The sequence below is a fragment of the Vibrio sp. LQ2 genome (assembly GCF_023920125.1).
GTDB lineage: Bacteria > Pseudomonadota > Gammaproteobacteria > Enterobacterales > Vibrionaceae > Vibrio > Vibrio fluvialis.
Genome location: NZ_CP085308.1, coordinates 56,393 through 171,735, shown reverse-complemented (window position 1 = coordinate 171,735; position 115,343 = coordinate 56,393). Strand labels below are relative to the sequence as shown.

The window sequence follows — 115,343 nt, the reverse complement described above, 5'->3', positions numbered from 1 at the left end:
CTTGAGAGTAAGTAGCAAATTCAGCTTGTGCTGCTTTTACGCGAGCCACAAGAGCATCAAGTTCAGCCAGGTTAGTTACAGGCATAATGAATCTCCTAAAATAGAAAAACGTTAAAAACTCTTTATTAAGTATGCGTCCTTGAGTTTTTTCTCATTTGGTCAACGATTTATCTAACGACAGACTTAGTAAATTGCTTTCATGGCTGAGTATAATATTTCAGTGTGTGAAAAAAATTGACTCAGATCAGTAATGAAAAAGTAATTACCCCTCAAGGGGTATAAGCCTATAGAAAAAACACCTAAGCAACTGATAATAATAGTGAATAAAAACCATCACCCGGTGATAAAAAACTTCGACCTTGGGCCAACAAAACTAAAAAAACTACAATACTTTGTAAAAAAGTTTCATTTTTAAACAACAACGCTACGTGTAACCGACGTTTAATGTGCTACTAAGAGTATATCTTGCTCCGTATCCCTCTCCACCACCACCCACTTTTTTTACAAAAAATGTGCTGATGTTAACAAACTGTGCGGAACACATACGCAATAAACACAATAGTGAAACAAAGCCTTTGCAACATTTGACCATAATTAGTTTTTTTTAATCATCAGACCAAAAACGCGATACTTTTTTTCATTCGTCCTTTTGCTATCTTTGACTTACATTACGCTTGCTTCATTTCAATCCCGTGATCGCCAAGAGACCCCTTAATGCATTTTGAATTTGCTATCTTTCTACAGTTCTTTTTAGGTCTGGTTGCTGCTGTTAACCCGGTCGGTATCATGCCGATTTTCGTTTCTCTCACCGGTCACATGACGCCGGATGAAAAGAAAAAGACCGCGCGCACCGCTAACGTAGCCGTCGCTGTGATTCTGATTACCGCACTTCTGGGTGGTCAGATGCTGCTGGATATGTTCAGTATTTCTCTGGACTCATTTCGCGTAGCAGGTGGTCTGCTGTTACTGAGTATCGCCTTTTCGATGATGAGCGGTAAGCTGGGTGAAGATAAGCAAAACAAACAGGAAAAATCGGAATACATCAGCCGCGAGCAAATTGGCGTCGTGCCCCTTGCCATGCCTTTAATGGCTGGCCCTGGTGCCATCAGTTCGACTATTGTTTACGGATCACGTTATCCGGCTATGATGGATACCGCAGGCATCATTCTGACTATTTTGGTGTTCAGTGTCGCGTCCTGGCTGCTGTTTCGCTCTGCGCCATACATCGTCCGCCTGCTGGGTCAAACCGGCATCAACGTCATTACTCGTATTATGGGCCTGATCCTTGGTGCACTGGGTATCGAATTCATTACCAATGGTTTGCGCAGTCTGTTCCCAGGGTTAGCGTAAACGCTGGCGAGACGTTATGATATTGCAACGGATGAAACAGGTTGCAATATCATGCCCAACAACACACTCAGACATCAGCTTTACGTCATCATTTTCGGCACTCATACACGTGCCGGTCGACTGTTCGATATTGCTCTGATTGTCGCTATTCTGACTTCCATTTTTACCCTGATTCTGGAGTCGATTCCTGAAGTTTCAGCAGTATGGAAAACTGAAATTCGTTATATCGAATATTTCTTTACCGCTCTGTTTACTATCGAGTATTTGCTGCGCCTTTACTGCTCGCCAAAGCCAACGGCTTACGCGAAAAGCTTTTATGGTGTGATTGATTTGTTGTCGATCCTCCCCACCTATTTCGCCCTGCTGTTCCCATCAGCCACATTCATGGGCGCGATTCGCCTGCTAAGGGTGATGCGGATCTTCCGAATTCTCAAGCTGGTGCGCTACCTGCAAGACTCCAACATTTTGATGCGTTCGTTACTTGGTGCCCGGCGCAAAGTCCTAATTTTCTTTAGCACAGTAGCGGTGTTGGTCACGATCTTTGGCTCGTTGGTGTATGTCATTGAAGGGCCGGAAAACGGTTTTACCAGCATTCCACAAAGTATTTACTGGGCGATTGTGACCATTACGACGGTCGGTTATGGCGACGTGGCGCCGCAAACGCCACTGGGAAAAGCCGTCGCTTCGCTCACCATGTTGCTGGGCTATTCGATTCTGGCGGTGCCTACCGGGATCATCACCGCCGAACTGAATCAGGAAATGAGCTCCCATCGCTCCTTGGTCAAATGTCCGAACTGTTCGTTGTCAGGACACGAATCTGACGCGTTGTATTGCAAACATTGTGGCAGCGAGCTGGCCGACCCGGATAAGCGGGTGGTGCCGGTATTGAGTGGGCACGATGAATATGAGGAGTTTGATAAAAATAAAGCGCCATAAAGGCGCTTTATTTTTTAGGAGAGAGTGCTTACTGTTTTTCAGCCAGAATGATGCGCAGTGTACGACGCAGAGGTTCTGCTGCGCCCCATAATAACTGGTCACCCACAGTGAAGGCGTTCAGGAAGTCATCGCCCATAGACATCTTACGCAGACGGCCTACTGGCACGGACAGAGTACCTGTGACTTTCGCTGGGCTCAATTCACGAGCGGTGATGTCGCGCTCGTTCGGGATAACTTTTACCCAATCGTTGTGCGTTGCGATCATCTCTTCAATTTCGTCCAGCGGTACATTCTGCTTCAGCTTGATGGTCAGCGCCTGAGAGTGGCAGCGCATCGCACCGATGCGGACACAGGTACCGTCGATTGGTACTGGAGAGTTTTGCAGGCCCAGAATCTTGTTCGCTTCTACGCCAGCTTTCCACTCTTCTTTGCTCTGACCGTTGTCGCGTTTAACGTCGATCCAAGGGATCAGAGACCCTGCTAGCGGTACGCCAAACTGGTCTGTCGGGAAGCTTGAAGAGCGCATGGTTTCTGCCACTTTCTGGTCGATATCCAGAATAGAGCTTGATGGGTTTGCCAGCTCAGAGCTTACGGCATCATTGATCACGCCCATTTGCGAAATCAGTTCGCGCATGTTTTGTGCACCCGCGCCAGAAGCAGCTTGGTAGGTCATCGCGCTCATCCATTCCACCAGACCACGCTCAAACAGACCACCCAGGCCCATCAGCATCAGGCTAACGGTACAGTTACCGCCAACGAAAGTGTTGGTGCCACCGTGAATGCCTTGTTGGATTTGAGTCAGGTTGACTGGATCCAGAGTAATAATGGAGTCTTTGTCCATGCGAAGTGTAGACGCTGCATCAATCCAGTAGCCTTTCCAGCCTGCCTGGCGAAGTGCCGGGTACACTTTCTCAGTGTAGCTGCCGCCCTGACATGTAATAACCGCATCCAACTGCTTCAGGCTATCAATATCAAACGCATCTTGAAGTAAACCTGCTTCTTTGCCGAAGTTTGGCGCAGGGATACCGATTTGTGACGTACTGTAGAAAACGGGCTCAATCAGGTCAAAATCACGCTCTTCAACCATACGTTGCATGAGTACAGAACCAACCATGCCACGCCAACCCACTAAACCTACTCTCATCGCACTAACTCTCCGTGTATTCCAGTTAAAAATTCAATCCACCATCTATAAGTGGTTCAGGATAAAATCTCAAGCCTTTCTTCAGAAAAGTCGTAACTTTTTCTTTCGTAGCCCCTGTATTTACGGTCGTTTAGCTTTCAAGCCGTTAAAACCATTATATTTCTCAATTGTTCAGCGTTTGGTAATCAAATTTTCACTTAATTACCGAGCTTTTGTTACACGTATTTTTCACATTACAAATTATTTTGTTTCAAATAGTTTTCTCAATAACAACATTTAATCTCATCGGTTAACGGCCATAACGACACAAATCACACCAATTGAGTTTAATGTCGATATATTATTCCAACTCATGTACAGTTCCGCCGAATTCGTAAGGATGTTTACCTCTCCTTAGTATAACTACCCGATAAGAGGTTCCAATAATGACTCAAGCCCCCAAACGCTTACCTAGTCTGTTACAAGTGATTGTATCGCTGGGTCTGTTTTTACTCCTGGCTTTTTCGTTTACTGCTAAGCTCGATCTGCCTATTCAACTGGCTTTGTACATTGGCTGGTTCATCATTATTACGCTGGGCATCCGCCTTGGTCACAAGTACCAAGATTTGGAAAAAGCAGCACTCAACGGCATTTCTAACGGTTTAGGTGCTGTTTTAATACTTTTAGCGGTTGGCGCGCTGGTCGGCACCTGGATTTCCGGCGGTATTGTACCAACAATCATTTACTACGGTCTGAAAGCTATCCATCCTTCCATCTTTTTGCTGGCGACCATGGTGATCTGTTCTCTGACGGCGCTGGCAACCGGCACCTCTTGGGGCGCAGCAGGCACAGCAGGTATTGCGATGATGGGTATCGGCCAGGGTCTCGGCGTTCCGGCACCAATCACCGCAGGCGCGGTGCTGTCCGGCTGTTACTTTGGTGACAAAATGTCCCCACTGTCTGACTCCGTGATTCTGGCATCTTCGATGTCTAACGTTGAGGTTGTGGAACACATCAAAGGCATGTTGCCGATCGCACTGATCAGCTACGTAATTACCGGCATCATGTTTACCCTGTTCGGCTTCCACTACGCGGGCAACGTGGATATGTCACAGGTTCAATCTGTGATTAATGCGATGGAAACGCAATTCTACATTACGCCTTACTCGTTCATCCCGGTATTGATCGTACTGGGGCTGCTGGCGATGCGTATGCCTTCATTCCCGGTGATCAGTTTTGGTTCTCTGCTTGGCATTATCTGGGCGGTGATGATTCAGGATGTCGACTTCCTGCAAGCATTCAATACTGCATGGGCACCGTTCAGCATCCAGTCAGGTGTCGATTTCATTGACGCAATTCTCAACCGCGGTGGTATGTCTTCCATGCTGGGTTCTGTCGCGGTTATCGTGTTTGGCCTGGGCTTTGGTGGTCTGCTAGACAAAGTGGGCGTGCTGGAAACCATCGCCAAACTGTTTGAGCGTCGCGTCACCAGCCCTGGCTCGCTGGCGACCAGCACCATCGGTACAGCATTCATGGGCAACGTGTTTGGTTCTGCGATGTACGTCTCTCTGATCCTGACACCGAAAATCTGCGCCAAAAACTACGACCGTCTGGGTTACAAGCGTAAAAACCTGTCTCGCAATGCCGAATTTGGCGGCACGCTGACATCAGGTATGGTGCCTTGGAGTGACAACGGTATCTACATGGCGAGTATTCTTGGTGTGGCAACGCTATCGTATGCACCGTTCATGTGGCTGAGCTTCGTGTGTATCCTTGTGACAATTTTCACCTCTTACATGGGTTGGTTTGTTGACAAGTGCGAGCCCACCGCCGAAGTGGCAGATGAAGCCGAACCGGAAGCGGTGCTGCAAAAGCAGTCTGCTTAAAGCAAAAAAAGAGCGCGATATTGGCGCTCTTTTTTTATCCGTTGTTGTCTGATTTCAACTGGCCCGCTTATTGAGAAAATAGCGGGCACTTTCAATGGCCAGTTTGAGCTGAGATGTCAGTTGCTGCAGTTCAGGCTCAGAAGGCATGGTGTCCTGCTTTAGTTTCATTTCTATCGCCATGGCAATTTCACGCAGTCCATCAGCCCCTAAATTTCCAGCCACACCTTTCAGACTGTGTGCTTTGCGCAGCGCAGCTTGCGGATCGGTGGTTAACAATTGCCGTAAACTCTGGTCATCGTTGCGATGATCTTCAACAAACACTTCAAGCAACATATTCACCGAATCATGATCATCATTGAGCGATGACAGCATGCGCGCAATGTCGATGGCCGTCCCTTCTTCCGGCTGGGGAATCGGCTGAGGCTTAGTCATTATCGGCGTGACAATGTTGTGTTCCTTTTCCACCATTGTGACTACAGCGCTCGTTTCTCTGGCCGCCTCTTTTTGGCCCGCAGAATCGGCGGTGCGACCGCTGCGCATCATCAAGCCAACCAACAGTAACATTGCGATGGCGCTGCCGCCCATGCTCACAATCGTCAGGGTTTTAAACCGATCCTCATACTGAGCATTGACCGACATGATTTCATTGTGCACCCGATGACGCAGCAGCTTATCTACCAGATTGTCACCTTCGGCATAATGACTGAGCAGTGTCGAGACCTTCGCAAGCGTATGTTGCAGATCATTTTTCGCGTCTTGTGGCAATGTCTCGGACAATTTCAATAAGGTATCAAAGGTACGATAAAGCTCCGGACTGCGCGCGCCCTCTGTGTAGAGCGCCTGCAACACATAAGCGCCAATCTTGAGATAATCCGCCTGAATATCCGGCTGTGATGCGTAACGCTCGCGCAAAGTCTGCAACCGCTCAACCAAATCGTTCACCGACAGTTCCACCGCCAGAAAACTTTGTGTTTGTTCGATAAAGCGGTCTGTTACGTAGAGAGTTTGCGTTAAATCGGGTTGAAACCAGTCGGAGGTCGAGTCTGCTTCCAATTGCAGCCGTAAGGAGTAGATCAACTGAATGTTGAGCGCCAAATCGTTGGCTCGCGTGGTTCGATAGGGCGCACTGAAATAGATGGTATTGCGCAGACCTTCAACGCTGTTTTCCAGTTCGTTGAGATTACGGCTGGTGGTTTCCAGAGCGCGGTATTGCAGCAAAACGAACAGCATCACCGCTCCCCATACGGCAATAACGGCGAGATACGACTTGTCCTTGAATAGCCCACTAACGCTGTTTGCTCTCATCCCTGCTCTCTGCATTACGATTTATTATTAAATACAAGCATATACTGAAATACAAAACCTGTCGTGACGCCACCAAAAAAGCCGAAAAAAAGAGCGCTATTGCGCTCTCTTTGACTTACTGCTTACGAGTCAGTTGATCACGTAAGTTTGGCGGTGTGCCTTTAATGGTCAGCGTGTCCGTTTCTGGATCGTAGAACACACGCTCACCCATCAACAGGCTGTCAAAGCTGATATTGAGGCCGCCACCAGCCCCCACGTATTTGGTCAGCTTGCGCACGGTGCTGCGATCACCCGGGAAACTTTCTTCCAGCTCGTAACCATGTTCGCGTGTGAAATCGAAGAAGCTGGTGCCATCAGTGCTGGCTGGCAACTCGCCCGACAGTTCCTGAATCTGTACCTCTTCGCCCGCTTTAATCTGGTCGTTACAGTAATCGTAAACCTGCTTTTTGTAGCTGATCGTTTCGTCTTTTTCGAGCTTAGAATCGGTACAGAAATCTTCCACCGCCTGCATCAGCAGCTGGTTTTGCTGTTTTGGATCCAAACCGATATCCGCTTGTAGGAAGTCGAGGAAGAAATCCGCCACTTTACGCCCCACGCGGCCTTTAATGTAAGACAGGTAACGGTTGGAATCGCGATCCGTCTCGTAGCTCGACAAATCGATACGCGCGGCGATATCCATCTTGTTAATGTCGAGGTAATCGGTCGCGCTGATGTCGAGACCTTCAGTCACTTTCAGGCTTTGGTTCATCGGCAAAATACCGATGAACAGATAATCAGTAGCCAGCGACTGATATTCCGCCATCACCAGAATGCCTTCATCAGCAAACGGGTATTTCGCCAATTCATCTTTCAGACGCTGTGCGCTCAGTTGCGAAAAATCGTAAAAGTTTCGCTCACCTTTACGTAGTTCCTGCAACCAGCTTTGGAAATCACTGTCAGACTTAAACGAACCGAACCCCTTACCCGCTTTCGCGTTGAACACGCGATGCAGTTCGGCCACTAGGTTTTCGGTTGAAGTATCATTATCGAGAGACTGAGCGCGGTAGTTAACCATCAGCTCGTCATTATCGTTTTTGCGCAGTTGATGCAAAATGACATTGGAAAGGTGCAAACTCATAGTGAAATAATCATCGTACTGGTTTCAGTTGTAAGGCATAGTAGGTTATCATAAGCCGCTTTTACTATCATCATTAGAGTCTTTATGCCAATTACATCGAAATACAGTGACGAAAAAGTTGAAACTATCCTGACTGAAATCGCTGCCGTTCTTGATAAACATGATGCTTCTCCAGAGCTTACCCTGATGATTGCAGGAAACGTGGCGACCAACGTGTTGAACCAAAACGTTGCCTCAGCACAGCGCAAAGCGATTGCGGAGAAGTTTGCTCAAGCGTTAATGTCTTCGTTACAAGACTAATTTTATAGACAACACCGGATAAATAGAAAAATACATGGTAGATAGCGGAAACACATACGGCGAACGTGTGTCTCGTCTGGTTGGGTGGGGGCATTGGTTTGCCTTCTTCAACATTATCGCAGCAATGCTTATTGGCACACGCTACATTGCTCAGTCGCCGTGGCCGGATACGTTTCTGGGCCAATTTTACCTGACAATGTCTTGGGTCGGTCATTTCGGCTTCCTGGTTTTTGCCATCTATCTGTTAATTCTGTTTCCTCTCACGTTCCTGATACCGTCACGAACGTTGTTTCGGTTTATTGCCGTCTGTTTCGCCACATTCGGCTTAACCGTTCTGCTGATTGATACGCAGACCTATCAAACGATTAATCTTCACCTCACCCCGGTGGTGTGGGAATTGTTATTCAGCGACGACAGCAATGTCAGCGCCGATTTGCAACATCTGTTCGTGGTGCTGCCACTGATTTTCTTGTTGCAGCTCGGACTGTCGGAATGGGTCTGGCGCAAACAGCGTAAATTGTCACATAAGCGCATCGGCCGCCCGATGGCCGCCGTGTTCTTCATCAGTTTCATTGGTAGTCACCTGATTTATGTCTGGTCAGATGCATATCTTTACACGCCGGTAACCAGCCAGAAGTCGAACTTCCCGCTCTCCTACCCGATGACTGCGAAGTCCTTCATGGAAAAACATGGCTTGTTGGATCGTGAGGAATACCTCAAGCGTCTGGAAGAGAAGAACCGCAGCAACGTGGATCTGGTCAGCTACCCGCTGGAAAAAATTCAGTTCGGCCGCCGCGCGAATAATCTCAACATTCTGATCGTGAGTGTGGATAATCTGCGTGCAGACGTGCTCACTAAAGACATGATGCCGAACATGACTCAGTTTGCGGAAAACAACCTGAACTTCACTAACCATTACAGCTCAAGCAACGATGCGTTTGGTATGTTCGGCCTGTTTTATGGTTTACCGAGCAGCTATGCTAGCAGCATCACAGTGCAAGGTACCGCACCTGTGTTGATGGATGTGCTCAAATCGCAGTCCTACCAGTTTGGTCTGTTCAGCGGTGATAACTTCAGTGACAGCCTTTACCAGGAAACCATTTTCCGCGGTATGCCGCTGTCTAAAGCGCCGTTCGACCCTGACACCACATCTGACGAACAGACCATTCAACGCTGGGCCAACTGGGTCAGCGATAAAAGTGGCTCGCCATGGTTTGGCTTCCTGGAACTTACGACCGTCGATAATTTCAGTAACTACGCAGACAGCAATTCCAAAGCCTCAGCGACCGAAAAGCTGCGTAATAACTATCACCATTCGGTGAATGTGGCAGACCAGGAACTCGGGTTGCTGTTTGCCAAACTGCAAGAGATGGAACTGCTGGATAAAACCGTGGTGGTAATTACGTCTAATCACGGGACTGAATTCAACGAGACCAAAACCAACAGCTGGGGCGCGAACAGCAACTACAGCCGTTACCAGTTACAGGTGCCGATGGTGATTCACTGGCCGGGTAAAATTGCAGCGGCCTTTACGCATCGCTCCAGCCATCTCGATCTGAGTGTGACGCTGTTGCAGGATCTATTGGGCGTTTCATCGAATCCGAATGATTTCAGCAGCGGCCGTAACCTGTTTAATGAAAACAAAAGAAAATGGATTCTGGCTGGCGATTCTCGTGAGCTGGCATTAATTACCGATAAAGACACCACGGTGATCGATAAGTTTGGTAACTTCAAACTGTTCGACGACAATTACCAACGTTTGAAAGACGCCAACCCAACTCTGCCAATTCTGATGCAAGGCCTGACCGAGTTGCAGCGTTTTTATTCAAAGGATAATTAAATCAGCGCGTTATCCAGCTTTCCAGTTGACGCACGGAATGAAAATGATTAGATTAATCCCATCGGACTGTAGCGCAGCTTGGTAGCGCACCGTCATGGGGTGTCGGGGGTCGGAGGTTCAAATCCTCTCAGTCCGACCATACACCTAGAGGGGAGTTTCCACATGGAAACTCCCCTTTTTCGTGTCACAAACTCCCAGAAATCCTACTCAGAACAACTTTTTGCGTTTAAACGCGCACAAATGCAGCAAACAGTTCAATTGGGGCTTTACAAGATTTCCAGAGGCCGATAATATGCGCCTCAACAACGGAGAGATGGCTGAGTGGTTGAAAGCACCGGTCTTGAAAACCGGCGTACGTTAATAGCGTACCTAGGGTTCAAATCCCTATCTCTCCGCCACATTCGAAAAAGCCGCTGAGTCATCAGCGGCTTTTTTCATTTCTGCTTTGCCATTCTTTTCGTATCAATGCACTGAGCATTACCGTTTCCAAATATCAGCGACGCAAAGTTCATATCGCTGGCGAACTTCTCTTCACAATAAAAAACACTCACCGCGCAGTTGAGAGTTGACGTCACAATCCTGTTGGTGTCATTGTCGGTCATCGGGCTGCATGACCTCGGCCTGTTTATTTTTGTCGAACTGACGCTGAACCTGATTAACACCTTCAAACGCAGCTCAGACAGTTATCAGGTCAAATACAATAAGGAGAAAATACTGTGCTCAACCACGTTACTGCCTACGCCGGAGACCCTATCCTCTCGTTGATGGAAAAATTCATGGCGGACAGCCGCGAAGATAAAGTCAATCTGAGCATCGGCCTGTATTACGATGAAAACGGCAAGATTCCCACTCTGGACTCGGTGGCTGCCTCGCAGGAACAACTGGCTCAGGCTGAGAAACAACCGTGCGTGTATCTGCCCATGGAAGGTTTGGCACCTTATCGTGCTGCCGTGCAATCGCTGGTATTTGGCACTCACCATCCGGCACTGGAAACCGAGCGCGTTGCCACCATTCAGACTTTAGGCGGCTCAGGCGCACTGATGATTGGCGCAGATTTTCTCCATCACTACTTTCCACAATCGAAAGTATGGGTCAGCAACCCGACGTGGGAAAACCACAACGCAATTTTCGCCGGGGCTGGTTTCAACGTCGGCACTTACCCTTACTTCAACCCACAAAACAAAATGCTCGATTTCGACGGCATGATTGCCGCGCTGCGCCAACTGCCTGCGCAAGACATCGTGCTGCTTCACCCGTGCTGCCATAACCCAACGGGCGTAGATCTGACCACAGCACAATGGGACGAAGTGATTGACGTCATCAAGCAGCAGCAGTTGATCCCGTTCTTTGATATGGCTTATCAGGGTTACGGCGAAAGCATAGCCGACGATGCGTATGTGATTCGTAAGATTGCCCATGAAGAAGGCGTGGTGAGTTTTGTCTCCAACTCGTTCTCGAAGATTTTCTCACTCTACGGCGAACGTGTCGGTGGTTTGTCTGTGGTGTGTGGCAATGCTGAAGAAGCCTCGCGCGTATTGGGTCAACTAAAAGCGACTGTGCGCCGCAACTACTCCAGCCCGGCTAAATACGGCGCGACAGTGGTCTCTGGCGTGCTGTGCAGTGAAGCACTCAAAGCGCAATGGCTGAATGAAGTGGAAGGCATGCGCAGCCGCATTCTGACCATGCGTGAAGCATTGCACGACAAACTGAAGCAACTGCGTCCGGATCAAGATTTCAGCTTCCTGATTAAACAAAAAGGCATGTTCAGCTACACAGGCTTTAGTTCGGCGCAAGTCGATACGTTGCGCGAAACCCACGGCATCTACCTGATTGCGAGCGGCCGTATGTGTCTGGCTGGCTTAAATGCCGCGAACGTAGACAAAGTCGCCGCCGCGTTTGCTGCGCTGTAAGCACAACATCATCTCTGATCGGGCACGTCTGATCAGAGATGATTCACCTCTTCAGCATTACCCTGAATGTAACTGCCAAGGTGCGTGCTGAACCGCCCCTGTTGCACCAGTTCAATCAGTGGGCCTTGCAGCTCTTTAGGGTACATACGCATGGTCGGCAGCTTATCCAGCGGCACCCACTCCACCGACTGAATCGCTTCTTCATCATTCAATCCTTTGAGATTTTCGATGTGCGGCGTGCCCCGGTAACTATCGATGACATAGAAAAACTCGGCATGATAACGCTGCGGGTTGTGTTCAAGAAACTCGCGCACGCAAATCAGCTCACCCACTTCAACATCAATACCCGCTTCCTCACGAAACTCACGCTGAACACACGCTTTGGTGCTGCGGTCACCCACTTCAAACCCACCGCCGGGCGGAATCCAATATTCACCGGTAAAATCATGAATTTTCACCAACAAAATGGCGTCGTTTTCAATTAACAGGCCCGCGCCGCGAATACGATGTTCCATGGGTTACTCCTTGTGAACGTGAAATGCGGCTTTAAAAAGCTGCATGTGAATCGGCACCAGTGTCTGATGGTCGCTGCGATAGCCGCCGCCAACCACGCACGCCATCGGCAATTGATGCTGTCTGGCAAGGCGCATCATAAAGCAGTCGCGCTGAAAAATAGCATTGGTGGACACATTAAAGTAACCCAGTTCGTCATCCTGATGAATGTCGATGCCGGCGTCATAAATAATGAGGTCGGGGCGATGCAGATTGACGGCCATCTCCACTACCGCTTGAAAATGGCTTAGGAACTCGTCATCGTCCGCTTCACGGCTTAGCGCAATATCGATGTCGGATTCGGGCTTGCGCGCCGGAAAGTTTTTGTCGCAATGAAACGACAGCGTAATGATGTCGTCGCGCGCCGCACATAACGTCGCGGTGCCGTCGCCATGGTGCACATCACTGTCAACGATCAAGACTTTATCTATCCCATCCAACAGCAAGGCCTGATGCGCAGCCAACACCAAATCGTTGTACAGGCAAAAGCCGCTACCAAAATCGCGGTGCGCATGGTGATAACCGCCGCTAAGGTGAATCGCCACACCATGTTCCACGGCCAGTTTAGCCGTCAGACAAGTGCCGCCCGCTGAAGTCAGCGTACGTTCAATCAGTGTTTTACTCCACGGAAAGCCGATACGGCGCATTTTCGCCGCTGGCAGCGAGCCGGAAGTCAGCGCATCGACGTATTCGCTGTCGTGAACCTGTTTGATCTCCTCGCACGTCAGCGCAGTAGGCGAGAAAAATTCAAAAGCGTGCGACCAGTCCGAGTCAGCCTGCATGCCGAGCAGAGCTTCATACAACAGGCGGTACTTGTTTATCGGATAGCGATGCCCTTGCGGCAGAGGCAACTGAGAATAAATAGAGTGGTAGACCAGAGGGATCATAGCCGTGCCAGTACAATTTCGAATAGGCGAATGTTAACAGCTTGCAGTTAAAAAATCACAGCAACCCTTTCCAGGTAGCGTTACGTCGCAGCCAGCCACCAGTGCGCCATACTCAGCATCAGCGGAATCGTCACCAGTGACGCAGCCGTCGTGGTCAGTTGCGCTGTCGCGCAGAAGGCGCGCCGACCATACAACTCACCCACAATCGCGTAGATACTCATCATCGGTACGGCAGTGATCACCACTAGCGTCATGGTCAATTCCGGTTCACCGGGCAGCAACCAACTCATCAACATCAACGCCACCAAAGGGTGGATAATCAGTTTGCCAAGCATGGTCAGCGACAACGGTACCCAGCGGGTTTGTTTCATCATCACTCCGGCTAACGAGCCGCCGATAACAAACAGCGCAACCGATACGGCCGACGGTGCCAGCAGCGTCAGCGTCTGACGAATTACATCCGGGATCGGCACGGACAACACATTCCCACACACACCAACCACAATGGCGATCAGCAACGGGTTTTTCACCGTACGTCTGGCGACGCCAAGCAAGCGCTGACGCAATCCGGTTTGGGTGGTAATCGAGTGATAATCCATCAGCACAAAACAAACAGGCATAATGCACAGGTTCTCAATAATCAGCGCCATCGCAAAGCCGCTTACTGGTGGCGTATCCATCAATTGCAGCATGATGGGATAACCAACGAACGCACTGTTGGGGACCACCATGCCCGTCATCATCACCGCACTGTCGAGTTTGCTCTGCGCGCCAGCTTTATTCAGCAGCCAATAGCCAAGTACCATTACGCTGACAGAGGTCAGCAGATACGCGAGCAGATAACGCAGATTGAACAGGTCATCCAAAGGCAGATCAATCAGGGTTTTGACGATGACTGCCGGCAGCGCAAGATACATAACATAGCGCCCCATCTCGGCAACAGATGTCGCAGAAATCAAGCGGCGACGAACACATAAATAGCCAAGGAAGATGACCAGAAAGATGGGAAACACGACCGACAAAACGTTCAAAACTGCTTTCCTTATCGTTATAGAAACCTAGCGCAATGACGCGACACCGACCGAACTGACAGCGCAAAGACGCAGAGGGTGACACCGTGCGGCATCACCCTCAATTCATGATCACATTGCGTGGGCGAACACTTAGTTACTGCGTTGCTGCTCACGAGCCTGAGCAGCTAAGCGAATATGCGCATTGGGCTCACCATAGCCCTGATAATTTACCCGTTGCACCACTTCAAAGAACACACCGAAATGCTCTTTGGTGTAGAAGTGGAAAAAATGGCCATCGTCATTTTCATCGTACAGCACATTGTACTCCTGCATCGTGGTTAATAATTCAGGGTCAAGCTGAAAACGCGCATCCAAATCACGATAGTAGTTCGCCGGGATCGGCAAAATGCACTCTCTGGCGACCTTTTTCACCGTAGCAAAAATGTCTTCGCAGTTGAATGCGATTTGCTGTACGCCCGCTCCCTGCGAACGGTTCACAAATCGTTGCGCTGCGGAGTTACGTGCCGATGACGAGTTGAACGGAATGCGTATTTTTCCGTCCGGACTTTTCGCGACACGACTAGTGACCAGACCATTAATGTCGGTCAGATCCTGACTTGGTTCGATATCAAAGCCAAACAATGCCTTAAAGAAGAAGGTCGCTGAAAGCATATCGGTATCGAGAACCGTCTGGCCAACATGGTCGAATGCCTGCAAGCCGACCTGTTCGGTTTGCTCCTGATCGTGAGCCACCGGCACAAAATCGATATCAAAGAACTCCGGTTGCGATTGGCTGTCGACAAAGTAAATCAGTTGATCGCCGACACCTTTGATAGCCGGAATATTGAGCTCACCCGGCCCGGCCTGATTGTTAAAACGCGCGCAGCCGTAGTGCTTGGTGCGTTTGATCATCTGCGCGACGCTGCTGGTCCCTAATCCGAGAGCACACACCGAAACACCGTGAGACAAAAAATATTGGTGCGCCTGACTCTTCGGCTCATGATTGAGTACCAAATTAATGTTGCCTTGGCGCATCAAATCGACATTTTTAGAGCGGTGACGATGAGTGACCGAAAAACCAAGCTGTTTAAACAAATCCACCAGTTGCTGGCCATCTTCCCCTTCAATTGCAAACTCGATAAACGCCAGTTCATCAATGGTCGGTTTAGGCACTTCCGGCTCTTTGAGCTGCTCACCAAGCCAAATCAGCGAACGCATGCCATCAATCGCTTTTTCGGTCGCCTGCGATGCGCGAAAGCCATCGTTAAAAATCTCATGCGAGATATAGTCGTGATAGCCTTTTTCCTTCAGACACTGCATGAACTCCAGAATCGGCATATCGCCCTGCCCCGGAAAACAACGGAAATGGCGGCTAAAATTGAGCACATCCATTTGCAGACTTGGCGCATCCGCCAGTTGCACCAACGCGATTTTGTCGGCGGTGATTTCGTTGCGCAGCGTATCGAGCGTGTTGTTGCGCGCGTACATATGGAAAGTATCGAGTAGAATACCCAAGTGGCTGTGGTCTGCTCGCTTGACGATGTCCCATGCCTGGTCGTAATCGTGCACGAAGCGTCCCCACGCCAGCGCTTCATAGCCAATCATGAAGTGCTCTTTTTGCGCCAGTTCGGCCAGTTCATGTAAATCCGCCGCGGCACGGGCAGGATCGTCAATCACGTGTGGCGAGACGTTAGAACAGATCATCAGTTTCGACGTACCCAGCTCATGCATCAGCTCGAACTTTTTCCGTGCCTGATAGAAGTTCTGCTTACGCAGCGGTTCCGGCATGGCCTCAAAATTACGCAGCGGTTGCAGGGCAATGATTTCAAGCCCGAGACTTTCCGCCAACTGTCTGACCTGACGCGGCGTGAGCTCTGATTGCGTCAAATCGTTTTCGAAAATTTCCACGCCATCAAAGCCAGCATTCGCCGCCGCGTGCAGCTTCTCCACCAGCGAACCGGAAATACTGACCGTTGCAATTCCTGTTTTCATTTCTTTATCCTTAATTGGCGAGCCTGAAGGTATTACTCGGCGCTGATTTCACCACGTAGCGTATCGCTATCGACCGGACAGTCAGCAAAACACTCATACGCATCCACGCCTTGGTGGATAAAGAGTTCAAAGCCGCTGATCACACTCATGCCTTGTTGCTGAGCCAGCGCGATAAACTCGGTTCTGACCGGGGTATACACCGCATCAAACACCCAGCGTTGCGACTGAACCTGCTCCTCAGTAAACGCTGCGCCCGGCGTGGTGTAGTGTCCCACCGGCGTCGCATTGACTAAGCCATCACACTCCAGCGCGCAGGCAGTCAGTGCATCGCGGCTCACGGCGCTGCACGAAATACCCGCCTGCTGCAAATCATCGATCAGTGCCTGCAAACTGGCGGGTTGTTCGTCGTAAATGTAAAGATGTTCCACCGCAAGCTGACCTAAACCAAAAGCAATCGCGCGGCCGACACCGCCGGCACCTTTCATCAGCACTTTGCCAGGGCTCTGCTCCGGGCACTCTTTGCGGTAAGAGCGGACAAAACCGCTGCAGTCGGTGTTGGTGCCACGCAGCGTGTCGCCATCGATCAACAGCGTATTCAACGCCCCCAGACGCTCGCTGGTTTTAAATTTGCTCTGCACAATATTCCACGCCCACACTTTATAGGGATGAGTGATATTCACTCCCCGGTAGCCGCGCTGCTTGAGATCATTCAGCAACGCAAACAGCGCTTGCTCGTTTTCCAGTTCGCAGTCAAACAGTTCATACGTGGTGTTAATGTTGAGTTTTTTACCCAGTAATTCATGAAGTTGAGGGGACTTACTTTTTTGAATGTGTTGACCAATGAGTCCGAGTTTCATACGACGTTCCTCTTCTGTTTTCTCTGACACGCGGCAGCAGCTACCCGCAGCACGGCCACATAAGGGCTGTGCTGGGGTCATTACCGTTGTCTTAATAATGTATTCGGCGACGAGTTAGGTTATTTGGCGACGGATTTGCTATACAGGCATCGCCCTTTGTATTTCTTCCAAATCGGAGTTTGCGACAGATAGATGAGGGCAATCATCACCGCCAGCACGCTTGAAATCGGGCTGGTGAAAATTCCCTGAATCAAACCAATCACGCTGTCCTGCTCCGCCAGCATGGCACGGCGCCAGTTCTGATCCATCAAGCTACTGAGGATCACGCCGAGAATGACGGGAGCAATCGGGTAATTGTACTGACGCATGAAGTAGCCCAGAATCCCAAAGGCCATCATCCACCACACATCCGTGATCGAGTTGTTGATGGCGTACGCCCCGACCACCGACAACACCACAATCAGCGGCATCAGGATGCCTTTCGGGCAACTGACCAGTTTGCTGAACACCTTGATGCCCGTCAGGCCAAAAATCAGCACGAAGATATTGGCCAGCGTCAGGTTACCGACGGTAAACCAGAAGATGCTTGGGTTCTCAGCCAGCAACAGCGGGCCAGGGTTCAGACCATGGATAAACAGCGCGCCGATAAAGACCGCCGTCACCGCATCGCCCGGAATACCCAGCGTCAGCATCGGAATGTAAGCGCCGCCGACGGCCGCGTTGTTGGCAGACTCCGGTGCCACCAGACCTTCCTTCGCGCCCTGACCAAACGGCACTTCCGGATTTTTGGTGGTACGTTTTGCGTAGTCGTAGGCCATCAGCGAAGCAATGTCCCCGCCGGTGCCCGGCAGTGCGCCGACAATCACCCCCATCAGGGACGATTTGATACTCAGTGGCAGATAACGACGTACGTCCATCCAACCGGGAATGATTTTAGTCAGCTTCTGTTTAATCACGGTTTTATCGATGTTGTGCAGTTGGCTCAGCACTTCCGACAAACCGAACATGCCGATCATCACCGCAATCGGGTTAATGCCATCCCACAACTCGACAACACCGAACGTGAAGCGCTCTTCCGCCGTCATCGGGTCAAGACCAACCGTCCCGACCAGAATCCCCAGCGCGCCAGTAAACATGCCTTTGGCGAAACTGCCGTTGGAGAGCGAACTGATGAGCATAATGCCCAGCATGCCAATCATCAGGTAATCACGTGGCTGAAACTGAATGGCAAACGTGCTGACCAGCGGCGCCGCAAACGAGAGCACCAGAATGCCGACAAAGCCGCCAATCACCGACATAATGGTGGTCAGGCCGATTGCGCGTCCGGCTTCGCCTTTTTCCGCCAACGGATAGCCGTCCAGTGCAGTCGCAATCGCAGATGGCGCACCCGGAATATTAAGCAGGATTGCCGTTCGCGACCCGCCGTACACACCGCCCATGTATACGCCCACCATCAGGCACAGCGCGTTATTAAGATCCCACGGGAAGGTAAACGAAATCAGGATCGAGACGGCCATGGTCACTGACAGTCCCGGAATCGCGCCGATATAAATGCCGAGAAACGTACCGAGCGCGGTGAGCGCCAGTAAGTTGAACGATGTCCAGGACATCAAGAAATAGTTTAGAGATTCCAACATGTTATGCGCCTCCCTTCATCAGTTGTGACAGATAAGAAAGCAGTTCTGCTTCAGGGAAAACCCCTTCTGGCAGAATAACCAGAAACACTAAACGGAAGACGATGTAGATCACCACCAACGCGACTAATGCCATACCGATGGCACTGGTTAAGCGGCGCTTGTGCAGGAAATAGAGCGCGACAGTGAGAAAAATCAGCGCTGAAACAATAAAGCCGACGCTCTCAAGGCAGAGTGAAAATACCCCGATCAGCGCCATCATAAAGACGACATTACCCGGTAAGACATGTTTGAAAAACTGCGTCACCGCGGCTGGAACCGCCGCCTTCTTCCAGCTTTCCCACAGCGTGAGCGCTGAAAACACTAACATGATTGCAGCCGCACTCAGCGGAAATGAACCCGGTGAACTGAGTGTGTACAAATCAGAAATAAAAAAGGCTTGATACAGCAACACAAGGCTCAATACGACCATTAACGCGTTAAATACCAATTCACCCGGCTTTCTGGATTTAACATCCATGGCAAATCTCCTCGATAGTCCTTTTTATAAAGTGTACGAAGCCACTGGCATGCTCCGGCATGCCAGGGTCGCAGTAACACTGTTACTTGCTGATCTTTTTAATATTGAATTCTTCAGGCGAGTGTTTGGCGATGCCAGAATCGTAGACAATCCACGAAGCGACAGAGCGGAACCGTTCCAGATAGTCGTTCGCCGCGTCTCCGGACAGCCCTAGGAAGGTAAAGCCACGTTTCGTGACCAGATCTTTAAAATCTGCGCTGGCCGCAGATTGGTTGAAGGCTTGCGACAGCTTTTGCACAGCCTCATCCGGCGTGCCTTTTTTCACAAAGATGCCAAAGAATGAACTGTATGGTAGCTGCGAGGCGAGTTCCGGATAGAAGTCCGTCACCGGCTTAACCCCCGGCAGTTCCGGATTAGCGGTTTTGTCCATCAGACCGATGATCTTCATCTGCCCCGCACGCAGGTACTCTTTCGCCGGGCCATAAGAGGTCGGCATCACATCAATGGCGTTGCCCAGCAGCGCCGTCATCCCCGGACCATCGCCGTTGTATGGAATATTGGTGACTTCAAAGTGTTCCTGGTTTTGCAGAATCGCCAACAGAATCGATGGCAGACCGCCCGGCCCGGTTGAACCGACTTTGATCTCTTTCGGATGCGCTTTCGCGTAGTCGATGAACTCTTTCACGTTGTCGTAAGGCGCATCATTGCGCGCCACGATAATCGAAATACCCTGAGCCAGAATCGAAATCGGCACCATATCGCTGTAGTCGATATCAGCCAGTCCCATCACTTTATACAGCTGAGGGTTTTCAGCGCCCATCAGCAGTGTGTAGCCATCGGCGCCACGCGCGTTAACGTATTTGGTCGCAATCGCCCCGACCCCGCCGCTACGGTTGGTCAGGATCACATCGGTACCCAGCAGCTTTTCTGCTTCCGGCGTCACCGAGCGCATGATGCTGTCCGTTGCACCGCCTGCGCCCCATTGAATGATGCCCTGAATGTTCTTGTTCGGGTAATCCGCGGCCATCGCCAGCGTCGACCCCATCATCATCGCGCCAACGGCAAGGCGCTTGAAGTAAGAGTGTTTCATAATCTCGTCCTGTATTTATATTTTAATGAAATTAATGATTTAACTACTCAAGTAACAACAATCCGGCTCCCGTGTTGGAAATCGGTATATGGTAGTTGCTGTGTTTCACGGTCAGCTGCGGGTTGAGCACGCCGCGCATTCCGAGCCACATGATCAGCTCAGGTCCCTGAGAACCGGCCTGTTCAACCAAATCACGAATGGTCAGTTTGGTTAACGCTTCGGGTTCGTTAACAATCTTATCCATGCAATAAAGGTCAAATTCCTTGTTGATGAAGCCGGCACGCTCGCCATCCAGCTGATGCGATAAACCGCCGGTACCCAGCACCACCACTTTCAGATCTTTGTCGAAGCTGCGAATCGCATCGCCCATCGCTTTGCCAAGGTCGTAGCAACGTTTTGGCGAAGGCATCGGATGTTGTTCAACGTTGATGCACACCGGAATCACTTTGATGTGGTCGTATTGGTAACCGGGCCACATCAGTTGCATCGGTATCGTCAGACCATGATCGACTTTCATCTCCTGACAGATAGTGATGTCAAATTCCTTATCGACCAGTTCATTACAGATGTGCCACGCCAGTTCCGATTCACCACGAATGGTCGGAATCGGCTTTATCCCCCAGCCTTCATCCGCATTGTGGTACTCTTCCGCCACGCCGATAGCAAACGTCGGTTTACGGTCAATGAAAAATTCCAGACCGTGGTCGTTATAAAAAATCACTGCGACATCCGGTTGCTTTTCTGCCAGCCATTCACGCACGGGTGGATAAGCAGCAAAAAATGATTTCCAGTACGGCGTGTCTTGCAGGCCTTCATCGATCGCTTTGCCGATTGCCGGAATATGTGATGTGGTGATCCCACCTAAAACTTGAGCCATCTGCTTATCTCCCTGCATCCACCAGCTTCTGTTTAAACGCTTCGACACTCATGCCTGTCTGCAATGCGCCGATATCCTGCATGTTCATGCCCAACGCTCCGGCGAACTTCGCCAGATAGTAAATGTTGCCACCCAGCTCAATCATGCGCAGCAGGTCGCGCTCGCGAACCGCCTGCTTCTGCTCGTCAGTCAGACCAAAGCGGTCGCAATAAGCCATTTCATCGCTGAAAAACGCTTCACGCGCAGACGCTTCGTTGAGCGAGTAACACATTTTGTTGAGGCCATAGCCCTTGCGCGCCATGTGACCATCGAAAAACGTGGTACCAAAAATGGGCACTTCATTTTTTACATACGCCATGCTCAGTTCCTCATTTCCAGTACAGTTTCATGGGGTTGGTCACCAGCAACGTTTGTTGCAGCGCTTCGGTTGGGGCAATGCGCGGAATCACATCCACCAGATGGCCATCATCCGGCATGTGCGATTTCATGTTCGGATGCGGCCAGTCAGTGCCCCACAACACTTGATTAGGGAAGTGTTCCACCAGATAGCGGGCAAATGGCACCACATCGCTGTAATCCGGCGGCGTTTGTGTCAGGCGCTCTGGGCAGCTCACTTTGGTCCAGATGTGTGGATTGTCTGCCAACAGCCGGGCGAATTTCTGGAAGTTCGGATGATCGACACCCAGTGCAACGTCCGGGCGGCCCATGTGGTCGATGACGATTTGTGTGTCCAGCTCAAGCAGGAATGGGGCGATGTCGTCAAAATCCTGCGCTTCGAAATAGACCACAATGTGCCAGCCAAACGGGCGGATTTTTTCTGCGATACCGAGGAACACCTCTTTAGGCGTCGCATCGACCAGACGTTTCACAAAGTTAAAGCGCACGCCGCGCACACCCAGATCATGCATGTGTTGCAGCTCTTGTTCGGTGATGTCGGGAGAAACCACCGCCACACCACGCGCTAAATCCCCCGCGGTTTCCAGTGCGTCCAGCAGTGCGGCGTTATCGGTGCCGTGGCATGACGCCTGCACAATCACATTGCGTGCAAAACCGAGATGATCGCGCAGTGCAAACAGCTGATCTTTTGACGCATCACACGGCGTGTATTTGCGCTTCGGCGAATACGGGAACTGATCGCCCGGGCCAAACACGTGGCAATGCGCGTCGACCGCCCCGGCTGGCGCGACGTATTGCGGCTTACTTGGGCTGGGATGAAAGGGTAAGTAGTCTTTATCCATGTTTCTCGTCCTTATTATTCTAATCTTTCGTCAGTTTCACGCGGATGTGGGGGTTAACGGCCAAACACCACACCATCAAACAGTTTGCGAGCAGTTCGCAGAATGGCAGCGCTCTTGACGTTGTCGTTTCCATCCAGCGTTACCACCACACTGAGCTCTCCGCTCGGATGCTCAATGCTGAGTGTCATACGCTCACTCTTATCTACCTTAGCGACTCGGGCCGCAGGCGACCCCGGCAGCAAACACGCGGTGGCCACGCTCACTGCTCCCAGGACACCAATCGCGTCATGGCAGCGGTGAGGAATAAAAGTGCGCGTATTGATGGCACCACCCGCTGAAGGCGCGCTCACGATACTCATTTTGGGCACGGACAATTCCGTCACATCACCCAGATTCATCAAGGGTCCGGCTTTGAGCCGCAGCTGTTCGAGTTGTTGGCGCAGCTCTTGATTGCTTTCCAGCTCCTGCGGCGTTTCGCAGCCTGACAATCCGAGTTCTTCGGCCAGAACCACCACCACCGGCATGCCGTTGTCGATCAAGGTGACCTGCAGCCCGTTGATCTCATCGACGGGATTACCCGTTGGCAGCAGCGCACCACAACTTGAGCCTGCCGTGTCCTGAAACTCAATCTCGACAGGGCTTGCCATGCCGGGCACGCCATCAATACGGGCTTCTCCCCGGTAACTTACCTGACCTTGCGGAGTTGGAATACGGCATACGGCAATTTGCTCCGTGTTTTCCATAAACACAGTGACATCCGTCACTCCGTTTTGCGCGGCGACCAGACCATGCTCAATGGCAAACGGTCCAACACCCGCCAAAATGTTGCCGCAGTTCTGCTTATCGGTGACCAGAGCCTGGTCAACGAACACTTGCAGAAACAGGTAATCCACATCCACGCCAGTACGTTCAGAAGGCTTTACCACCGCCACTTTCGAGGTCAGTGGATTCGCGCCGCCCATGCCGTCGATCTGTTTGGCATCCGGAGAACCCATGACATCCAGCAGAAAGGCGTCACGCGCTACGCGCTCCTGCGGCAGATCCGACGCAAGAAAATAGCCGCCTTTTGACGTTCCGCCGCGCATCCACATGCAGGGTGCACAAAGTGGCTGCTCAGACATACTTGAGGCCTTCTTTTTCCAAGCGGCCGCGCATCTCATAGATATCCAGCCCCAGTTCGCCATTGGCTAAACGCACGCGTTTGGCTTCTTCACGCGCTTCACGGGCACGGGCTTCTTCCAGAACCAAGGCCGCTTCTTCGCGGCGCACCACACAGACGCCATCGTCATCGGCAACAATCACATCGCCCGGGTTGATCACTTCATCGGCACACACAATCGGTACGTTGACCGCCCCCAGAGTGGCTTTGATGGTGCCCTGCGCGAAAATATGTTTTGACCACACCGGGAAATTCATCTGCTTGAGTGTGCGGACATCGCGCACACCGCCATCAATAATGAGGCCAACCACGCCACGCGACTGCGCAGAGGTTGCCAGCAAGTCACCAAAGAAACCGTGGTTAGACGGCGACGTGGGCGCAAACACCAGAATGTCACCGGCCTTGGCTTGTTCCATGGCCACGTGCATCATCCAGTTGTCCCCTGCCGCGCCGGAGATAGTCAGTGCCGAGCCTGCCACTGAGACATCGCTGTAGATTGGGCGCATATAATCGGCCAGCAGGCCTTTGCGGCCCTGCGCTTCATGCACCGTTGCCACACCACATTTCGCCAGCCCGGCAATGATCTCCGGGTCAACACGTTCAATATTCTGCACTACGACGTTATTACTCATCGTTCTTACTCCTTGGTTACGCTTTGCTTAGCTGCGCGTCTAAGCGGCTGAAAACACGGCGCGCGTTGCCTTCGAAAATCTGCGATTTCTCTTCGGCACTCAGCTTGGTGTTGGCGTCGATATAACGTTTGGTGTCATCGAAGTAGTGGCCGGTTTCCGGGTCGATACCACGCACGGCACCAATCATTTCTGAGGCAAACAGAATGTTTTTGGTCGGAATCAGGTCCAGCAGCAGGTCGATGCCTTTCTGGTGATAGACACAGGTATCGAAATAGATGTTGTTCAATACCGACTCTTCCAGCGGTGGCAGGCCCATGTCCTGCGCGATACCGCGGAAACGACCCCAGTGGTAAGGCACGGCGCCACCGCCATGAGGAATGATGATTTTAAGTTCCGGGAAATCTTTGAAGACATCCGACATCAGCAGTTGGCTGAATGCGGTGGTATCGGCACCCAGATAGTGTGAACTGGTGGTGTGGAAACAGTGGTTACAGGCGGCACTGACGTGAATCATGGCCGGCACATCCAGCTCGACTAATTTCTCATAAAGCGGGTAAAAGTTGCGGTCAGCCAGTGAGGCATCTTGCCAGAAGCCGCCCGTGGTGTCGGGGTTGAGGTTACAGCCGATAAATCCCATCTCCTCCACACAACGCACCAGCTCAGGAATCGATTTGCTTGGCGTCACACCCGGTGATTGTGGCAACTGTGCGACTGGCGCAAAGTTTGCCGGGTAAAGGTCACAGACACGGCGAATCAGGTCATTCTGATGCTCGGTCCAGTAACGGCTGGTGTATTCATTACCGATGTGGTGTCCCATCCAGCTGGCGCGAGGTGAGAAAATCGTTAAATCGGTACCGCGCTCACGCTGCAGACGCAGCTGGTTGTTCTCGATACTTTCACGAATCTCATCATCGCTGATGTGAATGGCCCCTTTCTCGCCACGATAGGCCGGGTCTTGTTTCAGCGCCGCCTTTTGCGACTCACGGTAATCCGCCACCTGAGGCGGCGTGGTGGTGTAATGTCCATGACAATCAATGATCATACTTAGTCTGCTCCCTGGTCACTAAGCAATTGGGCTTACTCAATGCGTGGATCACAGTATTTACATCTTGATTACCTTTTGCCATTTCAATTTACACCAACGGTATTGGTTTTTGATATAGTGAGTTCATACAGGATAAAAACATTACGCATGATATGGACAAGATTCCCAACCTACGACACCTGGTCGCGTTTGTGGCGGTGGTCAAACATGGCAGCATCAGCAAAGCCTCGGAAAGCATCTTTCTCTCCCAGCCCGCCATCACCCAGGCACTGGCCAAAATTGAGAAGGAGCTCAAAGCTTCGTTGTTTGAAAGAAAGACGGATGGCATGAATCTCACGCCGGAGGGAGAACTGTTCAGCTTTCGAATTGAACGCGCGTTGGAAATGCTCAATCAGGCGATCAAAAAGAACTATCGGCTGGATAAAACCTCCGGCAGCCCCGGTTCTCCAAGCCTGTTTGCCGTCACCACCACTCAGCTTCGGGCGCTGGTTGCGGTCTCAGAAGCGCAGAACTACTCGGCCGCCGGACGCAATATTGGCGTATCGCAATCGTCACTCTATCGGGCGTGTAAAGATCTGGAAGAGTACATGGGCACCGTGCTGTTTGAAAAAACCAGCCTTGGCGTCAGCCCGAGTAAAGCGGCACAAAGCCTCAGCCGTGCTATCAAGCTGGCTTTTAACGAGATTAATCAGGGCATTGCCGAGATTGATGCCAACAACAACATCAGCTCCGGCAGCATCATCGTTGGTAGTCTTCCGCTGGCCAGAACCTGTATTTTGCCCAATGCAATCAATGAGTTTACTGAGATTCGTCCAGATTTTAACGTCAGTGTGCTCGATGGTTTGTACGAAGACTTACTTGAGCATTTACGCCGCGGCGAACTGGACGTTATCGTCGGCGCGCTGCGCTTTCCGATGCCCTCTTATGACGTGCACCAAGAGACGCTGTTTTTCACCTCGAACGTCATTCTGGCACGCAAAGGCCATCCGCTTGGCCAGCTGAAAAAGCCCGTGACACTGGATGATTTGTGCCGTTACGGCTGGGTGGTATCACGCAAAAACACCCCTGGCAGAACCATGTTCGAACAGCTCTTTACCACTAAGGAGCACGTGCTGCCGCAGCAAATCATTGAAGCCAGTTCGCAGATGCTGGTGCGCGAAATTGTGGTCGGCAGCGACAAACTGACCATGCTGCCCAAGCATCAGGTGCACCGTGAATTGAGCGACGGTGCGTTTGAAATCATCCCGTATGATACCGAGCAGCAAAAGCGCGCCATCGGCATCACGATTCGTAAAAGCTGGCGCGGCACGACAGCGCAAGAAGCCTTCATTGATACCATTCGGAAAATCGGTCTTTCCCTGATTAAGCTATAAGAAATTGATATAGGCTATCCACTATTGGCTATTCAAAATTTGAATAGCCAATACTAAATTCTAATTATCCCCCTTCTTAACAGTTTGCTAACTTTTCTATCAACGAAAAGTTTTCAATACACTCCATTAACATAATTTCGATTCAAGGACTGTGTATGCCAAAGATATCGCGACTGGCCTTCATCGGTTTTGGTCACACCGCAGAACGCATGCTGAAGCTTGGGCTCAATCGCCCCGACCGCATCATTACCGCCTTCGACCCGAATGCGTTGCAGGACGACACCTGCAAAGCCCAGTTGGAACGGTTTATTTTCTGTGGCGTCCAGGGCTGCTTTTCTGTCGCGGATGCCATGCACAGCGCCCATCTGGTGCTGCTTTCAGACAGTGAACAAGACTTATCGCCTTGGCTGAAGGAGCTGAAAAGCCACATTCAACCCGGTCAGATCGTCGCGGATTTACGCACTCACGGCGACGACAAATCTCAGCTCAAACAAGGGGTCGAGGATTCGCAGGCCATTTACCTCGACGGCCAGCTGCAAGTCGATGGCAGTGAACTGGCGATTGCCAGCACTCAGACCGAAGCGATGCTGGATATGCTGAAATCACTGGAAGTCTCACCCCATCAGATTGCGGTCAGCCGCCGTGTTTAAACCACATTATAAAAAGGAAGAAGTATGAATATTTGTGTCGTTGGTGCCTCTGGAGCTTTTGGAACCAAACACCTTGAAGCACTCAGCCAGATTGATGATGTTCAGGTCACCGCGCTGGTGGGTAGCGAAGTCGATAAAATGACGGCGCTCGGCAAACAATATCCACACGCGGTGATCAGCGACAGCCTGAGCGAAGCACTGAAACTCGACAATGTGGATGCGGTGATTCTGGCAACGCCAACCCATCTGCATGCCAGTCAGGCAATTGAATGTCTCGAAGCGGGCAAACACGTACTGGTTGAGATTCCGATGGCCGACAACATCGAAGATGCACGCCGTTTAGTGGAAACTCAGCAGCGCACCGGTCTGGTGGCCGTAGCCGGTCACACTCGCCGCTTCAATCCGAGCCATCAGTGGATTCACAATAAAATTGCCGCGGGTGAACTGCACATTCAGCAAATGGATGTTCAGACTTATTTCTTCCGCCGCACCAACACCAACGCCAAAGGCGAAGCGCGTACCTGGACGGATCACCTGCTGTGGCACCACGCTTGCCATACGGTCGACCTGTTCCAGTATCAGACCGGCGAATCTGCCAGCCAGCTACAAGCCATGCAGGGACCGATTCATCCGCAACTCGGTATCGCGATGGACATGAGCATCGGCATGAAAGTGCCATCCGGCGCGTTGTGTACGCTGTCGCTGTCGTTCAACAACGACGGCCCGTTCGGCACGTTCTTCCGCTACATCTGTGAAGAAGGCACCTATCTGGCGCGCTACGACGACCTGTATGACGGCTACGAAAACCCGATTGACCTGTCAGGCGTTGCGGTATCCAACAACGGTATCGAACTGATTGACCGTGAATTCATCGCCGCCATCCGTGAAAAGCGCGAGCCAAACTCGTCCGTGCTGCAATGCCTGAGCGCGATGGAGACGCTGCACAAACTCGAACAGCTGCTGGAAAACAACGGGTAAGGTTATGAAACGCATCGGACAACTCACCAGTCGCGCCGTCGGATTAGGCTGTATGAATCTCTCACATGCCTACGGTCCGGCGACACCGGAAAAACAGGCAGCACAGCTTCTTAATCAGGCGCTGGATTTAGGGTACGACCATCTCGATACCGCGACGTTGTACGGTGCGGGAGCCAACGAGTCGTTGCTTGGCCGCGCAGTCATGCACCGTCGCCGCGAGTTTCTGCTCGCCAGTAAGTGCGGCATGTATATGGATGCACAGGGCAAAAAACGCATCAGCGGCGATCCGGCGCTGATTCGCCAGCAGTGTGAAGCGAGCTTACGCCGCCTCAACACCGATGTGATCGATCTGTACTACCTGCACCGCTGGGACAAAGTGATTCCGATTGAAGAGACCGTCGGTGAGCTGAGTCGCTTGGTGGACGAAGGTAAGATTCGCGAAATCGGTCTGTCTGAAGTCTCGGCGCAGACGCTGCGTAAAGCGCACTCGGTGCATCCGATTGCCGCGGTGCAGTCCGAATACTCACTCTGGACGCGCAATCCGGAAATTGCCCTGCTTGATGCCTGCCGCGAACTCGACACCACACTGGTGGCGTTCAGCCCGCTTGGCCGCGGCATGCTCACCGGCACGCTGAAAAGCACCGACGCGTTCACAGAGAAAGACATTCGCCGCGCTATGCCACGCTTTGATGAGAGCAATTTTGCTCACAACCTGGCACTGATTGAAGGACTGCAAGCGCAACTTGAGGAGTGGCAACAGGCCGGTTTATTGGAGATGAACCTGGCCCAGTTGTCACTGAGCTGGCTGAACAGCCAGCCCGTGGAACTGGTTTCGATTCCGGGCACCACCAATCTGGCGCATCTGGCTGAGAACATCGCGGCCAGCGAGCAGTCGCTCAGCGCAGAGATTGTATCGGCGCTGAGCGAGATGATTCACTCCGCCAATGTTGCCGGCCCGCGTTACAACGCCGCGACACAAAAGGAAATTGATACCGAAGAATTCTGAGTAATACAGAACACTCGCAAGGAGGCGAACGACGGACATTCTGTCAGTCCGTCGGTGCCCGTCACCACGCCTGCTGCGAATCACCGGATTTACCACCGGACAAACGTGAAAACAAACAAAAGTATGGATGCGAATAATGAAAAAGATAACAACTCTTACCTACGCTTGTGCACTGGGCACTCTTATCGCTGCTTCATCCGCTCAGGCTGCTGACGTTACGCTGCGCTTTGGTCATTTCTGGCCTGCCGTCTCGGCGGCGCAGAAAGACATCTTTCAGGCTTGGGCGGATCAGGTGAAACAAGATTCCGACGGTCGCATCAAAGTCGATATCTATGCCAGCTCCATGCTTGCCAAGCCGCCTGCACAGTACGATGCCGTAAGTCACCAAATCATCGATGTGACGGCAACCGTTCAGGGCTACACAGCAAACCGTTTCCCGCTGACCCAAGTAGTGGAACTACCGGGCGTGGTCAAAACCGCAGTGCAGGGTTCGTGTGTGATTCAGAGTTTGTATAACGAAGGTTTGATCGCCTCAGAATACAAAGACACCAAGCCTCTGTTCCTGTTTACGCACGGTCCGGGCATGCTGCATACCAAAGATAAGAAGGTCGAAAAACCGGAAGATCTGGCTAACCTGCGCATCCGCCGCCCAACCTCCGTGGTGGCCAGTTTCCTGGAAAAAGTCAAAGCGCTGCCGGTCGGCATGCCAGCCCCAGACTCTTACCAATCGCTGCAACGCGGCGTGATTGACGGTGTGGCGCTGCCTTGGGAAGGCGCGACAGTATTCAAAATCAATGAACTGGCGAACAACCACACCGACATCGGTGGTCTCTACTCGCTGGCGTTTATCGTCACCATGAACAAAGACGTCTACAACCGCCTCGACCCGCAACTGAAAGCGGTAATCGACAAAAACTCCGGCATGTCCTGGTCACTGAAATCCGGCGAATCATTTGATGCACTGGACAGCAAGGGGATGGCGGAAGCGAAGAAGATGGGTGACAACATTTACACCGTGAGCGACAGCGACATGCAGAGCGAATGGAAACCGGTACTCGATTCCGTGACTCAGGATTACCTCGACGCTCTGGAAGCCAAAGGTCTGCCAGCGAAAGCGGTCTACAAACGTGCGATGGAACTGTCTTCGGGCAGCTGTGCGAATCCGGCCTGATGGCCGGACTCCGGGAGTTATCTCATGACTGTACTCAAGAATTTTATTAACCGGGTGTCCCAAGTGATGCATGTGTTCAGCGGTGTGTTCCTGATCGGAATGATGCTGGTAACGCTGCTCGATGTGGTGACACGCACGCTTTACGGTTTGAGTGATGGCGGTATCGAGTTGACCTTCGTCGGTGGTGTGGAACTGATTAAATACGGCTTGCTGTTTACCGTGCTGTTTACGCTGCCACAGTCGGTGGGTGACTCTCAGGTGGTAGTCGACCTGTTTACTGAGCAGATGTCTGACCGCAGCAAAACGTATCTGGAATCTTTCTATCTGCTTGGTTTTGCCCTGTTGGGGGCCGGTATGACCTACCGCTTCTATTTAGCAATTGAAGGCGCGGTGATGAGCGGCGAAACCACTCAGGATCTGATGATTCCGATGCCGTGGATCTACCGCATCGTGGTGTTCGCAACGACTGTGCTGACCCTGCGCTGCCTGATCCTGACCTGGGACATGATTCGTCATCATCAGCCTAAACAGACCAGCGGAGAGCCGCAGTCGTCTTCGGCTTCACACTCCAATCATCAGCATAAAGAGGTGTTGTAATGGATGCGTCAATGATAGGTTTTATCTGCATCGCAATCATGCTGATTATGATCGCTTTTCGTGCCCCCATCGCGCTGTCGATGGCGGTGACCGGCTTCGTCGGCTTCGCGTCCATCGTCGCGTTTCAGCCAGCGGTGGCGATACTCGACAGCGCGCCGTTTGACGCGCTTTCGAACTACAGCTTCAGCCCGATTCCGATGTTCATTCTGATGGGGGTCTTTGCCTCCAAAGCCCGCATGTCGCAAGAGCTGTTCAATGGCGCAAAAACGCTGTTCGGTTCGTGGCGCGGCGGTATGGCACTGGCGGCCGTCACGTCGTGCGGTATCTTCTCGGCAATTTCCGGGTCTTCGCTCGCCACCGCGGCCAGTATGTCGCGCGTCGCACTGCCGGAAATGAAACGCAACGGCTACTCAGTCTCACTGGCGACGGGCACACTGGCGGCTGGTGGCACACTGGGCATCATGATCCCACCGTCGATCGCGCTGCTGCTGTACGCGCTGATCACCGAGCAATCGGTCGGTGACATGTTCATCGCAGGCGTGATTCCAGGTCTGCTGGGCTTGGCGCTCTACTGCGTGGCCGTTGCTGTCACGGTGTGGATTTTCCCGAACCTGGCGACGCCGGGCGAGAAAACCACATTGATGCAGAAGATCATCGGTCTGAAAGGTCTGCTGCCATTTACCGCCATCTTTGCGTTTATCATTGCCGGTATCTACGCAGGTTTCTTTACGCCGACCGAAGCGGCGGCCATTGGTGCTGCGCTGACACTGGTCATCGCGTTGATTCGCGGCATGACCTGGGCGATGTTCCTCGAAGCAGTGAATGAAACGCTGTCTATTTCAGCGATGATTTTCTTCATGATCATCGGCGCGGAAATCTTCGGCTTCTTCCTGTCGGTATCGCGTATCTCCTACTCACTGGTCGACTATGTACAGAGCCTCAATCTATCACCTTACATGGTGCTGTTTGCCGTGCTGATGCTGTTCATTCTGCTGGGTTGTGTGATGGACAGTATTGCAATGCTGCTGCTTACCGTGCCAGTCGTTTTCCCGCTGATTCAAGCGGCAGGTTTTGACCCTATCTGGTTCGGTATCGTTGCGGTCATCACGGTGGAGGTAGGCCTCATCACTCCCCCGGTCGGCATGAACGTGTTTGTCATCAAATCGCTCGATAAAGACCTCAACATCACCGACATCTTTAAAGGCGTGATTCCGTTTGTCCTCTCCGACGTGGTTCGTCTCGGATTACTGATCGTGTTTCCATCACTGGCACTGGCGCTGTTACCTCATTAAAGGAGCTGAAAATGAAAACCTTAAAGACTCAAGTTGCCATTATCGGCTCCGGACCATCGGGGTTGCTGCTTGGCCAGTTGCTCAATAAACAAGGCATTGACAATGTCATCGTTGAACGCAGCTCTGCGCCGCATGTGCTGGGTCGTATTCGCGCCGGCATTCTCGAACAGGGCTTTGTCGACCTTTTGCGTGAAGCGGACTGTCACCAGCGATTGGATGAAGAGGGCCTCGTTCATCATGGTTTCTTCATCAGTGTGGAAGGCAGAAAGCAGCACGTTGACCTCACTCGCCTGACGCAAGGCAAAGTGGTGACCTGTTACGGCCAGACCGAAGTCACCCGCGATCTGATGCAGGCGCGCGAGCAATCCGGCCAACGCAGTTTTTATTCCTCGCCGGTGACCAAGCTGCACAACCCGGAACACGGCCTCGCCAGCGTCGAGTTTGAAGCGGACGGCGAAACCTATCAGATCGAATGTGATTTTATTGCGGGCTGTGACGGCTACCACGGCATCTCCCGCCCGAGCATCCCCGATGAAATTCGTACTGAGTACGAGCGCATCTATCCGTTCGGCTGGCTTGGCCTGCTGACTGATACACCGCCGGTGTGCGACGAGCTGATTTACTGCAAACATTCTCGCGGCTTTGCGCTGGCGAGTCAGCGTTCTGAAACCCGCTCACGCTACTACCTGCAGGTGCCCAACAGCGAGAAAGTGGAAGACTGGAGCGATGAGCGTTTCTGGGAAGAGCTGAAACGCCGCCTACCCGCGGCAGAAGCAGAGAAACTGCTGACCGGGCCGAGCATTGAAAAAAGCATCGCGCCGCTGCGCTCATTTGTGTGTGAACCGATGCAGCACCGTAATCTGTTTCTGGTCGGCGATGCTGCGCATATCGTGCCGCCAACGGGCGCGAAAGGCCTGAACCTTGCCGCTTCCGATGTCGCTGCGCTTTATCAGGTGCTGAGCGCTTACTACGCCGGTGAACCGCGCAAAGTCGTCGAGCAATATTCGGATGTGTGCCTGCGCCGCGTGTGGAACGCCGAACGCTTCTCCTGGTGGATGACCAGCATGTTGCATCATTTTGACAGTGAGTTGCAGGACCAACGCTCATTCGTCGAGAAGATGGCTGATTGTGAACTGGAATTTTACTTACACAGCGAAGCTGGCATGAAGCTCATCGCCGAACAGTACGTCGGTTTACCGTATGAACAGATTCAGCACTGCGACACAAAAAAGCCTCAGGCTGAAACCGTCAGCAGCGCTCGCTAACCCTGATTACAAGGAAGATACAACATGGCCAGAATTATTGGCGGTATTGGCGCCTCTCATTCACCGACCATTGGTTATGCAAAAGACACCAACAAGGACAACGATCCGGGTTGGAAGCCCATTTTCACTGGCTTCAAAGTGGTGCAGGAATGGGTAGAGCAACAGCAAATCGATGTGCTGTTCATGATTTTCAATGACCACATTACGTCATTCTTTTTCGACCATTACTCCCCGTTTGCGCTGGGGGTCGACGATGAGTACCGCACCGCGGACGAGGGCGGCGGCGCACGCCAGTACCCGGCCGTCAAAGGCCATCTAGAACTGTCGCGTCACATCGCCAACTCACTGGTCGCAGATGAGTTCGATCTGTCTGTGTTTCAGAAAAAGCCGCTCGACCATGGCTGCTTTTCACCGCTGTCGATGATTTCGCCGCAGACCAGTGGTTGGTCAGGCACCATCGTGCCGCTTCAGGTCGGCGTTTTGCAGTTCCCCATTCCGAATGCCAAACGCTGTTATAAGCTGGGTAAGAGCCTGCGCAAAGCGATTGAGAGTTTTCCGGATCCCGATCTGCGCGTGGCCATCGTTGCGACAGGCGGCCTGTCGCATCAGGTGCATGGCGAGCGCTGCGGATTCAACAACACCGATTGGGATCAGCGTTTTCTGGATATGCTGGAAGAGACGCCAGAAGCATTAGCCGACATTCGTCTGGCGGAATACGCCGAACTGGGTGGTATGGAAGGCGCAGAAGTCATTATGTGGCTCATCATGCGTGGCGCACTGTCCGACAAGGTGAAGAAGGTGCACAGCGCTACCTATCTGCCTTCGATGACCAACATCGCCACGGTGATCTTTGAAGATCTCGGCAATAGTTTTGACGACGCGCAGGCCGAGCAATACCGTCAGCACATTCAACATGAAATTGCGGGGGTAGAAAAACTGCCCGGCACCTACCCGTTTGGGCTGGAGAGTGCACATCGCGCCTATCGTCTGAATGACTTTCTGCATCGCCTGATTGAGCCTGCGCACCGCGAGCGCTTTAAACAAGAACCCAAAGCTCTCTTTACAGAATTCGGTTTAACCGAACAGGAACAGACCATGGTGGCGGAAAAACAGTGGATTGACATGATTCGCTACGGCGTGAGTTTCTTCCTGCTGGAGAAACTGGGCGCAGTGGTGGGCGTGCCGAATCCACATATCTACGCGTCTATGCGCGGCGAGGACATCGACACATTCCAGAAATCGCGTAACGTGTCGATGAACTACTCCGTCTCGGGCGGCAAATAATTTGCTCAAGGTTCACTCGACTCTCCCCTGAGTGGGCCTTTCTTCATTTCTTATCGTCACGCTAGGTGCGACTTTGTCCTTTCGGCTGACTTCGGTTGCTGCTGGGACGGCGTTTACGCTTAAACGCAGGACGTTCTACTTTCGGCAGTGAACGCAATGATTCCGGTACTGGCCCTGTTTTGACCTGCGCCATCAGTAGATCAATACGTTGCTGTAGCGCCTGCATAAACGGCTGATAGGCCTGACCACGTTCGGCCATGGCTTGCAACTGATGCTCCCAGTGCGCCGTCATATCCGGATAGGTCGCATCCGATGGTAGCGCATGAATCAGGCCACGTCCGGCCGCCGAGCTTTTAATCAGCTTACCTTCGCGTATGAGTAGCTGACGCTTGAACAGCGTATCGAGAATGCCCGCGCGGGTTGCTTCCGTCCCCAAACCATCGGTTTCACGCAGAATTTTTTTCAGCTCTTTGTCTGCCACAAAACGAGCAATGCCCGTCATCGCCTGAAGTAACGTTGCCTCAGTAAAATGACGCGGCGGCTCGGTTTTGCGATCTTTGATTTCACCTTCACGACACGTCAGCACCGTTCCGACTGGTAGCGGCGGTACGGTATCCACGCCCTCTTCCTGTTCTTCTTTCTGACCCGTCAGGGTTTTCCAGCCAGCCGACAGCAGTTGGCGCCCTTTAGCGACAAACATGCCGCCAGCGATGTCAAACACCAACTTGGCTTCGGCATACACCGCTGGCGGATAAAACTGCATCAGATACTGACGGGCAATCAGCTGATACACCTTCATTTCATAGCTGGAAAGCGCATTGACTGAGGCCTGCTTGGGCGTGGGAATAATGGCATGATGCGCGTCGACTTTGGCATCGTTCCACGCTTTGGATTTACGCGATAAATCGGCGTTAGCCACTGCGCTTGCCAGTTCGTTGGCATTATTGGCGATGGCCGCCGTCACGGAAGGCGCCTGCGCGAAATGTTCTTTGGGCAGGTAACGACAATCGGAACGCGGATAGGTAATCAGTTTGTGTTTTTCATACAGCGACTGACAGGTATCGAGCACTTGTTGCGCACTCATGTTAAAACGCTTCGCCGCATCAATCTGCAACGCCGACAATGAATAGGGCAGCGGCGCAGACTGCTTGGTCTGGTTCTGCTCCGATTCCACCACTTTGGCGGGTTGTCCGGCGATGCGACTGGCCACGTTCTCCACCAGTTTTCGGTTGAACACGCGGCCTTCTTCATCCTGCCAGGGCTTGCAGGCGTCACTGGGCTTCCAGCGCGCGCGAATATCAAATGCGCCATTGGCATCCTGATAAGGAATCAGCGCATCCAGCGTGAAGTAATCGCGTGGCACGAAGTTTTCGATCTCTTCATCACGGCGCACCACCAACCCCAGCACCGGCGTTTGCACTCGTCCGACCGAGAGCACACCCTGATAACCCGCTTTCTGGCCGAGCAACGTGTAAGCGCGCGACATGTTCATGCCATACAGCCAATCGGCCCGTGAGCGTGCCAGTGCAGACACAGAGAGAGGAATAAAATCGCGGTTGCTACGCATCGAGGTTAATGCACGCTTCACCGCTGGCAGGTTCAAGTCACTGATCAGCAGCCGCTCCATCGACTCTTTTTTGCTTTTGGCCACTTTGCAGTAGTCAATCACTTCATCCACCAGCAGTTGCCCTTCACGATCCGGGTCTCCGGCGTGGACGATTTGACTGGCTTCTTTCAACAGTTTGCGCACCACGCTGAGCTGCTTACTGGCCGATTTACGCGCACGCAGTTGCCACTGCTCGGGCACAATAGGCAAATCGGCCAGATTCCACTTTTTGTAACGCTCGTCGTAAGCATCCGGTTCCACCTGCTCAAGCAGATGGCCGATGCACCACGTCACCACGTCACCATTGGCGCAGCGGATAAATCCTTGATCTTTCTTGTGCGGTTTTGGTAACGCATCGGCAATCGCGCGGCCAAGGCTGGGTTTTTCTGCAATGAAGAGACGAGTCATAGCGTTCAGTGTCTGACGACCAAAAAATTAAGGCCACATTATCGAATGTGGCCTTAATAAATCAAGTAAAACTGTGATTTTATACAGTATTTTTACTGCTCAGAATCACTCTTCGCTGCTTGCTGCGCGAGCGGCGGCTTCTTTGATCAGTGTCTGAAGTTCGCCTTTTTGGAACATCTCGATGATGATGTCACAGCCGCCAATCAGTTCACCTTCAACCCAAAGTTGTGGGAACGTTGGCCATTGAGCGTACACTGGCAGTTCAGCACGGATATCCGGGTTTTGCAGGATATCAACGTAAGCAAATTTTTCACCACAAGCCATCAGTGCTTGTGAAGCTTGAGAAGAGAAACCACAGCTAGGCAGTTTTGGTGAGCCTTTCATGTACAGAAGGATCGCGTTCTCTTCAATTTGCTGTTTGATTTTGTCGATGGTTTCCATTGCTTCCTCTTAATGGATTTCAAGTTTCATGGCGCCCATTCTAAATCATTAGTAGAGAATAAAAAGCACATTATCATTATGGTTATAGCATCCGTTTCGCGGAATCGGCAAATTTACACAGTGCGCCTTGCCTTTCGCGTCTCATCGGCCTACTTTGCCTAGAGTCGCTTTCACTATCTTCGGATGGATAAACGATTTTTCTCAAGATTGGGGTTTTAATAAAGTAAAAACTTGCTAAAATAGATCGCAAGTCAGTCGTATCGACGAATATAAAATAACACTGGAAGCAATCGAAAGAGGTAACTCTTTCATCTATATGGAGAATCGAGCAATGGCATTTGAATTACCAGCTCTTCCTTACGCTAAAGACGCACTGGAACCACACATCTCTGCAGAGACTCTTGATTACCACCACGGTAAGCACCACAACACTTACGTTGTTAAGCTGAACGGTCTGATCCCTGGTACTGAGTTTGAAGGTAAAACTCTGGAAGAGATCATCAAGACTTCAACTGGCGGTGTATTCAACAACGCAGCGCAAATCTGGAACCACACGTTCTACTGGCACTGTCTGTCTCCAAACGGCGGCGGCGAACCAACTGGCGCAGTAGCGGATGCAATCAACGCAGCATTCGGTTCTTTCGAAGAGTTCAAAGCAAAATTCACTGACTCAGCAATCAACAACTTCGGTTCATCTTGGACTTGGCTTGTGAAGAAAGCGGATGGCTCTCTGGCTATCACTAACACTTCTAACGCAGGTACTCCACTGACTGAAGAAGGCGTCACTCCACTGCTGACTGTTGACCTGTGGGAACACGCGTACTACATCGATTACCGTAACGTACGTCCAGATTACATGAACGGTTTCTGGGCTCTGGTTAACTGGGAATTCGTTGCAGCTAACCTGGCTAAATAATCCTGTATAGGATAAAAAGCAATCGATTCTAAGCCTGCAATTTTGCAGGCTTTTTTTATTACTTTTCTCCGTCAACTCCCTAAAGCTTTCGCCACTTTGGCCGTTAAAGGGACATAAAACGGAGAACACCATGCAAGTACACACTTTAGATAAAGCTGGCCTGATTAACGAACTGCAGATCGGCACTGGCATCAGCCAGGCTGTTTTGCATGGGCGTCGTGCCGACTTTTCTTTATTGCTGGCTCTGTTCTCTAACGACGTACGTGATACCACTCCGGTTGAACACATCGAACAAGTCGACACTACTGATTCACTGCTGCGCCAGCGTTTTGAACTGCAAGAGCCGCAGGCATTGCGTAATGACCAAAGTTCCTACCAGATTTCAGCTCGTCAGGCTGACTTGTTTCATCAGGGTGGATTGGCGAGCGCCAAACTGTCTCACTACCTCAAACCTGAAGCTCTGACCTATCTCCCTGAAGATACTCAAGATTTTCCAGAGGAGATCTATCTCAATCTGTCAGGTCATGATCGCCGTCATCTGGCACAGAAAACACCGAAAACCCTGTTGCCATCAGACTTATACCCGCAACTGAACATGGCTTGGCGTCACGATCAACTGCGCGCACAAGCCTAGTCACTCATCTTTGCAATTGTTTTCTCTGACTTTGCGTCAGAGTGTGAATGAGTGCAAAAAATCGTCACCCTTCCGCCTGTCAGACCAAGTTATTTGAAGTTATTCACATCGTACTCACAGCTATTCAACCATCCTATTCTGACCTGTTTCATAACGAAACAAGAGAGAAACATGGAAAAGGTGGGCACAAAATGAATATAGAAAGTGCACTGGTTCTGATTACTTCAGCAAGCTCATTGCTCGGTAGTACACTGGCCATCCATTTTGCGCGACTGGGTGCAAGAGTCATATTGTGTGACACCAACCAGCAAGGATTGCTCGAGACCTTTAAACGTTGCCGGGATATCTCCCATGAGGTTGAGCAGTACCATTTAGCCGATTACTCATTACACAGTATTCACAATATGCTCGATCACATTGAGCATACCTACCAGAGTGTTCCCGACGTACTGATCAATAACTGGCCCAATGCCCCGTTACCGTCCGTTGTGGATGAACATCCGGCTGAGCTGTTTATTCAGAAGTTGGCATTGATGGCCTCATCGCTGTTTACCTTTGGTCAAGCCTGCTCAGAACGCATGCGTCATCGCTCCGCTAAAGGTGTGATTGTCAATGTACTGTCTTACAACTCACCGCAGGATATGCCGGGCATTGAAAATGCGACATCCATGGTTTCCGGCTTTACCCAAAGCTGGGCCAAAGAGTTGACGCCATTCAACATTCGAGTAGGTGGTGTGGTTCCGATGATTTCCGCTAATGACGAGAGCGTGCACTGGGCAGCGGTGAATGATGAGTTGATTCGCAACACCGAATACATTGTTGCCAATGAATACTTCAGTGGACGGGTGATGTCGGCTTAACCGCTATGGGTTAAGCCGGCTATCCATTAGAAATTTTCTTCCATATAGCTGTCGAGGTAATCTTCCTCAGCATCGTTGTAATCGTTTTTCTCTATCTCAGCGGTAAAATCACGGTGCTGCAGATAGACTTCACGAGTCAACGCGTAAGGATCTGGCGAATTGTCGAGCATCGCCTCTTGCGACACTAACGACGCACGGGTTTCCATGCCTTCCAATGCCCACTTACCGATGCTGGCCCATATGTTGAGATACGACAGTGGTACATACAAACCATCGACGACATCGGTAGTTTCACGCACGGTAAACGGCCCGTAACCCGGCACCATCACGTATGGCCCGTTGCCTACCCCATAATGCCCTGCAGCATCACTGAACGCTTTTTCATCGTGTTTGGTAATGCCCGCTTCCGATGCAATATCAATAAGACCCAAAAGACCAAAAGTGCTGTTAATCCAGAAACGGTTGAAGTGGTCGAGAGCTTTAGTGCCATTGCCCATCAGCAGGTTGTTCACCATGCTGGAAGGTTCATCAAGGTTCGCCAGGAAGTTGGCGATGCCATGACGTATCGGTTGCGGTACGTAGTCGACGTAAGCCAGTGAGACAGGACGCACCAGATACGGGTCGAGATAATCATAGTTAACGGTCCACATGGCACGGTTAAAACCTTCCAGTGGATCGTTCGAAGTAGTATCACTCGATGTGGTATTGGGTGTTGAGCTACAACCGACTAATACCAACATCAATATTGGGGATAGAATCCGTGCTAAGCGGCTAATCATTATTATTATCCATACGTAAAGGCCGATGCATTCATCGGCCTTTATTTTAATTTAAAACAAACAGCTAGCGCTAATTAATACTGTTTATTAATCACAACTTCAACCGGTTCGCCCAAATTCACTGGCTGACTTTCACCAAACCAGTCGCCGTCTTTAGTCGACACGTTGCCATCAGTATCAATACGAACGCGTACCATGAGTGTAGACAGATCTGACAGTTTACGCCCTTGCATCATGCTGTTGTTATCGTCCAATACCACCGTACGCGGGAAGTTGCTCAACGGATAACGGGCAGCCGCAATCGGCATTGGCGCGCCATCGGCGCTGTGCACAGAGACGATAAGTACCGCGTTTTGTGGCAGGACAACATTGTCAGCCAGAGAAATGGTCACGGAGACCGATTTACCCTCGACAACGCCTTCACCCATTTTACGTTTGGCACTGTCAATACTGCGCGTCAGCATTTCGTAACGACTGTCATTCGGGCCAATCATTTTTTGCATCAGGCCCCAATATTGAATGGCTGACGGGTAATCGGCACGTTCGAACGCATCAAAGGCAAGCAGTGAGTAGACACGCAGGTCGACGTAATCGCGTTTAGCGAGACGTTGCAGAATCGAGCGAGCCTGAGTCTGGTCCATCTCATCATCTGACAACATCAGCGCCTGAGCGTACCCCAACTGAATGTCACCATCCTGAGGCTCCAGCGCATAGGCGTGTTTCATTGCGCCAATTGCGGTCTGCATGTCACGGTTTGCCATCGCAATACGCCCTAGCAACAGCCAGCCTGTCGAGTCTTCCGGTTGGTAATACAAGCGCGTGCGCAGAGAGAGCGTCAAGTCTTCCATTTCCTGATCCGTTAGCTCAACACCCTGACCTTGCGGCGCCATTAGCTTACGAGTCAGCAGCGGTAAGTCGGCACTCACTTGTTGCCAGTGCTCCACTTTATCGTAGTTACCAAATTTGGCGTACATTCCGTAGCTGAGCAGCACGACCAGCAAGACTGACGGCACCAGTACTGCTAACGTCGAGACCTGGCTCTGCTGCGTCGCCTGCTTATCGGCCGGAATATCGTCCAGCAGAGATTGTTTCAGGTCGGCAATCAGGTCCTGTTGGTTGTCCACCAGGCCCTCTGCCGTCTCTTCCTGCAGCTCATTTAAGCGGTCTTTATAGAAAGCTTTGTTGAGCTCATCGCGCAGTACGGTGTCGTTGTTGGCCTTTTTCTGAATCAGCGGAATGGCAATGAAGACGCAGGCAATAGCCACCAGGATAAGCGTCGAAATCCAAAATAACGTCATTATTGCTTATCTCCGTCTTTATCTTCTTCCAGCAGCGCCTTCAGACGCGCTTCTTTGTCCTTATCCCATTGAGCGTTGTTGCTTGTTGCAGCCGCTTTGCTGCGACGGCTGCGAATGACAATCACGCCAAAACCGATCAACAGCACAGATACCGGTCCGAGCCACAAAATCGCCGTACTGAGTGTAAACGGTGGGTTATACGTGACGAAGTTACCGTAGCGGGCAATCATGTAATCGACGATTTCGTCTTTAGATTTGCCCTCTTTTGTCATTTCATACACTTTATGACGCAGATCTTTCGCGAGTTCAGCGTTGGAATCCGCGATTGAGTTGTTCTGACATTTCGGACAGCGCAGCGTATTGCTCAACTCCTGAAACTGAGTTTCCTGCTCCGGCGTATCGAAATCGTACACATCAATCGCGGCCAGCGCAGTTAAGGAAACCATTAGTGCTGCCGCAGCAGCAAGTATCCAACGTTTCATCATTTGGCCTCCTGCAACAACTGGTTGTACATCGGTTCCAGCGTCTCTTTCCAGTTGCGAGGATTCACATCCCCCACATGGCGATAACGGATGACGCCATTAGCATCAATCAGGAAGGTCTCCGGCGCGCCATAAACGCCTAAATCAAGCCCCAGCATGCCATTGCCGTCAAACAAGCTAATCAGATAAGGATTGCCAAGATCGTTCAGCCATTTCACGGCTTTATCACGCTGATCTTTGTAGTTCATACCGATGATTTTTACGCCTTTACCTGCCAACTGGTTGAGGTATTGGTGTTCGGCATAACAGGTGGGACACCACGTGGCCCACACGTTGAGCAGTAACGGCTCACCTTTGAAAATCGATTGGTCATAAAGTTTGCCGGGTTCGACCAAATCTTCCAGACGAAACTGCGGCACAGCCTGCCCCACCAGCACTGATTCCAGTTTGGTTGGATCATCACCTTCGGAGTTTTTAACCAGTTGGGTAGCGAACACTGCAACTAACGCCAGAAATGCTGCCAGCGGAATAAACAAAATCTTCTTATTCATCAATCAAGCCTCCTGCTGAGCGTTTTTTCTGAAACGGTAGCGTTTGTCACTGATGGCCAACGCACCACCCAGTGCCATCAGCAAAGCACCAGCCCAAATCCAGCGAACAAATGGTTTGTAGTAAATTCGTACTGCCCATGCGTTGTTGTCATCCAGACGCTCGCCCATTGCGATATAGAGATCGCGGGTCAGACCGCGGTCAATGGCCGCCTCCGTCATCATCGAACGCGCAGTGCGGTAGAAACGTTTCTCAGCATGCAATGTATTAAGGTATTTACCATTTTGAGTGATTTCAAAATCGGCAATGTAACCGTCGTAGTTCGGACCATCTTTATCACGCAGGCCTTTGAAGAAGAACTCATACTCTTGCAGTTTGAAATGCTCCCCAGGAGCCAGACGGACATCACGTTCGATACTGTAGTTCTGGACCATCGCGATACCGATGATGGTCACAGCAAGACCAAGGTGACCCAGCATCATCGACCAGTGACTGCGTTGCAGTTTACCTATACCCGCCAAGAAGGTGTGACGATGCGTCGCACGCTCATACAGTTCTACTGCGTGCAGGCACACAATCCACAGCGCCATCACCCAACCCATGAAGGCCATTGAGCTGAAGTGTTCTGTCGTCAGTTGCACGATCAACGCACCGAACAGCAGCGCAATGACGCCGGAAATCAGCATCGGTTTAATCAGTTTCGACAGGTTGTCACGCTTCCAGCGAATGAGAGGGCCGATACCCAGCAGGAAGGCAAACGGCACCATCAGCCATGCGAACAAAGTGTTGAAGAACGGTGCACCAATCGATACCGAGCCTAAACCCAACTGTTTATGCACCAGCGGTAACAGCGTACCAATCAGCACGACAACCAGCGCAGCGATCAACAGCACGTTGTTAGCCAACAGAGCGTTTTCACGCGACACCAGCTCGAAATTACCACGCACACGTACCGATGAGCCTTTCAGCGCGAACAGCAACAGCGAACCGCCGATGACGAACACCAGGAAGCCAAGAATGAACATGCCGCGCGCCGGATCGGACGCAAATGCGTGTACAGAAACCAGAATACCAGAGCGCACTAGGAAGGTACCCAACAGGCTGAGCGAGAACGCGGAGATAGCCAGCAGCACAGTCCACGCTTTAAAGGTGCCACGCTTTTCGGTAACCGCCAGCGAATGCATCAGCGCGGTACCGGCCAGCCAAGGCATGAACGACGCGTTTTCCACCGGATCCCAGAACCACCAGCCACCCCAGCCAAGTTCGTAGTATGCCCACCAGGAACCCAGCGCAATACCTACGGTCAGAAACAGCCACGCAGCGGTTGTCCACGGACGTGACCAACGAGCCCAAGCGGTATCTAAGCGGCCGGTCATCAGAGACGCAATCGCAAATGAGAACGCGACCGAAAATCCCACATAACCCATGTAGAGCATTGGCGGGTGAATGATCAGACCTGGGTCCTGCAACAGCGGATTGAGGTCGCGGCCATCAATCGGAAAATGCGGTAAGGTGCGGGTGAACGGGTTCGATGTCACGATGATAAACAGCAGGAAACCGACACTGATCAAGCCCATCACGGCCAATACCCGTGCCACCGACTCCTGAGGCATACCGCGGCTCAACGTCGCCACCGCAAGCGTCCAGCCAGCCTGAATCAGCACCCACAGCAACAGTGAACCTTCATGCGCGCCCCACACCGCCGTCAGACGGTAATACCACGGCAATTGGCTGTTGGAGTTGCTGGCTACGTACTGCAACGTAAAATCGTTGGTGTAGAACGCCCACAACAGAATACCGAACGACAACGCCAGCATCATAAACATGCCAATCGACAGCGGTCGCGCCGCATTCATCAGCACATGGTTGTTTTTGGACGCTCCGACCAGAGGAAGTACGCTGAGCAGCACGGCTAACGCCAGTGCCAGAATCAGCGCAAAGTGACCGATTTCCGCAATCATTTGGTACTTCCTTGCATTTGATCTTGTGAGTAGCTCATTGGCGAATGGTTTTTCTGCATCGCTTCGGCAATTTCAGGTGGCATGTACTCTTCGTCGTGCTTAGCCAGCACTTCGAAGGCTTCTACGGTCGTTGCGTCTTTCAGCACGCCCTGAGCCACAATACCCTGACCTTCACGGAACAGGTCTGGCAGGATACCTTCGTAGATCACTGTCACTGAAGGGCCTTTGTCATGCAGCAAAAAGCTCACTTTAAGAGAGCTAGGATCACGTTTCACAGACCCGACTTCGACCATTCCACCGATGCGCAGGCGCTGGCCCACTTCCGGCTTTTTGCCATCTTTACCGTTCACCAGTTCACTCGGGGTGTAAAACAGGTCCATATTTTGATTCAGTGCATACAGAACGAGACCGATGGTGGCACCTAAGCCGATGAAAATCGCCAGCACAATACCGAGGCGCTTTTTGCGTCTTGGATTCATAGTGTGTTCTCCATATTTTTCGCTGCATCGATTCGTGCCTGACGCGCTACTTTAGCCTGGACTTCATTCAGTAGCGTTTGACCGCGGCGAACACTCGCCACCCACAAAATCAACATTGATAAGAAAGTAATACCAAAGGAACTCCACACGTAAGCCGCGTAGCCTCCCATTGCCCAGAAATCGCTCATAGATTCAAAGTGCATCTTATTTCCCTCTCTGTGACTGCGTTGCGGCCAGTTGAATCACCCACGGGCGGTGACTCTCTTTGCTGATAATTTCATTGCGCAGGCGAATCATCGTCAACGCGCCGAAGAAGAACGCAAAGCCGAATATGTTCAGCAGCAGCGGCCACAGCATATCACTCGAAATCGAAGGTTTATCGAATTTGGTGATGGTGGCCCCCTGATGCAGGGTATTCCACCACTCCACGGAATAGTGAATGATTGGCAGGTTGATCACACCGACAATCGCCAGAATACCCGCCGCTTTGGCTGCGGTTTTCTGGTCATCAAACGCATGATAAAGCGCAATCACACCGAGATAGAGAAACAGAAGAATAAGTTCTGAGGTCAGACGTGCGTCCCACACCCACCAGGTACCCCACATCGGCTTACCCCACACAGCGCCCGTAATCAGTGCGATGAAGGTGTAAACTGCGCCGATGGGTGCCATCGCGGATGCAGCCATGTCCGACAGTTTTACCTGCCACACAATGCCGATAAAGGCAGCAATCGCCATCAACATGTAAACGCCCATCGACCAAATAGCAGCAGGCACGTGGATATAAATGATACGAAAACTGTCTCCCTGCTGATAATCAGAAGGCGCGTAGGCCAGTCCCCAGACTGTACCTGCGGATAAACACAACAGAGCTAAAATCGCAAACCAAGGCAGAAACTTACCGCACAGGCGATAGGCCGACTCTGGTTTGGCGTAGGGATGTAGCCATTTCCACATTGTTTACTCTCACTTTTACTTCAAGTACCGAATCTGAATTGTTCGGTTTGCAATTTATCTAACGGGAATTTTTCGTGCTTGATCGAGAACAACTAATTGACACTTACTCGCAACGCAGCACTGATCGCAAACGGTGTCAGGGTCAATGCGCCCATAAACATCGCCGCCAGAATCGCCAATTGTCCGTTGTACGCCATTCCCAGTGACGCCGCATCTATGGCTGATGTGGCGAAGATCAAAATTGGGATGTAGAGCGGTAAAACCAGCAAACTGAGCAGCACGCCGCCTTTTTGCAGCCCGACCGTCAAAGCCACACCGATTGCACCGATAAAACTGAGGGTTGGTGTTCCGAGCAGTAACGTCAGCACCACTGAAATCCAAGTGTTCATATCCAATGACAACAAAATGGCCAGCAGTGGACTGATTAAAATCAACGGCACCCCCGTCAGCAGCCAGTGTGCCAATACTTTTGAAATCACCACCACAGGTAATGGGACTGGCATCAGCATCATTTGTTCCAGTGAGCCGTCCTGATAATCATCGCGAAACAGGCGCTCAAGCGAAAGTAATGCCGACAGCAATGCGGCAACCCAAACGATACCAGGCGCAATACGGGACAATAAACTTGGATCAGGGCCGATGCTGAGAGGGAACAGCGTAATCACGATGATGAAAAACCACAGCGGGTTGAAAATGTCAGCCTGACGGCGAAACGCGATCAGCAGTTCACGACGAATGATGGTGGTCATGGTCGATAGCATCAGGCGTCTCCTAACTTAATTTTGCGCAGTTTCGGATTGTCGGCGAACATATCCTGGTGAGTGGTCAGCACCACTATCCCGCCTTGTTCGGCATGCTGCAAAAAGAGGGCTTCCAATACTTTCACCCCTTGCTTATCAATCGCCGTCAGAGGTTCATCAAGGATCCACAACTTCTGGCGGCTGAGCCACAAGCGAGCCAACGCCACGCGGCGCTGCTGCCCGGCAGACAGCTGTCCCACTGGCACGTCTTCACGCCCGGCAAGCCCAACCTGAGTCAGCGCCTGGTACAAATCCTCTTCCTGCGTGCCAGCGGCGTGTACCGCTTGATAAAAACGCAGGTTTTCTAATGCGGTCAGCTCTCGTTTTACACCCGTTTGATGACCAAGAAACAGCAGTTCCTGATGGTAGCTGTCTCGATCCGCTTCGATGTTGACGTTATTCCAATGGATCTCGCCATCATCGCGATCACCCAAGCCGGTCACAATGCGTAGCAACGTGGTTTTGCCAGTGCCATTACGGCCTTCAATTTGGACCAGTTCGCCAGATTGAATGGTGAAAGACAAGCCTTCAAACAGCACTCTTTCATCACGAATCGCAGTGAGATTTTTTACTTCCAGCATGGGCTTCTGAATCAATAAATTGGGGCGCCCATATTACCACACCACGGAAGAGACTAAATAGAGTAAGGGTATTACGAGTCACGAAACTAAGTAAGAAACTGTTAATTTTTAATTATTTTCTGAAGCAATTAACCCTTTTTAGTTACATGCTTTCATAAATTCCAGCCAACAAAAAAGGAAGTCTCACGACTTCCTTTTTATCTGTTCACATTAGGCTAACGAGAAGGTTTGCGTGCCGGCCTTTTGTCTCCCGGCGCAGCCACCTTTCTTTCCGGATGACTGGTCAGCGGCGGAATCGCCTCTTTACCAGAGAGCTTCTTCTGTAACGAGAGCATCAGCTCCGCTTCGGCTTTTGGCAGTTCGCACTCTTCGATCAGCTCATTGATATCAGCACCCAGCTTGACCATCTTCGATGCGCGGCTGTACAAACGGCCATCCGTGTCGGCGTTTTCCAGCTCTTTGAGGCGTTCATTGAGATGCAAGATAATGTCCTGCTGTTCTGAGACTTTCTGTCCCAGCCCGACCATCACTGAGCGCACTTCCAGAACCTGCTTATTGGATTTCTGAAGCTCTTTATCCAGATGGCGTAACTGTTGGCGGAAATAGTCCGCCTGTTTTGACGAACTTCGGCGCAGGCGAAGCAGTGCCAAGAGCAGCAGCAAAACAATCAGTACACTGCCTCCTGCAATAACAGGAGGCGTTAACCAAGCCAGATCAGCCATTACAGATGAGCCATTTCATCCCATTCTTCATCGGTAAGCAGCTTGTTCAGGTCTACCAGGATCAGTAGTTTACCGTCACGGTTGCTTACACCCTGAATGAATTTCGAGCTTTCATCGGTGCCAACGCTTGGTGTGGTGTCAATTTCAGAAGAACGCAGGTAAACCACTTCGGCCACGCTGTCGACCAGAATACCAATCACTTGGCGCTCAGATTCGATGACGATGATACGGGTGTTATCGGTGATCTCACCTTGCATCAAACCAAAACGAGAACGAGTGTCGATAACGGTTACCACGTTACCACGCAGGTTGATGATGCCCAGCACGTAATCAGGTGCACCGGGTACTGGTGCGATTTCGGTATAACGCAGCACTTCACGTACTTGCATTACATTGATGCCGTACGTTTCTTCTTCTAGCTGGAACGTCACCCACTGCAGCACTTCGTCGTTAGAGTGTTCTTTTCTCACTTCAACTTCGTTAGTTTGAGACATACCTTTTCCTCTCTAAGTCGTTTCCGACAAAAATGTATTATTTATCGAGTGCTCTTACATCAAGTCCTGCATTAAGCATAGCGATCAATGCTTCAACATGAACCAGAGCACACATTTTTTCTTTAACCATTCCAGCAAGCCAAGGGCGCTTACCCACTTGTTCCCGCCAGCGAACTTTTTCACTATTCAGCAGCTCGGTGCCTAATAGTTTAGTGCATGCCAACCCCCACATACTTTCGCCGAGCATGACGATGTACTGGTAGTCCGCTTTATAACTATCATCGCGTAGCTTTTCCGCCATCACCCACTTCGCCGTATCCACCACGTCCAGCTGTGCATCACGGTTAGTTTGCAGGCCAAGATACCAGCCCGGACGACCAATCAGGTGATTGAGAGAGCCTTTACGGTGAATACCTCCCAGCTCATCCAGCGGTACAGCAAAAGTCACCCCGTTGACGTCGAAGTAGAGTACTTGAAAGTTGTCGGCACGTACGGCGTTATCCCAACGACTGAGATCAAAACGGCCTGTCTGAGTTTGGGGTGTTTCATCAACCTCAATCTCCGCAGTCAGTTCTTCTTCTAGACTGGTACTGTTCAGAGCTTCAACGTCTTCAAACGCTTCGACCTCAGGTTCCGCCACCAACACCTGAGGTTCAACAACGACCTCGGGTTCGATGTTCCATTCCTGAATCTCTTCCACCACAGCAGGCGCTTCAGCCTGAGCGATCTGAATGGTGTTCTGCTCCATCACCTCTTCAAGATCCAGCTCAGCAACCGGGTTGCTGTTTTCTAACTGGCTCAGCAGGCGCTGGACATCATCCAGGTTGGGCAAATCAATTTCTTCGAGCTCTTCTTCGAAGTAACTCTTTTCCGCCACCGATTGCATCATCGGCTCTAATGCGGGTTCTGGCTCAGGCTGACTCTGCGGCGCAAGATCCTGTTCACCCAGCTCTTCATCTAGCAGAGCAGTGAAGTAATCATCCAGCGCTTGTTCACTCGACAGCAACGGGCTACTCATTGATAGACAGCCTCTCTAAAAACAGAAGTAATTGCTTGTACGCAAAAACACCCCGACTGCCTTCAGCAAAATGGGATGCCGGTAAACGTTTCAGGCTGGCATCGCGGAACTTGGTGTCAATAGGTACCGCCGACGTCCATACCTGATCCGGGTAATCTTTCTTGAGCTGGTTCAGTGTCTGCAATGAGGCGCGCGTACGTTTGTCGTACATGGTCGGCACGATGGTGACCTTAAATTCACGATTGCGCGACTTTTGCATAATTGCCAGCGTACGCACCATGCGCTCTAAGCCCTTCATCGCCAGAAATTCTGTCTGTACCGGGATCAAAATACGATCGCTGGCCGCCAGTGCGTTAACCATCATCACGCCAAGAATGGGCGGACAGTCGATCAACACATAGTCATAACGTTGACGCAGCGCCAGCAAGGCACGTTTGAGAATCAACCCCATGCCACTGCGGTTTCCCATCACCCGATCCAGTGTCGCCAGCGACATGTGTGCCGGGATCAGGTCTATTCCTTCCACATCGGTACGCAGAATCAGAGGCTCAACCGTATGCTCGGTGTACTCGCGCAGCTGAAACAGATCAAACAGGCTGGCCGGAACACCATCAGAGTCATAGCCCAGATAAGTCGTCAATGAAGCGTGCGGGTCCGTATCGACCAGCAACACACGCTTACCTTGTTTGCTCAACAAGCCAGCAAGCGTGATGGTTGTGGTCGTTTTACCGACGCCGCCTTTTTGGTTTGCAACACTCCAAACAATCATTGCGCTTCCTTAGGCCAAACCGACTTCGACCAGCATGCGCTCTGCAATGCGATCCAGAGGTAAATCTTCACTTGAAATACCGGCTTTCGCGACGGCCTGCGGCATGCCATACACCACACAACTGTCTTCATCCTGTGCCCAGATGGTCGCGCCTGCATTCTTGAGCATACGCGCACCTTCGCGGCCATCAGCGCCCATTCCGGTCAGTACCATCGACAAGACTTTGTCGCCGTAGACTTTAGACGCTGAGCCAAAGGTGACATCTACACACGGCTTATAATTCATGCGCTCACCGCCATCAATGATGCGCAGCTTAGCCGCGCCAGGACGCCCTTCCAGCATCATTTGTTTACCGCCCGGCGCCAGATAAGCGACACCAGGACGCAGCACATCACCATCTTCCGCTTCTTTCACTTCAATCTTGCACAATGAGTTCAGACGACTGGCGAATGCGGCGGTAAAGGTCGCAGGCATGTGCTGAATCAGCACAATCGGATGCGGATAATTTGCAGGTAGCTTGGTGAGAATCTTTTGCAATGCGACCGGCCCCCCCGTCGAAGTACCGATAGCTGTAAGCTGATATTTCTTACCGGAGGCTTTGAAACGCGTTGCGGCCGCAACGGGTCTGCTTGGACTCAATGACGGAGTCGTTGGCTGAGTCCGGTTAAGCAAACTTGAGCCAGAAGTTGGCGCAGGTGATGACACAGCCGGACGAGATACGACCGGGCGGCGCATAAACGCTTTCTTCGCGGCAATTTGCAACACGCGTTGTTGCAGCAGCGCAACCGCTTCGTCACGGTTACGCGCGATATCTTCAAATTTCTTCGGTAAGAAATCCAGCGCACCGGCATCCAGCGCATCCAGCGTCGCTTTCGCACCATCGTGCGTCAGCGATGAAAACATCAAAATTGGCGTCGGATTGGATGCCATGATCTCACGGACGGCAGTGATACCGTCCATGACTGGCATTTCAATATCCATCGTAATGACATCGGGTTTGAGACGCTGTGCTTTGTCCACCGCCTCTCTGCCGTTAGTCGCGACATCAATCACTTCTAAGCGCGATTCGGAGTTGATGATTTCACTCACACGACGTCGGAAGAAGCTTGAATCATCAACAACTAATACTCTAATCGCCATAGTTATCCTTATCTTAGGTGGTCAACTAGATTCGAGAAGCAGCAGCGTACTGTTTCAACAAATCCGGCACATCTAGAATCAGTGCGATATGACCATCACTGGTGATGGTTGCGCCCGCCATACCCGGCGTACCTTGCAGCAGCTTGTCCAGTGGCTTGATCACCACTTCTTCCTGCCCAATCAGAGCGTCAACCACGAAACCAACGCGTTGGCTGCCAATCTGGACGATCACTACATGGCCATGCCCTTTACGAGCTTGCACTTTACCTGCTTTTGGCGCCAGCCAGTTTTGCAGATAGAACAGTGGAATCGATTTATCACGAACGATAATGGTTAGCTGACCATCAACCACGTTGGTGCGACTTAAATCCAGATGGAAAATTTCATTGACGCTCGCCAATGGCAGCGCGAATGGGTGACCGGCAACACCAACCATCAGCGTTGGAAGAATCGCCAGAGTCAGCGGCACTTTAATCGTGATCTTGGTGCCTTTGCCCATCTCAGAATCGATATCAATCGAACCGTTCAGTGTGTTGATGGCGGTTTTCACCACATCCATTCCTACGCCACGACCCGAGATATCCGAAATTTGCTCTTTACTTGAGAAGCCCGGCATAAAGATCAGGTTGAAACACTCTTTGTCGGACAGACGCGAAGCCGCATCTTCATCCATCATGCCGCGCTTCACTGCGATACTGCGCAGTTTATTCGGATCCATACCGCCGCCGTCGTCGACGATCGCCAGCTCAATATGGTCCCCTTCCTGCGACGCAGAAAGAATCACTTTACCGGTACGTGGTTTACCCGCTTTAACACGAGCGTCCGGCATTTCGATACCGTGGTCAACCGAGTTACGCACCAAGTGAATCAATGGATCCGCTAGGGCTTCAACCAGGTTTTTATCCAGATCGGTCTCTTCACCGCGCATTTCCAGCACGATGTCTTTATTCAGGTTACGCGCCAAATCACGCACAACGCGAGGGAAGCGGCCAAAGACTTTCTTGATTGGCTGCATGCGGGTTTTCATCACCGCGCCTTGCAAGTCAGCAGTCACCACATCCAGGTTTGCGACCGCTTTCGACATCTCTTCGTCGTTGCTGTTGAGGCCTAGGCTCAGCAGACGGTTACGAACCAGTACCAGTTCACCAACCATGTTCATGATGGTATCCAGCGTTGACGTATCCACCCGCACTGTGGCTTCTGCCTGAGCTTTCTTCGCGCCACCCGCAGCGACTTCGCGTTTCTCGCTTGAATCATCAATCACTTTTGGTGCAGGTGCCGCTTTGGCCGCAGCCACTTTCGGTGTTGTCTGAGCCGCCGCCGGTGCTGGTTTCGCAGCTGGAGCTTTAGGCGCTGGCGCAGGAGCTGGCTTTGGATTTTCGCTTACCGGGCGAGTCGCCATTTCCAGCTCTTCGATAGAAGGGCCTTTACCCACACCGTGCAATTCATCCAGCAGCTTTTCAAACTCTTCGTCTGTCATCAAGTCGCTGTCTGAAGGCGACTTAGGCGCTGACGCTTTAGCCGTTGGCGCAGGTGCTTTTGGCTTTTCAGGTTCTGCCGGAGTATTGACAGACGGGCCTTTACCTTTGCCGTGCAGTTCATCCAGAAGACGTTCGAACTCGTCATCGGTGATATCGCCACCGGCATCACTACTGGCAGGCGTCGGCGCTGGCGTTTTGGGTGCCTGAGCGACAGGTTCAGCTTGTTGAGTGTCAGCACCTGGCGCACGGCCTTTGCCATGCAACTCGTCCAACAATTTCTCAAATTCGTCTTCTGTGATGTCGTCGATAGAATCAGCCGCGACGGCGCTCACCGGAGCACTGGCAACAACTTCAGGTTCAACAATCTCTTCGACCACATCTTCGATTACTGGCTCTTCAACCTCGGCATGAGCTTCATCTTCAGACTCAGGACGGCACAAGTGGTGCAGCTCGTCGAGCAGTTGCGGATCGGCAGGTTCAAGAGGTTCATGATCTTGCACAGCACGGAACTGTTCGTTAACGGTGTCCAGCGCGCGCAACATGGTATCCATCAGGCTCGGTGACACACTGCGCTGACCGTTTCGAAGAATATCGAACACGTTTTCAGCACCGTGACACGTTTCAACCAGTTCGGTCAGGGATAAGAAACCCGCACCGCCTTTAACGGTATGAAAGCCGCGGAAAATAGCGTTTAAAAGATCTCGGTCTTCCGGATTGTTCTCTAGCTCAACCAGCTGTTCTGAGAGCAATTCGAGAATCTCACCCGCTTCAACCAAAAAGTCCTGAAGAATATCTTCGTCTAAATCGTAGCTCATACGTTACCCCTAAAATCCAAGACTCGATAGCAAGTCGTCTACTTCGTCTTGAGATGAAACCGCGTCACTGCGTTCGTGAGGGTTGAGAATTGGTCCCTCAGGCTCAGTTGATGCTTTCTTGGCTTTATCTTGTTGTTCTATTTGATTGGTACCAAAGACTGTCAAAATATCGACCAGACGTTTTTCAACTTCATTCACCAGCGTGATCACGCGACGAATGATTTGTCCGGTTAGGTCCTGGAAGTCTTGAGCCATCAGAATTTCGGTTAATTGACCACGTAGCTCACTACTGTCACCTTCGATTTGGGAGAGAATATTATCGATACGGTGACACAGGGCTTTGAACTCACTGAGTTCAATTTTGCCATGCATCAGTTCGTTCCACTGAGGGCGAACCAACAGTAAGCTTTCGTGCAAACTGTCTGCAATCGGCATACAACGATCCACGGCATCCATGGTTTTGTTCGCTGCGACTTCGGTTTTTTCAATGACGTAATGCAATCTGTCTCGGGCATCAGGAATTTCGTCATTGGCTATCTGACTCATTCGCTCATCGATATGGAATTGATTCAGCGAATCGTGCAGATCGCGCGTCAAGGCGCCGATCTCCTGCAACATTGGGTTGCGTTCCGATTCATACAGCTTTTTAACCAATAGGTTCGCGCTGTCTTGCTGACCATCCTCAAGCAATTGAACGAGTTCTTTGGCTTGTTCTAATGAAATCATCCTGTAATTAGCCTTTCACGCGTTTGAATAGAGCAAACTTTTGTCTAAACGAAAGTTTTAGAGACGCTCGAAGATTTTTTCTAGTTTTTCTTTCAGAGTCGCCGCTGTGAATGGCTTAACGATGTAACCGTTAACGCCCGCTTGAGCTGCTTCGATGATCTGCTCACGTTTTGCTTCAGCTGTGATCATCAGGACAGGAAGGTGTTTCAACTCTTCATCCGCACGAATGTTTCTCAGAAGATCAATGCCTTGCATACCAGGCATATTCCAATCTGTCACCACGAAATCAAATTCACCCTTTTTAAGCATAGGCAAAGCCGTCAAGCCATCGTCCGCTTCCTGAGTGTTGTTGAAACCCAGGTCACGAAGAAGGTTTTTTACAATACGGCGCATTGTTGAAAAATCGTCAACAATAAGGATTTTCATGTTTTTATTCAAAATTGCCTCCACTGAGTTCGAAATCAGTGATATTTAGTCGTTTTGTGTCCAGGAACTCAACTTGGTTCGCAGACGTTGCATTGCTTGGCTCAGTATTTGGCTCACGCGGGACTCACTCACGCCAAGTACTTCCCCAATTTCTTTCAAGTTTAGTTCTTCATCATAATAGAGCGAAAGTACTAAGGCTTCACGCTCAGGAAGCGATTTTATTGACTCAACCAATGCTTTACGGAACGATTCGTCGGCAACCCCTTTGAAAGGAGAGTTGTCTTCATCATCGTCCACAGGCGAAATGGCGTCATCCGTCACTCCCAGATCTTCAATTCCGACAATTCGCGAACAGTTTATGTCGGTTAACACGCTATGGTATTGATCTAACGACATACCCAGGTGTTTTGCGACTTCTGTATCGGACGGGTCACGATTTAGGATCCCTTCCAGTTCTGCAATTGCCTGACTGATTTCCCGGTTGTGCTTGTGCACCGAGCGTGGCACCCAGTCACCTCGCCGAATATCGTCGAGCATCGCGCCTCGAATACGAATACCAGCGTAGGTTTCAAAACTCGCACCTTTACTTCCGTCGTAGTTCTTTTGCGCTTCAAGTAAGCCGACCATGCCGGCTTGTATTAAATCTTCAATGAGTACACTAGGAGGTAAACGCCCGATTAAGTGATGAGCTATACGCTTAACCAATACGGAATATTTTTCCAGAAACAATTTCTGGCTATTGATATTGCCGTATTGATCATAAGTAAGCGCTTTATTCACCGAATGGTTCCCCTACTATTTCTGACCGGTTAAGCAGCCTTTCGACGAAAAATTCCAGATGCCCACTCGGGGTTCTCGGGATCGGCCAGGTTAAGGCCTTGTTCGCCAAAGAGCTGATCGCCAGCGATGCGGGTGAACGCGGATAAGCATCCACCACGATTTTCTGTCTTTTTACTGCCTGACGCACGTTGTCGTCCAGAGGAATACAGGCGACAAGTTCAAGGCTTACATTCAAGAAGCGCTCGGTGACCAGTGTCAGTTTCGCGAACAACTCTCGTCCTTCACGATAGCTTCTGACCATGTTGGCAACAATCTTAAATCGCTGAACCTGATGTTCTCTGCTCAAAAGTTTGATCAGTGCATATGCATCTGTGATAGAAGTGGGTTCATCACACACCACCAGCACAACATCTTGCGCAGCACGCGAGAAGCTGACCACCATGTCGGAGATACCCGCTGCAGTATCCACCAGCAGAATGTCCATCTCATCTTCCAACGAACCGAAGGCACGAATCAACCCCACGTGCTGAGCGTGTGACAGCTCAGTCATGGATTGCGTACCAGAAGTCGCCGGGATGATTTTAATCCCATGTGGTCCTTCTACGATAGCATCTTTCAGCTCACATTCACCGGCCAACACATGGCCTAAGTTGCGCTTAGGACGAATGCCGAGCATCACGTCCACGTTCGCTAATCCTAGGTCGGCATCCAGCACCATGACTTTTTTGCCCTGGCGTGCCATGCAAATGGCCATACCCAGAGTCACATTTGATTTGCCCACACCGCCTTTACCACCAGTCACCGCGATGACTTTGGTTACAGAGGGTTGGGTTAAACGACGTAAGCCGCTTGCTTGGTCATATATCATTTTGTTTGTCATATCTGTCCGCCGCCTAGAATCTTTCTGAATCACTGTTCCAGTAGTGAGGTTCATTCTCTGTCGACTTCTCTAGCAACTCGTTTGCTTTCGCAACCATATATTTGGGCTGAGCAATCACTATATCTTCGGGTACACGCTGACCATTGGCGATGTACGCCACAGGCAACGAATTTTGAACTACAACACTAACAAATTCACCTAAGCTCAGGCATTCGTCGAGCTTGGTCATAATGCACCCTGAAAGAGGAATTCTTCTAAAGTGCTCAATGGTTTCCTGCAACACTTTGCGTTGCGCCGTGGCAGGTAACACCAGATAACTGTGGATGACTTCTCCACTCTCTTGCATGAGGGTATCGAGTTGCTCAGACAGGCGCACATCGCGCTGTCCCATACCTGCTGTATCCACCAAAATCAGGCGACGATTGCGTAGCTGATATATTACATCGGCTAACTCTTTGGAATCTTTAGCAACTCTTACAGGACAACCCATAATTCTTCCATAAATGGATAATTGTTCATGGGCGCCGATACGGTAAGTGTCGGTTGTCACCAGGGCAACGTTGTCCGAACCGTATTCCATCGCTGCGCGAGCCGCCAGCTTCGCCACCGTGGTCGTTTTACCGACACCGGTAGGTCCAAGCAGTGCCACCACGCCGCCACGTTTGAGAATATCTTGCTTCACTACTGGAATTTGGTCTGAAACCAGACCCAGCAGTGCTTTCCACGCTTTTTGCGGTTGCGTATCTTCCGGAATGTAACAGGCCAGCTGGTCGGCCAGGTCCAGAGAGACACCCATACGTTCCAGACGTTTAATCAACATGGCACGCAGCGGTTCGCGACGTTCCACTTCCTGCCACATCAACCCAGAAACCTGATGTTCCAACAGGCGGCGAATAGAGGTCATCTCTTCACGCATATTTTCCAGCTCGTTGGCTGCCATTGGCGTTTCTTCTTCGCGCTGACGTTCGTAGCGCGACGGATCCAAACGCGGACGAGCCCGAGCCTCGGAACGTTCTTCAGCAATCAGTTTCGCCAGCGGAGAATCGCTGTTGAGCTGGCGGGCCAGCGAAGAGCGGCTCTCTGTCGTGCGAGTGTCGGTCTGACGCTTAAGCAAAGCCGACAGCGAGTCTTCATTCTCGGCGCGATACTGCGACTCTTCCTCATGCGCACCATTACTGTACTGCTTGAGCATGTTGGCAAAACGCTGAGTCATTGATGCACCGTTGCTTGAACCATTGTTCAGGCTTACCCGATCATCTTGCAGTTCGCGTCGGGAAGGCGTGCTTTGGAGCTTCGGTGACGCCTGAGTGCCGATGTGTCTTGGTTGTGAACCGTACTGTTTCGTCACCGCCGGAGCAACGGAGGTTGTTTCTCCATCCACCGCCGCCACGATTTCGACGCCACCCGCGACTTTTTTGTTTGACATGATCACCGCCTCCGCGCCCAGTTCTTCTTTAACCTGAAGCAGCGCTGTTCTCATGTCTTTGGCAAAAAATCGTTTAATTTTCAAAGCAGCTATCCATTATTTATGTGAGAAGGTCAGTTACCAACCGCCTGCACAATGCGAATTTGTTTTTCGTCTGGTATCTCTTGATACGACAGCACTCTCAGGTTTGGAATGGTGTTCTTGACGAACTTGGCCAATGTCGAGCGCAGCACACCGGATGTCAGCAGTACCGCAGGTTCGCCTTTCAGCTCTTGCTCCTGCGTTGCCTGGCTCAATGCCATCTGCAGCCGCTCCGCCAATCCAGGCTCAATACCTGCCGATTCTCCCCCTGAAGCTTGCATGGTCTGATGCAAAATTTGTTCCAGCTCAGGGATCAGGGTAATCACCGGCAGCTCAGGCTCTATACCATTGATTTCTTGGACGATTAGACGTTTCAACGCAATCCGTACCGCGGCCGTCAGAATGTCGGGTTCTTGACTCTTACTGGAATACTCAGACAGGGTTTGCACAATGGTTCGAATATCGCGAATCGGAATGGCTTCGTGCAACAGGTTCTGCAGTACTTTAACGACCACACCCAACGCCAGTTGATCCGGAACAAAACCATCCACCAGACGCGGCGCAGAACGGCTCAGCATTTCCAGCAGATTCTGCACTTCTTCATGACCAATCAGCTGGGCAGCATTGTTGGTCAGCAGTTGACTCAAATGAGTCGCCAGCACGGTTGACGAGTCAACTACGGTGTATCCGAGCGCTTGCGCATGTTCACGTTGCTCTTCACGAATCCACACCGCTTCCAGCCCAAATGCCGGGTCATAGGTGTGTTCACCGTCAATCATGCCGTATACCTGGCCCGGGTTAATCGCCAGTTCTTGATCCGGGCGAATCTCCGCTTCCCCCACGGCAACCCCCATCAAGGTTATGCGGTAACTGTTCGGCGTGAGTTCTAGGTTGTCACGAATGTGAACCGGCGGAATGAGGAAACCAAAATCTTGTGACAACTTCTTGCGCACGCCTTTTACCCGTTCAAGCAGTTCCCCGCCCTGATCGCGATCCACCAGCGGAATCAAACGATAACCCACTTCCAGACCAATCACATCGACAGGCTGCACATCATCCCACGACAACTCGCGTGGTGTCGGCGCTTCACCTTCAATTTTCGCGGGCAGTTTGGCATCGCTTTCGGCTTGTTTCTGTTTGCGCTGAATCATGTAGGCACTGCCCCCCGCCAAAATAGCCAGGGTCAGAAACGAAAAATGCGGCATGCCAGGTACAATCCCCATCACGCCAAGAATGGCGGAGGTAATCATCAGTGCTTTCGGATTGTCGAACAGCTGGAAAATGACCTGCTGTCCCATGTCTTCATCGGTATTTTGACGCGTTACCATGATCGCGGCACCGATGGAGAGCAGCAGCGACGGGATCTGAGCAACCAGACCGTCACCGATGGTCAGCAAGGTATAGATTTGAATCGCTTCGCCAAAGCCAAGACCATATTGAATCATCCCGATAGTAAGGCCACCGATAATGTTGATAAACAGGATCAGAATACCGGCAATCGCGTCCCCTTTGACGAACTTGGACGCACCATCCATCGAACCATAAAAGTCCGCTTCTTTGGTGACTTCAAAACGGCGAGTACGCGCTTGCTCTTGATCAATCAGACCAGCGTTGAGATCCGCATCAATCGCCATCTGTTTACCCGGCAAGGCATCCAATGTAAAGCGAGCGCTTACCTCAGAAATCCGGCCCGCACCTTTGGTGACCACCATAAAGTTGATGATCATCAGGATTAAGAACACCACCAGACCAACAGCGTAGTTGCCGCCAATCACTACGTTACCAAACGCTTCAATCACGTTACCCGCCGCGCCGGGACCTTCATGACCATAGAGCAACACCACCCGAGTTGAGGCGACGTTGAGCGCCAGACGTAACAAGGTCGCAATCAGCAGTACAGTCGGGAATGCAGCGAAATCCAGTGGTCTGCGTGTGTAAACCGTTACCAGCAGCACCACCATCGATAAGGCAATGTTGAAAGTAAAAAAGAGGTCAAGCAGAAATGCGGGCATCGGCAGCACCACCATCGCCAACGTCGCCAGTACCATAACTGGCGCACCGATGGCAGGCATGCTGCGTTGAGGAATGTTGGGCAATTTGTCCGCAAATGGCAGTGTAAACTTCATAGGCCTGCAAGCTATTAGTGGTTGAGAATTCAGCGACGCAACAAGGCGTTAGCGCGATGATGCAATTTTTAGTCCATGAGAAACTGTCAAAAACTTGGCTGAGGGATAAATCTAAGGCCAGCGACCAATAAAAAAGGCTGCCCGCAGACAACCTTTTCTTTTCGCACCGTGCAAATTACGGGTGCACGTTCCACGCGACTTTGCCCTGACGCGATTGAGGGTCAAACTCAATGCACATCAAGCCCGAGGTCGGGAACATCGGCGGCACCATATCTGCTACAAATTCAGACGCCAAATAACCCACCAGCGGCAAGTGCGATACCAGCAGCAGCGTGTCTAATGCTTCCAGTTCAACCAGTGCCGAGACATAGTCAAACACCTCATCGGCCGAACCATACGGCGTGATGTCCTCGCATATCTGTACTTGTCTTGCCGCAAAATAGCGAGAGATTTCCTGCCAGGTTTGCTGAGCACGTAGATAAGGGCTGACCAGAACTTTATCGAAATGATGTAGGTCTTGCTGCTCAATACAGGCACGAGCAACCGCGACCGACTCATTCCGACCTCGCTCCGTTAAAGCTCGCTCTGCATCACTGGCTGCATAGTGATGAGCCTCACCGTGACGCATGATAAAAATTTTCATTATGTATACCTATTTGCTCTTATACACACAGGCAGTCTGAGGCTGCTTTGCCGCTGATTATAACAGCACCGTTCGTAAAGACTTAGACCGGGGTAACAGTCTATTAAAAAGTCATCTTTGGGACTAGAATGACATTCTGCTCAAAAAATCACAGACTTGAATTTGCGCCGTATCGTTTCAACGCCATACTTAAATCAAAGCCCTACCGGAGAACTTCTGTGCACATTAGCCCAAATGATTCAAATAGCTACCGACATCTGACTCTGTCCAATTCGTTGCGTGTGCTGTTGATCCACAATGAAAGTGCCCAGAAATCTGCAGCAGCCTTAGCGGTCAAAGTTGGCCATTTTGACGATCCGACGGACCGTGAAGGTTTGGCACATTACCTTGAACACATGCTGTTTTTAGGCACGCGAAAATACCCTAAAGTGGGCGAATTTCAAAGCGTAATTAATCAGCACGGTGGTACCAATAATGCGTGGACAGGGACAGAACATACGTGCTTCTTCTTTGATGTCTCGCCGAACGTGTTTGAAAAGGCACTCGACCGCTTCAGCCAGTTCTTTACCGCGCCGCTGTTTAATGCTGAAGCGCTGGACAAAGAGCGTCAGGCGGTCGACTCCGAATACAAACTGAAACTGAACGACGATTCTCGCCGCCTGTATCAGGTACAGAAAGCCACCATCAACCCGCAGCACCCGTTTGCGAAGTTTTCGGTCGGTAATTTGGAAACATTGGGCGATCGTGAAGGCAGCAATATTCGCGACGAAATCATCGCGTTCCATGAGCAACATTATTCGTCTGACCTGATGACGTTAGTGATAATGGGCCCGCAAAGCCTCGATGAATTGGCTCAATGGGCGAACGACAAATTTGCCGCCATTCCCAATCGCCATTTGGCGAACAAGACCATTACCGAACCGTTTGTGACTCAGGAACAAACCGGCGTGATGATTCATGTCGAACCACTCAAAGAGATTCGCAAGCTCATCCTGAGCTTTCCGATGCCCAGCACCGACGCGTATTACCAGCGTAAGCCACTCTCCTATTTTGCCCATCTGATCGGCTATGAAGGTGAAGGCAGCCTGCTGCTGGCCTTGAAAGACAAAGGCTGGATTACCTCGTTGTCTGCTGGCGGCGGCGCCAGCGGCAGCAACTACCGTGAGTTTTCCATCAGTTGTACGCTCACTCCCCTCGGTCTGGAACATGTTGATGACATCATTCAAGCCATGTTTGAGACCTTAACGCTGATTCGTGAAAACGGCTTAGACGAATGGCGCTACATGGAAAAACGGGCGGTGTTGGAATCGGCATTTCGGTTTCAGGAAACCTCGCGCCCACTCGACATTGTCAGTCATCTGGTGATCAATATGCAGCATTACGCCGCGGAAGACACCATTTATGGCGACTACATGATGCAAGCGTACGATGACGCTTTACTCAACGAAATTCTGAGCTATCTGGTGCCAGAAAATCTGCGCGCGACCCTGATCACGCAAGGACAGGATTACGACAGCGAAGCCGACTGGTATTTCACCCCATACGCTTTGCGCCCATTCAGTCCGGAGCAGATGGCGAAATTTAATCAGCAGAGTGCATCTCTGCCGTTGCTATTGCCACCAGAAAACCCGTTCATCTGCGATCAGCTCGACCCTCGGCCGCTGGAAAACGAACAAGAAACGCTACCGCAAATATTACAGGATCTACCAGGTTTCCGTTTGTGGCACCTGCAAGATACCGAGTTTCGCGTCCCTAAGGGCGTGATTTATATTGCCATTGATAGCCCACATTCCGTCGCCAGCACTCGCAACATCGTCATCACTCGTTTGTGTGTCGAAATGTTCCTCGACACGCTGGCCAAAGAAACTTATCAGGCTGAAATTGCTGGTATGGGCTACAACATGTATGCCCATCAAGGCGGTGTCACGCTGACCATCTCGGGCTTCAGTCAGAAGCAGCCTCAACTGATGAAGATGATTCTCGACAAATTTGCCCGTCGCGAGTTCAGCGAGAAGCGCTTCGAAACCATCAAGCAACAACTGTTGCGTAACTGGCGCAACGCTGCCCACGACCGGCCGATTTCACAGCTTTTCAATGCCATGACTGGCCTGCTGCAGCCCAATAACCCGCCATACGACCAGTTGCTGGACGCGTTGGAAACGATTGAAGTCAGTGAACTGGCCGAGTTCGTTGAGAAGATCATCGCTCAATTGCACATCGAGATGTTTGTTTACGGTGACTGGCAGAAGCAGGACGCTCATGCCATGGCCGAAGTACTGAAAGACGCGCTGCGCGTCAAGAATCAAACCTATGAAGAGTCACTACGTCCGCTGGTGATGCTGGGCCACAATGGTACCTTTCAGCGCGAAGTCAGTTGCGATCAGGACGACTCGGCGATTGTGGTGTATTACCAGTCCAAAGACACCGAGCCGCGCAGCATTGCGCTCTACTCACTGGCGAATCACCTGATGTCGGCTACCTTCTTCCACGAAATCCGCACTAAGCAGCAACTGGGTTACATGGTTGGCACCGGCAATATGCCGCTCAACCGTCATCCGGGTATGGTACTGTATGTGCAGTCGCCGAATGCCGCCCCCGCCGATCTGATTCGCTCCATCGACGAATTCCTCAATGCTTTTTACATGGTGTTGCTGGAGCTTAACGAATATCAATGGCACAGCAGTAAACGCGGTTTGTGGAATCAGATAGCGACACCGGACCCGACGCTGCGCACACGGGCTCAACGTCTGTGGGTTGCCATCGGCAATAAAGACTGGACGTTTGATCAACGGGAAGTGGTATTAGAAGAGCTGAAGCAGCTCAGCCGCTCCGACATGATTCGCTTTGTGGTTAACGAGCTTAAACCGCGGACCGCCAACCGTCTGATTATGCATACTCAGGGCAATGCTCACGAAGAGGCAGAGCCGCTGAGTCTGGGACAGGAAATCGGGTCGATTGAAGAGTTTCAGTTGCGCCCGAAAGCCTACGATCTCGGTTAACGTTCTGACTCAACAATCGCTTTAAGGGTGTGGGGGTGCAGTTTGATACACACGCCCTGCCATTTGAACGCCACCGTTGGGTTGTTCAAGCGTTCACCCTCACCTTTCGGGCTCGAAAGCTTGGTTTTCACACCAAGTTCAGCCAACTGTGACCACTGCTGCGCCAGAGCGGGAAACTGCTGGTGCAGGTCAGCCAGAAAGTCATCCGCGGTCTGCGCTTCAGACGGCACCACAAACTCCACATGTTCCCAGCTCTGATCCGGATAAGTTTTCCCCGGTGCCGGATAAGGCAGTTCCAGGCATTCAATCGTCCATTGTGCCGCAGCCAATGGCTGGTCAAACGCAATGACAATAATTGGACGGCCGTTAATCTGCGCGCAGGAGATTTCCTCGCCCTCTTTTAGCCATTCCAGATGCGCCGCTTTGGCAAGATGCATTTCGTTGATTCTGAGTGCAATGTGGTCCAGCGTGTGGGTTGACAAATCGATATGCAAAAGCTCGGATAATTGCTGAATTTTATGCATGAATTCAGCGAGTTTGTCTTTCATTTGAACAGGATGAAGGCCTGATTCCATCAGCGACTGAAGCATTTTAACTACCCAAAATAATGATTTGTCGTCGATGTTACCAAGATTCAATCGAAAAGTAGAAAATTTCGTAATTTTGTCCCTATAAGCCCAGTAATAAAATTGCTATCATGTGCGCCAATTTATGAACAAAATCGAGATATGCATTCACTACTGCCCAGTGAATAAAATGCATACCCAACCAATTCCCAGAATTGAAGGACACGCGTGTGAATATCCAAGCACTGATTAATGACAAAGTATCTCAGGCTCTTGAAGCCGCTGGCGCACCTGCAGGCAGCCCTGCAGCTGTTCGCCAATCCGCAAAACCACAGTTTGGTGATTATCAGGCCAACGGCGTAATGGGCGTTGCAAAACAGTTAGGTACTAATCCGCGAGAATTCGCGCAAAAAGTCATCGACGTGCTTGATTTAGACGGTATCGCGAGCAAAACCGAAATCGCGGGCCCAGGTTTCATCAACATTTTCCTGAGTGAAGAGTTCTTGGCTAAACAAGCCGATGCAGCCCTTGCTGATGAGCGTCTGGGTGTAGCGCAAGAAGCACAACAAACTATCGTGGCTGACTACTCAGCGCCGAACGTAGCCAAAGAAATGCACGTAGGTCACCTGCGTTCAACCATCATCGGTGACGCGGTGGTTCGTACCCTGGAATTCCTGGGCCACAAAGTCATTCGCGCCAACCACATCGGCGACTGGGGCACTCAGTTCGGTATGCTGATTGCAAACCTTGAGCGTGTGCAGCAAGAGTCTGGCGAAGTGTCGATGGAATTGTCTGACCTGGAAGCCTTCTACCGTGAATCGAAAAAGCTGTACGACGAAGATGCAGAGTTTGCGGAAAGAGCACGTAACTACGTAGTGAAACTGCAAGGCGGTGACGCATTCTGTCTCGACATGTGGAAGAAACTGGTCGACGTGACCATGATTCAAAACCAACGCAACTACGATCGTCTGAACGTATCATTGACTCGTGATGACGTCATGGGCGAAAGCATGTACAACGACATGCTGCCAGGCATCGTGGCTGACCTGAAACAAAAAGGTCTGGCCCAAGAAGATGACGGCGCGCAAGTGGTCTTCCTCGAAGAGTTCAAAAACAAAGACGGCGAGCCTATGGGTGTGATCATCCAGAAGCGCGACGGCGGCTTCCTTTACACCACAACAGACATCGCCTGTGCGAAATACCGTTACGAAACGCTGGGCGCGGATCGTGTGCTGTACTTCATCGACTCTCGTCAGCACCAGCACCTGATGCAAGCGTGGACCATTGTGCGTAAAGCCGGTTACGTGCCTGAAGCCGTGACTCTGGAACACCATGCATTCGGTATGATGCTGGGCAAAGATGGGCGTCCATTCAAGACACGTGCAGGCGGCACGGTACGTCTGGCAGATCTGCTGGATGAAGCCGAAGAACGTGCAAAAGCGCTGATCGAATCGAAAAACCCGGATCTTGACGCAGACGAGAAAGCAGAGATCGCCACCACGGTCGCGATGGCTGCGGTGAAATACGCAGACCTGTCTAAACACCGTACCACTGACTACGTGTTTGACTGGGACAACATGCTGGCGTTTGAAGGTAACACCGCGCCATACATGCAGTACGCGTACACACGTGTCGCGTCTATCTTCGCAAAAGCAGGCGTTTCACCAGACAACCTGACGGGCGACATCAAGATCACTGAAGAGAAAGAGAAAGCACTGATCGCGAAACTGCTGCAATTTGAAGAAGCGGTGCAATCGGTATCTCGTGAAGGTCAACCGCACATTCTGTGTAGCTACCTGTTCGAATTGGCGGGTCAATTCTCTAGCTTCTACGAAGCTTGCCCGATCCTGATTGCCGAAGATGAGAGCGTGAAACAGAGCCGCCTGAAACTGGCTGCGCTGACCGCGAAGACCATCAAGCAAGGCCTGTCTCTACTGGGGATCAACACCCTAGAACGCATGTAATTGCAAAATTGAGAATATTCAAAGGCTGGCACATAGTGTCAGCCTTTTTTATTGGCGTATAATGGCCACTTCTGTCGCACTCCGACGGCATCAACCATTAACGGATCATCACCATGAGTTTCGAACTTCATCCTCAGTTAGCAAAAGATACCGATGTCATTGGCCATTTCCCTTTGTGTGTCGCTCTGCTGCATAAAGACGCAGCGGTGCCTTGGGTCATTCTGGTTCCGAAAAAAGCGAATCTGAAAGAGCTGCATCACTTACCGATGCATGAACAGCAGCAATTCCTGTTAGAGTCGCAAGCGGTGAACCAAGCGCTCGAAGCGCTGTTTCAGCCGGACAAACTCAATCTGGGTGCGCTGGGTAACATGGTTCCACAACTGCATATCCACCACATCGCCCGCTTCCAGGATGACATTGCCTGGCCGGGCCCTGTGTGGGGCAACACCAAAGGTGAACGTCGCAGTGAAGCAGAGCAAGACGTGATGCTGACTAAACTGCGTAACGTGCTCTCGTTGAGCTCACTGTTCGTCAACGTTTAATAGCCATAAAAAAGCCGCTTAACGCGGCTTTTTTTTCGTTCCGATTACATCGTGACCGTCACAGACAATCCTTGCTCCCGATTGAGGGAGTAACGCACTCGCGTGACACGATGCGCTGCATTGGTATCAATAAAACGAGAAATGACACCTTTTTTGATCCACACCGCGAGCATCGCGTCCACACCGTCTTCACTGAGCGCAAAACGTTTCGCGAGCTCTTTGCGCGAAATACCGCTCTGCGCCTCAATCGCTTGTTTTAGCTCAGTCAAAATCATGCCATCTGTACCTCAAGACGTTGCTGTTTACGTCCAGCCCGTTTAAGCAGGCTGTAAACCAGTGCACACACCAGTAAAATACCGCCAATCCAGCTGGCACTGGTGACTGGCGATTCACTAAAGTGAGCAGCCTGGTTAAACAGCGCTGCGGATGCGTAAGCCAGCCCCATCGTCCACACCGCAATAAAGCGCGCATATCGCGTACCAAACTCACGCACATAAGCCCCCATCGCCGCCACACAAGGCGTGTAAAGCAGAATAAAGATCAGGTACGAGAACGCTGCATAGCCAGTAACAAAATGGTTGTTCAAGTTACCGAAGATGGAAGCATCCACTTCCTGATCTTGAGCCACCGATGCGCTGTCTGATAAATCACCGACTTCAATGCCTAATGGATCAGAGAAGTTCAAACCCATCAAGTTTTCAGGGATCGACATCACCGCATCTTGCAGGCTGCCTATCAGATCGTACTCGGCATCATCGCCTTGCGCTGAGGTGTAAAGGTTGTTCAGCGTCCCCACCACCGCTTCTTTGGCAAAAATGCCAGTAATGATACCCACAGTTGCCTGCCAGTTATCATGATTGATGCCAATCGGCTCGAACACCGGCGTCACAACTTGCGCCGCTTTAGAAAGCACAGAGTTGTCACTGTCTTCGTTGCCAAATGAGCCGTCGGTACCTACCGAGTTCAAAAAGCTCAGAATCGCCACCACAATCACGATGGTTTTACCTGCGCCAAGAACAAAACGTTTCAGCTTCTGCCAGGTTTTGATCAGCACGTTTTGCAGCGTAGGCACTTCGTAATCCGGCATCTCCATCACCAGATTGTCACTCGAACCCGGGAACAACGTTTTCTTCAGTACCCAACCAGTAAAGACTGCCGCAACAATACCCAGCAAGTACAAGGCAAACACGACATTCTGGCCGCTTTCCGGGAAGAACGCTGCGGCAAAGAGTGCGTATACCGGCAGACGCGCACCACACGACATAAACGGAGCCATTGAGGCCGCCAGCTTGCGCTCACGCTCTTGATCAAGCGTTCGCGTTGCCATGATCGCAGGCACGTTACAGCCAAAGCCGAGTACCAGCGGGACAAATGCTTTGCCCGGCAGGCCGATTTTCTGCATCACTTTATCCAGCACAAACGCCGCGCGCGACATGTAACCTGAACTTTCTAACACCGCCAGGAACAGATACAAACAGGCGATCACCGGAATAAAGGTTGCCACGGTTTGAATACCACCGCCGATACCATCAGCCAGAATGGTGACCAGCCAGACCGGAAGATGCCCATCCAATAGATAGTGACCACCATCCACCAGCAGCGCGCCAACCCCGATATCGAAGAAGTCGATAAAAGCACTGCCTATATTGATGGAGAACATAAACATCAGGTACATAACCACGAAGAAGAATGGCACACCAATCCACTTATTGAGGACAAAGCGATCCGCTTTTTCCGTAAAGCTGTGGCTCAATTTACCTTCGCTGCGACGCACTTTCTGACAGAGTTGATGTAGATAGGTGTATTTACAATCGGCGACATGAAGGTCGATGTCCATCGCACAAAGGCGTTGTTCGTTAGCGATCTGCTCGCGGTAAGTTTGCTCGAGGCTGTTGATCACCAACAGATCGTTTTCCAGTGAGCGAATCGCCAGAGCGCGAGCAGAAACTTCCTGATCCGAAAACAGCGGAGCGAGGCGAGCGATTGACGCTTCAAAGTCATCACCGTAATTTAAATCCAGCTGTTCAAGGGCAATGCCCTGCACCACAACTTTGTGAAGTTTCTCTTTAAATTGACGAACCTGACCTTTGTTATTGGCAGACAGTGTGAACACCGGACAACCAATCGCTTTCTCGAGCTTTTTCACATCAATGGTCTGACGCTCACGCTTGAGCGCATCCATTTTGTTCAGTACCACCACCATCGGGCGGCCAAGCTCACGCAGTTGTAATGTCATATAAAGGCTGCGTTCCAGACAAGTCACATCAACCACGTTGATAATCAGGTCGGCTGGATGGGTGAGCACCGCGCGTGACGCAATGGACTCATCAATGCTGTTGCTGTCATTGCCACTGTCGAGTGCATAAATGCCCGGAAGATCGGTGAGCCGGAACTCATCACCAGAATGCTGGTAACGACCCGTCTTTTTTTCCACCGTCACACCAGCCCAGTTTCCGACTTGCTGCTTAGCGCCAGTCAGACCATTAAACAGGGTGGTTTTGCCACTGTTCGGGTTACCAACGGTTAAAACGTTATACTGCATCACGCTTTCTCCACATCAATCGCTGCGGCAATACTTTCACGTACCGCAATGGACACACCGCGCACTTCAACCTGTAATGGGTCACCCATCGGAGCGCGGCGAATCAGTGTCACCTGAGTGTTTGGCAACAATCCCATCACCATGAGTTTTTTTCGTACATCGGTAGAAAGCCCATTGAGCGCCAGAATAAGGCCGGACTCTCCCGCATTTAAATCAGACAATTTCATCGTAGCCACACGCAATCGTATTGTTAATGAGAAATATTTTTATTAATGATGCGAATCATACGCCGCGAACTTACGTCTGTAATTGTGTGAAATCAAAGATTGCACGGATTGAACCGTTATTTTTGTTAATTACCCCTCGTCAAAAACGTCAATCTTGTCTTCTACATTGACTCAGTCTCGTCTTGATGTGATCACCATCAAATCACACCGAAAGAATTATTCATAAAAATCAATAATTTAAATATAAAACAGAAATTGGCGGTTTTCTCCGGTCACGCTGGCGTTAATTTTATAAGTAAAAAAAGTCCAGGTGGTTATAGTGACTCTCGTCGACAGGGAATTGTCCCTGAGATAGAAATTCCAGAGGTGATATGGCTTAGACCATATCACTCCGGCAGCAAGCGAAGGTGTCGTTGACACCCGTGGTATAGTCCCCCCGGCTATACCACGACATTTTTTTTCTTATCTTTTCACCCCGTCAGTTCAAGACTTTCTCACTCCCGCAATACCCAATGTGCAACATCTGGATACCCTGAACCTTCGTACACAAACTGTCTCTGTTCACGTGTGTTTGAGCGTAACTAAGAATCGTCGTTGAGGGAAATGCGGTTAGGAACAGCTTGAGCTACCCGTTTACCGCTCCAGTAACGGATAGCCTTTATCAGGAAGGTGAGTAGAAGCTAGTCTCAAACCAGCTCTTTATCCTCAATAAACTGCGTCGGCGATAAACCAAAATGATGCTTAAAACGCTGGCTGAAATAGGAAGGGTCATTGAATCCACAGTCAAAAGCCACTTGCGATACTTTCGCGCCCTCCAACAGAAACTGACAGGCTCTCTCCAAGCGATATTCTGTCAGGTATTCCTTAAAAGTTTTGTCTGTCACGGTTTTAAAGCGGCGCTGTAAGCTGCGTTCTGAGACAAACAACTGCTTGGCGGCTTCGGAGGTACTAAATTCAGCATCGGCATAATGCTTCGCGATCAACATGTCGACTTTAGCCAGCCACTGTTTGTCTTCCAAGTCTGAACTTGTCACTGCACTGAGCGCACTCTGCTCGGTTTGTTCTTCATCACAAGCCTGAGGCCAGGATAATTCCACCAGATTGCGTTCAGAAGAAGAAAAGACCACCAACTCCCCTCCGGAGACTTCTACCAACTGATTCAGAGAGACCGTCTGGTTGTCGCCAGATGCCACCATGAGAGATGACAAATCAGCGCCAGCGTCACCGCAATCAATCAAAGCGATAACGATGCGTTGCTCTCTGACTCGGCATTGAATTGTCAGAGTCTGATTGCGATACAAGCGCTTAATGGCATGAGCAAAAAGCGTGTTGAATATAATGTCCACGCCCCAATGCTTGAGCGCGGCAGCGGGAAGAGCTTCTGTGCAGTGGCGTTCAACTTTAATACCCGCCGCGGCAAACTCAGTCACCCATCCGGCCAACACCGTGTCAATCACATCCAGCATGTCGTGTTGCGCCAATTGAGGATGGTCATCTTTACCCAACACATGCAGCTGCTCAAAATCAGCCAGCAACGTCTCTGCAGTCAGCTTAAGTTCCTGCACCTGACCAGATTGCGCCTGACGAATCAATGCCATTAACGAAGGCTTCATTCCACGCAGCAATTTCTCCAGCCATAAATGGCGAACTTGGATCTGCTTGCGCAGCTGCTGATTGTTGCTTAATACCGCTTTGCTTTGGTGACGCATTTGGTTGGTTTTCAGCACCACCTGCTCTTTTAGCTCCCGGTTCATGGACGAAATGATACGTGAACGCCACCAGCTGAACAGAATCACGATCGCAATAAAGCCCACTGCATAAATGGTAATAGCAAGATTCGACAGGTACCAAGGTTTAAGTACTGTGAACGAAAGGCTGTCGCTCTGAGGCGGCATAAGATAGGCGTTCGCACTGCGTATGGATAACAGGTACTCACCAGGCATCAGTTGATCGAGTGCCAACTGTGTACCTTCTAAAGGCTGCCACTGCTCATTGTTCAGGCGAAACTCCAGCATTTGACTGCGCGCCTCAGGCAAAGCACCAAACTGAAAACTGACCGGACTGCCATAAGTCAACGCGATTTGTTCGGCGTTGCGGCTTCCCACCCGCAATGGACGATAGTCGACACTGATCTGACTGAAAATAAGCGGCGATGGTGGCAGCGTCGACTCGGCTAGCTCTTTGGCAGAGGCCTTGACTAAACCAAGCGTCGATGAAAACAGTAACGTTTCACTGACTGATGAACGGCCGGAAGTGCACACCCCGGTACGCAGCTCATTGCTCACCAACCCATAAGGTGTCCCGAAATGTTTTTTGATCGCCCCATTGGGGTCGTAAAGCGTAATCCCTTTGGACGAGCCTAACCACATGCCTTCACTGGTTTTAAGAATACATTTCAGACGGATGTTGTCATCAATCAGCGGCAGCGGTTCAATACCCGTCTCCGGATGAAGGAAATGACGTCGAAACGCGCCGTAAGTGCTGATAAACCACACCTCCCCACTCGCGCTCTCTTCGATGTCGATATTGGCGCCGTAAGCCGCACTCGCTTTGTCATAGCTGATTTGCTGGTTTGCCAGCGTATAAATGCCGTGATCCGTGCCGATGAGTAAGCCTGAGCTTTTCGTCGCCTTCAACGCGGTTACCTTGGACGTTTTGGCTGCTGCGGACATCCAGTCTGAGCCATAATCGGTCACTTCTCCACTCTTCAAATTCAACGACCACAGCGAGCTGTCGCTGCTTCCCCAAAGGACACTGTTGCTATCGAGTTCCAGATGCTGAATAGGTTTACGCAACAGGTCATTTGAATTAACGGCAACCGCCCCTTCCGACCGATTGAGGATGTATGAGTAAAGTCCTTGATTAGTCGCCAACCACAATTGTTCCCCCGTTTGGACCAAGTCATTGACACCATCCGGGTATATTCTCTGCTTGCGAAACCCTTTGAGGAAGTGAATCAGATACAGGCCATCTGAACGACTCATCAAAAACTGCCGCCCCTGATTGATCGAAAACAGATGCTTTATCTCTGTTTCCAAACTCGGCGCATCAATATCACGATTCAAAACACGGGTAAATTTCTGACTAAAACGAGAGAAATAGCGGATGCCTTTATCCGTCGCAATCCAGATCCCCCCTTGCTTGTCGTTGACTAACGAGTAAATTCGCCCGCTCGATAAGCCGTAGTCGTCTGCATTGTTGCCTTCCAATTTAACTGTGTTGCCCGTTTCAACGGAGTGGACCAAGAGACCGTTGTCGGTGCCAATCCAATATTCACTCTCAGTTTCAACGATAGAAAATACCGGAGCATTCCCGACTTTTTGCGGCTCTTGTTCCGGATGATTAATATCGATTAGCAATGCGCCATCGTCGGTTCCGACAACAAGCTGATCACGCCGGCGAGACATAAACATAGTCTCAACATAATCTTTTCCCGAACGTTGAACATGGGAAAAACTTTGCCCATTGGAAAGATAAACCCCGGCATTGGTCGCCAGTACCCATTTGGTGTAAATCATTTGTGCATCATTCACGACCACTTTACTGGCCTGATTGAGCTGAAAAAGCGTCATCAGAGAATAGGTTTGAAATTCCCCGGTTGCGATGTGGTAAGTGTAGAAATGGGTTTCGTCCGTGAGCCAGATGTAGCCTGCCGATGCCCCAATCTTTTCGATTGTTATCCCCGGCGTGAGGCTGAATACCAGTTCGGGTTCACCAGGAGGGACGGTGCGATAGAGTTCATTATCCATGAACGTCCAAAATGCATTCTGCGCATAGGCGAGTTGTTGTGGATTACCAGCAAGCAGAGAGCCTCGGCGTGGCAGTACATTTTGGCCGTCATAGAAGACAACCCGGCCGTGCACGTCGTGAATCCAGATTCCACCCTCATCACCCAGGAACAGCTCCTGAGCAATAAACACCTTGCCTTGCGACAACGTCGGCAACGGATAAAAGATAGATGGGCTTTTATCCTGCGCATTGATAGCGAATGTGAAGAGCGCTGACAGCAGGCTCAGGAGGAGCAATAATCGGGACAAAGCGGTTCCTTCAGCAACAAAAAGAAATGCCTGACGCCTTATTATTGAATAGTTAATTTGCGGCGCTAATTATAGCGTATTCTAGCCTTTCAGCGCCGCATGTGTACTTTCGTATTCATTAAATCTTGGTTTTTCTAGCTTGGATCACAGGAACAGATCACAAAAAAACCTTTCTTCTATCCTCTACTGTGACAAGCATTGAGCGTAACTGTCACTCAGTTGGTGCAGGAACGCAAAATAGCTTCCGGCTTTCACCGGAACTTGAGTGCCGAGCGGATCCAGCACACCGATGTGCGCGTGACTGCCTCGCACAACCGTTTCAATCACAGCAGGTTGAAACTGAGGTTCTGAGAAGACACATTTTGCCTGATTCTCAGCCAGAGATTTGCGGATCGCTATCAGTGTTTTAGCACCCGGTTTGCGATCCGGGCTAACGGTAAAGTGGCCCAAATTATTCAAGCCATAACGTTGCTCGAAATAGTCATACGCATCGTGAAATACGTAGTACGGCACCGACTTAACGTCAGCAAGTTGAGTACGTATCGCGCTGTCGGTTTCATCTGCTTGCTGAAGAAAGCGCTCTAAGTTGCTCGCATATTGCTTGGCATGTTCTGGATCCGTTTCACTCAGACGCTGCGCGATCGCGGCCGCCACCTGTTTGGCTTGTTCAATTCCCAGCCAGAAGTGCGGATCATGAGTGCCATGATGATGGTGGCCATCATCATGCCCATGTTCGAGTTCTTCTGCACTGTAGGCGCGCAGATTGAGATCCGGAATACTGCTTAAGGTCAGCACGTTTGGATGACTACTCAACACTTTTTCCAGAAAAGGCTCTAAGTCCGGGCCAAACCAGATAACCAGCGAAGCCTGATGAATACGCTTTACATCTGATGGGCGAAGCGCATAATCATGCGGCGAAGCATTCGCAGACAACAACACATCAGGCTCAGACACTTCTGCCGTTAACTCATGGGTAATCATCTGAATTGGTTTTATGCTCGTGAGAATATCACTTGCCCAGGCCGAGCATGACGCGGTGACAAGTACAGTTAGTAAAGCAAATCTGGTTAGCATGATGGAGTTTTCTCAAGCTGTAGCGTTCATCGTTCCGAAATGTTACATTATAACATTACTAAAATGCAAATGAGTTCCTTTCATGTCACCGCTTATTGAATTGCAAGATATCTGTGTTGAGTTTGATCAACGCAGAGTTCTGGATAATGTCAGCTTGTCGATTGCTCGAGGCAAGATAACAACGCTGATTGGCCCCAATGGAGCGGGTAAGTCTACGCTGGTTCGTGTATTACTGGGTCTGCATAGTCAGGATTCCGGCACGATTACCCGTGCGAAAAATCTCAAAATTGGTTACGTGCCGCAGAAGCTCAAGCTTAACGATACTTTACCGCTGACGGTAAAACGTTTTTTGCAGCTTGCCGGCAAATACAGCAAGCAGGAACTTAACGATGCCCTGCGTCTGGTTGGTGCTGAACATCTGCTCAACTTCGACATGCACAAGTTATCGGGTGGTGAAAACCAACGCATTCTGATTGCGCGCGCACTGTTACAACGCCCTGATCTGCTGGTGCTCGACGAACCCGCGCAAGGCGTGGATGTGCAGGGTCAAATCGACCTGTACGATTTAATCAACACCATTCGTCTGCGTTTTGGTTGCGCGGTCTTCATGGTGTCGCACGATTTGCACCTGGTGATGGCAAAAACAGACGATGTTATCTGTCTGCATCACCATATTTGCTGTTCAGGCGCGCCCGCCGATATTACGCAGCACCCAAGTTACATCGCCCTGTTTGGTCATCGTAGTCGAGAGACGCTGGCGTTTTATCATCATCATCACGATCACCATCATCATGATCTTGCGGGTCAACCAGTCAAAGGTGACGCGCAACAATGTTCCCATCATTCACATGGTCACCATCAACATGATTGAGTTTTTGCTTCCTTCGGTGCTGGCTGGCATCGGTATTGCCTTAATTGCCGGGCCACTGGGTTCGTTTGTCGTCTGGCGCCGTATGGCCTATTTTGGCGACACGCTAGCTCACGCTTCTCTTTTAGGATTGGCATTGGGCTTTCTGCTCGACATTAACCTTTATCTGGCACTGCTGGTCTGCTGCTTGGGCTTGGCTGTTATTCTGGTCACAATGCAGCGCCAACAACTGGTGGCAACAGACACTCTGCTGGGTATTCTGGCCCACAGTTCGTTATCTCTCGGCCTGATTGCGGTGAGTTTCCTCGACAATGTCCGTATCGACCTGATGAGCTACTTGTTTGGTGACTTACTGGCGGTGAGCCCTAGCGATTTAGTGTTTATCTGGAGTGGGGTTATCGCTGTCGGTATCGCCGTCTATCTTTTTTGGTGCCCTTTGCTTTCGACCAGTGTTAACGAAGAGTTGGCACAAGTGGAAGGCATCAATACGGATTTAATGCGTCTGATTTTGATGCTGCTGATCGGTTTGGTGATTGCCGTAGGCATGAAGTTTGTCGGAGCACTGATCATGACTTCGCTGATGATTATCCCGGCTGCAACCGCTCGCCGTTTAGCTAGGACGCCAGAACAAATGGCGCTGTTTGCTTCCAGCATCGGTATTTTCTGTGTGCTGTCAGGCCTGACGCTGTCTTGGCAATTCGACACTCCGGCCGGGCCTTCGGTTGTCGTCAGCGCTACAGCGATGTTTATGCTCAGTCACTTCTTTAAACGCGCTTAACCGTCATCTCTGCTGATTCGCAGACAATAAAAAACCCGGGTTAAGCCCGGGTTTTTCTATCAAGCAGTCTTACTTACCAGCCAGTCACTTCACGCAGTGCTTTGCCGATGTCTGCCAGACTTTTTACAGTTTTCACGCCAGCTGATTCCAGCGCAGCAAATTTCTCATCTGCTGTACCTTTACCGCCAGAAATGATTGCGCCAGCGTGGCCCATGCGTTTACCTGGAGGAGCAGTTACACCTGCGATGTAAGAAACCACTGGTTTAGTTACGTTCGCTTTGATGAATGCCGCCGCTTCTTCTTCCGCAGTACCACCGATTTCGCCAATCATAACGATTGCTTCAGTTTCTGGGTCTTCCTGGAACAGTTTCAGGATATCGATGAAGTTTGAACCTGGGATTGGGTCACCACCGATACCAACACATGTTGACTGGCCAAAGCCTTCGTCAGTGGTCTGTTTCACCGCTTCGTACGTCAGAGTACCAGAGCGAGAAACGATACCTACTTTACCTTTCTTGTGAATGTGACCAGGCATGATACCGATCTTACATTCATCAGGCGTAATCACACCCGGACAGTTAGGACCGATCATGCGAACGCCGGTTTCTTCCAGCTTCACTTTCACATCGATCATATCAGTCGTAGGAATACCTTCAGTGATTGTGACGATCAGTTGAATACCTGCATCGATCGCTTCCAGAATCGCATCTTTACAGAATGGTGCCGGAACGTAGATTACCGTTGCTGTCGCGCCAGTCGCTTCTACCGCTTCTCGTACGGTATTGAATACTGGTAGGCCCAGGTGAGTTTGACCACCTTTACCAGGAGAAACGCCACCAACCATTTGCGTGCCGTAAGCGATCGCTTGCTCAGAGTGGAATGTGCCTTGACCACCGGTGAAACCTTGACAGATTACTTTGGTGTCTTTGTTAATTAGTACAGACATTATTTGCCCTCCGCAGCAGCAACAACTTTCTGAGCTGCGTCAGTTAGCGACTCAGCTGCAATGATATCCAGACCTGACTTAGCCAGTACATCGCGACCCAAGTCAGCGTTAGTACCTTCAAGACGAACAACAACTGGTACAGTTACACCGACTTCTTTTACTGCGCCGATGATACCTTCTGCGATCATGTCACAACGTACAATACCGCCGAAGATGTTAACCAATACCGCTTTCACGTTGTCATCAGACAGGATGATCTTGAATGCTTCTGCAACGCGCTCTTTCGTTGCGCCGCCGCCTACATCCAGGAAGTTTGCAGGTTTGCCGCCGTGCAGGTTAACAATGTCCATGGTACCCATTGCCAGACCAGCACCGTTGACCATACAACCAACGTTGCCATCGAGTGCTACGTAGTTCAGTTCCCACTGAGCCGCGTGCGCTTCACGAGCATCTTCTTGTGAAGGATCGTGCATTTCACGCAGTTTTGGCTGACGGTACATCGCGTTTGAGTCGATGTTAATCTTACCATCCAGACACAGTAGGTTGCCTTCTGCGGTGATCACCAGTGGGTTGATTTCCAACAGTGCCAAGTCGTATTGAGCAAACATTTGGCCCAGACCCATGAAGATTTTCACGAACTGTTTGATCTGGTCGCCTTCAAGGCCCAGTTTGAAAGCCAGTTCACGGCCTTGGTATGCCTGAGGCCCTACCAGTGGATCGATCGCTGCTTTGTGAATCAGTTCTGGCGTCTCTTCTGCCACTTTCTCGATTTCCACACCACCTTCAGTTGATGCCATGAAAACGATACGGCGAGTTGCACGGTCTACAACCGCACCTAGGTACAGTTCGTTCGCGATGTTTGATGCTTCTTCAACCAGAATTTTTGCTACAGGTTGACCGTTAGCATCTGTTTGGTATGTAACCAGGTTTTTACCCAGCCATTTTTGAGCAAACTCTTTAACACCTTCTTTGGTGTCGTGCAGTTCTACGCCGCCCGCTTTACCGCGGCCACCAGCGTGAACCTGACACTTTACAACTTTCTTAGCAGTGCTGATGCGGCCAGCAGCTTCGAAAGCTTCTTGTGGAGTATCACATGCGTAGCCTTCTGGTACAGGCAAACCGAATTCTGCAAACAGCTGTTTGGCTTGGTATTCATGCAAATTCATTGTTTTATTCCGTTTGTATATTTTTATTCCATAGAGCCCATTGAATGGCTGAGCTTTACGTATGTAGGGTTACTCTTGAGCGAGCAGCCAATTGGCCTAAACCGGGCCGGATGTTGAGCGAATCCGGCCCTTTAGCCTCAACGCTTAGTTCACTAAGCGCCTCAGCATTACACGTCTAACAGCAGACGTGTTGGATCTTCCAGCAGTTCTTTCACTGTCACCAGGAAGCCTACAGACTCACGGCCGTCAATCAGGCGGTGGTCGTAAGACAGTGCTAGGTACATCATCGGCAGAATTTCAATCTTGCCGTCAACAACCATCGCGCGATCCTGGATCTTGTGCATACCAAGAATAGCTGCTTGAGGTGGGTTGATGATTGGCGTTGACATCAGTGAGCCAAACACACCACCGTTAGTGATAGTGAAGTTACCACCAGTCAGTTCTTCAACCGTCAGTTTACCGTCGCGACCTTTGATCGCCAGATCCTTGATACCTTTTTCAATCTGAGCCATACCCAGCGTATCGGAATCTTTCAGTACCGGCGTGACCAGACCACGTGGCGTTGATACCGCGATGCTGATATCAAAGAAGTTGTGGTAGACGATGTCGCTGCCGTCGATAGACGCGTTGACTTCAGGGTAACGTTTCAGCGCTTCGGTGACCGCTTTCACGTAGAAAGACATGAAACCAAGGCGGATACCGTGTTTCTTCTCAAACACATCCTGGTACTGCTTACGCAGATCCATGATTGGCTTCATGTTCACTTCGTTGAAGGTCGTCAGCATTGCCGTGCTGTTCTTCGCTTCCAACAGACGTTCAGCAACACGTTTACGCAGACGAGTCATCGGTACGCGTTTTTCGCTGCGAGCAGCTACAGGAGCTGGCGCTGCAACTTCTTGTGCTGCCGCTGGCGCTGATTTACCAGCTGCCAGGTAAGCTTCGATGTCTTCACGAGTAATGCGACCACCAACACCCGTGCCCTTCACTTGACCCGCTTCCAGATTGTGCTCAGCCAACAGACGGCGAACCGCTGGGCTTAGTGCATCGCTGGTTTCTTCAGTCAATGTCGCTTTGTGGCGTTTGTCTGGAGAAGATTCAGTTGCGCTTGTCGTGTCAGTCGTTGGTTCACCAGCTACCGCACCAGGTTTTAGGCGAGCCAGTAGCTGTTTAGACAGTACGGTCGCGCCTTCTTCTTCCAGAATCGCTTCCAGTACACCCGCTTCCGGTGCCGGAACTTCCAGAACTACTTTGTCGGTTTCGATTTCAACGATTACTTCGTCACGTGCAACAACGTCACCTGGTTGTTTATGCCATGTCGCTACGGTTGCGTCTGCTACTGATTCAGGTAAATCTGGAACCAGAATTTCAACTGTCATATCTGTGTCTTCCTTTTAGTTCTAGTTCTTAAGCTAGGGTCAGAGCGTCTTCAACCAACGCTTTCTGTTGTTTCAAGTGTACCGACATATAACCGACTGCTGGTGAAGCAGAAGCCGGGCGGCCCGCATATTTCAGTTCTGCACCCGCTGGGATAGCGGCACGGAAATTGTGTTGGCTACAGTACCAGGCGCCTTGGTTTTGAGGCTCTTCCTGACACCAAACGTAATCAACAGCATTCGTGTATTGTGCAATCGCAGCCTGTACTTCATCCATTGGGAATGGGTACAACTGTTCAACACGGACAATCGCGACATCGTCTTGCTCGTTGCTGCGGCGTTGTTCCAGCAGGTCGTAGTAAACCTTACCTGAACAGAATACAACACGTTTCACTTTCGCCGGGTCTAGGTTATCCACTTCTGGAATCGCTGGCAGGAAGGTACCTTCAGCCAGATCTTCAAGCGTTGAAACACACAGAGGATGACGAAGCAGTGATTTTGGCGACATCACGATCAGTGGGCGACGCATCTTACGCACAACCTGACGACGCAGCATGTGGTAAACCTGCGCTGGCGTCGATGGAACGATAACTTGCATGTTTTGCTCTGCGCAAAGTTGCAGGTAACGCTCAAGACGTGCCGATGAGTGCTCTGGACCTTGACCTTCGTAACCATGAGGTAACAGCATCGTCAGGCCACACAGACGTGCCCATTTTTGCTCACCAGAAGAGATGAACTGGTCAATAACAACCTGAGCGCCGTTGGCAAAATCGCCAAACTGAGCTTCCCAAATTGTCAGACCACCTGGCTCCGCAGTCGCGTAGCCGTATTCAAATGCCAGTACTGCTTCTTCAGACAGTACAGAGTCGATCACTTCAAATGGACCCTGATTGTCATGAATGTTGCTCAGAGGGACATAAGTGCTCGCATCACTCTGATTATGCAGTACTGAATGGCGGTGGAAGAACGTACCACGGCCAGAATCCTGACCTGAAATACGAATGCGCTTGCTGTCATCAACCAGCGTCGCATATGCCAACGTTTCCGCCATACCCCAGTCAAGGAGCTTCTCGCCAGATACCATCGCAACGCGATCGTTGTAGATTTTCTCTACGCGGCTTTGTAGCTTGTGACTTTCAGGGTACTGGCACAGACGTTGGCCCAATTCTTTCAGGCGCTCAATTGGGTATTGGCTCTGCCAGTCTTCATTCCAGTCATGGCCAAGGTAAGGTGACCAGTCAACAGAATGCATCGCCATAGGACGCCACTCTTTCACCACGACTTCGCCGCGATCCAGTGCGTCACGATATTCGTTCACCAACTGAGTGGCGGTTTCGATATCGCTTTCTTGACGATCAATCAGAACATCTGCATACAACTTACGAGGGGTTGGATGCTTTTTAATTTTCTGATACATCAGAGGCTGAGTTGCGTTTGGCTCATCCGCTTCGTTGTGACCATGACGGCGGTAACAAACCAGGTCAATCACAACATCGCGTTTAAATTCGTTGCGGTAATCCAACGCCAGACGAGTAACGAAAGCCACGGCTTCCGGATCATCGGAATTAACGTGGAAAATCGGAGCCTGAACCATTTTCGCAATGTCAGTACAGTACATGGTTGAACGTGTATCGCGTGGGTTGGATGTCGTAAAGCCAACTTGGTTGTTGACAACAATACGCACTGTACCACCGACGCAGTAACCACGAGCAAGAGACATGTTGAATGTCTCAGCAACCACACCCTGACCTGCCACAGCCGAGTCACCGTGAATAGTGATAGGCAGTACTTTGCTACCGTCATCATCGCCCAAGCGATCCTGACGAGCACGTACCGAGCCCATAACTACCGGGTTAACGATTTCCAGGTGAGATGGGTTGAATGCCAGTGCTAAATGCACATCACCACCGGGAGTTGCGAAATCAGCTGAGAAGCCTTGGTGATATTTAACGTCACCCGTACCCCACGTTTCGTCGTGCTTGCCGGCAAATTCGTCAAACAGGTCTTGTGGTTTCTTACCGAGAACGTTAACCAACATGTTCAGACGACCGCGGTGAGCCATACCGATTACGACTTCACGCATACCCGTTTTACCGGCATGGCGAATCAGCTCTTTGGTCATTGGAACCATAGCGTCACCGCCTTCCAGAGAGAAGCGTTTTGCGCCTGGGAATTTCGCGCCAAGGTAGCGCTCAAGACCTTCTGCAGCAGTCAGTTCTTCGAGGAAAGTGCGTTTTTCATCTAGGGTAAAGGATGGCTGGCCTACTACTGGCTCCAGACGTTGTTGAATCCAACGTTTTTGCTCAGTGTCAGTCATGTGCATGTACTCTGCACCGATCGATCCGCAATAGATTTTATTGAGGGATTGATAGATGTCTTTCAACTTCATGGTTTCTTTGCCAATCGCAAACGAACCTACGTTGAAAGTCTCTTCCATGTCATCTTCGGTGAGATTGTGGAATGAAGGGTCCAATTCCGCCACGGTCGGGCGTTTCCACAAACCTAGAGGGTCCAATTGCGCAGCTTCGTGACCGCGGAAGCGGTACGCGTTGATAAGCTGCAGTACTTTTACTTGTTTTGCATCGACTTCAGGATCACTAACTTGGACATTGTAATGCTTTGTCTCTTGAGCGAGTCGTCGGAAGTAGTCACGGACACGTGAGTGCGGTTGTTCAACCACATTGTCGGGTTGCGCAGGCAGCCCTTCAAAAACACGTTTCCACTCCTCACTTACCAGATCGGGATCACTTAGATACAGTTCGTAGAGATCTTCTACATAAGTTGCATTGGCGCCAGCCAAGTGTGAAGACTCGAGCCATGCCTTCATCACGCCGTTGTGCATTATTTTCCCTTAACCAGTAGTTTTCACGTTTGCTTCGGTCTACGCCGAGCTATTAAAGGCAGGCCCGAAGGCCTGCAATTTTTTATCTATTAAACCGAGCGATTAACCAGCATCGACTTGATGTGACCGATAGCTTTCGTAGGGTTTAATCCTTTAGGACAAACACTTACACAATTCATGATGCCATGGCAACGAAAAACGCTAAATGCGTCATCAAGATTTGATAAGCGCTCATCTGTTGCGGTATCGCGGCTATCAATTAGCCAACGGTAAGCCGCAAGCAGACCTGCAGGACCGATAAATTTGTCTGGGTTCCACCAGAACGATGGACAAGACGTTGTACAACATGCACACATGATACATTCGTACAAGCCATCCAGATGCGCTCGTTCTTCAGGAGACTGCAGATTCTCGCGTGATGGTGGCAACGCATCATCGGCGATCAGGAACGGTTTTACTTTGGCGTAGTTGTCGTAGAACTGAGTCATGTCGACGATCAGGTCACGAACTACAGGCAGACCAGGCAGAGGACGAATCACAATTTTGCCGCCTTTCAGAGCAGACAACGGAGTGATACACGCCAGGCCGTTTTTACCGTTCATGTTCAAGCCATCCGAACCACACACACCTTCACGGCATGAGCGGCGGAACGCGATGGTAGGATCCTGCTCTTTCAGAAGAATCAGAGCGTCAAGGACCATCATATCCGAGCCTTCTTCCACTTCAAGCACATAGTCTTTCATGTAAGGCTTTTTATCTACATCCGGATTGTAGCGGTACAGAGAGAAATTCAATTTCATCGTTCAGTCCTCCCTTAGTACGTACGTACTTTTGGTGGGAATGCTTCGCGGTGAACCGGTGACATGTTAACGTCACGCTTGCTCATCTGCTCAGTTTCCGGGTTGTAGATTGAGTGGCACAGCCAGTTTGCATCGTCACGTTCAGGGAAGTCGAAACGAGCATGCGCGCCACGGCTTTCTGTACGGTAGTTCGCCGCCACAGCAGTAGAGAATGCAGTTTCCATCAGGTTGTCCAGTTCCAGACATTCCACACGTTGCGTGTTGAATTCCTGAGACTTGTCAGCCAGATGTGCATCTTTCAGACGCTCACGAATCACTCGCAGTTCTTCCAGACCAGTTGCCATTGCGTCACCTTCACGGAATACCGAGAAGCTGTTTTGCATACAGCGTTGTAGGTCTTTACGGATTTGAACCGGATCTTCGCCGCCTTTACTGTTTTCCCAGCGCATGGTACGAGCCAGAGACGCTTCGATGTCAGATGCCGTTGCAGGACGAGCCTCTGCTTGTGCAGCCAGAGTTTCACCCAGATGCAGACCTGTTGCACGACCAAATACCACCAAGTCTAACAGCGAGTTACCGCCCAGACGGTTAGCACCGTGTACAGATACTGATGCAATTTCACCACAAGCGAACAGACCTTGAACGTCTGCTTCACTGCCGTCAGCCAGTTGCTTAATTGCCTGACCAGACACTTGAGTTGGTACACCACCCATCATGTAGTGGCAGGTTGGAATTACAGGGATAGGTTCTTTCACTGGGTCAACGTGTGCGAACGTACGAGACAGTTCACAGATACCAGGCAGACGTGATTCAAGAACGTCTTTGCCCAAGTGATCCAGTTTCAGTTTGATGTGTGGACCCCATGGGCCATCACAGCCACGGCCTTCACGAATTTCAATCATCATTGAACGCGCAACCACGTCACGACCCGCCAGGTCTTTCGCGTTTGGCGCGTAACGTTCCATGAAACGCTCGCCGTCTTTATTTAGTAGGTAACCACCTTCGCCACGACAGCCTTCTGTTACCAGAACACCTGCACCTGCGATACCCGTTGGGTGGAACTGCCACATTTCCATATCTTGCATCGGAACGCCGGCACGCAGCGCCATACCGACACCGTCACCAGTGTTGATGTGCGCGTTAGTAGTTGAGGCATAGATACGGCCTGCACCGCCTGTTGCCAGTACGGTTGCTTTTGCTTTGAAGTAGCAGATTTCGCCAGTTTCCATGCAAAGCGCGGTACAACCCAGAATCGCGCCGTCTTGGTTTTTCACCAAATCCAGTGCGTACCATTCAGAGAAGATCGTGGTTTTGTGTTTTACGTTCTGTTGGTAAAGCGTATGCAGCAGAGCGTGACCAGTACGGTCAGCGGCTGCCGCAGTACGTGCAGCCTGCTCACCACCAAACTCTTTAGACTGACCACCAAATGGGCGTTGGTAAATAGTACCGTTATCGAAGCGAGAGAATGGCAGACCCATTTTCTCCAGTTCGATAACAGACTCAGGGCCATTCTTACACATGTACTCAATCGCGTTTTGGTCACCGATGTAGTCTGAACCTTTTACGGTATCGTACATGTGCCATTGCCAGTCATCTTTATGAGAGTTACCCAGAGCAACGGTGATGCCGCCCTGCGCTGACACGGTGTGCGAACGAGTAGGAAAAACTTTAGAAAGCAGAGCACAAGACAGGCCTTGCTCAGAGATTTGCAGTGCAGCACGCATGCCTGCACCACCAGCACCGATTACTACGGCGTCAAATTCACGAACTGGAATAGTCACTTACGCACCCCACAATACAAATAGGCCAGAGAAGAAGTATCCGAACAGCACTGCAACCACGACAAGCTGCAGCCCGCCACGCAGTTTTGAACACTTAACGTAGTCAGTCAGTACTTGCCACAGGCCGATCCAGCCGTGGATCAGCACGCACACTAACGCCAGCATTGTGAAGACTTTGGTAAACGTGCCACCAAAGAATTGAGTCCATGAAACGTAAGAGATATCAGTGAATGCACAGAAACTTACAATATAGATGGTGTAAAGAGTCATGATGATCGCACTGGCGCGAATTAATAGGAAATCATGAACCCCATTACGACCAAATGAGGAAACGTTCTTTACCATACCCAAACCCCCGCCAATAGAGATAGAACCGCTGTTGCACCGAAAGCAACTTTTGCACTCATTGCACCCGTGTCCAGCTCCTCAAAGTGGCCAAGGTCCATAAGTAAATGACGAATACCACCAGCAATGTGGTATGACAGCGCGGTCAGAATGCCCCACAGGATAAATTTCACGAAGAAGCCATTGACGATGTCACTCGCTTCCATGAAACCTACTGGAGAGGATAATGAGATGGATAGTAACCAAAGCAAAATACCGACCGCCACAAACGTAATAACCCCCGCCACGCGGTGAAGGATAGAAGCGATTGCTGTGATCGGAAAGCTAATGGTCTGCAGATCTAAATTAACAGGTCTTGACTTTCTTTCTTTCACGGGCTTGCTCACTCAGCTCCATTGAGCATTTATAGTTATGGATGAAATTTGGCCGCAAACCTACAAAAGTTAACATTTATTCAACAAATTCCCTGCGATTACTGGAACAAAATTGTAAAATATTTGTTAACAACAAGAATGGAAACATCACCTCACTTTTATTTCCAGCCTTGAATTTATAAGGTTTTCACCAAAATTTGCTACGCCAATATACGGCTGGCAACATTCTACAACAATTGATGTAACAATTTTTGCTACACAGAACAGATTTTTAACTTTATATGTATAAAAAATCAAAGTAAGTGCACACATCAGAGGAGAAAAATTGACTTTGATTAAGATCGGACGTACAAGAATGGCACACAAACATCCTGGACGGATTAAATAATAAACAAAGGAGATTGTTATGGCAGATAAGAAAGCGACCCTTCATATCGAAGGCAAAGCGCCAATCGAACTGCCGATTATGGACGGGACTATTGGTCCTCAAGTAATCGACGTTCGTAAATTAGGCTCAAACGGATACTTTACTTTTGACCCTGGTTTTCTTGCCACTGCATCTTGTGAATCTCAAATCACTTACATCGACGGCGCCAAAGGTGTTCTGCTACACCGCGGTTTCCCCATCGATCAATTAGCCAATAACGCCGATTACTTGGAAGTGTGTTACATCCTACTTTACGGTGAAGCCCCTAATCGCAAACAGTATGAAGAGTTTAAAAAGACTGTAACTCGTCACACTATGGTTCATGAGCAAATCGCGAGCTTCTTCCACGGTTTCCGTCGTGATGCTCACCCAATGGCTGTAATGTGTGGTGTAGTAGGTGCTCTTGCGGCCTTCTACCACGATTCACTCGACATTAATAACGACACTCACCGCGAAATCGCGGCGTATCGTCTGCTATCAAAAATGCCAACACTGGCAGCAATGTGTTACAAATACTCGGTTGGTCAACCGTTTATTTACCCTCGCAACGATCTGAGCTACGCAGAAAACTTCCTGCACATGATGTTTGCAACACCATGTGAAGAGTACGAAGTAAACCCTGTGGTTGCTCGTGCGATGGATAAGATTTTCACTCTGCACGCAGACCACGAACAGAATGCGTCAACGTCAACAGTACGTCTGGCAGGTTCGTCTGGTGCTAACCCGTTCGCATGTATCGCTGCTGGTATCGCTTCTCTGTGGGGCCCGGCGCACGGTGGTGCAAACGAAGCATGTCTACGCATGCTGGAAGAAATCGGCAGTGTCGATAAGATTCCAGAGTTCGTTGAGCGTGCTAAAGATAAAGATGATCCTTTCCGCCTGATGGGCTTTGGTCACCGCGTTTACAAAAACTACGACCCACGTGCAACCGTGATGCGTGAAGCGTGTCATGAAGTATTGAAAGAACTGAGCATTCAGGATCCACTGCTGGACGTTGCAATGGAACTGGAACGCATCGCTCTGTCTGACGACTACTTCATCGAGAAGAAACTGTACCCGAACGTAGACTTCTACTCAGGCATCATCCTGAAAGCGATCGGTATTCCGGTCTCTATGTTCACCGTTATCTTCGCGATGTCTCGTACTATCGGTTGGATTGCTCACTGGAATGAAATGCACAGTGACCCAAGCAACCGTATCGGTCGTCCTCGTCAGCTTTACACTGGTGAGAAGATGCGTGATTTCGTGCCACTTTACGAGCGCGAATAACAGCCCAGATGTTTTGTGTATAACGAAAAAGAGCGAGGGAAAACCTCGCTCTTTTTTTTATTCTGTTTTTAGCTGGATTACACCGGGTTATCGATATCGATAAACTCGACGTCAAACCCGTGCTCTGCGGCCAACCACTCCCCCAGCGCTTTCACACCATAACGTTCTGTCGCATGGTGACCTGCCGAGAAGTAATGAATGTTCAGCTCACGGGCAGAATACGTCGTACGTTCCGAAATTTCACCCGAGATAAAGGCATCCATCCCCTGCGCAGCAGCAAGTTCAATGTAATCCTGACCACCACCTGAACACCAGCCAACTTTCTTAATCAACTTGTCCTTAAGTTCAGGCGCAATATGTAAAGGTTGACGCTGCAGAGTATTTGCGATTCGCTGTGCTAAGGCTTCGCCTGTGATGGCTTGTTCAAAGCAACCAAACATCGCAACCGATTGAGGATGACCTTCTAAGCCACCTTCCACCTGAATACCCAGCAATTTAGCCAGTTGAGCGTTGTTTCCGAGTTCAGGATGAATATCGAGCGGAAGATGGTAGGCCAGCAAATTGATGTCATGTTTAATCAACTGGCGAATGCGGTCGCCTTTCATTCCACGAATGGCTTCATGTTCACCTTTCCAGAAGTAACCGTGATGGACTAACAATGCGTCAGCCTTGAGTTCGATTGCTTTGTCAATCAGTGCTTTAGAAGCCGTCACACCCGTGACAATTTTTTTAATCTCTCGTCGGCCTTCCACCTGAAGGCCATTCGGACAGTAGTCTTTAATCTGTTGCGGAGACAATGTTTCATTGAGCAATGCTTCAAGCTGCAAATTATTCATCTTCTGTTCCATTGCATAATAGTAATGGCGAGGTTATAACAATTTCAGACTAAAATGTCGAAAACGATGCAGGCGGAATGATAAAAATATGGACTTAAAACAGCTGACGGAATGGGTTGCCACGACACCACCACTTTTCGAACCGTCTCCTCCCATTGTTGGGAAAACACCCTTTATTCGAAATCTCCACGCTGAATGGCCCGCTTATCAGGGCAATCAACGTCTCGGCTTCCTCTACCAGTATTTGTGTCAACAACTGTTTACTGCTACTCCACGCTACAATGCCGTATCGGAAGAGATTCAGCTCAACGATGAAGGACGAACTCTGGGGTCGATTGATTTTATTGTCAAAAATCGCAAGACCGAGCAGTACGAACACTGGGAAGTCGCCGTTAAGTTCTATCTGCTTCATCAGGGATTGTGGTACGGACCCAACGCACAAGACCGCTTAGATCTGAAACTGGCGCACATGCTTGAGCACCAACTGCCTCTTTCTGCCAGTGATGCCTTTATTGATGCCTACCCTTTGTGGGCGCATGCCGAACAAAACCTGCTCATGCAGGGACGTCTCTACATCAACCCCTTTGAACCGGAAACGGTACCATCGGATTGCCTTGGATTTGCACTCAATTCTTCGCAAATCAACGGCTACTGGTGCTATCAGGATCAACAAGACCAGATTGAAGAACCACTCTATGCACTCACTAAAGCGCAGTGGCTGACTGGCTGCAGCGATGACTCAGAGCCATACCTTGGTGGTAACGAAGGATTTGTGCACTGCCAAACGCCATCCGGACGTTTCTGGTTTATTGTGCCAAGAAGCTGGCCGCTTGCAGAGCATGAGTTGATAGAATCGGCGTAAAGAAAAAGGCGACCACAAGGTCGCCTTTGTTATTTGCATTAACAATACTTACAGTCCGGCGTCTTTAAACACCTGATTGACGATTTCCTGCGCTTCCGCTTCGATCTGTTTCAGATGTTGCTCGCCTTTGAAGCTTTCGCAGTAAATCTTATAGATATCTTCAGTACCAGACGGACGAGCTGCAAACCAGCCGTAATCCGTGGTCACTTTCAGGCCACCGATTGCAGCGCCGTTACCCGGAGCATGCGTCAAACGCGCGGTAATCGGGTCACCTGCCAAAGTCTGAGCAGAAACCATCTCAGCTGAGAGCTTTTTCAGCACCTCTTTTTGCGGGCCATTCGCGACAGCCTGAATACGGTTGTACTGCGATTCGCCGTGCTTTGCGGCCAGTTCATCGTAGTATTGTTGTGGGTTCTTACCCGTCACAGCGGTGATTTCCGCCGCAAGCAGACACAAGATGATGCCGTCTTTGTCCGTTGACCAAGGCGTACCATCTTTGCGCAGGAACGATGCTCCGGCGCTCTCCTCACCACCAAAACCGAATTTGCCACTGTACAGGCCATCAACAAACCATTTAAAGCCCACTGGCACTTCGCACAGTTCACGGCCAAGATCGGCCACCACTTTATCAATCATCGCGCTTGATACCAGCGTCTTACCAACCGCTACATCTTTACCCCATCCGTCACGGTGACGGTAGAGATAATCGATACACACCGCCAGGAAGTGGTTTGGGTTCATCAGACCTTTTGGTGTCACGATGCCATGACGGTCATAGTCCGGGTCGTTACCAAATGCCAGATCGTATTCATCTTTCAGCGCCAGTAGGCCCGCCATCGCGTAAGGCGACGAGCAGTCCATACGCACCACGCCGTCTTTATCCAGTGACATAAACTGGAAGGTTGGATCAATCGCTTCACTCACTAAAGTGAGGTTCAGATTGTACGCCTGACCGATTTGACGCCAGTAATCAATACCGCTGCCGCCGAGCGGATCCACGCCCAGCTTCAAATTGGCTTTTTGAATCGCAGCCATATCAACCACATTGACCAGATCGTCAATGTAAGGCTTCACCAAATCAACTTGTTTAAAAAGCGGTGAGGCTTTAGCGTCGGTGATCGACACACGTTTTACGCCGCTCAAGCCTTCGGCAATCAGTTGGTTGGCGCGGTTTTCAATCGCCTGAGTCAGTTCACCTTCCGCCGGACCACCGTGCGTCGGGTTATATTTGATGCCACCGTCTTGCGGCGGGTTATGTGATGGCGTGATCACGATGCCGTCGGCTTTTTCAGCATGTTTCAGGTTGTGGGTCAGAATCGCATGTGAAATACCCGGCGTTGGCGTGTAACCATTATCTTGCTGCACAACCACTTCGATGCCATTGGCGACCAACACTTCAATCACGCTGCTGAATGCCGGTTCAGACAGGGCATGAGTGTCTTTACCGACAAAGATTGGGCCGGCAGTACCTTGAGCGGCACGCACTTCAACCACCGCCTGCGCGATGGCCAGAATATGATTTTCGTTGAAGGTGGTTTTGTCTGCGCTGCCACGATGGCCAGAAGTGCCGAACTCTACTTTATGTTTCGGATTGCTTGGGTCTGGCTGAAGAAGGTAGTAGTTTGCAACAAGTGCAGGAATATTATGCAGGTCTTGCTGTTGGGCTTTTTGTCCTGCACGCGGGTGCATTGCCATAAAGACATCCTTTCAAAATATAACGACAAATAAAAAACCTCATAATACGCAGTTTGGTTTGCATATTATGAGGTTTCAATCAGACTTTTCGTGCTCGATTGGTACAAATCAAATCGATTGGGTCACTTTCTCAATAATGTCTGCCGGGAAGTTCATGCGAATCATGACTTGCTCAATCATCTGCTGTTTGCGGCTGGTGTTATTGTTGGTGATGACCCAAAACGGTGTATTTGGAATCGCTTTAGGTTTAGTCGTTTGACCACTTGCCAGCAGGGTTTGCTCGTTATCAGCAAAGTAAACGCGCTTACGGCCTTTCACCAGCGTCGCTTCAGAAAAAGCAGCAGCATCGATGCGATGAAGAGTAGAAAGAACCAGCATAAAACGATCAACCGCTTTTTTCAGACCGGCAAATTCGTCTGAAATCAAAAGAGAGCGCATTTCTTTTACGCCATCCAGTTTCGTTTCCTGACCAGCATCTTTACTCACCACTATACCTTTAGGCACCGCTGATGCCTTAGGAGCAACAGATGCGCTTTGGCCATCCACGTTCAACAGGCGGCGCAGAATATCCGATGCGCTCTCACCAATGTGAAGGGTTTGACCTGCAATGTAACGGTATAGATCTTCATCAACCTCAATTGTTTTCATTCGCTTTTCACAATCTCAATGTTTAAACTCTGGGGGATTATAGCGAGATCTTTGCCGAGACTCTACGTTAAACCCATTACTAATAAGATAAAATGTCAGCACTTCTGAATTACAAACTTGAAGGTGAGGGTCACACCGTTGTTTTGATCCACGGTCTGTTTGGCAGTCTGGACAACCTCGGGCTACTGGCTCGCGACCTGAAAAACGACCACCAGGTCCTGAGTATCGACCTGCGTAATCACGGTCAGTCGTTTCATTCGGATGAACATAATTACGCACTGATGGCCGCCGACGTGGATCAATTGTTGACCGATCTGAACGTTCAACAAGCGACCATCATCGGCCATTCCATGGGTGGCAAAGTCGCAATGAAACTGGCTGACATCGCCGACGACAAAGTCGCCCAATTAGTCATTCTGGATATGGCGCCAGTCGCCTACACCGAACGACGCCACGAAAATGTGATTGCCGGACTTGAAGCCGTGTTGGAACAAAAGCCTTCATCACGCAGCGAAGCCATGGCGATTTTAGCCAAACATGTTGAAATTGATGGTGTGCGCCAGTTTTTGGGTAAATCGATGATGAATCAGGACAGTGTGATGGTGTGGCGTTTTAACGTCGCCGCGCTTAAAGCCAATTACGCCTATATTATGGGCTGGGAGCCTATCGCACGCTGTGACACCCCAACCTTATTTATTAAAGGCGGCGACTCCAACTATCTGACCGCCGAACATCAGCCACAAGTGCAGGCACAGTTCAGCCAAGCCAAAGCGCATGTCATTGCCAATACGGGTCACTGGTTACATGCTGAAAAGCCGACTGAAGTGCTGCGCGCGATTCGCAAATTTATCCTGTGAGGCAGCCCGCCTCACAGAGCAACCAGAGCGATTTTCTCTTCAAACAAGTGTGAAATCGGTTCTCATCCGCGCATTAACTTTGCCGTTTAACAATGGTATAGTGCGCGCAAGCAAATTGGCATAAAGGATAACCATGCTGTACGACTACATGAACATGCTCGAGTCCATCGGACTTGATCTGCTTTTTGCGTCTATTTTCTTCCTTATCGGGATGGCAATTAAAGACGTGTTAAAACAAGGTAATGTTCCGGCATTTGGCCGTCGTATTGTATGGCTTGTTCTGTTTTTAGGTTGTGCTGGCTTTATTGCCAAAGGCATTATCCAACTTAGTTGGGAAGGGACTGGCTTGGGCTGATGCCTGAGCGTTCAACCACCCGCCAACCCATTACAATTTAAAGGTAAAGACTCTATGGCAAGTGTAGGTATCTTTTTTGGTAGCGATACAGGTAACACCGAAGCTATTGCAAAGATGATTCAAAAACAACTCGGTAAAAAACTTGTTCACGTTCAAGATATCGCAAAAAGCAGCAAAGAAGACATCGACAACTTCGATCTGCTGCTGCTTGGTATCCCGACTTGGTATTACGGTGAAGCGCAATGTGACTGGGATGACTTTTTCCCAGAACTAGAAGCGATTGACTTCTCAACCAAGCTGGTTGCTATCTTTGGTTGTGGTGACCAAGAAGATTATGCAGAGTACTTCTGTGATGCGATGGGCACGGTACGTGACATCGTAGAAGCGAAAGGTGCAACGGTGGTTGGTCACTGGTCAACAGAAGGCTACGAGTTTGAAGCATCAAAAGCGCTGGTTGATGAGAACCACTTCGTGGGTCTGTGTATCGATGAAGACCGCCAGCCAGAACTGACTGAAGAGCGCGTAACCAAATGGGTTAAACAAGTTTACGAAGAGATGTGTCTGGCTGAACTTGAAGACTGATTAATGACAAACCCCCGGCTATGGCTGGGGGTTTTGCTTTCTGGACTACCAGAGAATCCTGCCAATCAGTGGCGCAATCAGTACGGTCACCATACCGGCAATCATCATCACCACACTCGATACCACCCCTTCCGAATTACCAATCTGATACGCTTTGGCGGTTCCCGCACCGTGAGCAGAAGCCCCCAAACTGGCGCCTTTGCCAAGGCGGGAGCGAATCGACAGCACGGTGAGAACGACTTCGCCCACCGCCATACCAATCACCCCAGTCAGCACCACAAACAGCGCCGTCAGATCGCTCTGACCACCAATCGATTTGGTCGCTTCAACGGCAAAAGGCGTCGTAATCGAGCGCATGGCCAAGCTCCGCTGCAACAGTTCCGGCAGCTCCAGCCAACGGGCGAGTAATACGGTCGAGCCGACCGCCACGACCACAGAAACCATCACCCCAACAAAAAGTGACAACCAGTGGCGTTGAATCAAATGGCGGTTGTCGTACACCGGAATTGCAAATGCCACCGTTGCCGGACCAAGCATCCACAACAGCCAATGAGATTCCGCCATATAATCCTGATACGGAATGTGAAATCCCATCACCACCAACACCAGCAGCAACGGCGCCAGCAGCAACGGCATCAGAAAAATCGTGCGTTTGCGGCGATAGAGCAACTTGCTGCCATAATAGAACATTAAAGTCAGCAGCAGACACAGCACACTTAACAGCGAGGAATTCATACTCATCAACTACATACTCCGCAAATGGTTGCTTTTACGACGCGCCATTTTCAGCTCGAAGCGATAGAGTTTATCGACCACCCAGGCCGTTGAACCAATCACCGCGATCGTGCTTAAAATCAGCACCACCATGATTCTCAACCCTTCTTGCTTCATCAGATCCTGATAGTTCACCACAGCGACCACCGCTGGCACGAAAAACAACAGCATCTCAGCCAGCAACCAGGTTGCTCCTTTACGTAACCAATCCACATTCACGACGTGGGTGAATACTAACGCCAGCAGCAACAACATCCCCGTCAGATTAGCCGGGATCGGCAAATGAAACTCCTTAACCAGAAAATCTGCGATAAACCAAATCAACGCCAGCACCGCAATCTGGCTCAGCGTCATCAGGCTGTTTCCTACCCGTTTCATTTTTGCCCTTCGCTTGTTTTGTGAAATTAGTCACAGTATAAGCAAGCTTAAAACCGTCATAAAATGACTTTTTATTATCAAATTCATGCCAAAATGGAATGAACCTACTTACGGATATCGACAATGGACATCAAAGCACTGCGTTATTTTGTGGAACTGGTCAATGAACAAAGCTTTACTCGCGCATCAGAAAAGCTGTTTGTCACTCAACCGACCATCAGCAAGATGATTCGCAGCCTGGAACAGGAAGTAGGCCAACCGCTGCTGCACCGTGAAGGTCGCCGCTTCTGGCTGACCGATGCCGGAGACATCGTCTTTCAACGTGCGCAAGAAATTCTGGCACATATGTCGCAGCTCGAAGCGGAGCTGGTTGATCTGAATGAATTGCAGCGCGGACATCTACGCCTCGGGATCCCGCCCATGGTGGGACATTTGTATGCAGGACTGATCCGTCAGTACCGTCAGACCTATCCAGATGTCGAAATGACGATCGTCGAATATGGCGGACGCAAAATAGAACAAGCTGTTTCAGAGGGTGACCTCGATGTGGCCGTGACTATGTTGTCTCTCAATGCAGCGCAAAACCTCAACACATTGGAGCTCGACAGCTACCCAATTTGCGCCGTGCTTCCCGACTCAGCACCTTGGCGGGATATCGAAACCGTACATTGGCAGGATCTGAAAGAAGAACCGTTTTACATCTATACCCATGAATTTACTCTGAGCGAATACATCGACAAGTTATGTCAGGAGCAAGGATTCGTTCCACAGGTGGCGGCGCGCAGCAGTCAGTGGGATTTTCTGGTTGCGTTGGTGAAGAGTGGCGTCGGCGTCGCGTTTCTTCCCGAGCCTCTGTGTCATCGAATTCAGGGGGAAGGTGTGGTTGTCAAAAGAATGACGCCTTCCATTGACTGGCAACTTGGCGTCATCTGGCACTCTGATCGTTACGTATCGCGTACCGCAGATGCCTGGATCAGCTTGTGCCGCGGCTATCGCGATCGCAAATCACCAACGGCATAAATTCCAGCAATTCAGGACATCGACTGAGAGTCAACCAGTTCACTGCCCTCTGCGCTGTCGTCAGCTTCACGAAACTTCGGTTTCTTGCGCACATACAGCTTGCGATGTACTTCAGACACCACTTCACCATGGGCATTTTTCACATGGATGATGAACTCTGGGAAACATTTATCCCCGCAAGCGGTGGCGCTCAGAATCGCGTCCAACTGCTGCTGAGGAATCAGAAACTCAGCATATAAATCGGTGTGGCCGGGTTTGATAAAGTTAATGCTGGCCTCTTTGTCCCACACATAGTATTGCTCGCCTAAAATGCCCATGAGCATCAACGAGTAAACCGGGTCAGTCAGAGAGAAAATGCTGCCGCCATATTGCGAGCGGTTCGCATTTTTATTCCACCAGCGCAACTTGAGGCGCATGCGCGCTTCACGAAAATCTTCACTGATGGATTCAATCTTAATCCCCGCCCCCCAGAACGGCGGCCAGCTATTCAGCGCCCACTTCACAATATTTGGTTTATATAGCTTTGCCAGAGTTTTATTCATGCTTTCCGTGCCTTAGACTCTATCTCATTACGCTACGCCTCGACTCAAATGGATTGGGTCAATCAGCAAGGACGTAGACTTAACATCCGGTTAATGTTAAACAATTGTAACTGGTCAGAGCTCGTATCGCAGTGATATCGCGCGGCTTTACGAAAAATAATAGTAACCCCTTGAACTTCGTGGTTTATTGTTCGCTGTGACTAACCTATAATGTTGGACAACATTGACTTCTGTTAACTACCGCAGATCATCAACGGGAAAGTATATGTCAGACAATAACCAAGCGCTAAAGGATGCTGGTCTTAAAGTTACCCTTCCACGGCTAAAGATTTTAGAAGTATTACAGCAGCCTGAGTGCCAACATATTAGTGCTGAAGAGCTGTACAAAAAGCTGATTGATCTCGGTGAAGAGATTGGCCTTGCGACAGTTTATCGAGTCCTAAACCAATTTGATGATGCCGGTATCGTGACACGCCATCACTTTGAAGGCGGCAAATCAGTATTCGAACTGTCGACTCAGCATCACCATGATCACCTGGTGTGCCTCGACTGTGGTGAAGTAATTGAATTCTCAGATGACCTGATCGAACAGCGTCAAAAAGAGATTGCTTCACAATACAACGTACAACTGACCAACCACAGTTTGTACCTGTACGGCAAATGCGCGGACGGCAGTTGTAAAGACAACCCAGACGCTCATAAGTCGAAGAAATAACTATAAAAAAACCACCGCTAGCGGTGGTTTTTTTCATTCTGGCTGAAGGCCATTAGAAGTAATCACGAATCAACACTTCGGCAATCTGCACCGCGTTAGTCGCAGCGCCTTTGCGAACGTTATCCGCCACAACCCACATGTTGATACCGCTATGGTGGCTGATGTCGTTACGGATACGGCCAACCATTACATGATCTTTACCACCAGCATCGCGAACCTGAGTCGGGAAATCTTCACCTTGGAACACTTCTACACCTTCCGTTTGTGACAGCAGTTCAATCACCTGTTCGGCATCAATCGGAGAGCTGGTTTCAACATGCAGCGCTTCCGCGTGACCAAAGAACACTGGCACACGCACACACGTTGGGTTGACCATAATTGAAGGATCGTTGAAGATTTTTTGAGTTTCCCAAACCATCTTCATCTCTTCTTTGGTGTAACCGTTATCCATAAACACATCGATTTGTGGAATACAGTTAAACGCAATTTGCTGACTGAAGGCTTTGTTCTCAGCTGGGATACCGTTAAGTAGCTTCGCCGTCTGGCCAGCCAGCTCATCAATACCCGCTTTACCTGCGCCCGATACCGACTGGTAAGTCGTCACGTTGATACGCTCAATGCCTACCGCATCGTAAATCGGTTTCAATGCGACCAACATCTGAATGGTCGAACAATTCGGGTTAGCAATGATATTGCGGTTACGGAACTCAGCAATGGCTTCAGGGTTCACTTCAGGCACAACCAGAGGAATATCGTAGTCGTAACGGAAGTGCGACGTGTTGTCGATCACCACTACACCCGCATCAGCGGCAATTGGCGCCCACTGTGCTGACAAGTCACCACCAGCTGAAAACAGCGCGATGTGTGCCTGTGACCAATCAAACTCTTCCACGTTTTGCACACGGACCGTTTTACCATTGAAACGGTAAGTTTTACCTTCGCTGCGCTCACTCGCCAGCAGGTATAATTCACCGACAGGAAACTTACGCTCCTGCAGCACTTCCAACATCGTTTCACCGACGGCACCTGTTGCACCGAAGATTGCAACATTAAATACTTGGCTCATTCGTTACCTCAATTTTAAAACCTAATTTCGCCAGCGGCTCCAGATTACAGGTCGCATCGCCAACGAGTGTGATCGCGCTATACTCACGTCTGTCCCAATATTGTTTACGCATTTGGTCAAACGCGCCAGGTTTGTGTATTTCGCGACGGAACAGAGCGTCATCACGACGCACATCATAAATCAGTTGCGTTAAACTCAGCAGCGTTGCTTCATCCCAGGCTCTGTCCAGGGTCACTTCCGGCACAGGAGCCACCGGCAACAATGCTGACGGATTTGCCCACAGTGAATTTCCTAAGAATTCGCAATAGCTGTTAAAAATCATGGTGGTTCCGCGCGCTTTGCCTTCCAGGCCATAACCCGCAACATGCGGAGTGGCAAACGCCAACAGCGGCAGCAGTTCCATATCCACCTGCGGTTCAAACTCAAACACATCCAAAGCGGCTGTGAAGCCATCAGCTTTCTGCAGACGGGCTTTCAGCGCATCGTTGTCGACAATCGGGCCACGAGCGGCGTTGATCAGAATTTGGTCGCTACGCAAATTGTTCAGCACAGTACTGTCAATCAGATGATGAGTTGGCCACTCACCTTCGCGAGTGATTGGCGTGTGCAGCGTGATCACATCGGACTCACTCAACAGGACATCCAACGGCGTAAATTCACGGCTGTCGCCTTGCGCTTGCTTCGGTGGATCGTTGAGCAACACATTGATGCCCATCCCGGTCAGGCACTCTGACAAGTAAGTCCCCACCTGCCCGGCGCCAATGATACCAACGGTTTTATCAAATACCGAGAAGCCCTGTTGCTGAGAAAGCACCATCAGCACGCTGAACACGTACTCCGCCACGCCGACTTTGTTGCAGCCCGGAGCAGCAGTAAAGAAAATACCACGCTCTTCCAGCAGCGCCTGGTCAACATGATCCATACCTGCAGTGGCAGTGCCGACGAATTTCAGTTTGTTGGCTTTACTAATCAGCGCCTCGTTCACTTTGGTTACAGAACGAATCATCAGCGCATCCACATCCACCAAGTCGTCTGCCGTTAAGATTCGGCCCGGTTTCAGTACCACCTCACCCAGTTGGCTGAACAGCTCAACGGCATAAGGCATGTTTTCGTCGATCACAATTTTCATAACGGAGTTCACACTATTTGTATTGACAAGTTGTTGTGTTAGCGAGTTTGCAAGGCATTGTGCAGAAAAGCACTCCCGGTGTCGAGAGCTAAACGAGAGGAAATAAAAATGCCCGATGGCAATCTCGCCACCGGGCAATATCCAGAACAAAAGGATCCTATCCCGCTCTCCATGGGACAGAGTCTGCGTCTGTTCGACCAGCTAAGCTGATCAGTTCTGGAAACCTTTTACCTAAGGGTATGAGGTTATTAACCTTGGTACTTTTTGATCACTAGCGTTGCGTTAGTGCCACCAAAACCAAAGCTATTCGACATGACTGTCGTTAACTCTTGCTCACGCATTTCTGTCACGATATCCAGACCTTGCGCTGCGTCATCCAGGTTTTCAACGTTGATGCTTGGTGCAATAAAGCCGTGATGCAGCATCAGAGTTGAGTAAATGGCTTCGTGTACACCCGCCGCACCCAGAGCGTGACCTGTCATCGCCTTAGTTGCAGAGATTGCAGGGCTGTTGCCGCCGAATACTTGTTGAATCGCGCCAAGCTCTTTCACGTCACCTACTGGAGTAGAAGTACCGTGCGTATTCACGTAATCCACACCGTCAACGTGTTGCATTGCCATCTGCATACAACGCACTGCACCTTCACCAGAAGGAGCAACCATGTCGTAGCCGTCAGATGTCGCGCCGTAACCTACGATTTCACCGTAGATTTTCGCACCACGAGCCAGAGCGTGTTCCAGTTCCTCAACCACGACCATACCGCCGCCGCCAGAGATAACGAAACCATCGCGGTCTGCATCGTAAGTACGAGACGCTTTTTGTGGCATGTCGTTGTATTTCGTTGACAGAGCGCCCATCGCGTCGAACATCATGGTCAGTGACCAATCCAGCTCTTCACCGCCGCCTGCAAAAACGATGTCTTGTTTGCCCAGTTGGATCAGCTCCATCGCGTTACCGATACAGTGCGCAGAAGTGGCACATGCAGAGCTGATTGAGTAGTTCACACCACGGATTTTAAATGGAGTCGCCAGACACGCTGAAACGGTCGAAGACATTGTACGAGGTACCATGTAAGGACCAACACGCTTCACGCCTTTCTCACGCAGAGTATCCACCGCGACCACCTGGTTCATAGAAGACGCACCGCCTGAGCCGGCGATGATACCAGTACGATCGTTTGATACTTGCTCTGGAGTCAGGCCCGCATCCGCGATAGCTTGTTCCATAGATAGGTATGCGTACGCCGCAGCATCACCCATAAAACGCATCTGTTTACGGTCAATGTGCTCAGCAGGATTGATCTTCAGGTCGCCCCACACTTGAGAACGTAGGCCTTGCTCTTTGAACTGCTCAGAGGCATTGATACCTGATTTACCCGCTTTTAGAGACGCTAAAACTTCTTCGACGTTGTTACCGATACTTGAAACAATACCCATACCGGTGATTACGACTCGTTTCATGTGACATTCCTATAATTCAAAATTTCGCTAAATGATAACGAAGAAGAACAACAAAAGTGGTCAGCTTTCCCATAAATCCGTACAATCTCGGCCCATATTTCCGCCAGATATCATGGAATTCATCGATTATGACATCCATTACACACGCGCAGCTCGGCTGGAACGAAGTCGGCACCCCGGTTTCAGACCAGTTTGACGATGTTTATTTCTCCAACGTCAATGGGTTGGAAGAGACCCGCTATGTGTTTCTGACTCAGAATCATCTCCCGCAAAGATGGCATGAATATGACCAGCGCCGTTTTGTTGTCGCAGAGACAGGTTTTGGAACCGGCCTCAACTTCCTCGCCTTATGGCAATGGTTCGACAAGTTTAGACAGCAAAACCCGCAAGCGACACTGAAATCGTTACATTTCATCAGTTTTGAGAAATACCCGCTCAGCAAAAGCGATCTCATCAAAGCTCATGAGTCCTGGCCGGAACTGGCTGACTATGCCAAACAACTGCACGAGTACTACCCGATTGCCGTCCCTGAGTGTCACCGCATCGTGCTGGCAGACGGAGCTGTCACTCTCGATCTCTGGTTTGGTGATATCAAAGACTGCATGCCGAAAGTGCCGGTGTCTGATCACGGTATCGTTGATGCCTGGTTCCTGGATGGGTTTGCGCCGAGCAAAAACCCGGAAATGTGGAATCAGAACCTGTTCAACGGCATGGCTAAAATGGCCAAACAGGATTGTACCTGCGCCACCTTTACCTCGGCGGGTTTCGTCCGCCGCGGCTTAATCGAAGCTGGCTTTGCGATGAAAAAAGTCAAAGGTTTCGGCACCAAACGGGAAATGATTGCTGGCGCTCTGACCGAGAAACGGCCCGACAGTAACATTAAACCCTGGTATAAGCTCAATAGCTTAACTGACGTTAATGATGTCGCAATTATTGGTGGTGGCATTGCCAGTGCTGCGTTGGCCAAAGCACTCAGCGAACGCGACATTCACGTCACTTTGTATTGCGAAGACAGTGAACCGGCGCAAGGCGCGTCAGGCAATCGTCAGGGCGCAGTGTACCCGCTCCTGAACGGAGAGCACCAAGGCGTCTCGCGCGTCTTCGCTCCAGCGTTTCTTTACTCCCGTCAATTCGCGGAGAAAGCGGCGCAGCACATTCAATTTGATCATGACTGGTGCGGCGTCACCCAATTGATGTGGGATGACAAATCAGCCGTCAAACTCAACAAAATGCTCAACGGTGAATTTTCGGCAGAGTTAGTGACCAAACTCGACGCGAAGCAAACTTCAGCGATGATGGGGCTGCCTGTCTCGGTTGAGAGCGTTCATTATCCGTTAGGTGGCTGGTTGTGCCCAGCTCAGTTAACACAAAGTTTGTTAGCCAAGCTGAGAGAGGAAGGAAAATTAACCGCCCATTTCAATCACCGCGTGACTGCGCTGAATTGGGATGCGAAGCAACGCTTGTGGCAGTTACAATTTGCCGAACATCAGGTTGCGCATCAGTGTGTGATTTTGGCCAATGGCCATCAGTTTGATGGCTTTGCACAAACTCAATCCCTGCCGCTGGGTAAAGTCAAAGGTCAGGTCAGCCACATTCCGACCAACGATACGCTTAAGCAACTCAAAACCGTATTGTGCTACGACGGCTATATGACGCCGTACAACCCGGCTTCCGGGACACATTGCATCGGTGCCAGCTACGATCGTGATCACCTCGATTGCGAATTTGACGCCGCTGCGCAAATCGAAAATGGCGCACGTTTAAGCCATTGTGTCACCGACCAGGCTTGGCCGATTCAGGTCGACACATCAGGTAACGAATCCCGTCAGGGCATTCGTTGTGTCAGCCGCGATCATCTGCCATTTGTCGGCAGTATTGGTGATATGGAAGCAATCCTCAACCAGTATCAGGATCTGGTAAAACAAAACGAACAGGATGTCGAACCGGTTGCGAACTATCCGCAACTGTACGGCTTGCTGGGACTCGGCTCTCGCGGCCTGAGCTCCGCACCATTGCTGGCCGAAGTTCTGGCCTCCATCATTTGCGGTGACCCATTACCACTGCCTCTCGATGTGATGGAGACACTGCACCCAAGCCGCATGTGGGTACGACGTCTGCGCAAAGGCAAAGCCATCAGCGAAAAATAACCGCCGTCAGACAGCAAAAAGCCTCGCTACCGCGAGGCTTTTTCATATTCAATTCGAAGGGCTCACTTATGCCAGCTTCGCGACCGCTTGTTTCAGTTCGGCATTCACGGCTTCATCCGTTATTTTACCTGCTTCTAGATCAAAGACGTTATAGAAGTTGGGTACTGACACTGACGCTTTCACGTTGCCCGCAAAGAAAGGGGCTGAACCTACTGCTGCGGCCAAGACAGATTGCGCACCACCAGGGCCTGGTGACGTTGCCAGATAAACGGCAGGTTTGTTCTTGAACACTTCGCGATCGATACGGGTTGCCCAGTCAAACAGGTTTTTGTACGCCGCAGGGTAGTGGCCATTGTGCTCGGCGAAAGAAATCACAAACGCATCAGCCTGAGACAAATCGCGCAGGAAGCCCTGTGCGCCTTCGGCATGACCGATCTCTTTTTCCAGATCTTCACTGAACATCGGAACGTTGTAATTGTTGATATCCAGAACCTGAACTTCAGCTCCGTCGATGAGATTGGCTGCATATGTTGCCAAAGCTTTGTTGATTGATGTTGAGCTAGTGCTAGCTCCAAATGCGATAACTTTCATGCTGATAACCCTCAGTGCTCGTTTGATGTTGTTAGATTAAACATTCGCCACCAAGGTAACAATCGCAAAAATTATAAGGAGTCATTCAAATAAATTGAATGACTCCTTATAGGCAACCTTTAAGACTCGAATCAGGCCTGAGCGGCCAGTTCACGCCACAGATCAGAAACAATGACACGATCAGCCGGATTCAGTTCAGAGCGCGCCGCTTCCAGGCTCTGCTCAATGCGGTTTTTCAACTCTTCCACGTCCTGCACGCCGTCGTCTTCACACGCCGCTGCCGATAACGAGATATGACCACGCAGATAGCCACCAGCAAACAGTTCATCGTCTGATGCTGTTGCAATTCGGGTATCAATCAGCTCAAGGAGTTTTTCTTCAAATTCAATAATCATGCTTATCTCGTTACTTCACAATAAATTGGTCTGGAGCCAGTGGGGCAATGTGGTAGAAAGCACGCAGTGCGTTCGACAGCATGCTCACCCGCTGTGGTAGTCCTGCGTCTAAAATACTCAGTACTTCTTGATGTACCTTGCGCATAAACGCCAATCGGTCAGGCTCAAAATCGCCGTTAAGGTTGTCACAACTGACCGTAAAAGGAAAGCCTGCACTCAGCGACAAAATCCACTCATACGCCTGCGGGCGAACTTCCACTTTCTCAAACTGCGCCTGAACCGCTTCGGTGCGACCATCCGGCTCATACCAGTAGCCAAAATCTTCCAGCAGGCGCCGCTGTGGTCCGGCGACACACCAGTGAGCAATCTCATGCAACGCCGAAGCGTAAAACCCGCGTGCGAAAACGATACGGTGATGCGGCACTGTCTCATCGGCAGGCAGATAAATAGGCTCATCGCCCCCCAGTTCTAACTTAGTGTTGAACGGGGCAAAGAAAGTATCGTTAAAAATGGTGATTAAATCTGTGTAGTGGTGAGTCATAACATTATGGCTAAAGGTCGTCGACGCGGTGCATTCTCGCGATTTTTTCGTCCCGGGTAAAGGATTGCAACTAGGTTCATTAGTTTTAGTAATCCAGCAAACGGTTTCTTTGCACAAAATCTCATTCGTCAATTGCCCCCTTTCCCTCTACACTTGCGCCTTTTGCGGCGCACACGATTCATAGGGTCTTTTTCGATGCTTTTGAGTGTTTTATATATTATCGGGATTACCGCGGAAGCCATGACAGGCGCATTAAGCGCAGGCCGACGCAAAATGGATTGGTTTGGAGTCATGCTGGTTGCCAGCGCTACCGCGATTGGCGGTGGCACCGTTAGGGATATTTTGCTGGGTCACTATCCGCTCGGTTGGGTTAAGAATCCGGAGTTTCTGGCGATCACGTGTATCGCTGGTGTCCTGACCACCGGGATCTACAAATGGGTCATTAAACTCAAAGGATTGTTTATTCGTTTGGATGCGCTGGGGCTGATCGTGTTTAGTATCATCGGCACCAAAATCGCCATGGGGATGGGGCATCACGCGATGATCTGTATGGTCTCCGCGCTGGTGACGGGTGTGTTTGGTGGCCTGCTGCGCGATTTAATCTGTCGTCAACAACCGCTGGTGCTGCACGATGAGTTGTACGCCTCGGTGACACTGGTTGCCTCTGGCCTGTATCTGGCGATGTTGGAACTGGGCGTCAATGATGTTACCAGCACCATCGTGACCTTGGTGGTCGGCTATACGCTGCGCATGGCTGCCGTGCGCTTCAAATGGCGTTTGCCATCGTTCCATCTGGAAACGGAAAACTCACTGCACTGAGCTTATGCTGAACGATAAAAACGCCCTCATTTGAGGGCGTTTTATTTACAGATTCATTCCGGCATCAATCAGCAGTTTAGCATGGCGCATACCCAGTGAACCGTCACTGAGTAAAAAGCGAATCGACGGCACGATATCTTCCGGCATCAAGATACGCCCTAGCGGCGTCGATGCCATCCACTGATGCAATTCGGCAATTTGTGTATCGTCCATCCCCGATTTACCTTGAATTTCGGTGGCTGTCACTCCCGGTTGTACCGAGTTGATGCGAATCCCTCTGTCTGCCAGATCGAGGCTCATTCCGGCCATCAAGCCTTCAAGTGCCGATTTGCTGGCCATATAGAAACTGGAGTGCGCAAACGCTTTTTCCACCACCAGACTTGAGATCACCACCAGGCTCGCACCATGGTTTAATACAGGCAGCAGTGCCTGAATCGTAAAGAAAGTCCCTTTGACGTTGATATCAAAGGTGTGATCAAACGCTTCTTCGCTGGATTCGCCGATGATGTTGGGCTGATACACGCCAGCATTTAATACCGCGCCATCCAGTAGCCAGCTTTCTCGTTGCAACATGTCCCCCAGAGCCTGAATATCAGACAGTTTACCGTTGTCTGCGACCACCCAGTGCAAATCTCCGGAGAGTGACTGGGCTACCTCAGCCAACTTTTCTGCGCTTCTTCCCGTGATAATGACGCGATCTCCCTGCTCCAGGAGCGCTCGGGTTGTCGCTAAGCCAATTCCGGCGCTACCACCGGTAACCAAATACGTTTTCTGTTTCATAAGCTCTCCTTAGTGGACAGCGACTAGAATATGCGCTTTTATACATTCCAATAAGGCACCAATAATTCAACTCAAAGTTTCCAAAAGAGAACTTATGAACATCAACCAACGTATTCTGAATCTGCTTCCTTTGCTACATCAAGTGATTGAGCAAGGTAGCTTTCAACGAGCGGCTCAGCAATTACGCCTTCCACGTTCGTCAGTCAGCAAGAAAATCGTCCAACTCGAAGAGCTGTTAGGCCAACCGGTGCTGCATCGGACGACGCGGCAATTGCGTCTCACCGAACTCGGCCAAGAATTGCTGGAGCTCAGCCATGGGCTACCCTCCTTGCTTGGAGACATTGACGCTCTGATTGACAGCGCCAGCTCTGCCCCATCGGGCACGGTAAAAATCAGTTGTGCGACCCTGTTTGGCCAGCAAGTGGTCATTCCTGAGATTCATGCGCTGCGCCAGTTGTATCCCAACATTACGCTTGAACTGAATTTCGACGACAACTTTACCGATCTGATTGACCAACAAATCGATATCGCCATTCGCGTCGGACACCTGCCGGATTCACAGCAGGTCGCCAAGAAAATAGGACACAAGCGACGTTGTTTCGCCGCCAGCCCCGGCTATCTCAGCCGCTTTGGTGTACCTACTCATCCTGAACAACTGACGAAGCATCAATGTCTTGTTTTTAAACCACGTAGTGGTGCTCACGACCACTGGTCGTTTCAGGAAAAAGGTGAGGATACGGTGGTTTCTGTTGCCGTACCTGCAAGTCTGGCGACGGATGACGTACGAAGTTTGATCGATCTCGCCATGCTGGATAACGGGGTTATCTATGCCGATCTGACGTTGTTACGGCCATGGCTGGCAAAGGGAGATTTGGTTGAAGTACTTAAGGAGTTTGTGCCTGCGGAGCAAGAGCCGATTCAACTGCTCTGCATTGGGCGCTCCAGTCGTAGCCGGGCGGCAACGACAATCTGGGAGGAGCTGGCTAAGCGGCTACCTCCCAAATTAAACAGTAATGATTAAATCACTGGTGTTTCGGTGTGTACACCGTGGTTCTGGCCACGGTGACGCAGCAGATGATCCAGCAGCACGATCGCCAGCATCGCTTCAGCGATGGGCACCGCACGAATACCCACACACGGATCATGACGACCTTTGGTGATCAACTGAGTCGCTTCACCAGTGCGAGTAATCGTATCACCGGGAACCGTGATGCTTGATGTTGGTTTAAGGGCAATGTTTGCCACTACATCCTGCCCCGTTGAAATACCGCCAAGAATGCCGCCGGCATGATTGCTGGCAAAGCCTTCCGGGGTCAGAGGGTCACGATGCTGGCTACCTTTCTGATTCACCACATCAAAACCGTCACCGATTTCCACGCCTTTTACCGCGTTGATGCTCATCAGTGCGTGAGCGATATCGGCATCCAGACGATCAAACACTGGCTCACCGAGACCCACAGGCACATTGGTTGCCACAACCTGAATCTTGGCACCAATCGAATCACCTTCTTTTTTCAGGTCACGGATCAGTTGGTCAAACGCGTCAACTTTATCTACATCCGGACAAAAGAACGCGTTGTTGTCGATCTCATTCCAGTCCACTTTGTCGATCGACACATCGCCCATCTGTGACAGATAAGCGCGAATCTCAACGCCGAATTCCTGCTTGAGGTATTTCTTGGCAATGCCGCCAGCCGCCACGCGCATCGCAGTTTCACGCGCCGACGAACGGCCGCCGCCACGGTAATCACGAATGCCGTATTTCTGATGGTAGGTGTAGTCCGCATGACCCGGACGGAACTTGTCTTTAATGTCGGAATAATCTTTGGAGCGTTGATCGGTGTTTTCAATCAGCAGACCAATTGACGTGCCTGTGGTTTTACCTTCAAACACACCCGATAGGATTTTCACTTCATCCGGCTCACGACGCTGTGTGGTATAGCGTGACGTGCCAGGACGGCGGCGATCCAAATCCACCTGCAAATCTGCTTCACTGATCTCTAAGCCCGGAGGGCAACCGTCAACGATACATCCCAGTGCGATACCGTGACTTTCTCCGAATGTCGTCACTCGGAAATGTTGTCCGATACTGTTTCCTGCCATTACTTCCTCAAATTAGGTTTCCGCAAGCCTGAACGTTTGGCTCACGGTACACATTACAATTCTTCGTGGATTCATAGTCGCTTTATTACGAAATGATGTAAAGCCCCAAAATCGAACAATTTCGCGAGGTACAAAAAAGCCGGCACAGTGGCCGGCTTTACCGTCTGTTTACTTAGTCGCGGTAGAGCGAGAAATCGCTCGCACACTCAACCAGCTGTTCGCGGGTCAGCAGGAACACGCCGTGACCGCCGTTCTCGAACTCCAGCCAGGTAAATGGAATATGCGGGTATTGATCCATCAGGTGAATCATTGAGTTACCCACTTCACACACCAGAATACCTTTTTTAGTCAGATAGTGTGGCGCGTTCGCCAGAATGCGTCGCACCAGTTTCAGGCCGTCAGTACCCGCAGCCAGACCCAGTTCAGGCTCATGCTTGAACTCATCCGGCAGGCTGTTCATGTCTTCCTGATCCACATACGGCGGGTTCGTCACGATGATGTCGTACTGCTCTTTAGGCAGATCACGGAACAGATCCGAACGAATCGGAAAGACTTGCTGCTCCAGACCATGGTCCTGAATGTTCTGCTCTGCGACCTGCAGCGCATCGGCGGAAATATCAATCGCGTCGACTTCCGCATCCGGGAAAGCGTGCGCACACGCAATCGCGATACAGCCACTTCCGGTACAAAGGTCCATGATGCGGCTAGGTTCATTCACCAGCCAAGGTTCAAACTGAGCTTGAATCAGTTCGCCAATCGGTGAACGCGGCACCAGCACACGCTCATCAACGAAGAATTCCAGGCCACAGAACCAAGCTTTGTTCGTCAGGTAAGCCACTGGTGTGCGGTCTTTGATTCGCTTAATGACACGTTCAACCACGCGCAGGCGTTCGCTGCTGGTCAAACGAGAGTTCAACACATGAGGAGGCACGTCAATCGGCAAATACAGAGTTGGCAGGATCAGTTGAACCGCTTCATCCCATGCGTTATCGGTGCCGTGACCGTAAAATAAATTCGCAGCATTAAAGCGGCTAACCGTCCAACGAATCATATCTTGAAGCGTATGCAGCTCAGAAACCGCTTCATCTACAAAAATCTTATCCAAAATTGCCTCCGAAAAGCGCTACAATACTGCCAATTCCGATTAACAACAGAATATCTATTCCCTAATGAGCAAAAAAGACACCGATTTCAACGACGATCATGAATTCGATGCTGATGACGATTTCGCTTTATTTCAGGATGCAGTAAAGGGCGTTAAAAAGTTTTCGCAGGATACCATAATCCAGCAGCCAAACAGAAACCCCAAACAAAAAGAAATCCGCCGTAGCGCACGTGAAGCGAGCGACAACGACTTCTATTTTTCAGATGAGTTTGTTCCGGTATTGAGCGATGAAGGGCCGACACGCTATGCGCGCGGAGATGTATCGAAGTATGAAGTAAAAAGATTACGTCGTGGCGTGTACGTGCCGGACGTATTCCTTGATATGCACGGCATGACGCAACAGGAAGCCAAACGTGAACTGGGCGCGATGATCGCCTACTGCATTAAAGAAGGCGTGCATTGTGCCTGCGTGCAGCACGGCATCGGCAAGCACATTCTTAAACAGAAAGTGCCGCTTTGGCTGGCGCAGCATCCGGATGTGCTGGCATTCCACCAAGCTCCACTCGAGTTTGGCGGTGATGGTGCCCTGCTGGTGCTGCTGTCGATCCCGGAGAAATAACACAACGCCCCAAGTTTGGGGCGTTGTCGTTGATGGCGTTAGTAGCGCATATCCGGCGGAATCGGCATATTCTCTTCTTTGAGATGCGGACGCTGACCACCTTTACGGCGGTATTGTTTCAACTGGAACACGTACGCCAGCACCTGAGCCACCGCGACAAACAAACCGTCCGGAATTTCCTGCTCCAATTCGGTGGTGTGATACAACGCGCGAGCGAGCGGCGGTGCGGGGACAATCATGATTTCGTGTTCGCGGGCCACTTCGCGAATCTTCAGTGCCAGATGGTCTATACCTTTGGCCACCACGACCGGTGCTCTGTCGCTATTTTGTTTGTAGCGCAAGGCGACCGAGAAGTGATCCGGGTTGGTGATGATGACATCGGCCTGCGGCACATCCGCCATCATACGACGCTGCGCCGCTTCTCGTTGCAGCATACGAATCCGGCCTTTGACTTCCGGCTTACCTTCGGTGTCTTTGTATTCGTCTTTCACTTCCTGTTTGGTCATTTTCAGTTGGTTGGCGTGTTGCCAGATCTGAAACGGCACGTCGATCGCCACCACCACCAACAGTGAGCAGCTAATCAGCAAGACGAAGTTAAGCAGGATATCCAGCGCGTGAAAGATGTTTTGCGGGAAGATATCCAGACTGAGCTGAAACAGATCTTCCTTTGACGCTTCAATCAGATAAAACGCCACGCCCGCCACCAGCAGTACTTTGAGAATGGATTTCAGCAGTTCCACCCAGCTTTGTAAGCCGAACATTCGCTTAAGGCCGCTGAGCGGGTTCATTTTCGACAGCTTGGGCATCGCCGCTTCCGCAGAGAAACTGACGCCGCCCACCCCTGCCGCACCAATCAGCGCCGCAATAAACAGGGTAATCAGAATCAGCAGCAGCGGCAGCAGTAAATTCACCATCGCACCGGAGACGATATCGAACAGCTTGTTGACGTCGAAGATCTCTTCGCGACTCAGGTTGAACAGGCGGCCCATGGCCGAATACAGCCCGCGCGCCAGTGCGTCACCGAACCACATCAGTGACAATGCGCCCACCACCAATACTGAGACCGACGCCAACTCCTTCGAACGCGCAACCTGACCCTTTTCCCGAGCCTGTTGCAACCTTCGGGGCGTGGCCTCTTCGGTCCTTTCTTGTCCGTCTGATTCTGCCAATTCAGCCTCCTAAACGCGTCAACAATCGAGACGTATCAGGCGGCACACTTGCTGCTCGCCCTCTGTCCAGAATAGCTCATAGTGCGTATAGAGTCCGCTGATGATGTACCAACACAGCAGCAGGCCAACCAGCAGCGCAAACGCAAAACCCAGTGAGAATATATTCAATTGCGGCGCAGCACGCGTCATCACACCAAACGACAAGTTAACGGTGAGCAGCGCGACAATGCCGGACAGCGACATACTCAGCGCGACCTTAAACATGATACCGAGCCACAGTGAGAGTTCGCGAAAATCGACTGCCGTCAGCGTTCCGGTACCAATCGGCAAGCTCTTGAAGCTCAGCACCAGCAGATGAATCATCTTAAGGTGACCATCACTGGCAAGGAAAAACAGCGTGGCCAGAAACATAAACAACTGGCCCAGCAGCGGCGTGTTTTGTCCGTTGGCCGGGTCAACCATGGACGCAAACCCCAGACTCGACTGCATACCGAGAATCTGACCAAGCATAACGAAGGTTTGAATCATAAACTGCGTCACCATGCCCATCGCCACCCCGATAATGAGTTGATTGAGCGTGGTCAGGAAACCGTTAAACGACAGCAGTTCAAGATCTTCAGGCACTTGCGGAATCGCAGGCATCACAGCCAGCGTGATCGCCAACCCCAGATAGAGGCGGATGCGGGTAGAGACAAAGCGTGCACCGGTGACCGACATCACCATCAACATGGCGGAGATGCGGGCATAAGGCCAGAAGTAGTTGGCGATGAAGTCGAGGACGACGCTGGTTGGGTACTCCATAAGCCGCCCTAATACAGCACCTGAGGTATACGCTCGACCATGGAGAAGAAGAATTCCATCATCATCTGCGTCATCCAGTGGGCAAACAGCATGAGCGCCAACAGTGTGACAATCAGACGTGGCAGAAAGCTCAGCGTCTGTTCGTTGATTGAAGTTGCCGCCTGAAACACCGCCACCACCAAACCAATCAACAAGCTTGGAACGATAATGGCACACACCATGATCAGCACCATCCACAGTGCATTACGGAACAGTTCAACAAAGACTTCAGGGGTCATGTGCTTCTCCCGCTACATGGCAAAACTGCCGGCCAGGGTCGAAAGGATGAGGTTCCATCCATCCACCAGCACAAACAGCATCAGCTTAAATGGCAATGAGACAATCATCGGCGAGAGCATCATCATACCCATCGCCATCAACACCGAGGCAACCACCAGGTCGATAATCAAAAACGGCAGGAACAACATAAAACCAATCTGGAACGCCGTTTTCAGCTCCGACGTAATGAAGGCCGGAATCAGGACCGCCATCGAAACATCTTCCGGGTTCTTCACATCAGAACCGGAAATGTTAACGAACGTCTCGAGATCTTTCACTCGCGTCTGCTTAAGCATGAACGCTTTCATTGGTTCCTGAGCAAGGTCAAAGGCCTGACGAGCAGAGATCTGCTCATTCAGATACGGCTGAATCGCCTGATCATTAATCTTATTCAGCACTGGCGACATAATGAAAAAGGTCAGGAATATCGCTATACCGATAATAACCTGGTTTGATGGCGTCTGCTGCAAACCCATCGCCTGACGCAGAATCGACATTACCACCACAATGCGGGTAAATGACGTCATCAGAATGACCATGGCAGGCAGGAAACCCAGCATGGTCATCAACGCGAGAATCTGCAGGTTTACCGAATAGTCTTGGCCACCATTTGGGTTGGTGGTCATGGTAAAGGCCGGAATACCGCCTCCGCCACTGCTGCTCCCCAATGCCATGGTGCGTGAATTACCCTGCTCTTTTTCCATCGCAGAGACCGACATGTTTTCTGCACTGGCGGCGGTAGCCGGGATCGGCGTTTCCAGTTCCTGCTGCGCACTGGCCAGCGGCGCAAACAGCAGCGCGCTCAACCACATCATTATCGCCAAGCGGTGCGTCAACACCGACAGCGCATTACTCAGACGTTTTTTTATCATGCTTTTTCAGTAGCTGAGCCAATTGATTTGAGAAAGGCGTTGACTCCAGCTCCTCCTGCTTGAGTGGCGTTTCCAGTTTTGAGATCAGTTGAATGGACTGCGAGGTCACACCAATCAGAAATTGTTCTTCTCCGGCCTGAACGATCATAACGCGTTCTTTGGTGCCGACTGGTAACTGACGAACCACGTTCAATCCCTTTTGATGACCAAAGGCCGGAACTCGCATCCGCTTGAGTAACCAGGCCATGAAAAGGATGAGCGCAATAACGAACAAAAGCGACCCGAATGTGGTCGCTAAGTCCAACTGTGAATTTTCCACCGCCAACGCTGGCGTGGAAACCAGAGCTAAGCCTATGAACTTGTTCATAAGCTATCTCAGTTTCTTAATGCGTTCAGTCTGGCTGATAACGTCAGTGAGACGAATACCAAATTTATCGTTGACCACCACCACTTCGCCGTGAGCAATCAAGGTACCGTTAACCATCACGTCCAGCGATTCGCCCGCAATGCGATCCAACTCCACCACCGAACCTTGGTTCAATTGCAGCAGGTTACGGATACTGATTTTCGAGCGACCTACTTCCATGGAAATGGTAACCGGAATATCCATAATGGTATCGAGTTTACGGCGCTCATCATCTGAGATGGGTTTCGTGGTGTCTTTCAGTTCATCCAGTGGTGCGGCCAGAACTTCATCGACATCGATGTCCGGTGCATTGGGGTCTTCACCCAGCGCCGCTGCCCACTCGTCTGCAAGCCTTTGATCATCTGATTTTGACATCTTTGCTACCTATAGTTTTTTATTCTACCGTTTCTTCGTCTTCATCCTCGTCGTTGTCCAGTTCGGCAATTATGTCTTTGCCAAGGAACGCGAGGTCGGTTTTCACCACATCAGGGCGTCTGATTTTTTCGGAGACCTGAACCGCCAGTTTTTCTCCGGAACGTCCCATTTTTACGCGGAACGTCGGTAATTCTTCAACGAACATGGTGGCATGTTCGGGCATTTTAATTGGAATGATGTCGCCGACTTGCAGCTCCATCAGGTCACGCAACGCGAGATCCTGTTCCAACAGGTTAACGCGGAAGTTGACCGGCACATCCATGATCTCTTCACGCAGCGCCGAGCTCCAGCGCACGTCGGTTTCCATCTTGTCCGACTGAACACCCGCATCGAGCAGTTCACGGATCGGTTCAACCATGGAATACGGCATGACGATGTGGAAATCACCACCGCCACCGTCCACTTCAATATGGAACGAACTGACCACGATCACTTCGGTCGGACTGACGATGTTCGCCATGCTCGGGTTCACTTCCGAATCGAGGTACTCAAATTCGACCCCCATCACCGGCGCCCAAGCGTCTTTGTAGTCGCCAAACACAATCTTCAGCAGCAACTGAATCACGCGGCGTTCGGTTGGCGTGAATTCGCGCCCTTCAATCCGAGCGTGGTAGCGACCATCGCCACCAAAAAAGTTTTCCACCAAAATGAACACCAGACGCGCTTCCATCGTCACCAGCGCGGTGCCTTTCAGCGGACGGAAACGCACCATGTTCAAGCTGGTTGGGACGTACAGCGTGTTCTGATATTCACCGAACTTCATCATCTGTACGCCGTTGATCGACACTTCAGCGGTTTTGCGCAGCATGTTGAACAGGCTGATACGCATGTGCCGGGCAAAACGTTCGTTGATCAGCTCCAGGGTCGGCATTCGACCACGGACGATCCGATCCTGCGACGAGAAGTCAAACGAGACGGCACTGGTGTCTGAAGTATCTAACTCTTCTTCGGCTTCATCGACGCTGTCTACCCCGTGGAGCAGCGCGTCGATTTCGTCTTGGCTTAATAAATCAGTCACGTTTCACCTATTGCATTACAAAATCGGTAAACAACACCCGTTCAATCACAGGCTGCCCCACGACTTTGGTCATCGCCGCCTTAATGTCGTCAGTGGCTTTATCGCGCAGTTCAATACGGCCTGTGGTGCTGCGCAGCTGCTCAACCGTTGCTGAGGCAAACGTCCCCAACAAAGTGCTTTCAACCAATGGCGAATGGTAACGAGCTAAATCTTCATTTTTGCTGCCAC

Annotated in this window: 115 protein-coding genes and 2 tRNA genes (2 of these 117 running past the window's edge); 37 read left to right on the top strand and 80 right to left on the bottom strand. The window is 50.6% G+C overall.

Annotation, left to right across the window (positions count from 1 at the left end; genetic code table 11):
* Positions 1-85 carry the 5' end (the start) of a bifunctional acetaldehyde-CoA/alcohol dehydrogenase gene (adhE, locus tag LGV68_RS00920; RefSeq protein WP_020329862.1) on the bottom strand. It extends 2,618 nt beyond the left edge of the window, so only the first 85 of its 2,703 coding nucleotides appear in the window; it begins with the start codon at positions 83-85; its stop codon lies beyond the left edge, outside the window.
* A gap of 629 nt (positions 86-714) precedes the next feature.
* On the opposite strand from adhE, the gene LGV68_RS00915 reads away from it, so the two are divergent.
* Both LGV68_RS00915 and LGV68_RS00910 read left to right on the top strand, forming a co-directional pair.
* Positions 715-1,350, top strand: coding sequence for a YchE family NAAT transporter (locus tag LGV68_RS00915; protein WP_020329859.1), 636 nt, complete (start codon positions 715-717; stop codon positions 1,348-1,350).
* 51 nt (positions 1,351-1,401) lie between these two features.
* The gene (locus LGV68_RS00910; RefSeq protein ID WP_032081010.1) at positions 1,402-2,286 is read left to right on the top strand and encodes an ion transporter; all 885 of its coding nucleotides are present in this window, start codon (positions 1,402-1,404) and stop codon (positions 2,284-2,286) included.
* Positions 2,287-2,314: 28 nt separating this feature from the next.
* Here LGV68_RS00910 and asd read toward each other — a convergent pair whose 3' ends face one another.
* Positions 2,315-3,430 carry an aspartate-semialdehyde dehydrogenase gene (gene asd, locus LGV68_RS00905; protein ID WP_020331300.1) on the bottom strand — a complete coding sequence of 372 codons (1,116 nt, stop codon included), beginning with the start codon at positions 3,428-3,430 and terminating at the stop codon, positions 2,315-2,317.
* Between the two features lie 425 nt (positions 3,431-3,855).
* On the opposite strand from asd, the gene nhaC reads away from it, so the two are divergent.
* Positions 3,856-5,295 carry a Na+/H+ antiporter NhaC gene (gene nhaC, locus LGV68_RS00900; RefSeq protein ID WP_020331299.1) on the top strand — a complete coding sequence of 480 codons (1,440 nt, stop codon included), beginning with the start codon at positions 3,856-3,858 and terminating at the stop codon, positions 5,293-5,295.
* A gap of 54 nt (positions 5,296-5,349) precedes the next feature.
* Here the strand turns inward: nhaC and LGV68_RS00895 are convergent, their stop codons facing one another.
* Positions 5,350-6,600: an Hpt domain-containing protein gene (locus LGV68_RS00895; RefSeq protein ID WP_252536042.1), complete on the bottom strand. Its 1,251-nt coding sequence runs from the start codon at positions 6,598-6,600 to the stop codon at positions 5,350-5,352.
* 115 nt (positions 6,601-6,715) lie between these two features.
* Positions 6,716-7,717, bottom strand: coding sequence for a nucleoid-associated protein YejK (gene yejK / locus LGV68_RS00890; RefSeq protein WP_158148398.1), 1,002 nt, complete (start codon positions 7,715-7,717; stop codon positions 6,716-6,718).
* Between the two features lie 84 nt (positions 7,718-7,801).
* On the opposite strand from yejK, the gene LGV68_RS00885 reads away from it, so the two are divergent.
* The 6 genes from LGV68_RS00885 to LGV68_RS00860 all read left to right on the top strand — a co-directional run bounded on the left by LGV68_RS00885 (position 7,802) and on the right by LGV68_RS00860 (position 11,767).
* Positions 7,802-8,017, top strand: coding sequence for a YejL family protein (locus tag LGV68_RS00885; RefSeq protein WP_020331296.1), 216 nt, complete (start codon positions 7,802-7,804; stop codon positions 8,015-8,017).
* A gap of 34 nt (positions 8,018-8,051) precedes the next feature.
* Positions 8,052-9,857: a DUF3413 domain-containing protein gene (locus tag LGV68_RS00880; RefSeq protein ID WP_252536041.1), complete on the top strand. Its 1,806-nt coding sequence runs from the start codon at positions 8,052-8,054 to the stop codon at positions 9,855-9,857.
* Positions 9,858-9,919: 62 nt separating this feature from the next.
* Positions 9,920-9,996: transfer RNA gene (locus LGV68_RS00875), tRNA-Pro, on the top strand.
* A gap of 168 nt (positions 9,997-10,164) precedes the next feature.
* Positions 10,165-10,255: transfer RNA gene (locus LGV68_RS00870), tRNA-Ser, on the top strand.
* Positions 10,256-10,415: 160 nt separating this feature from the next.
* Positions 10,416-10,622, top strand: a complete 207-nt coding sequence (locus LGV68_RS00865; RefSeq protein WP_180953871.1) for a hypothetical protein — start codon at positions 10,416-10,418, stop codon at positions 10,620-10,622.
* 11 nt (positions 10,623-10,633) lie between these two features.
* The gene (locus tag LGV68_RS00860; protein ID WP_289781577.1) at positions 10,634-11,767 is read left to right on the top strand and encodes an amino acid aminotransferase; all 1,134 of its coding nucleotides are present in this window, start codon (positions 10,634-10,636) and stop codon (positions 11,765-11,767) included.
* Between the two features lie 32 nt (positions 11,768-11,799).
* Here the strand turns inward: LGV68_RS00860 and LGV68_RS00855 are convergent, their stop codons facing one another.
* From LGV68_RS00855 to LGV68_RS00790, 14 genes are all read right to left on the bottom strand, one after another.
* Positions 11,800-12,282, bottom strand: coding sequence for an NUDIX domain-containing protein (locus tag LGV68_RS00855; protein WP_020331290.1), 483 nt, complete (start codon positions 12,280-12,282; stop codon positions 11,800-11,802).
* 3 nt (positions 12,283-12,285) lie between these two features.
* The gene (locus LGV68_RS00850) at positions 12,286-13,206 is read right to left on the bottom strand and encodes a histone deacetylase (protein WP_222752430.1); all 921 of its coding nucleotides are present in this window, start codon (positions 13,204-13,206) and stop codon (positions 12,286-12,288) included.
* Between the two features lie 80 nt (positions 13,207-13,286).
* Positions 13,287-14,237, bottom strand: a complete 951-nt coding sequence (locus LGV68_RS00845) for an AEC family transporter (protein ID WP_252536039.1) — start codon at positions 14,235-14,237, stop codon at positions 13,287-13,289.
* Between the two features lie 132 nt (positions 14,238-14,369).
* A complete protein-coding gene (locus tag LGV68_RS00840; protein WP_055453163.1) occupies positions 14,370-16,211 on the bottom strand; it encodes a sugar phosphate isomerase/epimerase and 4-hydroxyphenylpyruvate domain-containing protein in 1,842 nt (613 codons plus the stop codon).
* 32 nt (positions 16,212-16,243) lie between these two features.
* A complete protein-coding gene (locus tag LGV68_RS00835; RefSeq protein WP_222791113.1) occupies positions 16,244-17,068 on the bottom strand; it encodes a quinate dehydrogenase in 825 nt (274 codons plus the stop codon).
* Positions 17,069-17,187: 119 nt separating this feature from the next.
* On the bottom strand, positions 17,188-18,705 hold the full coding sequence (locus LGV68_RS00830) for a tripartite tricarboxylate transporter permease (RefSeq protein ID WP_171933804.1): 1,518 nt from the start codon (positions 18,703-18,705) through the stop codon (positions 17,188-17,190).
* Position 18,706: 1 nt separating this feature from the next.
* A complete protein-coding gene (locus LGV68_RS00825; protein ID WP_020331284.1) occupies positions 18,707-19,222 on the bottom strand; it encodes a tripartite tricarboxylate transporter TctB family protein in 516 nt (171 codons plus the stop codon).
* Between the two features lie 82 nt (positions 19,223-19,304).
* Positions 19,305-20,312 (bottom strand): tripartite tricarboxylate transporter substrate binding protein, encoded by a 1,008-nt coding sequence (locus LGV68_RS00820; RefSeq protein ID WP_100267508.1) that lies wholly within the window; start codon positions 20,310-20,312, stop codon positions 19,305-19,307.
* A gap of 43 nt (positions 20,313-20,355) precedes the next feature.
* Complete coding sequence (locus LGV68_RS00815) at positions 20,356-21,189, bottom strand: class III extradiol dioxygenase family protein (protein ID WP_252536038.1); 834 nt, start codon at positions 21,187-21,189, stop codon at positions 20,356-20,358.
* A gap of 4 nt (positions 21,190-21,193) precedes the next feature.
* On the bottom strand, positions 21,194-21,547 hold the full coding sequence (locus tag LGV68_RS00810) for a protocatechuate 4,5-dioxygenase subunit alpha (RefSeq protein WP_020331280.1): 354 nt from the start codon (positions 21,545-21,547) through the stop codon (positions 21,194-21,196).
* 10 nt (positions 21,548-21,557) lie between these two features.
* Positions 21,558-22,427 carry an amidohydrolase family protein gene (locus LGV68_RS00805; RefSeq protein WP_233958530.1) on the bottom strand — a complete coding sequence of 290 codons (870 nt, stop codon included), beginning with the start codon at positions 22,425-22,427 and terminating at the stop codon, positions 21,558-21,560.
* Between the two features lie 53 nt (positions 22,428-22,480).
* A complete protein-coding gene (locus tag LGV68_RS00800) occupies positions 22,481-23,548 on the bottom strand; it encodes a 4-oxalomesaconate tautomerase (protein ID WP_208552226.1) in 1,068 nt (355 codons plus the stop codon).
* Positions 23,541-24,218 (bottom strand): 4-carboxy-4-hydroxy-2-oxoadipate aldolase/oxaloacetate decarboxylase, encoded by a 678-nt coding sequence (locus tag LGV68_RS00795; RefSeq protein WP_024373787.1) that lies wholly within the window; start codon positions 24,216-24,218, stop codon positions 23,541-23,543. The genes LGV68_RS00800 and LGV68_RS00795 overlap by 8 nt, the downstream gene beginning before the upstream one ends.
* Before the next feature lie 16 nt (positions 24,219-24,234).
* Positions 24,235-25,260 carry an amidohydrolase family protein gene (locus LGV68_RS00790; RefSeq protein ID WP_222748541.1) on the bottom strand — a complete coding sequence of 342 codons (1,026 nt, stop codon included), beginning with the start codon at positions 25,258-25,260 and terminating at the stop codon, positions 24,235-24,237.
* A gap of 155 nt (positions 25,261-25,415) precedes the next feature.
* Here LGV68_RS00790 and LGV68_RS00785 point away from each other — a divergent pair, with 155 nt between their 5' ends.
* The 9 genes from LGV68_RS00785 to LGV68_RS00745 all read left to right on the top strand — a co-directional run bounded on the left by LGV68_RS00785 (position 25,416) and on the right by LGV68_RS00745 (position 34,879).
* Complete coding sequence (locus tag LGV68_RS00785) at positions 25,416-26,636, top strand: LysR family transcriptional regulator (RefSeq protein WP_020331274.1); 1,221 nt, start codon at positions 25,416-25,418, stop codon at positions 26,634-26,636.
* A gap of 155 nt (positions 26,637-26,791) precedes the next feature.
* On the top strand, positions 26,792-27,286 hold the full coding sequence (locus LGV68_RS00780; RefSeq protein ID WP_020331272.1) for a hypothetical protein: 495 nt from the start codon (positions 26,792-26,794) through the stop codon (positions 27,284-27,286).
* A 24-nt stretch (positions 27,287-27,310) separates the two neighbouring features.
* Positions 27,311-28,264, top strand: a complete 954-nt coding sequence (locus tag LGV68_RS00775; protein WP_020331271.1) for a Gfo/Idh/MocA family oxidoreductase — start codon at positions 27,311-27,313, stop codon at positions 28,262-28,264.
* A gap of 4 nt (positions 28,265-28,268) precedes the next feature.
* Positions 28,269-29,270, top strand: coding sequence for an aldo/keto reductase (locus LGV68_RS00770; RefSeq protein WP_055453155.1), 1,002 nt, complete (start codon positions 28,269-28,271; stop codon positions 29,268-29,270).
* 136 nt (positions 29,271-29,406) lie between these two features.
* The gene (locus tag LGV68_RS00765) at positions 29,407-30,441 is read left to right on the top strand and encodes a TRAP transporter substrate-binding protein (RefSeq protein WP_020331269.1); all 1,035 of its coding nucleotides are present in this window, start codon (positions 29,407-29,409) and stop codon (positions 30,439-30,441) included.
* A gap of 24 nt (positions 30,442-30,465) precedes the next feature.
* On the top strand, positions 30,466-31,038 hold the full coding sequence (locus tag LGV68_RS00760) for a TRAP transporter small permease (RefSeq protein ID WP_038128948.1): 573 nt from the start codon (positions 30,466-30,468) through the stop codon (positions 31,036-31,038).
* A gap of 11 nt (positions 31,039-31,049) precedes the next feature.
* On the top strand, positions 31,050-32,330 hold the full coding sequence (locus LGV68_RS00755) for a TRAP transporter large permease (protein ID WP_230857686.1): 1,281 nt from the start codon (positions 31,050-31,052) through the stop codon (positions 32,328-32,330).
* An 11-nt stretch (positions 32,331-32,341) separates the two neighbouring features.
* A complete protein-coding gene (gene pobA / locus LGV68_RS00750; RefSeq protein WP_252536037.1) occupies positions 32,342-33,595 on the top strand; it encodes a 4-hydroxybenzoate 3-monooxygenase in 1,254 nt (417 codons plus the stop codon).
* 24 nt (positions 33,596-33,619) lie between these two features.
* On the top strand, positions 33,620-34,879 hold the full coding sequence (locus LGV68_RS00745; protein ID WP_055453153.1) for a gallate dioxygenase: 1,260 nt from the start codon (positions 33,620-33,622) through the stop codon (positions 34,877-34,879).
* Positions 34,880-34,940: 61 nt separating this feature from the next.
* Here the strand turns inward: LGV68_RS00745 and LGV68_RS00740 are convergent, their stop codons facing one another.
* Positions 34,941-36,893, bottom strand: a complete 1,953-nt coding sequence (locus LGV68_RS00740; protein WP_222749338.1) for a DNA topoisomerase III — start codon at positions 36,891-36,893, stop codon at positions 34,941-34,943.
* A 105-nt stretch (positions 36,894-36,998) separates the two neighbouring features.
* Positions 36,999-37,334 carry a Grx4 family monothiol glutaredoxin gene (locus LGV68_RS00735; protein ID WP_020331262.1) on the bottom strand — a complete coding sequence of 112 codons (336 nt, stop codon included), beginning with the start codon at positions 37,332-37,334 and terminating at the stop codon, positions 36,999-37,001.
* 331 nt (positions 37,335-37,665) lie between these two features.
* Here LGV68_RS00735 and sodB point away from each other — a divergent pair, with 331 nt between their 5' ends.
* From sodB to LGV68_RS00720, 3 genes are all read left to right on the top strand, one after another.
* The gene (gene sodB / locus LGV68_RS00730; RefSeq protein ID WP_020432486.1) at positions 37,666-38,250 is read left to right on the top strand and encodes a superoxide dismutase [Fe]; all 585 of its coding nucleotides are present in this window, start codon (positions 37,666-37,668) and stop codon (positions 38,248-38,250) included.
* Positions 38,251-38,380: 130 nt separating this feature from the next.
* Positions 38,381-38,884, top strand: coding sequence for a VC2046/SO_2500 family protein (locus tag LGV68_RS00725; RefSeq protein ID WP_061056252.1), 504 nt, complete (start codon positions 38,381-38,383; stop codon positions 38,882-38,884).
* Positions 38,885-39,075: 191 nt separating this feature from the next.
* Positions 39,076-39,744 (top strand): SDR family oxidoreductase, encoded by a 669-nt coding sequence (locus LGV68_RS00720; RefSeq protein WP_020331259.1) that lies wholly within the window; start codon positions 39,076-39,078, stop codon positions 39,742-39,744.
* A gap of 26 nt (positions 39,745-39,770) precedes the next feature.
* On the opposite strand, the gene LGV68_RS00715 is transcribed toward LGV68_RS00720, so the two are convergent.
* From LGV68_RS00715 to sixA, 23 genes are all read right to left on the bottom strand, one after another.
* Positions 39,771-40,523, bottom strand: coding sequence for a VacJ family lipoprotein (locus LGV68_RS00715; protein ID WP_038128945.1), 753 nt, complete (start codon positions 40,521-40,523; stop codon positions 39,771-39,773).
* A gap of 74 nt (positions 40,524-40,597) precedes the next feature.
* Positions 40,598-41,821, bottom strand: a complete 1,224-nt coding sequence (ccmI, locus tag LGV68_RS00710; protein ID WP_047458560.1) for a c-type cytochrome biogenesis protein CcmI — start codon at positions 41,819-41,821, stop codon at positions 40,598-40,600.
* Entirely contained in the window at positions 41,821-42,303 is a 483-nt protein-coding gene (locus LGV68_RS00705) for a cytochrome c-type biogenesis protein (RefSeq protein ID WP_032081019.1), read from the bottom strand. The genes ccmI and LGV68_RS00705 overlap by 1 nt, the downstream gene beginning before the upstream one ends.
* On the bottom strand, positions 42,303-42,854 hold the full coding sequence (locus LGV68_RS00700) for a DsbE family thiol:disulfide interchange protein (protein ID WP_020331252.1): 552 nt from the start codon (positions 42,852-42,854) through the stop codon (positions 42,303-42,305). The genes LGV68_RS00705 and LGV68_RS00700 overlap by 1 nt, the downstream gene beginning before the upstream one ends.
* Positions 42,855-42,857: 3 nt before the next feature.
* A complete protein-coding gene (locus tag LGV68_RS00695) occupies positions 42,858-44,813 on the bottom strand; it encodes a heme lyase CcmF/NrfE family subunit (RefSeq protein ID WP_020331251.1) in 1,956 nt (651 codons plus the stop codon).
* The gene (ccmE, locus tag LGV68_RS00690) at positions 44,810-45,292 is read right to left on the bottom strand and encodes a cytochrome c maturation protein CcmE (RefSeq protein ID WP_020331250.1); all 483 of its coding nucleotides are present in this window, start codon (positions 45,290-45,292) and stop codon (positions 44,810-44,812) included. Before ccmE ends, LGV68_RS00695 begins: the two co-directional genes overlap by 4 nt.
* A complete protein-coding gene (gene ccmD, locus LGV68_RS00685; protein ID WP_020331249.1) occupies positions 45,289-45,495 on the bottom strand; it encodes a heme exporter protein CcmD in 207 nt (68 codons plus the stop codon). The genes ccmE and ccmD overlap by 4 nt, the downstream gene beginning before the upstream one ends.
* A 1-nt stretch (position 45,496) precedes the next feature.
* Positions 45,497-46,249, bottom strand: coding sequence for a heme ABC transporter permease (locus LGV68_RS00680; RefSeq protein WP_252536036.1), 753 nt, complete (start codon positions 46,247-46,249; stop codon positions 45,497-45,499).
* A 92-nt stretch (positions 46,250-46,341) separates the two neighbouring features.
* Positions 46,342-47,010, bottom strand: a complete 669-nt coding sequence (ccmB, locus tag LGV68_RS00675) for a heme exporter protein CcmB (RefSeq protein WP_020331247.1) — start codon at positions 47,008-47,010, stop codon at positions 46,342-46,344.
* Complete coding sequence (ccmA, locus tag LGV68_RS00670; protein WP_020432491.1) at positions 47,010-47,630, bottom strand: cytochrome c biogenesis heme-transporting ATPase CcmA; 621 nt, start codon at positions 47,628-47,630, stop codon at positions 47,010-47,012. The genes ccmB and ccmA overlap by 1 nt, the downstream gene beginning before the upstream one ends.
* Positions 47,631-47,845: 215 nt before the next feature.
* Positions 47,846-48,352 carry a DUF2802 domain-containing protein gene (locus LGV68_RS00665; protein ID WP_020331245.1) on the bottom strand — a complete coding sequence of 169 codons (507 nt, stop codon included), beginning with the start codon at positions 48,350-48,352 and terminating at the stop codon, positions 47,846-47,848.
* Positions 48,352-48,846, bottom strand: coding sequence for a chemotaxis protein CheW (locus LGV68_RS00660; protein WP_020331244.1), 495 nt, complete (start codon positions 48,844-48,846; stop codon positions 48,352-48,354). The genes LGV68_RS00665 and LGV68_RS00660 overlap by 1 nt, the downstream gene beginning before the upstream one ends.
* Before the next feature lie 37 nt (positions 48,847-48,883).
* Positions 48,884-49,864, bottom strand: a complete 981-nt coding sequence (locus tag LGV68_RS00655; protein WP_252536035.1) for a chemotaxis protein CheW — start codon at positions 49,862-49,864, stop codon at positions 48,884-48,886.
* On the bottom strand, positions 49,857-50,633 hold the full coding sequence (locus LGV68_RS00650) for a ParA family protein (RefSeq protein WP_032080978.1): 777 nt from the start codon (positions 50,631-50,633) through the stop codon (positions 49,857-49,859). Before LGV68_RS00650 ends, LGV68_RS00655 begins: the two co-directional genes overlap by 8 nt.
* Positions 50,634-50,642: 9 nt before the next feature.
* Positions 50,643-51,773 carry a chemotaxis response regulator protein-glutamate methylesterase gene (locus LGV68_RS00645; protein WP_032080977.1) on the bottom strand — a complete coding sequence of 377 codons (1,131 nt, stop codon included), beginning with the start codon at positions 51,771-51,773 and terminating at the stop codon, positions 50,643-50,645.
* Between the two features lie 25 nt (positions 51,774-51,798).
* Positions 51,799-54,069 carry a chemotaxis protein CheA gene (locus LGV68_RS00640; protein ID WP_171933814.1) on the bottom strand — a complete coding sequence of 757 codons (2,271 nt, stop codon included), beginning with the start codon at positions 54,067-54,069 and terminating at the stop codon, positions 51,799-51,801.
* A 9-nt stretch (positions 54,070-54,078) separates the two neighbouring features.
* The gene (locus tag LGV68_RS00635) at positions 54,079-54,795 is read right to left on the bottom strand and encodes a protein phosphatase CheZ (protein WP_154184138.1); all 717 of its coding nucleotides are present in this window, start codon (positions 54,793-54,795) and stop codon (positions 54,079-54,081) included.
* Positions 54,796-54,852: 57 nt separating this feature from the next.
* Positions 54,853-55,221 (bottom strand): chemotaxis response regulator CheY, encoded by a 369-nt coding sequence (cheY, locus tag LGV68_RS00630; RefSeq protein ID WP_032080975.1) that lies wholly within the window; start codon positions 55,219-55,221, stop codon positions 54,853-54,855.
* A gap of 45 nt (positions 55,222-55,266) precedes the next feature.
* Entirely contained in the window at positions 55,267-56,001 is a 735-nt protein-coding gene (locus tag LGV68_RS00625) for an RNA polymerase sigma factor FliA (protein ID WP_020331234.1), read from the bottom strand.
* Positions 55,994-56,881, bottom strand: coding sequence for a MinD/ParA family protein (locus tag LGV68_RS00620; RefSeq protein WP_020331233.1), 888 nt, complete (start codon positions 56,879-56,881; stop codon positions 55,994-55,996). The genes LGV68_RS00625 and LGV68_RS00620 overlap by 8 nt, the downstream gene beginning before the upstream one ends.
* A 13-nt stretch (positions 56,882-56,894) precedes the next feature.
* On the bottom strand, positions 56,895-58,391 hold the full coding sequence (gene flhF, locus LGV68_RS00615) for a flagellar biosynthesis protein FlhF (protein WP_020331232.1): 1,497 nt from the start codon (positions 58,389-58,391) through the stop codon (positions 56,895-56,897).
* A gap of 29 nt (positions 58,392-58,420) precedes the next feature.
* Complete coding sequence (gene flhA, locus LGV68_RS00610; RefSeq protein WP_024374691.1) at positions 58,421-60,514, bottom strand: flagellar biosynthesis protein FlhA; 2,094 nt, start codon at positions 60,512-60,514, stop codon at positions 58,421-58,423.
* Positions 60,515-60,689: 175 nt separating this feature from the next.
* The gene (gene sixA, locus LGV68_RS00605) at positions 60,690-61,157 is read right to left on the bottom strand and encodes a phosphohistidine phosphatase SixA (RefSeq protein ID WP_020331230.1); all 468 of its coding nucleotides are present in this window, start codon (positions 61,155-61,157) and stop codon (positions 60,690-60,692) included.
* A 218-nt stretch (positions 61,158-61,375) separates the two neighbouring features.
* Here sixA and LGV68_RS00600 point away from each other — a divergent pair, with 218 nt between their 5' ends.
* On the top strand, positions 61,376-64,156 hold the full coding sequence (locus LGV68_RS00600) for an insulinase family protein (RefSeq protein ID WP_252536034.1): 2,781 nt from the start codon (positions 61,376-61,378) through the stop codon (positions 64,154-64,156).
* On the opposite strand, the gene LGV68_RS00595 is transcribed toward LGV68_RS00600, so the two are convergent.
* Positions 64,153-64,746 carry a VOC family protein gene (locus LGV68_RS00595; protein WP_252536033.1) on the bottom strand — a complete coding sequence of 198 codons (594 nt, stop codon included), beginning with the start codon at positions 64,744-64,746 and terminating at the stop codon, positions 64,153-64,155. The two genes, LGV68_RS00600 and LGV68_RS00595, sit on opposite strands and share 4 nt — an antisense overlap.
* 206 nt (positions 64,747-64,952) lie before the next feature.
* Between LGV68_RS00595 and argS the strand changes: the two genes are divergently transcribed.
* On the top strand, positions 64,953-66,686 hold the full coding sequence (gene argS / locus LGV68_RS00590) for an arginine--tRNA ligase (protein WP_020430739.1): 1,734 nt from the start codon (positions 64,953-64,955) through the stop codon (positions 66,684-66,686).
* 113 nt (positions 66,687-66,799) lie between these two features.
* Positions 66,800-67,228 (top strand): HIT domain-containing protein, encoded by a 429-nt coding sequence (locus tag LGV68_RS00585; RefSeq protein WP_020331226.1) that lies wholly within the window; start codon positions 66,800-66,802, stop codon positions 67,226-67,228.
* A gap of 44 nt (positions 67,229-67,272) precedes the next feature.
* Here LGV68_RS00585 and LGV68_RS00580 read toward each other — a convergent pair whose 3' ends face one another.
* The 5 genes from LGV68_RS00580 to znuA all read right to left on the bottom strand — a co-directional run bounded on the left by LGV68_RS00580 (position 67,273) and on the right by znuA (position 75,108).
* Positions 67,273-67,503, bottom strand: coding sequence for a FeoC-like transcriptional regulator (locus LGV68_RS00580; protein WP_020331225.1), 231 nt, complete (start codon positions 67,501-67,503; stop codon positions 67,273-67,275).
* The gene (feoB, locus tag LGV68_RS00575) at positions 67,500-69,770 is read right to left on the bottom strand and encodes a Fe(2+) transporter permease subunit FeoB (protein WP_222755894.1); all 2,271 of its coding nucleotides are present in this window, start codon (positions 69,768-69,770) and stop codon (positions 67,500-67,502) included. Before feoB ends, LGV68_RS00580 begins: the two co-directional genes overlap by 4 nt.
* The gene (locus LGV68_RS00570) at positions 69,770-69,997 is read right to left on the bottom strand and encodes a FeoA family protein (RefSeq protein WP_020331223.1); all 228 of its coding nucleotides are present in this window, start codon (positions 69,995-69,997) and stop codon (positions 69,770-69,772) included. Before LGV68_RS00570 ends, feoB begins: the two co-directional genes overlap by 1 nt.
* Positions 69,998-70,683: 686 nt before the next feature.
* A complete protein-coding gene (locus tag LGV68_RS00565) occupies positions 70,684-74,034 on the bottom strand; it encodes an AraC family transcriptional regulator (protein ID WP_252536032.1) in 3,351 nt (1,116 codons plus the stop codon).
* 183 nt (positions 74,035-74,217) lie between these two features.
* Complete coding sequence (gene znuA, locus LGV68_RS00560; RefSeq protein WP_047458529.1) at positions 74,218-75,108, bottom strand: zinc ABC transporter substrate-binding protein ZnuA; 891 nt, start codon at positions 75,106-75,108, stop codon at positions 74,218-74,220.
* Positions 75,109-75,190: 82 nt separating this feature from the next.
* On the opposite strand from znuA, the gene znuC reads away from it, so the two are divergent.
* Positions 75,191-75,979 carry a zinc ABC transporter ATP-binding protein ZnuC gene (znuC, locus tag LGV68_RS00555; RefSeq protein WP_020331220.1) on the top strand — a complete coding sequence of 263 codons (789 nt, stop codon included), beginning with the start codon at positions 75,191-75,193 and terminating at the stop codon, positions 75,977-75,979.
* Positions 75,972-76,754, top strand: a complete 783-nt coding sequence (znuB, locus tag LGV68_RS00550; protein WP_252536800.1) for a zinc ABC transporter permease subunit ZnuB — start codon at positions 75,972-75,974, stop codon at positions 76,752-76,754. Before znuC ends, znuB begins: the two co-directional genes overlap by 8 nt.
* Positions 76,755-76,827: 73 nt before the next feature.
* Here the strand turns inward: znuB and sucD are convergent, their stop codons facing one another.
* The 8 genes from sucD to sdhC all read right to left on the bottom strand — a co-directional run bounded on the left by sucD (position 76,828) and on the right by sdhC (position 86,393).
* A complete protein-coding gene (gene sucD / locus LGV68_RS00545; protein ID WP_020331217.1) occupies positions 76,828-77,700 on the bottom strand; it encodes a succinate--CoA ligase subunit alpha in 873 nt (290 codons plus the stop codon).
* Positions 77,700-78,866, bottom strand: coding sequence for an ADP-forming succinate--CoA ligase subunit beta (sucC, locus tag LGV68_RS00540; RefSeq protein ID WP_020331216.1), 1,167 nt, complete (start codon positions 78,864-78,866; stop codon positions 77,700-77,702). The genes sucD and sucC overlap by 1 nt, the downstream gene beginning before the upstream one ends.
* Positions 78,867-79,033: 167 nt before the next feature.
* Entirely contained in the window at positions 79,034-80,242 is a 1,209-nt protein-coding gene (odhB, locus tag LGV68_RS00535; protein WP_047458526.1) for a 2-oxoglutarate dehydrogenase complex dihydrolipoyllysine-residue succinyltransferase, read from the bottom strand.
* Positions 80,243-80,270: 28 nt separating this feature from the next.
* The gene (gene sucA / locus LGV68_RS00530) at positions 80,271-83,081 is read right to left on the bottom strand and encodes a 2-oxoglutarate dehydrogenase E1 component (RefSeq protein ID WP_020331214.1); all 2,811 of its coding nucleotides are present in this window, start codon (positions 83,079-83,081) and stop codon (positions 80,271-80,273) included.
* An 89-nt stretch (positions 83,082-83,170) separates the two neighbouring features.
* The gene (locus LGV68_RS00525) at positions 83,171-83,881 is read right to left on the bottom strand and encodes a succinate dehydrogenase iron-sulfur subunit (RefSeq protein WP_020430725.1); all 711 of its coding nucleotides are present in this window, start codon (positions 83,879-83,881) and stop codon (positions 83,171-83,173) included.
* Between the two features lie 14 nt (positions 83,882-83,895).
* Positions 83,896-85,662 (bottom strand): succinate dehydrogenase flavoprotein subunit, encoded by a 1,767-nt coding sequence (sdhA, locus tag LGV68_RS00520; RefSeq protein WP_020331212.1) that lies wholly within the window; start codon positions 85,660-85,662, stop codon positions 83,896-83,898.
* Positions 85,663-86,007, bottom strand: a complete 345-nt coding sequence (sdhD, locus tag LGV68_RS00515; RefSeq protein ID WP_020331211.1) for a succinate dehydrogenase, hydrophobic membrane anchor protein — start codon at positions 86,005-86,007, stop codon at positions 85,663-85,665. It abuts the gene before it with no gap.
* The gene (gene sdhC / locus LGV68_RS00510) at positions 86,001-86,393 is read right to left on the bottom strand and encodes a succinate dehydrogenase cytochrome b556 subunit (RefSeq protein ID WP_222809153.1); all 393 of its coding nucleotides are present in this window, start codon (positions 86,391-86,393) and stop codon (positions 86,001-86,003) included. Before sdhC ends, sdhD begins: the two co-directional genes overlap by 7 nt.
* A 394-nt stretch (positions 86,394-86,787) precedes the next feature.
* On the opposite strand from sdhC, the gene LGV68_RS00505 reads away from it, so the two are divergent.
* Positions 86,788-88,077, top strand: a complete 1,290-nt coding sequence (locus LGV68_RS00505) for a citrate synthase (protein ID WP_020331209.1) — start codon at positions 86,788-86,790, stop codon at positions 88,075-88,077.
* Positions 88,078-88,154: 77 nt separating this feature from the next.
* Here the strand turns inward: LGV68_RS00505 and LGV68_RS00500 are convergent, their stop codons facing one another.
* Positions 88,155-88,913, bottom strand: a complete 759-nt coding sequence (locus LGV68_RS00500) for a Nif3-like dinuclear metal center hexameric protein (protein WP_222749355.1) — start codon at positions 88,911-88,913, stop codon at positions 88,155-88,157.
* Between the two features lie 88 nt (positions 88,914-89,001).
* On the opposite strand from LGV68_RS00500, the gene LGV68_RS00495 reads away from it, so the two are divergent.
* Positions 89,002-89,775 (top strand): DUF1853 family protein, encoded by a 774-nt coding sequence (locus LGV68_RS00495; RefSeq protein WP_158142677.1) that lies wholly within the window; start codon positions 89,002-89,004, stop codon positions 89,773-89,775.
* A gap of 48 nt (positions 89,776-89,823) precedes the next feature.
* On the opposite strand, the gene pgm is transcribed toward LGV68_RS00495, so the two are convergent.
* A complete protein-coding gene (pgm, locus tag LGV68_RS00490) occupies positions 89,824-91,470 on the bottom strand; it encodes a phosphoglucomutase (alpha-D-glucose-1,6-bisphosphate-dependent) (protein WP_208563851.1) in 1,647 nt (548 codons plus the stop codon).
* A gap of 108 nt (positions 91,471-91,578) precedes the next feature.
* Positions 91,579-92,118 carry a replication initiation negative regulator SeqA gene (gene seqA / locus LGV68_RS00485; protein WP_020331205.1) on the bottom strand — a complete coding sequence of 180 codons (540 nt, stop codon included), beginning with the start codon at positions 92,116-92,118 and terminating at the stop codon, positions 91,579-91,581.
* A gap of 92 nt (positions 92,119-92,210) precedes the next feature.
* On the opposite strand from seqA, the gene LGV68_RS00480 reads away from it, so the two are divergent.
* The 3 genes from LGV68_RS00480 to fldA all read left to right on the top strand — a co-directional run bounded on the left by LGV68_RS00480 (position 92,211) and on the right by fldA (position 93,912).
* Positions 92,211-92,975: an alpha/beta fold hydrolase gene (locus tag LGV68_RS00480; RefSeq protein ID WP_020430714.1), complete on the top strand. Its 765-nt coding sequence runs from the start codon at positions 92,211-92,213 to the stop codon at positions 92,973-92,975.
* Positions 92,976-93,108: 133 nt separating this feature from the next.
* Positions 93,109-93,330, top strand: a complete 222-nt coding sequence (locus tag LGV68_RS00475) for a DUF2788 domain-containing protein (RefSeq protein ID WP_020331202.1) — start codon at positions 93,109-93,111, stop codon at positions 93,328-93,330.
* Between the two features lie 54 nt (positions 93,331-93,384).
* Positions 93,385-93,912, top strand: a complete 528-nt coding sequence (fldA, locus tag LGV68_RS00470) for a flavodoxin FldA (protein ID WP_032080963.1) — start codon at positions 93,385-93,387, stop codon at positions 93,910-93,912.
* 45 nt (positions 93,913-93,957) lie between these two features.
* Here fldA and LGV68_RS00465 read toward each other — a convergent pair whose 3' ends face one another.
* Both LGV68_RS00465 and LGV68_RS00460 read right to left on the bottom strand, forming a co-directional pair.
* The gene (locus tag LGV68_RS00465; RefSeq protein WP_222780360.1) at positions 93,958-94,647 is read right to left on the bottom strand and encodes an LrgB family protein; all 690 of its coding nucleotides are present in this window, start codon (positions 94,645-94,647) and stop codon (positions 93,958-93,960) included.
* A gap of 9 nt (positions 94,648-94,656) precedes the next feature.
* A complete protein-coding gene (locus LGV68_RS00460; RefSeq protein ID WP_038128935.1) occupies positions 94,657-95,064 on the bottom strand; it encodes a CidA/LrgA family protein in 408 nt (135 codons plus the stop codon).
* Between the two features lie 123 nt (positions 95,065-95,187).
* On the opposite strand from LGV68_RS00460, the gene LGV68_RS00455 reads away from it, so the two are divergent.
* Entirely contained in the window at positions 95,188-96,084 is an 897-nt protein-coding gene (locus LGV68_RS00455) for a LysR family transcriptional regulator (RefSeq protein WP_020331198.1), read from the top strand.
* A gap of 11 nt (positions 96,085-96,095) precedes the next feature.
* Here the strand turns inward: LGV68_RS00455 and LGV68_RS00450 are convergent, their stop codons facing one another.
* The gene (locus LGV68_RS00450) at positions 96,096-96,626 is read right to left on the bottom strand and encodes a DUF4442 domain-containing protein (RefSeq protein ID WP_020331197.1); all 531 of its coding nucleotides are present in this window, start codon (positions 96,624-96,626) and stop codon (positions 96,096-96,098) included.
* Between the two features lie 265 nt (positions 96,627-96,891).
* Here LGV68_RS00450 and fcrX point away from each other — a divergent pair, with 265 nt between their 5' ends.
* On the top strand, positions 96,892-97,341 hold the full coding sequence (gene fcrX / locus LGV68_RS00445; RefSeq protein ID WP_020331196.1) for a ferric iron uptake transcriptional regulator FcrX: 450 nt from the start codon (positions 96,892-96,894) through the stop codon (positions 97,339-97,341).
* A 52-nt stretch (positions 97,342-97,393) separates the two neighbouring features.
* Here the strand turns inward: fcrX and LGV68_RS00440 are convergent, their stop codons facing one another.
* The 3 genes from LGV68_RS00440 to fabB form a co-directional block, all read right to left on the bottom strand.
* The gene (locus LGV68_RS00440) at positions 97,394-98,407 is read right to left on the bottom strand and encodes an aspartate-semialdehyde dehydrogenase (RefSeq protein WP_020331195.1); all 1,014 of its coding nucleotides are present in this window, start codon (positions 98,405-98,407) and stop codon (positions 97,394-97,396) included.
* Positions 98,391-99,536, bottom strand: coding sequence for a 4-phosphoerythronate dehydrogenase (locus tag LGV68_RS00435; RefSeq protein WP_252536031.1), 1,146 nt, complete (start codon positions 99,534-99,536; stop codon positions 98,391-98,393). Before LGV68_RS00435 ends, LGV68_RS00440 begins: the two co-directional genes overlap by 17 nt.
* A 248-nt stretch (positions 99,537-99,784) precedes the next feature.
* The gene (fabB, locus tag LGV68_RS00430; protein WP_024373835.1) at positions 99,785-100,996 is read right to left on the bottom strand and encodes a beta-ketoacyl-ACP synthase I; all 1,212 of its coding nucleotides are present in this window, start codon (positions 100,994-100,996) and stop codon (positions 99,785-99,787) included.
* A 128-nt stretch (positions 100,997-101,124) separates the two neighbouring features.
* Here fabB and mnmC point away from each other — a divergent pair, with 128 nt between their 5' ends.
* Positions 101,125-103,143: a bifunctional tRNA (5-methylaminomethyl-2-thiouridine)(34)-methyltransferase MnmD/FAD-dependent 5-carboxymethylaminomethyl-2-thiouridine(34) oxidoreductase MnmC gene (gene mnmC, locus LGV68_RS00425; protein ID WP_252536030.1), complete on the top strand. Its 2,019-nt coding sequence runs from the start codon at positions 101,125-101,127 to the stop codon at positions 103,141-103,143.
* Between the two features lie 66 nt (positions 103,144-103,209).
* Here mnmC and LGV68_RS00420 read toward each other — a convergent pair whose 3' ends face one another.
* From LGV68_RS00420 to LGV68_RS00410, 3 genes are all read right to left on the bottom strand, one after another.
* Positions 103,210-103,734 (bottom strand): NADPH-dependent FMN reductase, encoded by a 525-nt coding sequence (locus LGV68_RS00420; protein ID WP_020430705.1) that lies wholly within the window; start codon positions 103,732-103,734, stop codon positions 103,210-103,212.
* A gap of 131 nt (positions 103,735-103,865) precedes the next feature.
* Positions 103,866-104,129 (bottom strand): YfcL family protein, encoded by a 264-nt coding sequence (locus LGV68_RS00415; RefSeq protein ID WP_020331191.1) that lies wholly within the window; start codon positions 104,127-104,129, stop codon positions 103,866-103,868.
* Between the two features lie 10 nt (positions 104,130-104,139).
* On the bottom strand, positions 104,140-104,670 hold the full coding sequence (locus tag LGV68_RS00410; RefSeq protein WP_047458510.1) for an elongation factor P hydroxylase: 531 nt from the start codon (positions 104,668-104,670) through the stop codon (positions 104,140-104,142).
* A gap of 195 nt (positions 104,671-104,865) precedes the next feature.
* Between LGV68_RS00410 and LGV68_RS00405 the strand changes: the two genes are divergently transcribed.
* Positions 104,866-105,489: a trimeric intracellular cation channel family protein gene (locus LGV68_RS00405; protein ID WP_020331189.1), complete on the top strand. Its 624-nt coding sequence runs from the start codon at positions 104,866-104,868 to the stop codon at positions 105,487-105,489.
* 45 nt (positions 105,490-105,534) lie between these two features.
* Here LGV68_RS00405 and LGV68_RS00400 read toward each other — a convergent pair whose 3' ends face one another.
* Positions 105,535-106,269 carry an SDR family oxidoreductase gene (locus LGV68_RS00400; RefSeq protein WP_202651124.1) on the bottom strand — a complete coding sequence of 245 codons (735 nt, stop codon included), beginning with the start codon at positions 106,267-106,269 and terminating at the stop codon, positions 105,535-105,537.
* A gap of 94 nt (positions 106,270-106,363) precedes the next feature.
* On the opposite strand from LGV68_RS00400, the gene LGV68_RS00395 reads away from it, so the two are divergent.
* Positions 106,364-107,290: a LysR family transcriptional regulator gene (locus LGV68_RS00395; RefSeq protein ID WP_222726405.1), complete on the top strand. Its 927-nt coding sequence runs from the start codon at positions 106,364-106,366 to the stop codon at positions 107,288-107,290.
* On the opposite strand, the gene aroC is transcribed toward LGV68_RS00395, so the two are convergent.
* Positions 107,287-108,372 (bottom strand): chorismate synthase, encoded by a 1,086-nt coding sequence (gene aroC / locus LGV68_RS00390; protein ID WP_020430698.1) that lies wholly within the window; start codon positions 108,370-108,372, stop codon positions 107,287-107,289. The genes LGV68_RS00395 and aroC overlap by 4 nt on opposite strands.
* A gap of 172 nt (positions 108,373-108,544) precedes the next feature.
* On the bottom strand, positions 108,545-109,477 hold the full coding sequence (gene prmB, locus LGV68_RS00385; RefSeq protein WP_252536029.1) for a 50S ribosomal protein L3 N(5)-glutamine methyltransferase: 933 nt from the start codon (positions 109,475-109,477) through the stop codon (positions 108,545-108,547).
* A gap of 64 nt (positions 109,478-109,541) precedes the next feature.
* On the opposite strand from prmB, the gene smrB reads away from it, so the two are divergent.
* On the top strand, positions 109,542-110,096 hold the full coding sequence (smrB, locus tag LGV68_RS00380) for an endonuclease SmrB (protein WP_020331184.1): 555 nt from the start codon (positions 109,542-109,544) through the stop codon (positions 110,094-110,096).
* 38 nt (positions 110,097-110,134) lie between these two features.
* Here smrB and flhB read toward each other — a convergent pair whose 3' ends face one another.
* The 8 genes in view from flhB to fliL are tightly spaced (at most 37 nt apart) and all read right to left on the bottom strand, a layout consistent with a single transcriptional unit that may run on beyond the window.
* Entirely contained in the window at positions 110,135-111,265 is a 1,131-nt protein-coding gene (gene flhB / locus LGV68_RS00375) for a flagellar biosynthesis protein FlhB (protein WP_038128931.1), read from the bottom strand.
* Positions 111,266-111,283: 18 nt separating this feature from the next.
* Complete coding sequence (fliR, locus tag LGV68_RS00370; protein WP_020331181.1) at positions 111,284-112,066, bottom strand: flagellar biosynthetic protein FliR; 783 nt, start codon at positions 112,064-112,066, stop codon at positions 111,284-111,286.
* 8 nt (positions 112,067-112,074) lie between these two features.
* Positions 112,075-112,344, bottom strand: a complete 270-nt coding sequence (gene fliQ, locus LGV68_RS00365; protein WP_020331180.1) for a flagellar biosynthesis protein FliQ — start codon at positions 112,342-112,344, stop codon at positions 112,075-112,077.
* Between the two features lie 12 nt (positions 112,345-112,356).
* A complete protein-coding gene (gene fliP / locus LGV68_RS00360) occupies positions 112,357-113,196 on the bottom strand; it encodes a flagellar type III secretion system pore protein FliP (RefSeq protein ID WP_252536798.1) in 840 nt (279 codons plus the stop codon).
* A gap of 37 nt (positions 113,197-113,233) precedes the next feature.
* Complete coding sequence (gene fliO, locus LGV68_RS00355) at positions 113,234-113,623, bottom strand: flagellar biosynthetic protein FliO (protein WP_020430693.1); 390 nt, start codon at positions 113,621-113,623, stop codon at positions 113,234-113,236.
* Positions 113,624-113,626: 3 nt separating this feature from the next.
* The gene (gene fliN, locus LGV68_RS00350; protein ID WP_020331177.1) at positions 113,627-114,037 is read right to left on the bottom strand and encodes a flagellar motor switch protein FliN; all 411 of its coding nucleotides are present in this window, start codon (positions 114,035-114,037) and stop codon (positions 113,627-113,629) included.
* Positions 114,038-114,056: 19 nt separating this feature from the next.
* The gene (gene fliM, locus LGV68_RS00345; protein WP_020331176.1) at positions 114,057-115,115 is read right to left on the bottom strand and encodes a flagellar motor switch protein FliM; all 1,059 of its coding nucleotides are present in this window, start codon (positions 115,113-115,115) and stop codon (positions 114,057-114,059) included.
* 7 nt (positions 115,116-115,122) lie between these two features.
* A protein-coding gene (gene fliL / locus LGV68_RS00340; RefSeq protein WP_252536028.1) for a flagellar basal body-associated protein FliL crosses the window boundary here: on the bottom strand, positions 115,123-115,343 show its 3' portion. It continues 277 nt past the right edge of the window; only the last 221 of its 498 coding nucleotides appear in the window; its start codon lies off the right edge, out of view; the stop codon is at positions 115,123-115,125.

Bases quoted from the DNA above. Each gene is read 5' to 3' on its own strand.
- LGV68_RS00915 (WP_020329859.1), top strand. From the start codon at position 715: ATGCATTTTGAATTTGCTATCTTTCTACAGTTCTTTTTAGGTCTGGTT.
- LGV68_RS00910 (WP_032081010.1), top strand. From the start codon at position 1,402: ATGCCCAACAACACACTCAGACATCAGCTTTACGTCATCATTTTCGGC.
- asd (WP_020331300.1), bottom strand. From the start codon at position 3,430: ATGAGAGTAGGTTTAGTGGGTTGGCGTGGCATGGTTGGTTCTGTACTC.
- nhaC (WP_020331299.1), top strand. From the start codon at position 3,856: ATGACTCAAGCCCCCAAACGCTTACCTAGTCTGTTACAAGTGATTGTA.
- LGV68_RS00895 (WP_252536042.1), bottom strand. From the start codon at position 6,600: ATGAGAGCAAACAGCGTTAGTGGGCTATTCAAGGACAAGTCGTATCTC.
- yejK (WP_158148398.1), bottom strand. From the start codon at position 7,717: ATGAGTTTGCACCTTTCCAATGTCATTTTGCATCAACTGCGCAAAAAC.
- LGV68_RS00885 (WP_020331296.1), top strand. From the start codon at position 7,802: ATGCCAATTACATCGAAATACAGTGACGAAAAAGTTGAAACTATCCTG.
- LGV68_RS00880 (WP_252536041.1), top strand. From the start codon at position 8,052: ATGGTAGATAGCGGAAACACATACGGCGAACGTGTGTCTCGTCTGGTT.
- LGV68_RS00860 (WP_289781577.1), top strand. From the start codon at position 10,634: ATGGCGGACAGCCGCGAAGATAAAGTCAATCTGAGCATCGGCCTGTAT.
- LGV68_RS00855 (WP_020331290.1), bottom strand. From the start codon at position 12,282: ATGGAACATCGTATTCGCGGCGCGGGCCTGTTAATTGAAAACGACGCC.
- LGV68_RS00850 (WP_222752430.1), bottom strand. From the start codon at position 13,206: ATGATCCCTCTGGTCTACCACTCTATTTATTCTCAGTTGCCTCTGCCG.
- LGV68_RS00840 (WP_055453163.1), bottom strand. From the start codon at position 16,211: ATGAAAACAGGAATTGCAACGGTCAGTATTTCCGGTTCGCTGGTGGAG.
- LGV68_RS00835 (WP_222791113.1), bottom strand. From the start codon at position 17,068: ATGAAACTCGGACTCATTGGTCAACACATTCAAAAAAGTAAGTCCCCT.
- LGV68_RS00830 (WP_171933804.1), bottom strand. From the start codon at position 18,705: ATGTTGGAATCTCTAAACTATTTCTTGATGTCCTGGACATCGTTCAAC.
- LGV68_RS00825 (WP_020331284.1), bottom strand. From the start codon at position 19,222: ATGGATGTTAAATCCAGAAAGCCGGGTGAATTGGTATTTAACGCGTTA.
- LGV68_RS00820 (WP_100267508.1), bottom strand. From the start codon at position 20,312: ATGAAACACTCTTACTTCAAGCGCCTTGCCGTTGGCGCGATGATGATG.
- LGV68_RS00815 (WP_252536038.1), bottom strand. From the start codon at position 21,189: ATGGCTCAAGTTTTAGGTGGGATCACCACATCACATATTCCGGCAATC.
- LGV68_RS00810 (WP_020331280.1), bottom strand. From the start codon at position 21,547: ATGGCGTATGTAAAAAATGAAGTGCCCATTTTTGGTACCACGTTTTTC.
- LGV68_RS00805 (WP_233958530.1), bottom strand. From the start codon at position 22,427: ATGGATAAAGACTACTTACCCTTTCATCCCAGCCCAAGTAAGCCGCAA.
- LGV68_RS00800 (WP_208552226.1), bottom strand. From the start codon at position 23,548: ATGTCTGAGCAGCCACTTTGTGCACCCTGCATGTGGATGCGCGGCGGA.
- LGV68_RS00795 (WP_024373787.1), bottom strand. From the start codon at position 24,218: ATGAGTAATAACGTCGTAGTGCAGAATATTGAACGTGTTGACCCGGAG.
- LGV68_RS00790 (WP_222748541.1), bottom strand. From the start codon at position 25,260: ATGATCATTGATTGTCATGGACATTACACCACCACGCCGCCTCAGGTG.
- LGV68_RS00785 (WP_020331274.1), top strand. From the start codon at position 25,416: ATGGACAAGATTCCCAACCTACGACACCTGGTCGCGTTTGTGGCGGTG.
- LGV68_RS00780 (WP_020331272.1), top strand. From the start codon at position 26,792: ATGCCAAAGATATCGCGACTGGCCTTCATCGGTTTTGGTCACACCGCA.
- LGV68_RS00775 (WP_020331271.1), top strand. From the start codon at position 27,311: ATGAATATTTGTGTCGTTGGTGCCTCTGGAGCTTTTGGAACCAAACAC.
- LGV68_RS00770 (WP_055453155.1), top strand. From the start codon at position 28,269: ATGAAACGCATCGGACAACTCACCAGTCGCGCCGTCGGATTAGGCTGT.
- LGV68_RS00765 (WP_020331269.1), top strand. From the start codon at position 29,407: ATGAAAAAGATAACAACTCTTACCTACGCTTGTGCACTGGGCACTCTT.
- LGV68_RS00760 (WP_038128948.1), top strand. From the start codon at position 30,466: ATGACTGTACTCAAGAATTTTATTAACCGGGTGTCCCAAGTGATGCAT.
- LGV68_RS00755 (WP_230857686.1), top strand. From the start codon at position 31,050: ATGATAGGTTTTATCTGCATCGCAATCATGCTGATTATGATCGCTTTT.
- pobA (WP_252536037.1), top strand. From the start codon at position 32,342: ATGAAAACCTTAAAGACTCAAGTTGCCATTATCGGCTCCGGACCATCG.
- LGV68_RS00745 (WP_055453153.1), top strand. From the start codon at position 33,620: ATGGCCAGAATTATTGGCGGTATTGGCGCCTCTCATTCACCGACCATT.
- LGV68_RS00740 (WP_222749338.1), bottom strand. From the start codon at position 36,893: ATGACTCGTCTCTTCATTGCAGAAAAACCCAGCCTTGGCCGCGCGATT.
- LGV68_RS00735 (WP_020331262.1), bottom strand. From the start codon at position 37,334: ATGGAAACCATCGACAAAATCAAACAGCAAATTGAAGAGAACGCGATC.
- sodB (WP_020432486.1), top strand. From the start codon at position 37,666: ATGGCATTTGAATTACCAGCTCTTCCTTACGCTAAAGACGCACTGGAA.
- LGV68_RS00725 (WP_061056252.1), top strand. From the start codon at position 38,381: ATGCAAGTACACACTTTAGATAAAGCTGGCCTGATTAACGAACTGCAG.
- LGV68_RS00720 (WP_020331259.1), top strand. From the start codon at position 39,076: ATGAATATAGAAAGTGCACTGGTTCTGATTACTTCAGCAAGCTCATTG.
- LGV68_RS00715 (WP_038128945.1), bottom strand. From the start codon at position 40,523: ATGATTAGCCGCTTAGCACGGATTCTATCCCCAATATTGATGTTGGTA.
- ccmI (WP_047458560.1), bottom strand. From the start codon at position 41,821: ATGACGTTATTTTGGATTTCGACGCTTATCCTGGTGGCTATTGCCTGC.
- LGV68_RS00705 (WP_032081019.1), bottom strand. From the start codon at position 42,303: ATGAAACGTTGGATACTTGCTGCTGCGGCAGCACTAATGGTTTCCTTA.
- LGV68_RS00700 (WP_020331252.1), bottom strand. From the start codon at position 42,854: ATGAATAAGAAGATTTTGTTTATTCCGCTGGCAGCATTTCTGGCGTTA.
- LGV68_RS00695 (WP_020331251.1), bottom strand. From the start codon at position 44,813: ATGATTGCGGAAATCGGTCACTTTGCGCTGATTCTGGCACTGGCGTTA.
- ccmE (WP_020331250.1), bottom strand. From the start codon at position 45,292: ATGAATCCAAGACGCAAAAAGCGCCTCGGTATTGTGCTGGCGATTTTC.
- ccmD (WP_020331249.1), bottom strand. From the start codon at position 45,495: ATGCACTTTGAATCTATGAGCGATTTCTGGGCAATGGGAGGCTACGCG.
- LGV68_RS00680 (WP_252536036.1), bottom strand. From the start codon at position 46,249: ATGTGGAAATGGCTACATCCCTACGCCAAACCAGAGTCGGCCTATCGC.
- ccmB (WP_020331247.1), bottom strand. From the start codon at position 47,010: ATGCTATCGACCATGACCACCATCATTCGTCGTGAACTGCTGATCGCG.
- ccmA (WP_020432491.1), bottom strand. From the start codon at position 47,630: ATGCTGGAAGTAAAAAATCTCACTGCGATTCGTGATGAAAGAGTGCTG.
- LGV68_RS00665 (WP_020331245.1), bottom strand. From the start codon at position 48,352: ATGGCTGATCTGGCTTGGTTAACGCCTCCTGTTATTGCAGGAGGCAGT.
- LGV68_RS00660 (WP_020331244.1), bottom strand. From the start codon at position 48,846: ATGTCTCAAACTAACGAAGTTGAAGTGAGAAAAGAACACTCTAACGAC.
- LGV68_RS00655 (WP_252536035.1), bottom strand. From the start codon at position 49,864: ATGAGTAGCCCGTTGCTGTCGAGTGAACAAGCGCTGGATGATTACTTC.
- LGV68_RS00650 (WP_032080978.1), bottom strand. From the start codon at position 50,633: ATGATTGTTTGGAGTGTTGCAAACCAAAAAGGCGGCGTCGGTAAAACG.
- LGV68_RS00645 (WP_032080977.1), bottom strand. From the start codon at position 51,773: ATGGCGATTAGAGTATTAGTTGTTGATGATTCAAGCTTCTTCCGACGT.
- LGV68_RS00640 (WP_171933814.1), bottom strand. From the start codon at position 54,069: ATGAGCTACGATTTAGACGAAGATATTCTTCAGGACTTTTTGGTTGAA.
- LGV68_RS00635 (WP_154184138.1), bottom strand. From the start codon at position 54,795: ATGATTTCATTAGAACAAGCCAAAGAACTCGTTCAATTGCTTGAGGAT.
- cheY (WP_032080975.1), bottom strand. From the start codon at position 55,221: ATGAAAATCCTTATTGTTGACGATTTTTCAACAATGCGCCGTATTGTA.
- LGV68_RS00620 (WP_020331233.1), bottom strand. From the start codon at position 56,881: ATGACAAACAAAATGATATATGACCAAGCAAGCGGCTTACGTCGTTTA.
- flhA (WP_024374691.1), bottom strand. From the start codon at position 60,514: ATGAAGTTTACACTGCCATTTGCGGACAAATTGCCCAACATTCCTCAA.
- sixA (WP_020331230.1), bottom strand. From the start codon at position 61,157: ATGAAAATTTTTATCATGCGTCACGGTGAGGCTCATCACTATGCAGCC.
- LGV68_RS00595 (WP_252536033.1), bottom strand. From the start codon at position 64,746: ATGCTTCAGTCGCTGATGGAATCAGGCCTTCATCCTGTTCAAATGAAA.
- LGV68_RS00585 (WP_020331226.1), top strand. From the start codon at position 66,800: ATGAGTTTCGAACTTCATCCTCAGTTAGCAAAAGATACCGATGTCATT.
- LGV68_RS00580 (WP_020331225.1), bottom strand. From the start codon at position 67,503: ATGATTTTGACTGAGCTAAAACAAGCGATTGAGGCGCAGAGCGGTATT.
- feoB (WP_222755894.1), bottom strand. From the start codon at position 69,770: ATGCAGTATAACGTTTTAACCGTTGGTAACCCGAACAGTGGCAAAACC.
- LGV68_RS00570 (WP_020331223.1), bottom strand. From the start codon at position 69,997: ATGAAATTGTCTGATTTAAATGCGGGAGAGTCCGGCCTTATTCTGGCG.
- znuA (WP_047458529.1), bottom strand. From the start codon at position 75,108: ATGCTAACCAGATTTGCTTTACTAACTGTACTTGTCACCGCGTCATGC.
- znuC (WP_020331220.1), top strand. From the start codon at position 75,191: ATGTCACCGCTTATTGAATTGCAAGATATCTGTGTTGAGTTTGATCAA.
- znuB (WP_252536800.1), top strand. From the start codon at position 75,972: ATGATTGAGTTTTTGCTTCCTTCGGTGCTGGCTGGCATCGGTATTGCC.
- sucD (WP_020331217.1), bottom strand. From the start codon at position 77,700: ATGTCTGTACTAATTAACAAAGACACCAAAGTAATCTGTCAAGGTTTC.
- sucC (WP_020331216.1), bottom strand. From the start codon at position 78,866: ATGAATTTGCATGAATACCAAGCCAAACAGCTGTTTGCAGAATTCGGT.
- odhB (WP_047458526.1), bottom strand. From the start codon at position 80,242: ATGACAGTTGAAATTCTGGTTCCAGATTTACCTGAATCAGTAGCAGAC.
- sucA (WP_020331214.1), bottom strand. From the start codon at position 83,081: ATGCACAACGGCGTGATGAAGGCATGGCTCGAGTCTTCACACTTGGCT.
- LGV68_RS00525 (WP_020430725.1), bottom strand. From the start codon at position 83,881: ATGAAATTGAATTTCTCTCTGTACCGCTACAATCCGGATGTAGATAAA.
- sdhD (WP_020331211.1), bottom strand. From the start codon at position 86,007: ATGGTAAAGAACGTTTCCTCATTTGGTCGTAATGGGGTTCATGATTTC.
- LGV68_RS00505 (WP_020331209.1), top strand. From the start codon at position 86,788: ATGGCAGATAAGAAAGCGACCCTTCATATCGAAGGCAAAGCGCCAATC.
- LGV68_RS00500 (WP_222749355.1), bottom strand. From the start codon at position 88,913: ATGAATAATTTGCAGCTTGAAGCATTGCTCAATGAAACATTGTCTCCG.
- LGV68_RS00495 (WP_158142677.1), top strand. From the start codon at position 89,002: ATGGACTTAAAACAGCTGACGGAATGGGTTGCCACGACACCACCACTT.
- pgm (WP_208563851.1), bottom strand. From the start codon at position 91,470: ATGGCAATGCACCCGCGTGCAGGACAAAAAGCCCAACAGCAAGACCTG.
- seqA (WP_020331205.1), bottom strand. From the start codon at position 92,118: ATGAAAACAATTGAGGTTGATGAAGATCTATACCGTTACATTGCAGGT.
- LGV68_RS00480 (WP_020430714.1), top strand. From the start codon at position 92,211: ATGTCAGCACTTCTGAATTACAAACTTGAAGGTGAGGGTCACACCGTT.
- LGV68_RS00475 (WP_020331202.1), top strand. From the start codon at position 93,109: ATGCTGTACGACTACATGAACATGCTCGAGTCCATCGGACTTGATCTG.
- fldA (WP_032080963.1), top strand. From the start codon at position 93,385: ATGGCAAGTGTAGGTATCTTTTTTGGTAGCGATACAGGTAACACCGAA.
- LGV68_RS00465 (WP_222780360.1), bottom strand. From the start codon at position 94,647: ATGAATTCCTCGCTGTTAAGTGTGCTGTGTCTGCTGCTGACTTTAATG.
- LGV68_RS00460 (WP_038128935.1), bottom strand. From the start codon at position 95,064: ATGAAACGGGTAGGAAACAGCCTGATGACGCTGAGCCAGATTGCGGTG.
- LGV68_RS00455 (WP_020331198.1), top strand. From the start codon at position 95,188: ATGGACATCAAAGCACTGCGTTATTTTGTGGAACTGGTCAATGAACAA.
- LGV68_RS00450 (WP_020331197.1), bottom strand. From the start codon at position 96,626: ATGAATAAAACTCTGGCAAAGCTATATAAACCAAATATTGTGAAGTGG.
- fcrX (WP_020331196.1), top strand. From the start codon at position 96,892: ATGTCAGACAATAACCAAGCGCTAAAGGATGCTGGTCTTAAAGTTACC.
- LGV68_RS00440 (WP_020331195.1), bottom strand. From the start codon at position 98,407: ATGAGCCAAGTATTTAATGTTGCAATCTTCGGTGCAACAGGTGCCGTC.
- LGV68_RS00435 (WP_252536031.1), bottom strand. From the start codon at position 99,536: ATGAAAATTGTGATCGACGAAAACATGCCTTATGCCGTTGAGCTGTTC.
- fabB (WP_024373835.1), bottom strand. From the start codon at position 100,996: ATGAAACGAGTCGTAATCACCGGTATGGGTATTGTTTCAAGTATCGGT.
- mnmC (WP_252536030.1), top strand. From the start codon at position 101,125: ATGACATCCATTACACACGCGCAGCTCGGCTGGAACGAAGTCGGCACC.
- LGV68_RS00420 (WP_020430705.1), bottom strand. From the start codon at position 103,734: ATGAAAGTTATCGCATTTGGAGCTAGCACTAGCTCAACATCAATCAAC.
- LGV68_RS00415 (WP_020331191.1), bottom strand. From the start codon at position 104,129: ATGATTATTGAATTTGAAGAAAAACTCCTTGAGCTGATTGATACCCGA.
- LGV68_RS00410 (WP_047458510.1), bottom strand. From the start codon at position 104,670: ATGACTCACCACTACACAGATTTAATCACCATTTTTAACGATACTTTC.
- LGV68_RS00405 (WP_020331189.1), top strand. From the start codon at position 104,866: ATGCTTTTGAGTGTTTTATATATTATCGGGATTACCGCGGAAGCCATG.
- LGV68_RS00400 (WP_202651124.1), bottom strand. From the start codon at position 106,269: ATGAAACAGAAAACGTATTTGGTTACCGGTGGTAGCGCCGGAATTGGC.
- LGV68_RS00395 (WP_222726405.1), top strand. From the start codon at position 106,364: ATGAACATCAACCAACGTATTCTGAATCTGCTTCCTTTGCTACATCAA.
- aroC (WP_020430698.1), bottom strand. From the start codon at position 108,372: ATGGCAGGAAACAGTATCGGACAACATTTCCGAGTGACGACATTCGGA.
- smrB (WP_020331184.1), top strand. From the start codon at position 109,542: ATGAGCAAAAAAGACACCGATTTCAACGACGATCATGAATTCGATGCT.
- fliR (WP_020331181.1), bottom strand. From the start codon at position 112,066: ATGGAGTACCCAACCAGCGTCGTCCTCGACTTCATCGCCAACTACTTC.
- fliQ (WP_020331180.1), bottom strand. From the start codon at position 112,344: ATGACCCCTGAAGTCTTTGTTGAACTGTTCCGTAATGCACTGTGGATG.
- fliP (WP_252536798.1), bottom strand. From the start codon at position 113,196: ATGTGGTTGAGCGCGCTGCTGTTTGCGCCGCTGGCCAGTGCGCAGCAG.
- fliO (WP_020430693.1), bottom strand. From the start codon at position 113,623: ATGAACAAGTTCATAGGCTTAGCTCTGGTTTCCACGCCAGCGTTGGCG.
- fliN (WP_020331177.1), bottom strand. From the start codon at position 114,037: ATGTCAAAATCAGATGATCAAAGGCTTGCAGACGAGTGGGCAGCGGCG.